The following is a 110120-nucleotide window of genomic DNA, read 5'->3' on the forward strand; positions in this document are numbered from 1 at the left end:
GCCGCTACGGCCTGGCGTTGGGCATCGTTGAGGGAGTTCAGCAGGAGGGAGAGGTCGTCTGTGTGCATCCGGCCATTCTAGGGCGCGGCAGGGAAGGGGTAAATGGTACTGTATAAATACTCACCTGCCCAAGCGCCGAACGGTGCATGTGCAAGCCCGCCACGCCGGGCGTGCAAGCTGACGTGGCGGTTGTCAGCGAAATCAAGCAGTGATCAGGATTTCGTCGATTTGGGCAAGCAGCGTGCCTTCGTGGAAAATCTCCACGCTGGCGATGGCTTCAGCGCCGGTTGGCATCTCGAAATGCACCTCCTTGTCACACAACATCTGGATGAAGCTGCCGCCTTCCGATTTCAATTCCAGGTCCAGGGCCAGGGTACCCGGTTGCCCGTCGCGCTTGACCAGCACGGGGTCGACGCCAGGGTTGGCAACGGTGACCGTACCTGCAACCCGCACCCGCGCCCCTGGGGGCATTCTGTCATGTTGGGCTTTCCAGTTCTTGCTGTTGATCATGTCTGCAGCTCCATTAGTGCGAAGGGCGAAATGCGCCTTCCGACCAGAGCGTGCAACAAGCCCCAGCCCAGCCACAGCGTGAAACTTTTCAGCTATGCCAGACCCTGCCATGGCGTGCCAGCAGGCTGTTAGCCTGCTCTGGCCCGTTGCTGCCAGCCGCATACGGGCGTGGGGCCTGGAAGTGTTCTTCACAGCCCTTGATCACGGGGTCGATCCAGGCCCAGGCGGCTTCAACTTCATCACGGCGCATGAACAGCGTGGAGTCGCCCTCCAGCACATCCAGTAACAGGCGCTCGTAAGCCTCCCAGCGGCGCGTCTGGCTGAAAACCTGGGCCAGGTTCAGGTCGAGGTCGACCGGCTCTAGGCGCATGCCCTTGCCAGGGCTTTTGGTCATCATGCGCAGGCTGATGCGTTCCTCTGGTTGCAGCTGGATCAGCAGCTGGTTCACCTGGCCACCGTTGAACAGCTCATGGGGCACCGGCTTGAACTGAATGACGATTTGCGACGAGCGCCGTGCCATGCGCTTGCCCGTGCGCAGGTAAAACGGCACGCCGGCCCAGCGCCAGTTGTCGATGTGTGCCTCGATGGCGATGAACGTTTCGGTGTCGCTGTCATTGTCGACGTCTTTTTCGAAGTAATAGGCCGGCACTTCCTGGCCGCCGATGCGCCCCGGGCCATATTGGCCGCGGACCGTCTTGTCCTGCACGTCCTGGCCAGTGATCGGCTTGAGTGCGCGCAGTATCTTCACTTTTTCGTCGCGTACCGCTTCGGCCTCGAACTGCGCGGGTGGCTCCATGGCCACCAGGCACAGCAACTGCAGCAAATGGTTTTGCAGCATGTCGCGGATCGCGCCAGCCTTGTCGTAATAGCCGCCGCGGTTCTCTATACCCAGGGTTTCGCACACGCTGATTTGCACGTGATCGACCTGGTTGTTGCGCCACACCGGCTCCAGCAGGGCGTTGGCAAAGCGCAGCGCCATCAGGTTCTGCACGGTTTCCTTGCCCAGGTAGTGGTCGATACGGAATACCTGGGTTTCTTCGAACACCGCGCCAATCGCCTCGTTGATGGCGGTGGCCGATTCCAGCGAGTGGCCGATCGGCTTCTCCAGCACGATGCGCGCTTCGCCATCGGCCAGGCCGGCCGTGTGCAGGTGGTTGGCAATGGGGACGAACAGCTTGGGTGCGGTGGCCAGGTAAAAGATGCGCGTGAGCCCGCCGGGTTCGCCCAGGTAGCGCGCCAGGCGGCCGAAATCGGCGCTCTGCGACGCGTCCATGGGGAAGTAATCGAGGCGTGCGGAAAAACGCTGCCACACTTCTTCGTCAAAGTCGGTGCGGGCAACCTGTGCCCGGCAGTGGCGCTCGGCGAGCTTCAGGTAGTCATTGCGTGGCAGGTTGCGGCGGGCCAGTGCGATGACGCGTACTGCTGGGTTGAGGCGGGCCTCGCGGAACAGGTGGTAGAGCGCCGGAAGCAGTTTGTGCAGGGCCAGATCGCCGGTGCCGCCGAATACCAGAATGTCGCAAGGAATAGTCAAACCACCACTCTCCACGTTCGTTTAACTGGGCGGGTTGGCGTCCATGTAGTATAACTACAAGAAAGCTACAACCCGGCCAGCCGATCATAACCGAGTCCAGCCCGTGAATCTGTTGCAACATATCGCCCAATCGCGCCACCTGCTGCGCAAATCGGAACTCAAAGTGGCCGACCACGTGCTGCTCGACCCGGCTGCCGTCATGCACAGCTCCATGGCCGACCTGGCGCACAGCGTAGGTATCAGCGAACCCACCATCGTGCGTTTCTGCCGGGCCATTGGTTGCACGGGCTTTCAGGACCTGAAGCTGAAGCTGGCGCAGAGCCTGGCCGCCGGGGCCAGCTTCGGCCAGTTCGCCATCCACGAAGACGACTCGGTCGCCGACTACAGCCTGAAAATCTTCGACACTACCCTGCACACCCTGATGGAGGTGCGCGAGCACCTCGACCCGCTGGCGCTGCAGCAGGCGGTGAGCGCCATGGCGCAGGCCCAGCGTGTGGAGTTCTACGGCTTTGGTGCCTCGGGGGCTGTAGCGGCAGATGCCCAGCACAAGTTCTTTCGCCTGCTGCTGAGCGCGGCGGCGTATTCCGACCCGCACATGCAGGCCATGTCGGCGGTGACCTTGAAGCCGGGCGATGTGGCCGTGTGTATCTCCCAGTCCGGCCGCTCCAAGGACCTGCTGATCACCGCCAACCTGGTGCGCGAGAGCGGGGCCAACCTGATTACCCTGTGCCCCAGCCAGACGCCGCTGGCCGAATTGTCGACGGTCAACCTGGCGATCGACGTGCATGAAGACACCGAAATCTATACCCCGTTGACCTCGCGCATTGCCCACCTGGTGGTGATCGACGTGCTGGCCATGGGTGTGGCCATGGCGCGTGGGCCGAGCCTGGTCAACCACCTGAAAAGCGTGAAACGCAGTTTGCGCAGCCTGCGTTTGTCGCCCAAGTCGATCAAGGCTACAGACGACTGAATTCAATCTGTACCGGCCTCTTCGCGGGCGCGCCCGCTCCCACAGGTACTGTGCACCTTTTGCAATTGGCGCGATGCCTGTGGGAGCGTGCAAGCCCGCGAAGGGGCCGGCACCGGCAAAGCAGATTTCACTGTTTTGTCACCATTTCACCGCTAAACCGTAAACCTGCCAGGCCAGTCTGAAGCTCCCGCATCCTAACTGGGAGACAGGCAATGGCTCGTGACTTCGACGGTACGTACCAACCCAACGCCAAGGCTCGCAAGCAGCAGGAAAAGGATCAGCGCCGCATGGAATATCGGCGGGCGATCGAAAGCTATTGCGACCAGCGTCAATTGCTCCGCGAACTGGCGGACTACCCAGACCTGCAAGCGCTCACGGTGTGGCAGGCGTCTGCGGCAGTCTCCCCGAAAAACGCTCAACAAGCCCGCTGATCAGCGCACGTTCGCCGCGGATGAACGCCAGAAAGGCCAAGGCTACCGGCGACTGGCGCTTGGCCTTGGCCTGTACCACGCACCAGCTGCGGTACAGGGGCAGCTCTTCCACCGGCAGTTCGGTCAGCACGCCAGTGGCCAGTTCCAGGTTCACCGCGTGGCGGGTCAGCAAGGCTACCCCCAGACCCGCGATCACGCATTCGCGTTGGGCATCGGCCGACGCCACTTCCAGGGTCTGGGTGAAATGCACGCGCTTGTCCTTGAAGTACTCCTCGCATGCTTTGCGCGTTCCTGAGCCCTGCTCGCGGACCAGCAAGGTATGCGGTTCCAGATCTTGCAGGCGCAGCTGCTCCAGCTTGCACAGCGGATGCTGTGGCGGCGCTACGGCCACGATCGGGTTGTTGAGGAAGGGCAGAAACTCCAGGCCCATGTCCTGCGGCACCATGGACATGATGATCAGGTCATCGCGGTTGTCGGAAAGCCGCCGAATGGCCTGGGCACGGTTGACCACCGTCAAGGTCAGGTTGACCTCCGGGTGGCGTTGCTTGAAGGCCGCGAACAAGTGCGGAACGAAGTACTTGGCACTGGACTCGACCGCCAGCTTCAATTGACCCTGCAATGAGCCCTGCATGTCCGACAGCTGCATGTCCAGGCTTTCCAGCCGGCCGAAGATATCGCGGCTGGCACGCTGCAGGGCCTCGGCTGCTTCGGTCAGGTAGAGCTTCTTGCCAACGTACTCGAACAGTGGCTGGCCAATCAGCTCTTCGAGCTGCCGGATTTGTAGACTAACGGCGGGTTGTGTGAGCGCCATTTCTTCCGCAGCGCGGCTGTACGACCGCAAATCACATACTTCGTTAAAGATCTGTAGTTGACGTAAAGTCATACGCATCAAGGACTTACGCATATTCGTCGGCTCATCGGCAATACCTTGTTACCCAACTATAAGCTTTTGCTAATACAGCCCCTAACAAATATTGATTTTTGTTTATCAACCCACGGCGCTAGGGTGAATACGCGACTGGCCAGCCAACGTCTGGTCACGCGCCGACCGGTAGAACCGGCTCGACTGTTCCTACGGCTTTGGGAAGACTCCAGTGATAAAAAAAATCCTGATCGCCAACCGAGGTGAAATTGCAGTTCGGATCGTGCGTGCATGCGCCGAGATGGGCATTCGCTCGGTAGCGATCTATTCCGACGCCGACCGCCACGCCCTGCACGTCAAGCGTGCCGACGAGGCGCACAGCATTGGTGCCGAGCCGCTGGCCGGTTACCTGAACCCGCGCAAACTGGTGAACCTGGCGGTGGAAACCGGTTGCGATGCCCTGCACCCGGGCTATGGCTTCCTGTCGGAAAATGCCGAGCTGGCAGAAATTTGCGCCGAACGCGGAATCAAGTTCATTGGCCCGGCCGCCGACGTGATTCGCCGCATGGGCGACAAGACCGAAGCACGCCGTACCATGATCGCCGCCGGTGTGCCGGTAACCCCGGGCACCGAAGGTAACGTTGCCGATATCCACGAAGCCCTGAGCGAAGGTGACCGCATCGGTTACCCGGTCATGCTCAAGGCCACTTCGGGGGGCGGTGGCCGGGGTATCCGCCGTTGCAACAGCCGTGAAGAACTGGAACAGAACTTCCCGCGGGTCATTTCGGAGGCAACCAAGGCATTTGGCTCGGCCGAAGTGTTCCTGGAAAAATGCATCGTCAACCCCAAGCACATCGAGGCGCAGATTCTCGGTGACAGCTTCGGCAATGTGGTGCACCTGTTCGAGCGCGACTGCTCGATCCAGCGCCGCAACCAGAAGCTCATCGAAATCGCCCCAAGCCCACAGCTCACCCCCGAGCAGCGCGCCTACATCGGTGACCTCGCGGTGCGCGCAGCCAAGGCAGTGGACTACGAAAACGCCGGCACCGTGGAGTTCCTGCTCGCCGATGGCGAGGTGTACTTCATGGAAATGAACACCCGGGTGCAGGTGGAGCACACCATCACCGAGGAAATCACCGGCATCGACATCGTTCGTGAACAGATCCGCATTGCTTCGGGCCTGCCGTTGTCGGTGAAGCAGGAAGACATTCACCACCGCGGCTATGCGTTGCAGTTCCGTATCAACGCCGAAGACCCGAAGAACAACTTCCTGCCCAGCTTTGGCAAGATCACCCGTTACTACGCCCCTGGCGGCCCGGGCGTGCGCACCGACACGGCGATTTATACCGGCTACACCATTCCACCGTTCTACGACTCCATGTGCTTGAAACTGGTGGTCTGGGCGCTGACCTGGGAAGAAGCCATGGACCGTGGCCTGCGGGCCCTGGATGACATGCGTGTGCAAGGGGTGAAAACCACCGCTGCGTACTACCAGGAAATTTTGCGTAACCCGGAATTCCGTAGCGGCCAGTTCAACACCAGCTTCGTCGAAAGCCACCCTGAACTGACCAACTACTCGATCAAGCGCAAACCCGAAGAGCTGGCCCTGGCCATCGCCGCTGCCATCGCCGCCCACGCAGGCCTATGAATGCAGCAGCAAGCTGTAAGCGGCAAGCTGCAAGTAGAAGCAGATCAGCTTTTCTTGCAGCTTGTAGCTTGAAGCTTGCCGCTACGAGGAGATAACAATGTCCAAGAAAATTCACGTAACCGACACGATCCTGCGCGACGCCCATCAGTCCTTGCTGGCCACCCGCATGCGTACCGAAGACATGCTGCCGATCTGCGAAAAGCTCGACAAGGTCGGCTACTGGTCGCTGGAAGTGTGGGGCGGTGCCACCTTCGACGCCTGCGTGCGCTTCCTCAAGGAAGACCCGTGGGAGCGCTTGCGCAAGCTGCGCGCTGCGCTGCCCAACACCCGCCTGCAAATGCTGCTGCGCGGCCAGAACCTGCTGGGCTACCGCCACTACAGCGACGACGTGGTCAGGGCCTTCGTTGCCAAGGCCGCGGTCAACGGCATCGATGTATTCCGTATTTTCGACGCCATGAACGACGTGCGTAACCTGCGCGTGGCCATCGAAGCGGTCAAGGCCGCTGGCAAGCATGCCCAGGGCACCATTGCCTACACCGTCAGCCCGGTGCACACCATCGAAGCCTTCGTGAACCAGGCCAAGCAGATGGAGGCCATGGGTTGCGACTCGATCGCGATCAAGGACATGGCCGGCTTGCTGACGCCGTTCGCCACCGGTGAACTGGTCAAGGCCCTGAAGGCCGAGCAGTCGCTGCCGGTGTTCATCCACTCCCACGACACGGCTGGCCTGGCTGCCATGTGCCAGCTCAAGGCAGTGGAAAATGGCGCCGATCACATCGACACCGCCATTTCCAGCTTCGCCTGGGGCACCAGCCACCCAGGTACCGAGTCGATGGTCGCTGCGCTCAAGGGCAGTGAGTTCGACACCGGTCTGGACTTGGAGCTGTTGCAGGAAATCGGCCTGTACTTCTACGCGGTGCGCAAGAAATACCACCAGTTCGAAAGCGAATTCACCGCGGTGGATACTCGCGTGCAGGTCAACCAGGTTCCCGGCGGGATGATTTCCAACCTGGCCAACCAGCTCAAGGAGCAGGGCGCCCTCAACCGCATGAACGAAGTGCTGGCCGAGATTCCGCGGGTCCGCGAAGACCTTGGCTTCCCGCCGCTGGTCACCCCGACCTCGCAGATTGTCGGTACCCAGGCGTTCTTCAACGTGCTGGCCGGCGAGCGTTACAAGACCATCACCAACGAGGTGAAGCTTTACCTGCAGGGCGGCTACGGCAAGGCCCCGGGCGTGGTCAACGAGCAGTTGCGCCGCCAGGCCATCGGCAGCGAAGAGGTGATCGACGTGCGCCCGGCCGATCTGCTCAAGCCGGAGATGAACAAGCTGCGTGGCGATATCGGTGCCTTGGCCCGGTGCGAAGAAGACGTGCTGACCTTCGCCATGTTCCCGGATATCGGGCGCAAATTCCTCGAAGAGCGCGAAGCCGGCACCCTGACCCCGGAAGCCCTGCTGCCGATCCCGGAAGCCGGTGTGGCTGCCGCCCCGGGCGGTGAAGGTGTACCGACCGAGTTCGTCATCGATGTGCACGGTGAAACCTACCGCGTCGACATCACCGGTGTGGGTGTGAAGGCCGAAGGCAAACGCCACTTCTACCTGTCGATCGATGGCATGCCGGAAGAGGTGGTGTTCGAGCCGCTCAACGAGTTTGTCGGCGGCGGCAGCAGCAAGCGCAAGCAGGCCAGCGCCCCAGGCCACGTCAGCACCACCATGCCCGGCAACATCGTCGATGTGCTGGTCAAGGAAGGTGACATGGTCAAGGCCGGCCAGGCGGTGCTGATCACCGAAGCCATGAAGATGGAGACCGAAGTGCAGGCGGCCATCGCCGGCAAGGTCGTAGCCATCCACGTGGCCAAGGGCGATCGCGTTACACCGGGCGAGATCCTGATCGAGATCGAGGGCTGATACAGGCCCTCATCTACAAGCGGTTTACCTCTGGGGAGCGGATGCTCCCCTTTTTTTGGGGTCGAATATGCATTTTAATGCAGGAATAGCGTGAATGTTTGGCCATGTCTGCATTAAATTGCAGAATTTAGACTGAAGCATCATGGATTCTGCACTATGATGCAGATTCATCGACCGAGTCGGTTGTCCGCATGCGGTAAATTGCAGGTGAACCATGTACAGACTCACGCTTCAACTCCATGATCAGGCGCAGTGGCATGATGCTGTGGCCATCGCCTTTGTCGAGCCTGAAAAGGGCCTCTCCAGCCCCTGCGAGTTCGGCTATACCTCCGAGTACGTCAAAACCCACCTGGAGGCATACGACAGCCTGTTCTGCCAGGCGGCAAGCGCGAGGCTGCCGGTGGATTTTGGTTCTCATCGTCTGCAGCATGCTCCCGCGTTCCTTTACGACATCGCACCCGCCGGTGCCGCCAAGCGCTTCCTGCTCCGGCATATCGGCCGTGAGAAACCAGAAGGCATGGGGGATGACCTGTTTCTCCTGGGGCGGTCCACTCCGGCGCCCATCGGCAACCTGCGCATCAAGGAGTCGGATGAGCTACTGGATTATGCCGACCCCATCGGGTTTGCCCGTCAGGATGTGATCACCCGCGATCAACGGTTTCTCGAATACGCCTATGAGCGAGGTGCTGCCATTGGTGGCGCGACAGGCGCCGGTGGGGAGGCGCCAAAGCTGTTGATGACCGAGGCAGAAAACGGCCTGTTGTATCCGGACGCGGTGCTGGCGGATGAACGTGCCCGGCGTCACTGGTTCATCAAGTTCGCCAGGAACCAGGCACTGGCTGATGATCAGCAGATACTGCGGGCCGAGTATCTCTACTACAAGGCGTTGCAGCAGCTTGGCATCGAAACGGTGGCCACTGAATACATGGCGCTGGAAGAAGGCACCAAGCCCAGCCTGTGGCTGGAACGCTTCGACCGGCAGGTTTGCGCGCAGGGTGTGCAACGCTTTGCCGTGGAGTCGATGTACTCCCTGTGTGGCGTGACCGAGCCTGGCAGCCGAATGGGGCACCTGGAGGCGATTGAGGCGCTTGCCGGGTTGTGGAAACTGGCCGGGCAGGGGAGACAGCTGCCTGACCTGGTTGCCGATTATCTGCGGCGCGACCTGATCAACAAGATCTTGGGTAATGCCGATAACCACGGACGTAACACTGCAATCATCCGTACCCGTGACACCGTGCGCCTCGCACCGATCTACGACCTTGCACCGATGGTGATGGATCAGGAAGGGATAACGCGAACGACGAAGTGGCCAGCCTCGATAGAGCGGGCTGGCGATATCGACTGGCAGGCTGCCTGTACTGCACTGACCGAATTTGTCGACCCGGGCGAAGCTTTTGAGCGTCTGCGGCTGGATGCCCGGCACCTGTTGGCATTGCCGGATATCTTGTCCGCCCTAGGGCTGCCTGATGCGGTGATGAATCACCCGGCAATTGCGCTGGGCAGGCTTGAGCGCCGGATGGCTGAATGGGGGTTGGCATGACGGTTTCCATCGATGCCCGTGGGCTACTGATCGACGGAGTACGCGAAGGGATCGCCAACGGCAGTCTTGAGCTGGGTGCTGCCGTGCGGCGGCTGCGTGTGGAGGTGGCGAAGATGCAGCAGACTCAGTTTGCACGCATGTGCAAGATTTCCGTGCGTACGCTGATCCAGATCGAGCAGGGCGGTGGTAACCCCACGCTGAACTCGTTGAACGCCGTGTTCAAGCCATTTGGCTTGCAGATGGGGGTCGTCAGGCGCGCGAGTCTGATCAGGTAAGCCACTGCACCGATCACAGGCCCGTGAGCCCGTGATCGGTTGTGCAGGGTCAGTTCCTGCGGCAGGCCTCAAGCGTTCGTGCCTGCCCTTGCGGGCGCTGGTTCTCGGCACTCAACCACCGCTCGAAGCCGGCCGCCACCTGCGGCCACTCATCATCGGTAATCGAGTACCACGCCGTATCACGGTTGTGATCCTTCACCACCAGGTGCTTGCGGAACACCCCTTCGAAGACGAACCCGAACCGCTGCGCTGCACGCTTGGAGCGGGCATTGGCGTTATTGCACTTCCATTCCAGGCGGCGGTTCCCGAGTTCGAAGCTCAGTTTGGCCAACAGGTAGACGGCCTCGGTACTCCTGGGTGTGCGCTGCATGGGCGCGCCGAAGGCGATGTGGCCAATCTCGATGCGGCCATGGTCAGGCATGATCGACATCAGGGTGAGAATGCCCTGAGCTTCGCCACTGGCGCGGTCGATCACGGTGAAATACAGCGGGTCGTGGCCGGCGGCGTTACCTTGCAGCCAATGGTCGAAGGCAGCGCGTTCGGTAAACGGGCCGTAGGGCAGGTAATCCCACAGTACCGGGTCGGCGCCCGGGCCTTGCAGGGCCACCCAGAGGTCGTCGCCGTGGCGCACCGGGTCGAGTTTTTCCAGGCGGATGAAGCGCCCGTCGATGGGCTCGGCCTTGGGTGATGCGGCGGGTTTCCAGTGCAGTGCGTCAGTCATGTGGCCTACAACCCTTTGCGGAATTGGATGAAGCCCGGGCGCTCGGCAACCTGCTCGTACAGGCTGATGGCGGTGGCGTTGGTTTCGTGGGTCAGCCAGTGCACCTTGTTGCAGTTGTCGGCCTTGGCTGCAGCATAGACATGTTCGATCAGCTGGCGGCCGATGCCCAGGCCCCGCTGTGCGCTGTGCACGTAAAGGTCCTGCAGGTAGCAGGCATTTTCGATGCTCCAGTTGGAGCGGTGGTAGATGAAGTTGACCATGCCCACGGCCGTGCCATCCACCCAAGCCAGGGCCGAATGGGTTGGCTCGTTGGGGTCGAGCAGGCGCTGCCAGGTACTGAGGCTGACGTCATCGGCCAGTTCGGTTTCGTAGAAGTGCAGGTAGGCCTGCCACAAGGCATGCCAGGCGGCGTGATCTTGAGCAGTGACGGGGCGCAGGGTAACGCTGGGCATTGGGCTAGTCCTTCACAGAAGGCGCATGTGCGCGGCAAGTTGATTGTCCAGGTGATCGGGGCTGGCGCTCAGGCTTTCGCGCACGCCGGCAATGTCCTGCTCAGCGCGGTTCTGGCTCAGCTTGCGCGCGCCTTGCAACCGCTGGATCGGCAGGCGAATGCCGACAATGGCGCGGAGCATGCCGTCTATATAGTCGGCGGGCGCATCGCTCACCTGCCACGGCTCACTGCGGCCGTGCTCATGGCGGTCGCTAAGCCGGCTGACTATCGCCAGCAATGGCTCGGCGTCGTGGATCACGTCGGCTACCCCATAGGCGTGCACGGCCAGGTAATTCCAGGTTGGCACCACCTTGGGGTTCTCGGCCTTGCTCGGGTAGTAGCCGGGGCTGACATAGGCATCGGCCCCGGGAAACACCAGCAGCGCTTCGGCCCCCTGCGCCAGGTCCTGCCACTGCCGGTTGGCCCTGGCCAAGTGGGCATACACGGTGCCGAACTCGCCTTCTGCGGGGTCGAGCAACACCGGCAAGTGGGTGGCCAGCAGGCCCTGCTCGCCATGGCTGACCAGCACGGCCAGACGCGTGTCGAGCATGTGCCGCTGCAGCCGGGCGAGGTCGTGTTCCTGGTGTGGCTTACTGTTGTACATGGCCTGAGTCCTTGTCGAATGCTCCCATCCTAGGCAGGCTAATGGTTCTGGGTAAGAGCCATTACTGCCTGTTTTCATAGGTCCAATGCCATGCACGAGAAGCCCCTCATCCTGCCTTTCGACCCGGCCGGGATTTCGCTCGATCGCCGCCGCGGGTTGAGCCAGCAGCTTTACCAGGCGCTACGCGAGCGGGTGCTGGACGGGCGGCTGTGCAGCGGCACACGGCTGCCTGCCACCCGCGACCTGGCAGCCGTGCTGGGGCTGTCGCGCAATAGCGTGGTACGCGCGTATGACCAGTTGTACGCGGAGGGCTATATCGAAAGCCGAGTCGGTGACGGCACCTACGTAACCCGGCTGCCGAAACTATCCACACAACTGTCCACAGGGTTATACCGGGGGTTATCAACAGGTTTATCCACATTTGGCCAGGAAAATACTGAGGATTTATCCAGCCAGCACAGCTGGAGCGAGCCTTTGCAGCGCTTGAAAAATCACCATCTGCCGCCCCCCAAACAGGGCGCGCCGCGGGCTTTTCGTTTGGGGATACCTGCCTTCGATCTGTTCCCCTTCGACGTTTGGGCCAAGCTGCAAGGGGGGTTCTGGCGTAACGCTGCGCCTGCACAGCTGGGTTATGGCGACCCGGCGGGTGAACCGGCACTGCGCGAGTTGATCGCGGCCTACTTGCGCCGCTCGCGGGGGCTGACCTGTACCGCTGAGCAAATAGTGATCACCAGTGGCGCGCAGCAGGCCATAAGCCTTTGTGCACAGTTGCTGTTGCAGCCTGGCGACAGGGTGGCTGTGGAAAACCCCGGCTACCGGGCGGCGGCGCACGCCTTTTCAGTGGCGGGTGCTCAGGTCGCCGGCGTGCCGGTGGATGAAGAGGGTATGGAGTGCGCACGGTTGGGCCAGTTGCCGGGTTGCCGGTTGGCCTATGTCACGCCCGCCCATCAGTACCCGACCGGGGTAACCATGAGCCTGGCCCGGCGCCTGGCGTTGCTGGGCTGGGCAGAACGCAACGATGGCTGGATCATCGAGGACGACTACGATGGCGAGTACCGTTACAGCGGCGCGCCCCTGGCCCCGCTGGCTGCACTCGACCGGGCCGGCCGGGTGTTGTACGTGGGCACCTTCGGCAAGATCGCCTTCCCCGCGCTGCGCTTGGGTTACCTGGTATTGCCGGCGCAGTTGGCACAGGCCTTCAGCCAGGGTAAGGCGTTGGCAGTACGGCATTCGGAGGTCAGCAGCCAGTGCGTGATGGCCGAGTTCATGGCCCGTGGGCATTTCCAGCGACATATTCGCCGCATGCGCAAAGCGGCGTTGAGCCGACGCAATGTGCTTAAGGCCGGCTGGCCTGTGGATATTGCCGGGTTGGGTAGCATGCCCGCAGTGGCCGCTGGGCTGCACGTGAAAGTGTCTGTGGATAACTTTGCCCGCGAACAGGCGCTGGTGGCCAAGGCAGAGGCAGTCGGCGTTGAAGTGACAGCGTTGAGCAATTTCTGGCTGGCCGATAGCGAAGTGCCTGTGGATAAGCGTGCTGGCCTGGTGCTGGGGTTTGCCGCGGTGCCGGAAGGTGAGATTGCCGCGGCATTGATGAAATTGCGCAAGGCTTGGCGCAAGGGTTGAGGCTGCCTGCCTCTTCGCGGGTAAACCCGCCCCCACAGGTATGGCCGGGTGGTCTCAGGTGCGGCGCATATCCTGTAGGAGCGGGTTCACCCGCGAAGGGCTGCAAGGCAGCCCCAACTGCGTCAGGTCCCCGACTTGATCCGCGTCCAGGCCCGGGTTCGCGCCCGCTCGGCATCGCGCTGCAACGGCTTGAGCGTGTAAAGCTTGGCCATCGCCTCCGCCGTCGGGTACAGGTTGGGGTTGTTGCGAATCGCAGGGCTCACCTTGTCGGTGGCATCCTTGTTGGGGTTCGGGTAGCCGACAAAATCGCTGATCGGCGCAATTACCTCGGGCCGCAGCAGGTAGTTGATGAATGCATGGGCGTCTGCCGGGTTGGCGGCATTCTTCGGAATCGCCAGCATGTCGAACCAGATCGGCGCGCCTTCCTTGGGCAGGCGCATGTCGACCGTCACACCATTTTTCGCTTCGCGGGCGCGGTTGGCAGCCTGCGAGAAGCTGCCGCTGTAACCCACCGCCACGCAGATATCCCCATTGGCCATGTCAGCCATGTACTTCGAGGAGTGGAAGTAGGTGATGTACGGGCGAATCTTCAGCATCAGCGCTTCGGCCTTCTTGTAGTCGGCCGGCTTGTCGCTGTTCGGTGGCAGGCCGAGGTACTGCAGGGCCAGCGGCAGGATTTCCGACGGCGAGTCGAGCAGCGCTACCCCGCACTGCTTGAGCTTGGCGATGTTCTCTTCCTTGAAGATCAGGTCCCAGCTGTCCACCGGCGCGTTATCGCCGAGTGCGGCCTTGACCTTGGCCGGGTTGAAGCCGATCAGCACGGTGCCATACATGTAGGGCACGGCAAACTTGTTGCCAGGGTCGTTGGCCTCGATCAGCTTCATCAGCGCAGGGTCCAGGTGTTGCCAGTTCGGCAACTTGCTGCGATCCAGCGGCTGGAACACCCCGGCCTCGATCTGCTTGGCGAGGAATACGTTGGACGGCACCACCACGTCATAGCCGGAGTTGCCGGTGAGCAACTTGGCCTCCAGCGCTTCGTTGGTATCGAAGATGTCGTAGATCAGCTTGACGTCGCTGTCCTTCTGGAAATCGGTCAAGGTCTGCGGGGTGATGTAGTCGAACCAGTTATACACTCGCAGGGTGCGCTGCTCGGCGTGCGCCTGCAGGGCACCGGTGAACAGGGTGGCAGCGATGAACGGGGCGAGCAGACGCCTGAGTCGGACCATTACCGGGCTCCTGGCTGGGCGCGCTGGAAACCTTCCAGCACATTGACTGCGTTGATACCAATTTCTTCCACAGCGTAGCCGCCTTCCATCACGAACAGGGTCGGCTTGCCAAGCTGGCCGATACGCGTGCCCATTTCCAGGTAGTCAGGGCTGTCGAGCTTGAATTGCGAGATCGGGTCATCCTTGAAGGTGTCCACACCCAGGGAGACCACCAGTACGTCGGCGTCATAGCTGGCGATGCGCTGGCAAGCCTCTTCCAGGGCAGCGCTCCAGGCAGACCAATCGCTGCCGGCGGGCAGCGGATAATTGATGTTGCAGCCCTCACCGGCGCCTTCGCCGGTTTCGTCGGCATAGCCGAGAAAGAACGGGAATTCGTCTTGCGGGTCGCCGTGGATCGAAGCGAAGAACACATCGTTGCGGCGGTAGAAGATGTCCTGGGTGCCATTGCCGTGGTGGTAGTCGACATCGAGGATGGCAACCTTGCGCCGGCCCTGGTCGAGGAATGCCTGGGCGGCGATGGCGGCGTTGTTCAGGTAGCAGTAACCACCCATCACCTCGCCAGCGGCGTGGTGCCCTGGTGGGCGGCACAGGGCAAAGGCGCTGTGCGCGCCTTGCTGGATCGCTGCCTGGGCGGTGAGGGCGACCTGGGCGGCACTGTAGGCCGCCTGCCAGGTGCCGGCGGTGATTGGCGCGCCGGCATCGAAGCTGTAATAGCCCAACTCGCCGTGCAGGCCGGTAGGTTTTACCCGGCGCAAGGTGCGTGCAGGCCAGGTGAACGGCAGCAGGTCGCCTTCCTGGCCCAGCGCCGCCCAGCGCGCCCAGGCGCCTTCGAAAAAGTCCAGGTAGTCGGCGCTGTGGATGCGCAGCAAGGGTGCGCGGCCGAAGTCGGTAGGGCCCTGGATGTCACCGAGGTTGCGTTTTTTGACCTGGTCGAGCACATGGTCAGCGCGCGAGGGCATTTCGAAACACGGCATCAGCTTGCCGTCGATCAGCTCGCAGCGGCCATGGTGCAGGCGGTGATCATCGGAATAGATCGTCAGCATTGTTGTTCTCCGGTGGGGACTGGCGTGGGACCATTTTCAGCGGTGGGCCAGTGGCGGAGAACGACGCAACTGGCCAAAAGGGGATCGATGTGGCCAAGCTCTATGGCCTGGTTTTCCTGTGCTGGCTTCTTCGCGGGCTCGCCCGCTCCCACAGGTATCCCACAGTACTCGGAACTTGTGCAGTTCCTGTGGGAGCGGGCGAGCCCGCGAAGAAGCCAGCACAGGTCAGCCGCGGAAATGACTGGGTGCTACTCCGCTCCAGCGCTGGAAGGCATGCCGGAAACTGGCCGTCTCGCTGAACCCCAGGGTTTCGGCAATGCGGTAGATTGGCATCTGCTCATCGGTCAGCAACTGCTTGGCCCGCTCGAACCGCAGTTCGTCCAGCAACTGCTGGTAACTGCTACCCAGCGCCTGCAAATGCCGGCGCAGGGTGCGCGACGAGCAGTTCATCTGCCGCGCCAGCCCGTCCAGCCCGGGCGCGGCGTCCAGTTGTTGCGTGAGCAACTGGCGAATCCGCCCCAGCCAGGCCTGGCGACCCGTGAATTCCAGGTTCAGGCGCCGGCAGCGTTCGCTCATGGCTTTGTGGGTAATCGGGTCAGCCAACGGCAGCGGCGTATCCAGCCAGCGCCGCTCGAACGCAAAGGCATTGTCTTGCGCCGCAAACACCACTGGGCACTGGAACGCACCGGCATAGCGTGCATGGTAGTCAGGCCGAGGGTGCTCGAAGCGTGCCCCTAGCAGCGGCAACGGGCGGCCAAGCAGGTCGTCACAGATGACTTTCAAGGAGACCAGGCAGAACTCGGCATTGAAAGCGCTCAATGCCGGGTTGTCGTGGTACTCGCTGGCGCTGAACCAGACGCGTTGGCCGTCGTCGCGCAAGCGCAGCGAGAAGACTGTTCCCAGCAGTGCCGGATACTGCAGCGCCAGGCGCAGGGCGTCACCCAAAGTGGCACTGGAGAGCAGGGCGTAACCGAGCATGCCATAGCACGACACATGCATGCGCTGGCCCAGCTCCAGGCCGATGTCTTCGCGCCGGGCCACGGCGTTGGCACACACTTGCAGTTCCTGCTGTGTGGTGATGCGCGCGTCGGCGTGCCCCAGGTCTGCCGGGCCAATGCCGCTACCGGCGAGCAGCGCCGAAGCCTCAGCACCGTCTGCCTGGAAGACGTTGAGTATCAGCGAAACCGCATTGAGGGTGGTCAGGTGGCTGTGCAGCATGCTGGGTAATCCCGTGAGCCTGGAACACATTATGGAGCAAGTTGTGTGCCGATATTCAAAGGCGGTTGTGCAGCCCCTTTGCGGCACCAGGCCGATCCCACGTCTACCGGTATCGGCAGGGCAAGCGCCGCGCAAGCCAGCAGGCAAAAAAAAGCCCGGTGCATAAGCCCGGGCTTGGAAAGGTTGAGAGGTGTCTAGTCTCTTAACCTGGTGAGACAGTGTGGCAGCAGCCGGGTTACGCCTTCAGCGGAACCAAGCGTGGCGCGATCATGTTTTCCGGACGCAGGATGTCGTTGAGCATTTCTTCGTCCAGCAGCTTCTCTTCACGCACCAGTTCAAGCACGCCGCGGCCGGTTTCCAGGGCAACGCGGGCGATACGGGTGGCGTTTTCGTAGCCGATGTATGGGTTCAGGGCGGTGACCAGGCCGATCGAATGTTCGACCAGCTCACGGCAGCGCTGTTCGTTGGCGGTGATACCGACGATGCAGTGCTCGCGCAGCATGTCCATGGCGCGTTGCAGCAGGCGGATCGAGTCGAAGATCTTGTAGGCGATCAGCGGCTCCATGACGTTCAGCTGCAGTTGGCCACCTTCGGCGGCGACGGTCAGGGCCAGGTCGTTGCCCATGATGGCGAAGGCGACTTGGTTGACCGCTTCCGGGATCACCGGGTTGACCTTGCCTGGCATGATCGAGCTGCCTGGCTGGCGCGCTGGCAGGTTGATTTCGTTGATGCCGGTGCGTGGGCCGCTGGACAGCAGGCGCAGGTCGTTGCAGATCTTCGACAGCTTGACCGCGGTGCGCTTGAGCATGCCGGAGAACAGCACGAAGGCACCCATGTCGGAGGTGGCTTCGATCAGGTCGGCAGCCGGCACCAGCGGCTGGCCGCTGATGATTGCCAGGCGTTGTACGGCCAGGGCTTGGTAGCCTGGGTCGGCGTTGATGCCGGTGCCGATGGCGGTACCGCCCAGGTTGATTTCGGTCAGCAGCTCCGGCGCCAGCGAGCGCAGGCGCTGCAGGTCTTCGGTCATGGTGGTGGCGAAGGCACGGAATTCCTGGCCCAGGGTCATCGGCACGGCGTCCTGCAGCTGGGTGCGGCCCATCTTCAGTACGTGGTCGAATTCCTTGCCTTTGGCGGCGAACGCCTGGATCAGGCTTTCGAGGCTGGCCAGCAGGGCGTCGTGACCCAGCAGCAGGCCCAGACGAATGGCCGTCGGGTAGGCGTCGTTGGTCGACTGCGCCATGTTCACATCGTTGTTCGGGTGCAGGTACTGGTACTCACCCTTCTGGTGGCCCATGGCCTCCAGCGCGATGTTGGCGATGACTTCGTTCGCGTTCATGTTGGTGGACGTACCGGCACCACCCTGGATCATGTCGACCACGAACTGCTCGTGGTAGTCGCCCTTGATCAGGCGGCCACAGGCGGCGCTGATGGCAGCATGTTTGGCATCGCTCAGGTGCCCCAGCTCACGGTTGGCGTCGGCAGCAGCCTGCTTGACCATCGCCAGGCCCACTACCAGTTTCGGGTAGTGCGACAGCGGAACACCGGAGAGGTGGAAGTTGTTGGCAGCGCGCAGGGTCTGGATGCCGTAGTAAGCATCAGCAGGTACTTCCAGGGTGCCCAACAGATCTTTTTCGACGCGGAACGATGCAGCAGCGGACATGATGTATATCATCTCGATGTTGACCCGGCACATGCCGGAATGGCGCCAATCCTAGGCCTTAAGGGGATTTTGCGGCCAATGCTGTTGCACGCTAACCTATGCACAAACGGCATAGTGATTCATGTGACGCCAATTGAAATTCGAGCGTGTTCCATTTTGGTGCACGACGGGAGATGTGCTTCGTGAACCTTGAAAGCAAATGGCTGGAAGACTTCAGTGCGCTGGCTGCCACCCGCAGTTTTTCCCAGGCGGCAGAGCGGCGCTTCGTCACCCAACCGGCCTTCAGCCGGCGTATCCGCAGCCTTGAGGCAGCGTTGGGCCTGCAACTGGTGAACCGTTCCCGCACGCCGATAGAGCTGACCGAGGCCGGGCAGCTGTTTCTGGTTACGGCGCGCACGGTTGTTGACCAGTTGGGCGAAATTCTCCGCCATCTGCATCACCTGGAAGGTGGTCAGGGGGAGGTGATTCAGGTGGCTGCCGCGCACTCGTTGGCGTCGGGCTTTTTCCCTCGCTGGGTAGCGCAACTGCGTAATGACGGCCTGAACATCGCCACTCGCCTGGTTGCGACTAACGTGGGGGATGCCGTGCATGCACTGCGCGAGGGTGGTTGCGACCTGATGCTGGCGTTCTACGACCCAGACGCCGCCTTGCAGATGGATGCCGAGATCTTCCCGTCGCTGCACATGGGCAATACCGAAATGGTGCCGGTATGCGCGGTGGACGCCGACGGCAGGCCGATGTTCGACCTGGAAGGTGAAAGTAGCGTGCCACTGCTGGCTTATACTGCCGGGGCCTTCCTCGGGCGGTCGGTCAACCTGCTGCTGCGCCAGCGCAATGTGCGCTATACCACCGTTTACGAAACCGCCATGGCGGACAGCCTGAAGAGCATGGCGCTGGAAGGCATGGGCATTGCCTGGGTGCCGCGGCTTTCGATGCGGGGCGAGTTGGAACGCGGTGAGTTGGCGATCTGCGGAGGAAGCCAGTGGCATGTACCCCTGGAAATCCGCCTGTACCGGTGCGCCTTGGTGCGCAAGGCCAATGTGCGGCTACTCTGGCGCAAGCTGGAAAATACGCCTGCGCCAGAGTGAGCCTCTTCAGTTACGAAGCGCGTGATCAAGGTGATTGACGATTGTCACTCTGTTCTGGTCGCTGTAGCGGTAGCAATTGGCCCGAAGCGAGAAGCGGGCCGGATAAACAAAGGTCTCGCATGGCCATGGGTTGTAGCGTATCTCTGCTGCCTCGTGAGTGGCGTTCATCAAGTGACCCAGTTCATGCCCCAGGGTGCCATAGCTGGCCATTGAGACGATCGCGTGGGCATAGCCCAATTTGGCCAGGCCAAGGTGTTCTGCGCCTTCGCTGTTGAGGCCGAAACTATCGCGCGTCAGCAAAATCGATTTCTGCCACCTGAACTGTGGATGCGCTGCAGCGGTGAAGACCCTGTGGGTATCTTCTGGAGGCATCTGGCGATAAGGAATATCGGTAATGCCTGCTACATCACGCGCGAAGACGATCTCAATTGAGTGATCGCTGATTCTGCGCATTTCTTCCAGCCACGGCTGCACGTAGTCTTTATCGATCTGTTTGTCGCTCACATCGGCTAGTTCATCGTGCGGATAGATAGTAACCACCAAGGTTCTCGCAGCCCATGTGGGGGAGGCCTGAAGGGCCATCGTCATGCAAAACAGCAGTGAGGTGAAAAATGGTCTGGCCATCTTTTTCTCCAAGAAGTTTGAACAGGGGTGTTCAATCCTCTTGCAACTGCCGTTACGCATCGCAGCCGGAAAAAGTTGTCCCGCGAGACAGCTTGCCCTTTTATCTGTCATGTGCTTGCAGGGGTGGGCGGCCCGCCTGCAAGTACGCTACAATCCCGCGCCTTCGGCCACCGGGCCGATTAGAATCCGTATGACAAGCCACGCCGGCCTACCCGCGTGGCTTGTTGCTTTATAGCGCGCCAGAAGGCGCTTGCAGGAGAGGCTCGACGATGAGTGCACTGGTTGGCGTGATCATGGGCTCCAAGTCCGATTGGTCCACCCTTAGCCACACCGCCGATATGCTGGAAAAACTCGGCATTCCCTACGAAGTGAAGGTGGTGTCCGCCCACCGCACCCCGGATCTGCTGTTCCAGTACGCCGAAGAGGCCGAGGGCCGGGGCATCGAGGTGATCATCGCGGGTGCTGGTGGCGCTGCCCACCTGCCGGGCATGTGCGCCGCCAAGACCCACCTGCCGGTGCTGGGCGTGCCGGTGCAGTCGTCGATGCTCTCGGGCGTCGACTCGCTGCTGTCGATCGTGCAGATGCCAGCCGGCGTACCGGTTGCCACCCTAGCCATCGGCCGTGCGGGTGCAGTCAATGCGGCGCTGTTGTCGGCCAGCATCCTGGGCGCCAAATACCCGCAATTCCACGCTGCGCTGAAGCAATTCCGCACGGAACAGACCGACACCGTGCTGGACAACCCAGACCCGCGCCAGGCTTGAGGCTCAACCCATGAAGATCGGTGTAATCGGTGGCGGCCAGCTGGGCCGCATGCTGGCTCTGGCGGGTACCCCGCTGGGCATGAATTTCGCTTTCCTCGACCCGGCGCCCGATGCTTGCGCTGCGCCTCTGGGCGAGCACCTGCGGGCCGATTACGGCGATCAGGAGCACCTGCGCCAGTTGGCTGACGAAGTTGACCTGGTGACCTTCGAGTTCGAGAGCGTCCCGGCCGAAACCGTGGCTTTCCTCTCGCAGTTCGTACCGGTCTACCCCAGTGCCGAAGCGCTGCGCATCGCCCGGGACCGCTTGTTCGAGAAAAGCATGTTCCGCGACCTGGGTATTCCTACCCCGGCTTTCGCCGACATCCTCTCGCAAGCCGACCTCGACGCCGCAGTCGCCAGCATCGGCCTGCCAGCCGTTTTGAAAACCCGTACCCTGGGTTACGACGGCAAGGGCCAGAAGGTGCTGCGCACGCCTGAGGACGTGGTTGATACCTTCGCCGAACTGGGCAGCGTGCCCTGCCTGCTGGAAGGCTTTGTACCCTTTACCGGCGAAGTCTCGCTGGTGGCCGTACGGGCCCGTGATGGCGAAACCCGCTTCTACCCGCTGGTGCACAACACCCACGAGAGCGGCATCCTGCGCCTGTCGGTGGCCAGCCAGGCACACCCGTTGCAGGCATTGGCTGAAGACTATGTAGGCCGTGTACTGCAAAAGCTGGAGTACGTGGGCGTGATGGCGTTCGAGTTCTTCGAAGTTGACGGTGGCCTGAAGGCCAACGAAATCGCCCCGCGCGTGCACAACTCCGGTCACTGGACCATCGAAGGTGCCGAATGCAGCCAGTTCGAGAACCACCTGCGCGCGGTGGCCGGCCTGCCGCTGGGCTCCACTGCCAAGGTGGGCGAGAGTGCGATGCTGAACTTCATCGGTGAAGTGCCTGCCGTGGACAAGGTGATCGCCATCGATGGCTGCCACCTGCACCACTACGGCAAGGCTTTCAAGGCTGGCCGCAAGGTTGGCCACGCCACCCTGCGCTGCCACGACATGGCTACCCTCGAGCGCAAAATTGCCGAGGTAGAGGCCCTGATCAGCAACTGATCGAACTTCTACCAGTGGCTTGCCCTCTGAAATGGCAACAAGCCGAAGTGCTGACTAGGCTTTGGCTTGTTCCATTTTCACTGCAGAGGGATTGCCATGGGCATCATCGGAACCATCTTCATCGGCCTCATCGTCGGCCTGCTGGCCCGCTTCATCAAACCAGGCGACGACAGCATGGGCTGGATCATGACCATCCTGCTGGGTATTGCCGGTTCGCTGTTGGCCACCTATGGCGGCCAGGCGCTGGGCATTTACCAGGCTGGGCAGGCAGCGGGCTTCTTCGGCGCGCTGGTCGGTGCCATTGTCCTTCTGGTGATCTACGGGTTCATCAAGAAACGCTGAATACCGGTTAGAATGCTCGGCAATTCCATCGAGTTGCCGAGCATTGTCATGCGTGCCTTTTTTCTCCTGCCCCTGCTGTTGGCCAGCACCCTGGCCCATGCCGAACTGCCTGAAACCGACTGGCTGGAGCTGATGCCCAAGTCGGACCAGAAGGCGCTTGAGCAAATGCCCGAAATCGACCATAACTCGCCGGAAGCCATGGGTACCTTCACCGACAAGGGCGGCCTCAAGCAGAGCAAGGGCCTGCCGGCGGTGATGTATTCCACCAAGACCGTGCCAGCCATGAATGGCAAGGACATTCGCCTGGGCGGTTACCCGGTGCCGCTGGAAAGCGACGCCAAGGGTAACAGCACGTTGTTCTTCCTGGTGCCGTACCCGGGCGCGTGCATCCATGTACCGCCTCCGCCGCCCAATCAGCTGGTGCTGGTGCGCTACCCGAAAGGCCTGAAGATCGATGACATCTACACCCCACTGTGGGTCACCGGCAAATTGAAGGTGGAGAAAGTCAGCAATGATCTGGCCGATGCCGCCTATGCGCTGGATGCCGGAAAGGTGAGGGTGGTGGAAGACGCCGACCTCTGAGCCCTCGCCACACAAGGCCGCACCTGCAGCGGCACGCGATCGCCAGTAGGAGCAACTGTCTTTCCCAAAACTTGAAAAGCCTGCGCGATTCATTGTGGGAGCGGGCTTGCCCGCGAAGCAGGCGATGCGGTGTCTGGCACCGGCTGCGCCGGTGTTCGCGGGCACGCCCGCTCCCACAGGAACCGTGTGATCTTCGAGTCCTGCATTTTGGCTGTTGATCTATACCCTCTTCGGCTGCGGCAACACCAGAACCAGCCAAGGCTCGCCAGTCCTGAGCATCGCATTGAGTCGTACCAGGAAGACTCGCACAGGGGTGTTCGCTGCGGGGGACGTGACCACCGTGCCGGTGAATGACAGCTTCTGCTCCTACTCGTGCTCTAGGCACCTGCGGCATTCAGCTTGTCATTCACCGCTCTCACTCCAGCCTCTAATCCTCTCTCAAGACACAAGCGGCCTTGCGTCGCGAAAGGACCGCGCAGTGGTCCCGGGGCCTCAAAGCGCTTCGCTAGCCAGCACCACGCCCAGCGAATGACTGGCCCCAGGCTTCAACTCCACCAGGTCATCCCATACATTCGCCGTCTCGATGCACAGCATCCCCTGCCAACCCTCATCGGCCATGTCCGGCAGCTCCCTGGCCCGTTCGGTCCAGGGGTTCCAGATAACCGCCGAACGCGAGCCGCTGCTGGTCAGGGTTATCCGCCGTTTCCAGTGCGGGTCGACAATGCTCAGCGTTTGCGGGGCGCCGAGGTAGATCCGGTCAGTCTCCCCGGTGAACGTGAGCGGCCCCTGCTGCTGGCGCTGTTGCCAGCCAGCCAAGGTTTCGATGTAACCCAGCCCCTCCACCCCTTCGACCCGGGCCTGGCGCACGTCACTGACCGCAAAGTAGCTGTGCAGGGCCTGGCTGATGGTGACTGGTGCAGTGCCCACGTTGCGACTGGTGAGGTTCAGTTTCAGGTCTGCGCCAAGCGCTACCATCAGTTTCAGTTCGACTGAATGCGGCCAGTCGGGCAGTTGACCCTGCGCTTCTGTCAGCGCGAATTCGATCTGCAGTTGCTGGCCGACTTCCTCGATACCCAGCAATTGCCAGTCTCGGGCGCGCGCAAGGCCGTGGGCAGGCGCCTGCGCACCGTTGTACATGGCCTGCACAGCCTGGGGGTTGCGCTGCAGGTTGCCGAACCACGGCCAGCACACGGGTACCCCGGCGCGCACCGACTTGCCCTTGCGGAAGATGGCCTGGTCGCTCAGCCACAGCAGCGGCGGCTCGCCCACCCGCTGGTAGCTGAGGATCTGTGCGCCCTGTTGGGCGATCAGGAGTTCGGCGTGGTTGCTGCTGATACGCCAGCAGTTCAGTTCGCCATGTTGCTCGGTTACGACCTGGAAGGTTGCCATTGCATTTGTCTCATTGATTGCCAGTGGGCCTTGGACCCGGGCACCTGCAATGAGTTTACCGCCGGCAAGGCTCAGCGACGAGGCACCGAGCGCGTGCGGCCGCTGCCGTCAATGGCGACGAAGACGAATACCGCCTCGGTGACCTTGCGCCATTCGCTGGACAGCGGGTCGTCGCTCCACACTTCGACCATCATCTGGATCGAGCTACGGCCGATTTCCAGGGTCTGGGTATAGAACGACAGCTGCGCACCCACGGCGACCGGCACGAGGAACGCCATGCGGTCGATGGCCACGGTCGCTACCCGGCCACCGGCGACGCGGCTGGCCATGGCAGTGCCGGCCAGGTCCATCTGGGCGACCAGCCAGCCGCCGAAGATGTCGCCAAAGCCGTTGGTTTCCCGCGGCAGGGCGGTGATCTGCAAGGCCAAGTCGCCCTGCGGGATAGGATCTTCTTGTTCGAGCTCAATCATGCGATGGGGCCTCTGACCCGTGACGCTTTCGTTGGTGTGGCGCAAGGGCCGGGTAAACGATTCAGCTTGAAACATACTACGCCGATTTCGTTTCACTGGGCGGCCGTAGGGAAACTCTGCGAAACCGCCTGACAATAAAGACCGGCGTTTTCGCACAACATCCCACGTTAGGCGCAACCTTTTCCTACGAGTTGCCAGTATATAGAGCATAACGGCCAGCGACGACCGCACATTCGTGAATATCTGTTGGGTTTTTGTAGCGCTATCAGCACGCCTCGGCAATTTGCTATCTTCGCTGGTCTCCCGAATCCAGAAGCCGCGCGCCCAGCGGCCTGCATGCCCTACAAAGAGAACAACCAGCGATGACTTCCGTGCCGAGCAGTATCGAGCAGCCCTCGCGGCCGCTGACCCGCAGTGACTACAAGACCCTCTCACTGTCCGCACTGGGCGGGGCGCTGGAGTTCTACGACTTCATCATCTTCGTGTTCTTCGCCACGGTGGTCGGCAAGCTGTTCTTCCCGGCCGACATGCCCGAGTGGCTGCGCCTGATGCAAACTTTTGGCATCTTCGCGGCCGGTTACCTGGCGCGGCCGCTGGGCGGCATCATCATGGCCCACTTTGGCGACCTGCTGGGGCGCAAGAAGATGTTCACCCTGAGCATTTTCATGATGGCCCTGCCGACGCTGATCATGGGGTTGCTGCCAACGTATGCCCAGATCGGCATGTGGGCACCCATCCTGCTGCTGCTGATGCGGGTTATCCAGGGCGCTGCGATCGGAGGGGAAGTGCCGGGCGCCTGGGTGTTCGTTTCCGAGCACGTACCGGCGCGTAACACCGGTTACGCCTGCGGCACCCTCACGGCCGGCCTGACCTCGGGCATTCTGCTGGGGTCGCTGGTCGCCACGCTGATCAACACGGTCTACAGCCCTGCAGAAGTCGCGGATTACGCCTGGCGCATACCCTTCCTGCTGGGTGGCGTGTTCGGCCTGTTCTCGGTCTACCTGCGCCGCTGGCTGCACGAAACGCCGGTATTCGCTGAGATGCAGAAGCGCAAGGCCCTGGCAGAAGAGCTCCCGCTGCGTGCGGTGCTGCGCGACCATCGTGGCGCGATCATCCTGTCGATGCTGCTGACCTGGATGCTGTCGGCGGCCATCGTCGTGCTCATCCTGATGACCCCGGCGCTGTTGCAGAGCATCTACCACGTCAGCCCCACCGATTCGCTCAAGGCCAATAGCCTGGCCATCGTACTGCTCAGCGTCGGCTGCATCAGCGCTGGCAGCCTGGCGGACCGATTTGGCGCGGGCCGAGTGTTCGTGATTGGCAGCCTGTTGCTGCTGATAACCTCCTGGAGCTTCTACCATAGCTTGCCAACCCGGCCCGAGTTGCTGTTCCCGCTGTACGCGGTAACCGGCCTGTGCGTGGGGGTGATCGGCGCGGTGCCTTATGTGATGGTCAAGGCGTTCCCAGCGGTGGTGCGCTTCAGTGGGTTGTCGTTCTCGTACAACGTGGCCTACGCGATCTTTGGCGGGCTGACGCCGATGGTGGTGACGGCGCTGCTCAAGGTCAGCCCCATGGCGCCGGCCTACTATGTGGCGGGGTTGTGTGCCGTCGGGCTGGGCGTAGGGGTTTACCTGCTCGCCAACAAACGCTGACCTGCGCTGCCGCGTGGCGCGGCCCTACGAATGATGGCCTTTAATCCATTTGTCACAATTAGGTCATATCGTGTTCATGCGGCCTGCCGATACTGGGGCCCGTTCCATCCAGCACCCCAATATTCCTGCTAGGAGCAAGGCATGAAACTGAAGCGTTTGATGGCGGCCCTCACGTTCGCCGCCGCTGGCGTTGCAACCGCCAACGCGGTGGCCGCTGTCGATCCTGCGATCCCGACCTACACCAAGACCACCGGTGTTTCGGGCAACCTCTCCAGCGTTGGTTCCGACACCCTGGCCAACCTGATGACGCTGTGGGCCGAGGCCTACAAGAAGGAATATCCGAACGTAAACATCCAGATCCAGGCGGCGGGTTCCTCCACCGCGCCACCTGCGCTGACCGAAGGCACTGCCAACCTCGGCCCGATGAGCCGCAAGATGAAGGACGTCGAGCTGCAAGCCTTCGAGCAGAAGTACGGCTACAAACCGACCGCCATTCCTGTTGCCGTCGATGCGCTGGCCGTGTTCGTGCACAAGGACAATCCGATCAAGGGCCTGACCATGGCGCAGGTCGATGCCATCTTCTCCTCGACCCGCTTGTGTGGGGGCAAGGCCGACGTCAAGACCTGGGGTGATGTAGGTGTGACCGGCGACCTGGCCAACAAACCGATCCAGCTGTTCGGCCGCAACTCGGTCTCCGGTACCTATGGCTACTTCAAAGAAGAAGCCCTGTGCAAAGGCGACTTCAAGCCTAACGTCAACGAACAGCCTGGTTCGGCCTCGGTCGTGCAGTCGATCAGCTCTTCGCTCAACGGCATCGGTTACTCGGGCATCGGTTACAAGACCGCCAGCGTCAAGACCGTAGCCCTGGCCAAGAAAGAAGGCAGCGCGTTCGTTGAAGACAACGAAGCCAACGCCCTGAACGGCACCTACCCACTGTCGCGCTTCCTGTACGTGTACGTGAACAAGGCGCCAAACAAGCCACTGGCGCCGCTGGAAGCCGAGTTCGTCAAGCTGGTGCTATCGCAGGCTGGGCAGCAGGTGGTGGTCAAGGATGGCTACATCCCGCTGCCGGCGAAGGTCGTCGACAAGACCTTGGCAGATTTGGGCCTGTCGCATGCCGGTAGTGTTGCCAAGCAGTAAGTAGTTGCGGGAGGCCGGTGCCACCGCCCGGCCTCTTCCCCTAATTCCCGGCCCGAAGCCAGGTAACCTGTGCGGCGGGCTTTCGCGCGTCACCATTTTGTAATGTTTTTGTCACACGGGACCGCTAGGGTGTGCGCATGAATGATCTGGCCAACTCCAACATGACCCAAAAACCCCAGCCCGTGCGCATTGATTTCAATACGCCCGAGTTGCAACGCAAGCGCCGCTTGCGCGCGCTCAAGGATCGCCTGACCCGCTGGTATGTCCTGGTGGGCGGCCTTGCCGTTTTGGCGGCTATTACGTTGATCTTCTTCTACTTGGCCTATGTGGTGCTGCCGCTGTTCCAGGGCGCCGAGCTGACGCGCAAGCAAGCCTTGCAGCCAACCTGGCTGCAGCAGGATGCCGGCAAGCCGCTGATGATCGCGCTGGAAGAGCAGAACCTGGTGGGCATGCGTGTTTCGGACAAGGGCCAGGCGTTGTTCTTCGATGCCAAGACCGGCCAAGCGCTCAAGCGCATCGACCTGCCGGTACCCGCCGGTACCCAGGTCACCTCTATCGGGGCCGACCAGCCGGGCAGCCCGCTGGTGGTGCTGGGCCTGTCCAACGGTCAGGCGCTGGTGTTCCACCACGCCTACAAAATCACCTACCCGAACAATCAGAAGGCGATTACCGCCAGCATCGACTACCCCTACGGCGAGCAGCCATTCGTGCTCGACGAGCAGGGCCGTGCGTTGGAGCACGTGAGCGTCAATGCCAACGGCGACACCCTGGTGCTGGCCGGCTCCACTGGTGCGCAACTGCAGGTGCTGGAGTTGACCCGTAGCGAGAACATGCTGACCGAAGAAGTCACCACGGAGCAGAACCGCATCGTCCTGCCGCAGATGACCGAGGTGGTGAAGAACATTTTCATCGATCCGCGGCAGCACTGGTTATATGTGATCAACGGCAGGGCCACGGCCGACGTGTTCAGCCTGCGCGACAAGAGCCTCAACGGCCGCTATAAACTGGCCGACAGTGCCGACACCGAAGTGACCGCCACGGGGCAACTAGTGGGTGGTATTTCGCTGATCGTCGGTGACTCCAGGGGCGGCCTGGCCCAGTGGTTCATGGCCCGCGACCCGGACGGCGAATCGCGCCTCAAGCAGATCCGTACCTTCCAGCTGGGCAAGGCACCGATCGTGCAGATCGACGCCGAAGAGCGCCGCAAGGGCTTCATCGCGCTCGACGCGAACGGCCAGCTGGGTGTGTTCCACAGTACGGCGCACCGTACGCTGCTGGTCGAACCCGTCGCCGAAGGCCCGGGCATCCTGGCCCTGTCGCCGCGTGCCAACCGTATCATCATCGAACAAGGCGGCAAGCTGCTGCCGCTGAGCCTGCGCAACCCGCACCCGGAAATTTCCTTCAGCGCGTTGTGGGGCAAGGTCTGGTACGAGAACTACGACGAGCCTAAGTACGTCTGGCAGTCGACCGCTTCCAACACCGACTTCGAGCCCAAGCTCAGCCTGTCGCCGCTGACCTTCGGTACCCTCAAGGCCGCGTTCTACGCCATGATCCTGGCAGCCCCGCTGGCGGTCGCGGCCGCCATCTATACCGCTTACTTCATGGCCCCGGGCATGCGGCGCAAGGTCAAGCCGGTGATCGAACTGATGGAGGCGATGCCGACGGTGATCCTCGGTTTCTTCGCCGGCCTGTTCCTTGCCCCCTACCTGGAAGGTCACCTGCCGGGGGTCTTCAGCCTGTTCCTGCTGATGCCGTTCGGCATTCTGCTGGTGGGCTTCACCTGGACCCGCTTGCCAGAGGCGATACGCCTGCGTGTACCTGACGGCTGGGAAGCGGCGATACTGATCCCGGTAATCCTGCTGATCGGCTGGTTCGCCCTGGCCATGAGCCCGCACCTGGAAAACTGGTTCTTTGCTGGCGACATGCGCCTGTGGATCACCAACGATCTGGGCATCACCTATGACCAGCGCAATGCCCTGGTGGTCGGCATCGCCATGGGTTTTGCGGTCATCCCCAACATCTACTCCATCGCCGAAGACGCCGTGTTCAGCGTGCCGCGCAGCCTCACCCTGGGCTCGCTGGCGCTGGGCGCCACCCCCTGGCAGACCCTGACCCGTGTGGTCATCCTCACCGCCAGCCCGGGCATCTTCTCGGCGCTGATGATCGGCATGGGCCGCGCAGTGGGCGAAACCATGATCGTGCTGATGGCCACCGGCAATACGCCGGTGATGGAAATGAACCTGTTCGAGGGCATGCGCACCCTGGCCGCCAACGTAGCCGTGGAAATGCCCGAATCGGAAGTCGGCGGCAGCCACTACCGCGTGCTGTTCCTGGCCGCGCTGGTACTGCTGATGTTCACCTTCGTCATGAACACCTTGGCCGAGCTGATTCGCCAGCGTCTGCGCAAGAAATACTCGTCGCTTTGATAGAAAGGTAGCGATCCGTGAAAAAGGATTCCCTCAAAGGCTGGTTCAAGAGCGGCGCCCCCGGTGTGTGGATGAGCGGCGGCGCAGTGGCCATGGCGGTGATCATGACCGTGGGCCTGTTGGCGGTCATCGCCGTGCGCGGCCTGGGCCACTTTTGGCCGGCCGACCTGGTGCAGGCCACCTATCAGGTGCCGGGCCAGGCTGACCAAGTGGTGATTGGCGAAGTGGTGCAGCAGGAGGACGTGCCGCGTGCCCGCCTCAAAGGTGCCGGGCTGCCGGTACCGGACCAAGGCCCGGAGTTCATGAGCCGTGAACTGATCAAGGTGGGTAACCGCGACCTCTATGGCAGCGATTTCACCTGGGTGGTCGGCGATTGGCTGGTCGACGAGCAGCACCCGGCCGACCTGATGGCCCTGGAGCGCCGCGAGTGGGGCAACTTCTATGGCTACCTGGTCAGCGTCAAGGAACAGGGCCGGGTGGTTGCCGAAGGCCCGGCTGCCTGGAGCGAGTTGCAAGCGCGGCTCAAGCGTGCCAACCAGCTCAACGGTGAATTGCAGCAGCTGGAAAAGAGAGACATCGGGGCCATCAACCATGGCCTGGAGCGCCTGCGGCTGCACGCCCGCAAGCTGGAACTGGACGGCAAGCTGGACGCTACCGCCCAGGCGGACATGGACGCCGAGCGCGCCGAATTGAACAGCCGCTACCAGGCTATCGAAGCCCGCCTCGGCGGCCTGCACCAGGCACTTGCGCGTGATAGCCTGGTGGCCCGCGATGGTAACGGCCGTGAAGTGGAAATCAGCCTGAACAAGGTGGTGCACGCCCTCCAGCCTAACGGCATGTCTGCTTTTACCAAGCTGCGCACCTACTTTGCCAAGGTCTGGGAATTCCTGAGCGATGACCCGCGTGAAGCCAACACCGAGGGCGGCATCTTCCCGGCCATCTTCGGTACTGTGATGATGACCCTGATCATGGCCGTGATCGTCACACCGTTCGGCGTGCTTGCGGCAGTCTACTTGCGTGAATACGCAAGACAGGGGCCGGTAACCCGGCTGATTCGCATTGCCGTGAACAACCTGGCGGGGGTGCCGGCGATCGTCTACGGCGTATTTGGTTTGGGTTTCTTCGTGTATGTGCTGGGTGGCTCGATCGACCGCCTGTTCTTCCCCGAAGCCCTGCCCGCGCCTACTCTGGGTACGCCAGGCTTGCTGTGGGCGTCGCTGACCCTGGCGCTGCTGGCAGTGCCTGTGGTGATCGTGGCCACCGAAGAAGGCCTGGCGCGCATCCCGCGTACGGTGCGTGAAGGCTCGCTGGCGCTGGGTGCGACCAAGGCCGAAACGCTATGGCGGATTGTCTTGCCCATGGCCAGCCCGGCGATGATGACCGGCATGATCCTCGCCGTGGCCCGCGCTGCGGGCGAGGTGGCGCCGCTGATGCTGGTGGGTGTGGTGAAGCTGGCGCCGTCGCTGCCGGTTGACGGTAACTACCCATACCTGCACCTGGACCAGAAGATCATGCACCTGGGCTTCCACATCTATGACGTCGGCTTCCAGAGCCCCAACGTAGAAGCCGCGCGGCCGCTGGTCTACGCCACGGCGCTGTTGCTGGTGCTGGTGATCGCGGCCCTGAACCTGTCGGCGGTCTGGATCCGCAACCACCTGCGCGAAAAATACAAGGCGCTGGACAGCTGATTGAAGCTTTAAGCCACAAGCGGCAAGCTCCAAGCAGATTGCCGCTTTGCCCAAACTTGCAGCTTGCAGCTCGAAGCTTGCAGCTACAAACGGAGTCAACCATGCAGAACGAATCCCACACCCACGGCATCGACATGTCTGCCCTGGGCCGCAGCAAGCAGGGCCTGCGCCTGGCCGAAGAAACCGTGGCCATCGAGGTACCGGGGCTGAGCCTGTTCTACGGCGACAAGCAGGCCTTGTTCGATGTCAGCATGAACATCCCCAAGCAGCGCGTGACGGCTTTCATCGGCCCGTCCGGCTGCGGCAAGTCGACCTTGCTGCGCACGTTCAACCGCATGAACGACCTGGTTGACGGTTGCCGCGTGCAGGGTGCCGTGAACTTGTATGGCAACAACATCTACCGCAAGGGCGAAGATGTCGCCGAGCTGCGCCGCCGTGTGGGCATGGTGTTCCAGAAGCCCAACCCGTTTCCCAAGACCATTTACGAAAACGTGGTCTATGGCCTGCGCATCCAGGGCATCAACAAGAAGCGCGTGCTCGACGAGGCCGTTGAATGGGCGTTGAAGGCCGCGGCGCTGTGGGACGAGGTCAAGGACCGCCTGCACGAGTCGGCCCTGGGCCTGTCTGGTGGCCAGCAGCAACGTCTGGTCATCGCCCGCACCATCGCCGTGGAGCCTGAGGTGCTGCTGCTGGATGAGCCGTGCTCGGCGCTGGACCCGATCTCGACCCTCAAGGTCGAGGAACTGATCTACGAGCTCAAAGCCAAGTACACCATCGTCATCGTGACCCACAACATGCAGCAGGCTGCCCGTGTTTCGGACTACACCGCGTTCATGTACATGGGCAAGCTGGTCGAGTTTGGCGACACCGATACCCTGTTCACCAACCCGGCGAAGAAGCAGACCGAAGACTACATCACCGGTCGATACGGCTAAGAGCGCCTTTGGCGCAGCTGCAAGCTTCGAGCTGCAAGCTGCAAGATGAAGCGGTTAGCGCGGAGCCAGGGAACGACACGAACCACTTGAAGCTTGCAGCTAGCGGCTAGCAACTTCGCGGAGCGACAGCATGATCAACAAAGAAAGCCTTACCCACCACATTTCCCAGCAGTTCAACGCCGAGCTGGAAGAGGTGCGCAGCCACCTGCTGGCCATGGGCGGGCTGGTTGAAAAACAGGTCAACGACGCGGTCACCGCGCTGATCGAAGCCGATTCGGGCCTGGCCCAGCAAGTGCGCGAGGTTGACGAGCAGATCAACCAGATGGAGCGCAATATCGACGAGGAATGCCTGCGTATCCTTGCCCGTCGGCAGCCGGCGGCCTCCGACTTGCGCCTGATCATCAGTATCTCCAAGTCGGTGATCGACCTGGAGCGCATTGGTGACGAATCGACCAAGATCGCCCGCCGGGCCATCCAGCTGTGTGAAGAAGGCGAGTCGCCACGTGGCTATGTGGAAGTGCGCCACATCGGCGACCAGGTGCGCAACATGGTCCGCGATGCACTGGACGCCTTTGCCCGCTTCGACGCCGACCTGGCACTGTCCGTGGCTCAGTACGACAAGACCATCGACCGGGAGTACAAGACCGCGCTGCGTGAACTGGTGACCTACATGATGGAAGACCCACGCTCGATTTCGCGGGTACTGAGCGTGATCTGGGTGCTGCGCTCACTGGAACGGATTGGCGACCATGCACGCAATATCTCCGAGCTGGTGATTTACCTGGTCCGCGGTACCGATGTGCGTCACATGGGCCTCAAGCGAATGACTGCAGAAGTGCAGGGCACCGCGCCCGCCGATGGCGAAAAGGCTAATGTTCCTGGTGAATCTGACGATAAGTAAGGTTGCCCCCGAGCAGCGACGCCCGGCCTTGGCCGGGCGTTTTCGTTTACGGCCGAGAGCCGGCAGGCACCCGCGAACGATCGGATGAACGCCCGGCGTTACCAGGTGGTAGCAAGTAGCCAGTATTTGGCAGTAGGCTAGTCGGGTTCAGAAGGAGTTTCGATGAGTAAAGTGAATGTGCTGGTCGTGGATGACGCCCCGTTTATCCGCGACCTGGTCCGCAAGTGCCTGCGCAGTGCCTTCCCGGGCATGACGATCGACGATGCCGTCAATGGTCGCAAGGCCATGGCCATGCTGGGCAAGGAGGCGTTCGACCTGGTGCTGTGCGACTGGGAAATGCCCGAGATGTCGGGCCTGGAACTGCTCACCTGGTGCCGCCAGCAGCCTGCGTTGAAGCACCTGCAGTTCATCATGGTGACCAGCCGTGGCGACAAGGAAAACGTCATCCAGGCGATCCAGGCCGGCGTTTCCGATTTTGTCGGCAAGCCATTCACCAATGAGCAGTTGCTGACCAAGGTGAAAAAGGCCCTGACCAGGATCGGCAAGCTCGACAGCCTGATGGCCATCGCCCCGGCGCGCGCCAACCCGGCGTTCGCCAACGATTCGTTGAGTGCGCTGACCGCCGGCAAGCCGGAGGCGGTAAAGGTTGCAGCGCCGGCACTGGCACCGGCTGCTGCCAAGCCAGCGGCCAAGGCGCCCACGCCAGCCGCGGCCACCCCGACCGGTCGGGGCCAAGGGCAACTGCGCCTGGCCAGTGGCATGCAGCCGTGCGTGATCAAGGCGTTGAGCCTGAAAGAGGCCCTGCTGGTGGTACGCCGCGGCGATGTGCTGCCGCAAGTGCTGGAAGGTGCAGTGTTGGACCTGGAGCAAGGCGAAAGCGCCGAAGTCGCCCGGCTGAACGGCTATCTGCACGCCGTAGCGGCGCTGGAGCCCAAGCCGGACAGCGATTGGCTGCAACTGACCTTCAAGTTCGTCGACCAGGATGCGCAGAAGCTCGATTACCTGTCGCGGCTGATTGCCCGTGGCACCGCGCAGAAGCATTTCACCCCAGGGGCCTGAGCCACTGCTACAAACTGCGCTTTGTACAGGGGCACCTTGCGTCGCGATCGGGCTGCGCAAGGCCGCTCCTGCAAAAGCCTGCACAGCCTGAGCCATCCGACCAACTGCAATACCCGCCACTCAACCTGCTGCTAGTCTTCGACAGACCTCAACTGTCAAAAAGCCACTATCATGCCCGCGCGCCTGCTGCTGTTCTGTGCACTGCTCATGGCCTCGGCGTCGAGCCTGGGTGTGACCCTTTACAAGAGCACCGACGAGTCCGGTGTCATTTCCTATTCCGACCGCCCCGGCCCTGGCGCCAGGCCGTTGAATTTGCTTGAGCCCATGGTCGAAACGCTCGAAGGCCAAGTGTTCCTGAACGCGAAAGTGTTCGACGGCGGTGTGAGCTTTTCGGCACGCAACCAACTGCATGTTCCGGTCGAGGTCGAGCTGCGCCTGGACAACCTGGTGAACGCCCAGGGCGGTGACGCCCCGCGTATCGTGCGCCGGCTGCTGCCACCGGGCACCACGCAAATGCTCAGCGTGCTGAGGGGGCGGCCCGGGTTGTTGCTGAATTACCGCTCGACCCTGCTGCAGGCCATGGGTGACCCGGGCAAGCGGCCGCAGGGCTTCCGCTACGGGTTCGCGTGGCTTGGCGGGCCGTTCCGCGTGACCCAGGGCCCCAATGGCCGGGTCAGCCATTTTGGGCCAAAGGGGCGCTATGCCATGGATATCGCCATGCCCGAAGGCACCACCATTATCGCGGCGCGCGAAGGGGTGGTGGTGAAAACGCAGAATGGCCAGAGCGGGCGCGAACCCAACCCGTCGGGCAACTTTGTCAGGGTGCTGCACTCGGACGGCACCATGGGCGTGTACCTGCACCTGATGCGCGGCTCGGTGGTGGTGAAGGAGGGGCAGCGGGTGCGCCAGGGGCAGATGCTGGCCAAGTCGGGCAATACCGGCAACAGCACCGGGCCACACCTGCATTTCGTGGTGCAGCGCAACGTAGGCTTGGCGCTGGAGTCGATCCCTTACCGGTTCGACAGGCCGCTCAGCGGCTTGCCGGACTTTACTGCGGGTAACCCTTGAGAGCGTCTGGCCTGCTTTGCAGGCCATCGGGGCACAAGGCCGCGCCTGTAGGCGTGCGCAAATCGAGCGGGGCTGCGCGGCAGCCCCATGGCCGTCAATCCAGCTTGAGCACTTTGGCCAGCACGATCTTCGGCCCTTTCATCTTCTTGATGATGATCCGCAGCCCTTCGACTTCCAGCACCTCTTCTTCTTCAGGCACACGCTTTAGCGTCTCGTAGACCAGGCCAGCCAGGGTCTCCGCCTCGATGTGGTCAAGGTCCACCCCCAGCAGGCGCTCCACCTTGAACAGCGGCGTGTCGCCACGGACCAGCAGCTTGCCCGGCTGGTAGGCGAGGATGCCGCGTTCGGTCTTGCGGTGCTCGTCCTGGATATCGCCGACCAGCACTTCCAGCACGTCTTCCATGGTCAGGTAGCCGATCACCTTGCCATCGGCTTCTTCGACCAGCACAAAGTGCGCACCACCCTTGCGGAACTGCTCCAGCAACTGGGCCAGTGGCATGTGGCGCGATACGCGCTCAAGCGGCCGGGCGAGGTCGTCCAGGTCGATGACTTCGGGCAAGTGTTCCAGCTCCGCCAGCTCCAGCAGCAGGTCCTTGATGTGCAGCAGGCCGGTGAATTCCTCGCGCTCGGCGTCGTACACCGGGTAGCGGCTGAACTTGTGGCGGCGCACCAGGGCCAGGATCTGCTTCAGCGGCGCATGGGCGTCTATGGTGACCATGTCTTCGCGCGAGTTGGCCCAGTCGACCACTTCCAGCTCGCCCATTTCCACGGCCGAAGCCAGCACGCGCATGCCCTGGTCGCTGGGGTCCTGGCCACGGCTGGAGTGCAGGATCAGTTTCAGTTCTTCACGGCTGTAGTGGTGCTCGTGGTGCGGCCCCGGCTCGCCCTGGCCGGCGATGCGCAGGATGGTGTTGGCGCTGGCGTTGAGCAGGTAGATGGCCGGGTACATGGCCCAGTAGAACAGGTACAGGGGTACGGCAGTCCACAGCGACAGCAGCTCCGGTTTGCGGATGGCCCAGGATTTGGGCGCCAGCTCACCGACAACGATGTGCAGGTACGAAATGACGAAGAAGGCGACGAAGAACGACACGCCTTTGATCAGTTCCGGTGAGTCGACGCCGAAATACGCCAGCAGCGGTTCCAGCAGGTGGGCAAACGCCGGTTCCCCGACCCAGCCCAGGCCCAGCGAGGCCAGGGTGATACCCAATTGGCAGGCTGACAGGTAAGCGTCCAGCTGGTTGTGGACTTTACGCAGAATGTTGCCGCGCCAGCCATGCTCTTCGGCAATGGCCTCCACGCGGGTGGCGCGCAGCTTGACCATGGCGAACTCTGCCGCAACGAAGAAGCCGTTGAGCAGCACCAGCAGGAAGGCAAAGATGATCATGCCGAAATCGGCGAATAACGAACTGAGGCTGATACCAGGGGAAGGGTCCATGATGGAGTTTTTACGGGGTCCGTCTTAGAAATGGAGAGAAAAAAAGTGCCAGCTCTTGCTGGCACAGGGGATCCAATGTAGCGGCTGGGACCGCAAAAGCAAAGGGCCCTGAGTTGCTCAGACCTTGCTGTTGACCAATTGTGCCGGGGCAAAATGACAGGTGAAGGTACTGCCATGCCCCGGGACGCTGCTGATTTCCAGCTTGCCGCGGTGGCGCATAAGCACATGCTTGACGATGGCCAGCCCCAGCCCGGTGCCGCCTGTATTCGAGGCCCGGCTGGAATCCACCCGGTAGAAGCGCTCGGTGAGGCGTGGCAGGTGTTTGGCATCGATGCCCACGCCAGAGTCCTGCACCGACAAATGCGCGCCCTGGGCATCAGCCCACCAGCGGATGCGGATATCGCCTTCATCCTGGGTGTATTTGACGGCGTTGAACACCAGGTTGGAAAAGGCGCTGCGCAGCTCCGACTCGCTGCCCTTGAGCTGCACGCCGGGCGTTGCTTCCAGCGTAATGCGCTGGTTGCGCGGCCCAGACAACGCCTGGGCGTCGTTCTTGATGGCGGCCAGCAGGGCATCGACCGGCACTGGCTGGTTGTCCGACGGATAATCGGTGGCCTCCAGCTTGGCCAGCAGCAACAGGTCGTTGAGCAGCGTCTGCATGCGCGAGCCTTGCTGGCTCATCTGCTGCAAGGCCCGGCGCCAGCGCGGGTTCACGTCCTCGACGTTGTCCAGCAGGGTTTCCAGGTAGCCGGTGATGACGGTCAGCGGTGTGCGCAATTCGTGCGACACGTTGGCGACGAAGTCTTTGCGCATCTGTTCCAGCTGGTGAATGCGGGTGACGTCGCGCACCAGCATCAAGTGCTCGTTGTTGCCGTAGCGGGTGATGTGCAACTGCAGCCGCATGCGGTCGTTGATCGGTGAGGGGATTTCCAGCGGTTCGAGGTAGTTTTCTGCCTCGAAGTACTCCTTGAAGCGCGGGTGGCGAACCAGGTTGGTGACTTGCTGGCCGCCGTCCTGTGGAGTTTTAAAGCCCAGCAGGGTCTCGGCGGCGCGGTTCCACCACTCCAGGTTGCCGTCGCTGTCGAGCATGATCACCGCATCCCGCAGCGCAGCAGTGGACTCCTGAACGCGGTCGATCACCGCTTGCAGGCGGCCCCGCACACGCTGGTCCCGGCGCTGCAGGTGGTAGATGCTGTCGAACACCTCGCCCCACAGGCCATAGCCGTCGGGCGGCGCCTCGTCGGGCTGATGGTTGCGGAGCCAGTCATGCAGGCGTAGCAGTTGCTTGAGGGTCCAACCCAGGTACAGTGCCAGGCCAATGGCCAGGCTCCAGCCGTAGTAGCCGCTGATAAGCCCGCCGATCAGGCAGACGCTGATCAGCAACAGCAGGTGGCGAATCAGTGTCGCGTGCCAGTTCTGGTTCAATTGATGGGTCCTTCGGATCCGGCTGCAAGTTGCAAGCTGCAAGTTGCAAGCTTCAAGATGAAGCGGATCAGTGGTGCTGATAGTCCTTTTTGAGCCTGATGCTACATGCTCTTTCTTGCAGCTTGCAGCTTGCAGCTTGCAGCTTGCAGCTTGCAGCTTGCAGCTTGCAGCTAGCAGCTAGCTCTTGGTCGAGAAGCGGTAGCCGGTACCGCGCACGGTTTGTACCAGATTCTCGTAGGCCTCACCCAGCGCTTTGCGCAGGCGGCGGATGTGCACGTCGACCGTGCGTTCCTCGACATAGACGTTGCCGCCCCACACCTGGTCCAGCAGTTGACCACGGGTGTAGGCGCGTTCCTGGTGGGTCATGAAGAACTGCAGCAGGCGGTACTCGGTGGGGCCCATTTCAGCCGGCTTGCCGTCGATGGTCACGCGGTGGCTGATCGGATCGAGCAGCAGGCCGCCGACCTCGATCGGCGCCTCACTGTCGCTTGGGCCGGTGCGGCGCAGCACGGCTTTGAGCCGCGCAACCAGCTCGCGCGGTGAGAACGGTTTGGTGATGTAGTCGTCGGCACCCACTTCCAGGCCCTGGATCTTGTTGTCCTCTTCACCTTTGGCAGTGAGCATGATGATCGGAATGTCGCCGGTCAGTTCATCGCGCTTCAGGCGGCGGGCCAACTCGATGCCGGAGGTACCCGGCAGCATCCAGTCGAGCAGGATCAGGTCCGGCTTGCGGTCGACGATGATCGCATGGGCCTGTTGGGAGTTTTCCGCTTCCAGGCAGTCATAGCCGGCCATTTCCAGGGCAACGGCGATCATCTCGCGAATCGGTGCTTCGTCGTCGACGATCAGAATGTTCCTGCCTACCATGCTCAAAACCTCTCCTGGATTCAGTGTCTTGGCCCGCATTAGATAACGGAATTATTGCAGCTGTGTGACAGGACGTTGGCCGTTCTGGCGACATTGCGTGACTGAACTAGGCTACAGAGGGCCGCGGTTCTGGCAACCCGAACCCATTACCCCCCGAAACGATGGTGAATCCAATGACACGACATACGCTGAGCTGGATGGCCCTTTTCACTGCGCTGGCACTGCCGGGGGTGGCCTCGGCACAACCTGCAATGGAAAAGGATGGCATGTGGGTCGATCATGCTGGCATGACCCTGTACACCTTCGACAAAGATACCGGCGGCAAGTCGATGTGCAATGGCGAATGCGCCAAGAACTGGCCGCCTTTGATGACCAGTGGCAGCGAAAAAGCCGAAGGCAAGTGGACCAAGATCAAGCGGGACGACGGCAAGATGCAGTGGGCCTACGACGGCAAGCCGCTGTATACCTTCGTCAAGGACAAGAAGGCTGGCGACATGACCGGTGACGGCATGAAAGACGTTTGGCACGTCGCCAAGCCGTAAGGGCTTGCAGTTGGCCTGTGGGGGCGGGGTAAGCCCGCTCCCACAAGGTGGGGAGCTCACGCTGTCAGCGCAGCGCGTAGTCCAGAACCACCCCCACAAACACCAGCAACCCCGCCCAGTGATTGTGCAGGAACGCCTTGAAGCACGACTCGCGGTCCAGCTTGCGTGTCGACCAGTACTCCCAGGCAAAGCACGCCAGCGCACCCAGCAGCCCCAGGTGGAACCAGCCGCCGAGGTCAAAGCGGCTACCGGCCAGCAACAGGCAGCCCAGCGACAACACCTGCAAGGTCAGGATGATGCTGCGGTCGGCCTCACCGAAGAGGATGGCCGTGGATTTCACGCCGATCTTCAGGTCGTCGTCCCGGTCGACCATGGCGTAATAGGTGTCGTAACCCACCGTCCACAGCAGGTTGGCGATATACAGCAGCCAGGCGCTGGCCGGCAGTTCGCCGCCAGCGGCCGTGAACGCCATCGGAATGCCCCACGAGTAAGCTGCCCCCAGCACCACTTGCGGGTAGTAGGTGTAGCGCTTCATGAACGGGTAGCAGAACGCCAACGCCACCGCGCCGAACGATAGCCACACGGTACGGCTATTGGTGCACAGCACCAGCAGGAAACTGAACCCGACAAGCATGGCGAACAGGGCCAGCGCCTCGCGCGGGCGCACGCGGCCACTGGCCAGGGGCCGGTCGGCGGTACGTTTGACGTGGCCATCCACCTTGCGGTCGGCAAAATCGTTGATGCAGCAGCCGGCGGCGCGCATCAGTACCACGCCAAGGCCGAAGATCAGCACGTTGGCCAGGGTCGGCGAGCCGTTGCCGGCAATCCATACTGCCGACAGCGTGGGCCACAGCAGCAGGTAGATACCGATCGGGCGGTCCATGCGGCTGAGCTGGACAAAGTCCCAGGCACGCGGGTGCAGGCGGTTCAGCGACTTGAGCAGTTGCAGGTACATCAGCTGTTTTCCTCCTGGGCCGCTTGCCACAGCGCCGGCAGAAACACCTCGGCTACCAGCAGGTCCAGCCCGTCACGTTCAAAACGCGAGCGGCGGGCCCATAGCGCTGGCCGGGCGGCATCTGCGGGTAACCACGCCTGTGGATAACTGCACACTTCAAGTGGATGGCGGATGAACGCCTGGTCGCAGAACAGCAACTCGCCCAACGAACGGCTGCCGAGGCGTTCCAGGTCCAACCCGCCGCGCGCCAGCGCACTGCGGCTGGCCACGCTGCGGGCGAACACCCACGGCTGGCCATGGCCGCGCAGGTACACCTCGCGCACCCAGCCTTCAGCGCCAACAGCGATGCCCAGTGCCTGGCATTCGTCGGCGCGCAGTGGCTGCCAGCCCTCGAACAAAGGGGTGACGGAGAAGTCATCGTGGGCCAGGCGCGTCAGGCGGCGGGTCAGTGAGCCTTCGTCGAACAGCCAGTCAAGGGTGGGCTGGTCGATGTCGGTCGCCAGCCGTGAATACGGCAGCCACGCGACAGCGGCTGCTTGCGGGGATTCGTACGACACGTCGGTCTGCTTGTTACAACCTGAGAGGGGGCGAGCTTAGCATGATTGCCCCGACTGCTTGCATACTGCAGGCAGGGCCGCTACAAAGCCCCCAAGCATTGCGCGTCGGTCCCTGTTGCAGCGGGTTCACCCGCCATAGGGCCGTCAGCAGCAACACAAAGCCCCAGCCTGACCCGAGGAAAACAACCTGATGAAAAAGTGGCAATGTATTGTCTGTGGCCTGATCTACGACGAAGCCGAAGGCTGGCCCGACGACGGCATCGCCCCTGGCACCCGTTGGGAGGACGTGCCGGAAGACTGGCTATGCCCTGACTGCGGCGTTGGCAAAAGCGACTTTGAAATGATCTCCATCGGCTAAGCGAGGCAAGCACGACATGACGTCCCCTGTGGTAATCATCGGTACCGGGCTGGCGGGCTACAACCTGGCCCGCGAATTTCGCAAGCTCGATGCGCACACGCCGCTGCTGCTGATCACCGCCGATGACGGTCGTTCCTACTCCAAGCCCATGCTCTCCATGGGCTATGCCAAGCAGAAGGGTGCCGCCGACCTGTGCATGGCCGAAGCCGGTGCCATGGCCGAGCAGTTGAACGCCGAAATCCGCACCCATACCCGCATCAGCGGCATCGACCCTGGCCACAAACGCCTGTGGATCGGCGAAGAGACCGTGGCATACCGCGATCTGGTGCTGGCGTGGGGTGCGCAGACCGTGCAGGTGCCGGTTGAAAGCGATGCCAGCCACCTGGTGTTCCCCATCAACGACCTGGAGGACTACGCACGCTTTCGTGCTGCCGCTGCCGGCAAGCAACGCGTGCTGATTCTCGGCGCTGGCCTGATCGGCTGCGAGTTTGCCAACGACATGAGCCTGGGGGGCTTCCAGGTGGACGTGGTTGCACCCTGCGAGCAGGTCATGCCGACCCTGTTGCATCCGGCCGCTGCCGGCGCGGTGCAACGTGGGTTGCAAGACCTGGGCGTACGTTTCCACCTTGGGCCGGTTCTGACCCGCTTGCAGCAGGTGCCCCAAGGCCTGGAGGCGCACCTGTCGGATGGCAGCGTGATTGGCTGTGACCTGGTCGTTTCGGCCATTGGCCTGCGCCCGCGTACCGACCTGGCAGCCGCGGCCGGGCTGCAGGTCAACCGTGGCGTCAGCGTGGACCGTGAGCTGCGAACCTCCCACGCCAATATCTTCGCCCTCGGGGATTGTGCCGAGGTAGACGGCATCAACCTGTTGTACGTGATGCCACTGATGAGTTGTGCGCGGGCACTGGCCCAAACCCTGGCCGGCAAGCCCACGGCAGTTGCCTATGGGCCAATGCCGATCACCGTGAAAACCCCGGCCTGCCCGCTGGTGATTTCGCCACCGCCACAGGGCCGCGACGGCACTTGGCAGGTCGAAGGGCAAGGCAATGACCTCAAGGTGCTATGCATCGATGCGGGTGGCGAGCTGCTGGGTTACGCCCTGACCGGGGCTGCGGTCACGGAAAAGCTGGCGCTGAACCGCCAGCTACCTGCAGTTATGGCGTAATTGGCCTGCGTTCTGTCGGATTCATCCTGTTGTTGCCTGCACAATGGCCGCTCAGATACTGGCGCGGCCCCGAACCACGTGCCATTCTCACTCCCGTCTGCCGCAGGTTAGAGCCTGCGGTGCCTTGAACGCTGCTCCTGAAGGCAGCACGGCATAACAACAAGAATTCCGTCAAAGAGGCTTTACTATGCGCAAACCAGAACTCGCCGCCGTCATCGCTGAAAAGGCTGACCTGACCAAGGAAAAAGCCAATCAAGTGCTGAACGCGATTCTCGACAGCATCACGGGTGCCCTGGACAAGGACACCGTGACTCTGGTTGGTTTCGGCACTTTCGAAAAACGCCACCGCGGCGCGCGTACCGGCAAAAACCCGCAAACCGGCCAGCCGGTCAAGATCAAAGCCAGCAATACCGTGGCTTTTAAGCCAGGCAAGAATCTCAGGGACAGCGTCAATAACGCGGCCGCGCCGAGCAAGGTCAGCAAGAAAAAGTAACTGTGCACTGAGGATGCGTTAATCCCGAACGGGCGCCAGATGGCGCCCGTTGTGCTTTACACCCGGTAATTGCTGCGAACTTGCATAAAAAGGTCATTAGGAGGATAAACTGCGCAACTTAGTCACTTTTCCATCGAGGCGTGTCGATGAAGTTCCGCTTTCTTCTGTGGGCCATGGGGCTGCTGATGGCCCGGGCCAGCCGCAATAATCCGGCATTCCAGCAGCAGCTCAAAGGTAAGGACCTGGTGTTCCAGATGCAGACCTTGGACGGGAAGGTCGCCCGGCACTTCACCGTCAGCAACGAGCGGGTCAGTAGCAAAAGCGGGTCGTATCCACAGCCAGCCTTTGCCATTGCCTTCAAGGATGCTGCCTATGGCTTTGCCACCTTGCAGGCAAGCAACAAGCAGTTGGCGTTCATGCAGGGCATTCAGGACAAGAACATCCAGATCAAGGGCAATCCGGCGTTGGTGATGTGGTTTCAGGGGTTGATGAAGTACCTGAAGCCGAAGAAGCAGGGCTGAAATGGTTGGGGCCGCCAAGCGGCCCCGGGCTTCAATGCGGTGCGTTGAACTGCGAAGCCAGCTCCCGCAGCAAGCTCTCGGCCTCCAGCACCTTGTTCACCACATCCTCGGCCTTTTCCCGGGTAATGCCCAAGCGCTCCAGCAGTTCGTCAGGAATCTCCTCCAGCGGCCCCGAGCCAATCCCCCGCAAGCGCAGCAGACGCGTGGCCAGGCATACCAGGTTGGGGAATGCCGAAAACTCGCCGTCGTAAGCCGGGTCGTGCTGGAAACGCAGCGCGGCCGAGAGCTCTACCGGCATGTCCCACAGTTTCATCAACCAGGCACCAATCTGCTCGCGGCTGATGCCCAGCAGGTGTTGTTCCACATAGGTGTGGTTCAGGTGAGGGTTGACCTCCAGGTGGCGACAAATCAGCGAGAAGTGCGGTGGGAAAACGTGTGCCAGCAGCAGGTAACCGAAGTTGTGCAACAGCCCGGCGAGGTAGGTCAGGCCTGCTTCAGGGCGCTCTGCCCGCGGCATGGCTCGGGTAAGGCCCTCGATGATGGCGGCGGTGTAGATCGACTGCTGCCAGTACGGGGTGGCCTGCTGAGGGTTGTCCTTGGGCAGGCTCAGGGTCTTGCCCAGGGCCAGGCCAAGGGCGAGGTTGATCACCAGGTCGAAGCCCAGCACGCGCACGATGGCGTCTTCCACCGAACGGATCTTGCCCGGCGAAGCGTAGTAGGGTGATGCCGCCCAGCTGACCACCTGGGCGGCCAGGGCCGGGTCGGTTTCTACCACACCAGTGATATCGTCGATGCTGGCGTTGGGGTCTACTCGCAGTTTGATGATTTTCTGCGCAGTATCGGCCAACGGCGGGATTTCGATGGTTTCTTCCAGGCGCTTCTGGATACGCCGGGCAGTGAAGGCTTGCACGGCATTGGTGATTTCGCGGGTATCGTCGTTGGGGCGGTCGAGGTTGGGGTTGATCGCCCCGACTTCCTGGCCAAAGCTGCTGGCGCTGGCCTTGAGCAACATGCGCTTGAAGTGCGCGCGCTCTATTTGCAGCAACAGGCCGGCTTCACCCGAATTGATGTACACCTGGTCGACGTCCAGCAGGCTTTTTTCGTACTGGCACGGTGAGCTGGTGAGCGCCGGGATGCCCGGCAGTGTCTTGAGCTGGTGCTTGTCGAGCATTTGCTTGAGGCGTGGCACCGACACGGCGGTGAGCTTACGCCCGGTCAGTTCGGCCAGGCGGTTCAGGTCCAGCAGCTGGCTCTGCGGGAACAGCACCATCATGGCGCCCACCTCGTCGTCCAGCAGCACGGCCTGTACCCGCGAGGCTGCGCGCAGGTGCGGATGTTCGACCACCTCGCGGTAGGCTACGCCGAGTTTCTCGAGCAGCAGCCTGATGACGGAAGGCGTGTGTGGGGTTGCGGTGTCCAGGGCAACTTCAGTCATGGTCCGTATCCACTGATTCTTTTAAACGCGAAGTATAACCACCCTGGGCGTAAATCTGGATCCATTATGGGACAGGCGTCACACCTGGCCATATTGCTGGCCATGACGCAGCCAGCGGTCCAGCAGCGGGCTGACGTGCTCCGGCCAGCGTGCAATCAGGGCCTGGGCGGCATCGCGTACCGCTGGCAACAGGTCAGCGTCGCGCATCAGGTCGGCGACCTTGAATTGCAGCAGGCCGGTCTGGCGGGTACCCAGCATTTCGCCCGGGCCCCGTAGGGCAAGGTCTTTTTCGGCGATGATGAAGCCGTCGTTGGTTTCGCGCATGATGCCCAAACGCTCGCGGCCGATCTGCGACAGCGGCGGGTGGTACAGCAGCACGCAATGGCTGACGGCGCTGCCGCGGCCCACCCGGCCACGCAATTGGTGCAACTGGGCCAGGCCGAGGCGCTCGGGGTTTTCGATGATCATCAGGCTGGCATTGGGCACATCCACGCCCACCTCGATGACGGTGGTGGCGACCAGCAACTGCAGGTTGCCGGCCTTGAACTCGGCCATGATCTCGGCCTTTTCCGCCGGTTTCATGCGGCCGTGGATCAACCCGACCCGTAGTTCGCCCAAGGCGCTGCCCAGCTCCTCGTAAGTGCTTTCGGCTGCTTGGCAGGTCAGTTCCTCGGACTCTTCGATCAGCGTGCACACCCAGTAAGCCTGACGCCCTTCAGCGCAGGCGGCGCGTACCCGTTCGACCACTTCGAAACGCCGGCTGTCGGCCACCAGCACGGTATTTACCGGCGTGCGCCCAGGCGGCAGCTCGTCGAGCACCGAGGTGTCCAGGTCGGCGTAGGCACTCATGGCCAGGGTGCGCGGAATGGGGGTAGCGGTCATGATCAGCTGGTGTGGGCACAGCTCGCCGGCTACGCCTTTCTTGCGCAGCGCCAGGCGTTGCTGCACGCCAAAACGGTGCTGTTCGTCGATGATGGCCAGGGCCAGGTGCTTGAACTTCACCTCGTCCTGGAACAGGGCATGGGTGCCGACCACCATCGGGGCGCCATTGGCGATCTGCTCCAGCGACGCCGCCCGGGCCTTGCCCTTGAGTTTGCCGGCCAGCCAGGCCACCTCTAAACCCAAAGGCTCCAGCCAGCGTTTGAAGGTGATGTAGTGCTGCTCGGCTAGGATCTCGGTGGGGGCCATCAATGCCACCTGATAACCAGCCTCCAGGGCCTGCAACGCGGCCAGCGCGGCGACCACGGTCTTGCCGGCACCCACGTCGCCTTGCACCAGGCGCATCATCGGCTCGTGCTGGCTGAGGTCGTAGGCAATTTCGTTGGCGACGCGCTGCTGCGCGCCGGTCGGCTGGAAGCCTAAATTGGCCAGGTATTGCGCCGGCAGCCGGGTGGCCTTGGGCAACACTGGCGCACGCAGGCTGCGCAGGCTCTCGCGCAGGCGCTGTTGCGACAGCTGGTGGGTGAGCAGCTCTTCGAATGCCAGGCGGTGCTGAGCCCAGTGGTGGCCCAGGGCCAACTCCTCGACGTCGGCGTCGGCAGGCGGGTTGTGCAGGTAGCGGATGGCGTCATCCAGTGGCGCCAGCTGGTAGTCGCGGGCCAGTTCGTCGGGCAGCCAGTCGGGCAGGCTGCGCGGGCCGAGCAGGCTCAGGCTCTGTTGGCACAGTTGGCGCAGGCGTTGCTGGGTGAGGCCCTCGGTGGACGGGTAGATCGGGGTGAGGGTCTGATCGACCGGCGGCGGCGGTTCGTCACCGTTCAGTGCGCGGTACTCCGGGTGGTAGATCTCCAGGCCGGAAGCGCCCGGGCGAGCTTCGCCGTAGCAGCGCAGGTGGGTGCCGCGCTTGAGCCCTTCCTTTTGCGCGTTGCTGAAATGGTAGAAGCGCAAGCTCAACACGCCACTGCCGTCACCCAGGCGTACCACCAGGCTCCGGCGCTTGCCCATGGTCACGTCGGCGCCGCTGACCACCCCCTCGATCACCGCGTCCTGGCCTGGGCGCAGCTGGCCGATCGGAACCACGCGGGTGCGGTCCTGATAGCGCAGGGGCAGGTGGAACAGCACGTCCTGCAAGTTTTCCAGGCCGACCTTGGCGAGCTTTTCGGCCATGGCCTCGCCAACACCCTTGAGCACGGTGACCGGGACGTTCGACAGCTCCGTCATGACTCAGGCCGGTTGTTCTGCAGGGGCCTTGGCTACCGAGCACAGGCGTATCGAGTCGGCGAGGATCTCGATGGCCTTCGGCCGTGGGAAGCTGGCGCGCCAGGCGATGGCCACGGTGCGGAACGGTGCTGGGGCGGTCAGCGGGCGTACTTCGATGACCCCAGGCGCGTAGTGGTGGCTGTGCACCGCCGACAGCGGCAGGATAGACACGCCAAGGCCGGACGCTACCATGTGGCGGATGGTTTCCAGCGAGCTGGATTCGACCGTGGTGTGCCGCGACCCTTCACCCCCCTTGTTCAGGGTGGGGCAGGCTTCCAGCACCTGGTCACGGAAGCAGTGACCTTCACCCAGCAGCAACAGGCTCTTGTCGTTGAGCATGGCGGTGTCGATGGTCTTTTTGGCCGTCCATGGGTGGTCGGCAGGCATCAGCGCGCAGAACGGTTCGTCGTAGAGAGGCAGGGTGAGCACATCGGCTTCATTGAACGGCAGGGCGATGATCACCGCGTCCAGCTCGCCATTGCGCAGCTTCTCGCGCAGCACATGGGTGAAGTTTTCTTCGATATATAGCGGCATCTGCGGTGCCACGCGGTGCAGTTGCGGGATCAGGTGCGGGAACAGGTAGGGGCCGACGGTGTAGATGGCACCGACCTTGAGCGGCGCAGTCAGCTGGTTTTTGCCAGCCTGGGCCAGTTCGCGAATGCCTTGGGCCTGCTCGAGTACCTTTTGTGCCTGGGCAACGATGCTCTCGCCGACGGGGGTCAGGCGGACCGCGCTTTTGCTGCGTTCAAAGATCAGAACGCCAAGCTCATCCTCAAGCTTCTTCACACCGACCGACAGGGTCGGCTGGCTCACGTGGCAGCGCTCTGCGGCATGGCCGAAGTGCTGTTCCTGGGCGAGTGTGACGATGTAGCGTAGTTCTGTGAGGGTCATAACGTGCGTCCATGAAGTTGCGGCCCCAGCATAGCGGCTGCAATCGATAGACGCACGTTATCAGACTTGCCGATTTGTGACAGAAACAAAAGTCTTAGCGGCGGTCCAGCGAGTAGACGAAGGGCGCCACGACTTCGATCGTGCCGTTGTTCAACAACTCGGGTGGCGGCTTGGGCACTTTGCCGGCGCGGCGGATCATTTCCATCGTCGCGCGGTCCAGCGCGGCACTGCCCGACCCACCGGCCATCGAGTACGACACCACCTTGCCCTCGGCGTCGACCACGAAGCGCAGGCGGTTGATGCCTTGCAGGCCACGGCGGCGTGCGTCTTCCGGGTACCGTTTGTACTTGGCCAGGTGGCGCAGCAGGTCACTCTGCCAGGTCGGCAGGGCGTTGCTGTTGGACGCGATGCTCGGGGCCGGTGCCGCGGACTTCTGCGGTGGCGTATTGCTCGGCGGCGCGTCGACGGTCTGCTCGGTCGGCGGTGCTTCCTTCGGCGGCTCAGGCTTCTTCTCAGGCTTGGGCGGCTGCGGCTTGGCCTTTGGCTTGGGCGGCTTGGGGATGGCGATCTTCGGCTTGGGTGCCTCCACCAACTTCGGCAAAGGTGGTTCCTCTACCGGTGCAGGTGGCTGCGGCGCCACTTTCGGGGGCGGCGGTGGCGCGGGTTCCGGCAGCGGTGCCAGTTCGACCATCATGGCTGCTGGCGGCAACTCGATGGCCTGGGGCACAGACCAGTTGAGCGTCAGCAGCACGGCGACCACGTGCACGCCCAGCACGAACGCCAGGCTGCCAGCGTAGCGCGCCATGTTTGAGCGCGGTTTTGTCATTTCTTGGCTGCCGTCTCGAGACCTACCAGGCCGACTTTCAGGTAGCCAGCCGAGCGCATGTTGTTCATCACTTCCATCAGATCACCGTAATCCACGCCTTTGTCGGCCTGGAAGAAGATGGTGGTTTCCTTGTCACCCTTGGTCTTGGCGTCGAGCATCGGGCCAAGCTGGTCGGGTGCCGGGACCTGATCGTCGCCGACGTACAGCTTCTGGTCTGCCTTGACGCTGACGAACACCGGCTTCTCGGGCCTCGGCGCCGGTTTGGCGGTCGAGGCCGGCAGGTCGACCTTGATATCGACTGTGGCCAGGGGGGCGGCAACCATGAAGATGATCAGCAGTACCAGCATTACGTCGATGAACGGCGTAACGTTGATTTCGTGGTTTTCGGCGAGGTCGTCGCCACCTTCGTTGAGATGCAGGCCCATGGCTTACCCCACTTTCACCATGTGCGGGGCGGCGCGCTCGCTGCCTTGGTGGTCCAGATCGCGGCTGACCAGCAGCAGTACCTGGGCGCTAGCATCGGACACCTGAGCCTTGTAGCCGGCAATGGAACGGGCGAAGACGTTGTAGATGACCACGGCCGGGATTGCCGCGACCAGGCCCAGGGCGGTGGCCAGCAGGGCTTCGGCGATACCCGGGGCGACCACGGCCAGGTTGGTGGTCTGGGTCTTGGCGATGCCGATGAAGCTGTTCATGATGCCCCAGACGGTGCCGAACAGGCCGACGAACGGGGCGGTGGAACCGATGGTGGCGAGTACGCCGGTGCCGCTGCTCATGTTACGGCCGCTGGCATGTACCAGGCGCTCCAGGCGGAAGCTGACGCGTTCCTTGATACCCTCTTTCTCGCGGGCATTGGCCGACAGGCGCATCTCTTCAAGGGCGTCGTGCACCAGGGTATGGGCCAGCGTGCCTTCCTTGCGGGAGACGTCGCTGGCATCTTTCAGCGTGGTGGCCTTCTTCAGCTGGGCGATTTCGCCACGCAGGCGGCGTTTGGCGCCCATCAGCTCGAAGCCTTTGGCGATCCAGATGGTCCAAGTGATGATGGAGGCGATAGCCAGGCCGATCATGACGATCTTCACCACGATGTCGGCGTTCTTGTACATGCCCCATGGGGACAGGTCGTGGGCCATGCCCAGCGAGGTATCTTCAACCAGGGCTTCGACGCTTGGGTCTGCTGCAGCCGGTGCACCGGCGGTGGCGCTGGTGGCAGGCGCTTCGCCAGCCGGGGCAGTGCTCGGGGCAGCAGCGGCAGTGGCGGCGGCAGGCGTGTTGGTATTGGCGGTTGGCTCATCGGCCATGGCTGCCGGGGCCAGCACCAGGCTGAGCGTCAGCGCGGCGATGGCGCGCCAGGCGCGCGACTGGGTTGGCGAAGCGGAGGGTTTAGTACGTGTCATGCTGGCCGGACCTGATGAAGAGAAAAGACGAACGTTCTCCAAGGCCTCGAGGCGGGCCGAGAACAACTTGGCCGCCATTATTGCAAGTAATTCTTGTTAACAAAAGTAATATTGTAGCTTTTTTCGCCTATGGTCTAGCCATCCATCGTGTAGCGTGGTTGGGCTGATCAGTTGGTCCAGGGAGTTTTGTGATGTCAGACCTTTCAGTGTTGGTGGCGGGTTGTGGTGATGTAGGTGGGCGCTTGGCCCGGCAGATGCTGGCACGTGGCTGGCAGGTCAGCGGCCTGCGCCGTTCGGTGGGGCAATTGCCTGCGGGGGTTCACCCGGTGGCTGCGGACTTGGCCGAGCCCTCGCTGCCAGCCGCGTGGCCACAAGGTGCGTTGGACTACCTGGTGTACTGCGTGGCGGCCAGTCAGCATGACGAGGCGGGCTACCGGGCGGCCTATGTCGACGGTTTGCGCCATGTGCTGGCCTGGCTGGCCGAGCGTGGCCAACGGCCGCGACGCCTGTTGTTCGTGTCAAGCAGTAGCGTGTATGCGCAGAAGGACGGCGAATGGGTTGAGGAAGGGTCGGCGACCGAGCCCGAGGGGTATTCCGGGCGGGTGATGCTGGAGGCGGAGCGGTTGGCCCTTGGCAGTGGCATCCCCGCGAGTGTGGTGCGCCTCACTGGCATTTACGGGCCCGGCCGCGAGTGGCTGCTGAGCCAGGTACGCCAAGGCTATCGGGTGGCTGAGCAGCCGCCGCTGTATGGCAACCGTATTCATGCTGAGGATGCTGCCAGCTTGCTGGCGTTTCTGCTGCAGGCCGATGCTGATGGCAAGGCGTTGGACGACTGTTACCTCGGCGTTGACGATGATCCGGCACCGTTGGCCGATGTGGTGACCTGGTTGCGGGCCTACCTGGGGGTTACCGAGTGGTCAGATGAACAGCGCGTGCGGCGTACCGGCAGCAAGCGCTGCAGCAATGCACGGGTGAAGGCGTTGGGCTGGGCGCCGGTGTATCCGAGTTACAAGGAAGGCTACGCAGCTATCCTGGCGGCAAAAGCCTGACCACACCCTTGACCCGACTTCTGTAGGCGCGGCCTTGCGTCGCGATTGGGCTGCAACGCAGCCCCGGCCATCCATGCGGCGACGCTGATGCCCTGGTGCCGCGTGGCGGCCCTGTCGAGGAACAAGGCCGCTGCTGCAGGCTTCAGTTTTTTTCCAGCAACCACTGGCGCTTGCCCGCTGCCAGTTGGGGCATTTCATCAGCCTGGGCACGGTTTACGGCCTGGAAGATCTCCAGCTTGTCGCCGTCACGCTTGATGATGAAAGGCGCACCCCGTTGGTTGCGCTCCAGCCACAGGCTGTCGTTGCTACCGCCCATGGTGGCGCAGTCGCCGGCCAGGCACAGGGCGAAACGGTCTGGCCCAGGCAGGCCAGTGACGTTGCCGGTATCGCTGAAGCGTACCTTCCCGCCTTGGCCCTGGCCTTCGAGAATGGTCCATTCACCGCCCAGATACGCTTGGTACAGGGCTTTTTCAAAGCTGCTGCCCAGCGGGGCGTTGGCGGTGGCAGGGGCTTGTACGCGGACAAAAGCCTGCTTTGCGCCGCTCTGGTCTGTGGTCAGCAGCTCGTCACCGTCCAGCGCAAGCTGCTCGGTCTGGCCGCCGCCAAAGCTGGCCTGCAATTGCTTGTCGAGCGTGACCAGCTGGCCGTCCGCCGCTTCGAAGCCATTGCTGTAGCTTGCCTGTTGGTTGGCGACGTCGAGCTTCCACTCGAATACCGGACCATTTTCATTGAGGGCCTGGCGCAGGCTGTCGCCCTTGACCGCGGCCTTGATCGCAGCCTGGTTGATCCAGGTGCCGTTGAAATCTTCGGGTTTGTGGCTGGCGCAGCCGCTCAGGAGCAGGGCTGCCAGCGCGAGGGGCAGTGCGTGACGCATGTCGGGAAACCTTGCGCAGGAGAGGGGCGACGGGCAGGGTGCCCGTCGCCCAAGGCATCATTCGATGACCAGGATGGCGTCCATTTCGACCTGGGCGCCTTTTGGCAGCGCAGCAACGCCAATCGCGGCGCGCGCTGGGTAAGGCTGTTCGAAGTAACGGCCCATCACCTCGTTGACCTTGGCGAAGTGGCTCAGGTCAGTCAGGAAGATGTTCAGCTTGACGATGTCCTTGAACGAACCGCCAGCAGCCTCAGCCACGGCCTTGAGGTTCTCGAATACCTGCACGGTCTGGGCTTCGAAGCCTTCGACCAGCTCCATGGTCTTCGGGTCCAGCGGGATCTGGCCGGACATGTACACGGTATTGCCGGCCTTGATCGCCTGCGAGTAGGTACCGATAGCGGCGGGGGCCTTGGCGCTGTTGATGACGGTCTTGCTCATGATGACTCCTTGCGGTTGGCGGACTACGTACGCATGCGGGTGATGCGGACCACACCGGTCAAGGTACGCAGCTTCTTGATCACACGGGCCAGGTGCACGCGATCGTGTACGCTGACCACCAGTTGGACCACGCTGATACGGCCGTCGCGCTCGTCCATGCTGATTTTCTCGATATTGCCGTCGGCCGCGTTGACGCTGCTGGCAAGCAGGGCAATCAGGCCGCGCTGGTGCTCCAGTTCGACCCGCAGCTCGACATTGAACTCGCCCGTGATGTCCTTGGCCCAGGAAAGCTGCACGCATTTTTCCGGGTTGTGGCGGATTTCACTGATGTTGCGGCAGTTCTCCAGGTGCACGACCATGCCCTTGCCTGCCGACAGGTGGCCGACGATCGGGTCGCCCGGGATGGGTGTACAGCACTTGGCATAACTCAGTACCAGCCCCTCGGTACCGCGGATCGCCAGCGGCCCTTCCGGTGCGGGCAACTGTTCGCCTTCGGCTGACAGCAGGCGGCGCGCAACTACATACGCCATGCGGTTGCCCAGGCCGATATCTTCGAGCAGGTCTTCGATCAGTTCCAGGCGGTACTCCGCCAGGATCGCCTGGATACGTTCCTGAGGGATCTTTTCCAGGCTGCTTTCGAAGCCGGTTAGCACCTTGTTCAGCAGGCGTTCGCCCAGGCTGATGGATTCGGACCGGCGCTGCTGCTTGAGCGCGTGGCGGATGTGCGTGCGCGCCTTGCCGGTAACCACGAAGTTGAGCCAGGCCGGGTTTGGCCGGGCGCCCGGGGCGCTGACGATTTCCACCGTGGACCCGCTCTGCAGCGGTTCGGACAACGGCGCCAGGCGGCGATTGATACGGCAGGCGATGCAACTGTTGCCGACGTCGGTGTGTACCGCGTAAGCGAAGTCGACGGCCGTCGAGCCCTTGGGCAGCTCCATGATGCGGCCCTTGGGCGTGAACACGTAGACCTCGTCCGGGAACAGGTCGATCTTCACGCTTTCGATGAACTCCAGCGAGTTGCCAGCACGCTGCTGCAGCTCGAGGATGCCTTTGACCCACTGGCGAGCACGGGCGTGGCTGCCCTTGGGTTGCTCGTCGTCGTTGGACTTGTATAGCCAATGCGCCGCGATGCCGTTGTTGGCCATCTCTTCCATCTCGCGGGTGCGGATCTGGATTTCGATGGGCACGCCATGCATACCGAACAGCGTGGTGTGCAACGACTGGTAACCGTTGGCCTTGGGGATCGCGATGTAGTCCTTGAAGCGGCCGGGCAGCGGCTTGTACAGGTTATGCACGGCGCCGAGCACACGGTAGCAGGTATCGACTTTGTCAACGATGACGCGGAAGGCGTACACGTCCATGATCTCGTTGAAGGCGCGGCGCTTGCCGCGCATCTTCTTGTAGATGCCATAGAGGTGCTTCTGCCGGCCGCTGATTTCGCCTTCGATGCCATCGGCAGCCAGGCAGTTGGCCAGCGAGTGCTCGATCTTGGCGACGATTTCCTTGCGGTTGCCACGAGCGCTTTTCACCGCACGGTGAATCAGCGACGAGCGCATGGGGTGCATGGCCTTGAAGCCGAGGTCTTCGAACTCCACGCGCACCGTATGCATGCCCAGGCGGTTGGCGATGGGGGCGTAGATTTCGAGGGTTTCCTTGGCGATGCGCCGGCGCTTTTCACCGGACAGCACTTCAAGGGTGCGCATGTTGTGCAGGCGGTCAGCCAGCTTGACCAGGATCACGCGGATATCGCGCGCCATGGCCATGGCCATTTTCTGAAAGTTTTCAGCCTGCGCCTCGGCCTTGGTTTCGAAGTTCATCTGGGTCAGCTTGCTGACCCCGTCAACCAGTTCGGCCACGGTCTCGCCAAATTGCTGGCTGAGGGCTTCCTTGGCGATACCGGTGTCTTCGATCACATCGTGCAACATGGCCGCCATCAGGCTTTGATGATCCATGTGCATATCGGCGAGGATGCTGGCCACAGCCAGCGGGTGGGTCACGTAGGGCTCGCCGCTGCGGCGGCGCTGCCCGTCGTGGGCCTGTTCGGCGTAGAAGTAGGCGCGCCGGACCAGGTTGACCTGTTCAGGGCCAAGATAGGTCGACAGCCGTTCGGCCAAGGCTTCTATACCCGGCATGGGTTTACCTCCTGCCGAGGAAGAGGGCCTTGCGCCGTGCGACGTCGACCTGGCATCAATCAGACAGCCTCGTTGTTCTCGTCCTCGAACGCGGCGAACACCGGATCCTCGGTGACGATCTCTTCAGCGGCGATGAATTCGTTGGTGACGATGCCTTCGGCGATTTCACGCAGGGCAACGACGGTAGGCTTGTCGTTTTCCCACGCTACGCGTGGTTCCTTGCCGCCGGTCGCCAGCTGGCGAGCGCGCTTGGTCGAGAGCATGACCAGCTCAAAGCGGTTATCCACGTGTTCCAGGCAGTCTTCAACAGTTACGCGGGCCATGGTCTTCCTCAGTAGCAAATGCGGTGGGCGTGCAGCCCAATAGTGGGCAGGCGGACTCGATAGTATAAAAATTCACCAGCCAATAGGGAAGCGCTGTTTTGCCGAGCAGCGTCATCCCCAAGCCTGCCGCCGCACCCTGTAGGCGCGGTTTTAGCCGCGAAAGGGCCGAAACAGACACACTCGACGCATGAGCCTGACGATAACCTCAGAGCATCGCGCCGCGCAACCTCGGGGTCAGCTCTTCGAACAAGGTCTGCACCGAGCGCAGTGCCCGGCAGTCCGGGCGCGTCAGCAGCCACAGCTGAGTGTCGCAGCCGGCCAGTGGCCCGCTGAGCGCATCGACGCCGGGCAGTGCGTGCACCATGTAGTCCGGCAGCGCTGCCACGCCCAACCCGGTGGTCACCAACTGGGCGATGGTCGACATGCTGCTGCACTGGTAGCGCGGGCTCAACCCAGGGTGCTGCTGGTTGCGCCAGACCACCGTGGGGTGGTCTTGCATGGAGTCGTCAGGGGCGATCCACGGGGTGCTGGCAGGCGATTCGGCCAGCCGCTCGCGCCACTGCGGCTGGCCGCAGATGACATAGGACGTCGAGCCCAGGTTGCGGCCTACCAGGTGTTCCGGCGGTGTATTGGTCAGGCGCAGGGCAATGTCGGCGTCGCGCCGGCTGAGGTTGGCGAAGGTGTTGGAGGTGCCCATTTCCAGCGACAGCGCCGGGTAGTTGGGCATGAACTCGGCCAGCGCCGGCAGCAGCAGGCTGTGCATGACCGCCTCGGTACAGGTCAGGCGCACCGTGCCGCTGACCACCTGTTCGCCACTGGTCATGGCAATGCGCGCGGCCTCAAGCGCCTGCTCGGCACGCTCGGCCTGCTCGGCCAGGGCCTGGGCAGTATCGGTTGGCAGGTAGCCTTTGCGGCTTTTCACGAACAGCGCAGTACCGAGGGCCGATTCCAGCCGGCGGATCGAGCGGAAGACCGTCGATACGTCAACTTTGAGTAACTCGGCGGCCTTCGCCAGCGAGCGGCCCCGCTCCAGTGCCAAGACCAGAGTGAGGTCGGCGTGGGTAATCTGATATTGCATTGGTGCACGCTCTGCTTGCCGAATTGCCAATGTCTGTTGCGTCAGGGCCATTTTATAGTGAAACCGCCCCCCGGAATCAATGCGCCCGGTCGGGTCAACAATCCCCACGATGGGAAGTGAAAAGAACAACAGCTGCAACCATCGTCGCCCGTGAGGCGCCAGCCGTACCCCCCACATCGCCGCAGCAAATCAAAGGATGTACAGCCATGACGTCGGTCACCCCGTGCGCCAGTTCTTCCAGCGAGATGAAAGACTTCCTCCAGGCCCATCCGGATACGCAGTACGTCGACCTGCTGATCTCCGACATGAACGGCGTGGTACGCGGCAAGCGCATCGAGCGAGCCAGCCTGCACAAGGTGTACGAAAAGGGCATCAACCTGCCGGCGTCGCTGTTCGCCCTGGACATCAACGGCTCCACCGTGGAAAGCACCGGCCTTGGCCTGGACATCGGCGATGCCGACCGTATCTGCTTCCCGATCCCTGGCACGTTATCGGATGAGCCGTGGCAGAAGCGCCCCACAGCCCAGTTGCTGATGACCATGCACGAACTGGATGGCCAGCCGTTCTTCGCCGACCCGCGGGAAGTGCTGCGCCAGGTGGTCAGCAAGTTCGACGACCTGGGCCTGACTATCTGCGCCGCCTTCGAGCTTGAGTTCTACCTGATCGACCAGGACAACCTCAACGGCCGCCCGCAACCGCCGCGCTCGCCGATTTCCGGCAAGCGCCCGCAATCGACCCAGGTGTACCTGATCGACGACCTCGACGAATACGCCGACTGCCTGCAGGACATGCTCGAAGCCGCCAAGGAGCAGGGCCTGCCGGCGGATGCCATCGTCAAGGAAAGTGCCCCGGCGCAGTTCGAGGTCAACCTGCACCACGTTGCCGACCCGCTGAAAGCCTGCGACTACGCGATCCTGCTGAAACGGCTGATCAAGAACGTGGCCTACGACCATGAAATGGACACTACCTTCATGGCCAAGCCCTACCCAGGCCAGGCAGGTAACGGCCTGCACGTGCACATCTCGCTGCTGGACAAGAAAACCGGCAAGAACATCTTCGCCAGTGACGACCCGCTGCAGAGCGATGCGTTGCGCCACGCCATCGGTGGCGTGCTGGAGACGATGCCGGCGTCGATGGCCTTCCTGTGCCCGAACATCAACTCCTACCGCCGCTTCGGCGCACAGTTCTACGTGCCCAATGCGCCGAGCTGGGGCCTGGACAACCGTACGGTAGCCGTCCGCGTGCCCACCGACAGCAGCGACAACGTGCGCCTTGAGCACCGCGTGGCCGGCGCCGACGCCAACCCGTACCTGATGCTGGCGGCCATCCTGGCCGGCGTGCATCACGGCCTCACCAACCAGGTCGAACCCCAGGCGCCGATCGAAGGCAACTCCTACGAGCAACTCGAACAGAGCCTGCCGAACAACCTGCGCGATGCCTTGCGTGCGTTGGACGACAGTGAGGTGCTCAACCAATACATCAGCCCGGACTACATCGATATTTTCGTGGCCTGCAAGGAAAGCGAACTGGCCGAGTTCGAAGTGTCGATTTCCGACCTCGAGTACAACTGGTACCTGCACACGGTGTAAGCCCATGAGCACAACTGCGGTCCCCTTGATCGGTGTCAGCGCCTGCCGCCAGCAGGTGGGGAAGAACTCGTCGCACACGGTTGGCGACAAGTATGTCGAGGCGGCCGCGTTTGCCGGCCTTCCGCTGATTCTGCCGGCCCGGGACGGTGGCAGCGACACGCAAGCGTTGCTGGCCTGCCTGCACGGCATTGTTTTCACGGGCTCGCCTTCAAATATCGAACCGCATCATTACAATGGCGCCCCCAGTGCCGCGGGCACCCGGCATGACCTGGCGCGTGACCGGCTGACCTTGCCGCTGCTGCAGGCGGCGATCGCCGCCGGTGTGCCGGTGTTGTGCATTTGCCGTGGTTATCAGGAACTGAACGTGGCCCTGGGGGGCAGCCTGCACCAGCGTGTGCAAGAGCTGCCTGGCTACCTGGACCATCGCGAGCCCGAAGACGCGCCCCTGGAGGTGCAGTACGGCCTTCGGCACCCGGTGTTCGTAGAGCCTGGTGGCTTGTTCGAGCGCCTGGGGCTGGCAGCGCAGTTCGAGGTCAACTCGCTGCACAGCCAGGGCATCGAGCGCCTGGCTTCGTGCCTGCGGGTCGAAGCGCGGGCCCCGGACGGCCTCATCGAAGCGGTGTCCATGCCCGGTGCGCCGGGCTTCGTCCTCGGCGTGCAGTGGCACCCAGAGTGGCGGTTCAGCGAAAACCCGGTCTCGCTGCGCCTGTTTCAGGCGTTTCGCGAGGCCTGCGTTGCCTATGCAGCACGGGAGGGCGCACGGCTGACGCGCCCCTGACAGCAAGCTTTCAATGAGTGAAAGCGGGCCTTGTGCGCAAGGCCTGTAAGAACAATTCCAAAACTTACGGCAAATACTCATGAGCAATTACACAGAAGCCGCCCGCCCACCCGACGTGGCGGCCGAAGCGGGCAACCATCAGCGCAGCAAAGGCCTGGCCAAGGGCCGCCTGGGCTTGCTGGCCAGCGTGGTACTGGGCATCTCTACCATCGCCCCGGTGTATACCCTCACCGGTGCACTGGGCCCTACCGTGCGTGAGGTAGGGGCACACCTGCCAGCCGTGTTCATCGTCGGCTTCCTGCCAATGCTCCTGGTAGCCCTGGGCTACCGTGAACTGAACTCGGCAGAGCCGGATAGCGGCACCTCCTTTACCTGGTCGGCGCGCGCCTTCGGGCCGATGATCGGCTGGATCGGGGGGTGGGGGCTGGTGGTTGCCACCACCATCGTGCTGTCCAACCTGGCGGGGGTGGCGGTTGACTTCTTCTACCTGTTCCTCGGCCAGATCACCGGCAGGCACGCGCTGGCGGGGCTGGCCGACAACCTGTTGATCAACATCGTCACCTGTTGTGTGTTCATCGCCCTGGCGGTGTGGATCTGCTGCCGGGGCATGGCCACCACGATGACCGTGCAGTATGGCTTGGTGGCCCTGCAACTGCTGGTATTGGTCGGCTTCGCTTTCGCCGCGTTCGGCGGCACCACCGCGCCACCGCCGATGGCGTTTGACCTGGCCTGGTTCAATCCATTTGGCGTGGAATCGTTCTCGGCCTTTGCCGCGGGCTTGTCGCTGTCGATCTTCATCTTCTGGGGTTGGGATACCTGCCTGACCGTCAGCGAAGAGTCGGTTGGCAGTGAAGAGGTGCCGGGCAAGGCTGCCACCCTGACCGTCATGCTGATCCTCGGCCTGTACCTGTTCACCGCCATTGCCACCCTGCAGTTCGCCGGCATTAGCGAAACGGGCCTGGGGCTCAACAACCCGCGCATCCAGGAGAACGTGTTTGCCCACCTGGCCGGCCCGGTGATGGGGCCGCTGGCGATCCTGATGTCCATTGCCGTGCTGGCCAGTACCGCAGCCTCGTTGCAATCGACCTTCGTGGCGCCGGCGCGCACGCTGCTGGCCATGGGTTATTACGGCGCAGTGCCGCCGAAGTTCGCCAGTGTTTGCCCACGCTCGCAGACCCCACGCTACGCCACCATTTGCGCAGGCGTGGCAGCGGGCCTGTTCTACGTGACCATGCGCACGCTGAGCGAGAACGTGTTGGCCGATACCATCACTGCGCTGGGCATGATGATCTGTTTCTACTATTCGCTGACGGCGTTTGCCTGCGTCTGGTATTTCCGCGGCAGCCTGTTCAGCAGCGTGCGCCACTTCTTCATGCGCGGCATGTGCCCGCTGGTGGGTGGGGTGATTCTGTCGGTGATCTTCGCGCGTACCGCCATCGACAGCGCGTCGCCGGACTTCGGCAGCGGCTCGCATGTCGGCGGGGTGGGGCTGGTGTTCGTGATTGCCGCGATCATCTCGGTGCTGGGCATCGGGCTGATGATGCTGTCACGCCTGCGTGCGCCGGCGTATTTCCTGGGGGCTACCCTGCGTCAGCAGGCCACCTTGCCTTTGCAGGAATAAAGCAAGGGGCCGCGATGCGGCCCAATCGCCGGCAAGCCAGCTCCCACATGATCTCCACAGTTTTCAGCTAGTGTGAGGCACCTGTGGGAGCTGGCTTGCCGGCGATTGGGCTGCAAAGCAGCCCCGTGCGGTCTCTCAGGAGAGCAATTCTTTTAGCAGCCCACTGTTGCGTTGCTGTTGCTTGCTCAACACCAGGCGGTTGGCGCGGAACACTGCTTTCAAGTCTTCCAGCGCTGCATTGAAATCATCATTGATGATCACATAGTCGTACTCGTCGTAGTGCACCATCTCGCTGACCGCTTCCTTCATGCGCCCATCGATGATCTCTTCGCTGTCCTGCCCGCGCCCGTCCAGGCGCTGGCGCAGCGCCTGCTGGCTTGGCGGCAGGATGAATACCGACAACGCATCGGGCATCACCCGGCGAACCTGCTGGGCGCCTTGCCAGTCGATTTCCAGAATCAGGTCAAAGCCTTTGTCCAGGGTTTGCTGGAGGGCGCTGCGCGAAGTGCCGTAGAAGTTGCCGAACACTTCGGCATGCTCCAGGAAGTCACCCTGCGCGATCAGCGCCTTGAATTCCTCGTGCACGACGAAGTGGTAGTTCACCCCGTGCTGCTCGCCCGGGCGCATGGCACGGGTGGTGTGCGAGACCGAGACGCGGATCTGCTGGTCTTCCTTGATCAGGGCGTTGACCAGGCTGGTCTTGCCGGCGCCGGAAGGGGCCGAGACGATGTAGAGGGTGCCGCTGTTGTGGTTCATGGTTGGGGTGGCCTTACTCGATGTTCTGTACTTGTTCACGCATCTGTTCGATCAATACCTTCAGGTTGACCGCCGCCTGCGTGCTGCGTGGGTCGAAGGCCTTGGAGCCAAGGGTGTTGGCCTCGCGGTTGAGCTCCTGCATCAGGAAGTCCAGGCGCCGGCCTGCGGCGCCGCCCCCCTTGAGCACACGGCGTACTTCGGTAACGTGCGTGCTGAGGCGGTCGAGCTCCTCGGCCACGTCGCTTTTCTGGGCCAGCAGCACCATTTCCTGCTCGAGGCGCTGTGGGTCGAGCTCGGCCAGCATGTCGCCGAAGCGGTCGAGGATTTTCTGCCGCTGCGCCGCGAGCATCTGCGGCACCAGTGCGCGCAGCGTCGTGACTTCACCGGCCATGCTGTCCAGGCGCTCGTTTATCAGGCGCGCCAGTTCCTGGCCTTCGCGCTGGCGCCCGGCCTTGAGTTCGGCCAGGGCTTCGTCGAACAGTGCCATGGCTTCGGCGTTGAGTGCCTGCGGGTCACTGGTGTCGGCTACCAACACGCCGGGCCACGACAGCACTTCCAGCGGATTGAGCGGGGCTGGCTGCCTGATCAGCCCGGCCACTTCTTCAGCGGCGGCGACCAGTTGTGCGGCGCGCTCGCGGTCGATCTTCAGCGGCTTGCCGTTGCTGTCTTCATTCAGGCGCAAGGTGCATTCCACCTTGCCGCGTGACAGCCCTTGGCGCAGGCCTTCACGCACGCCGCCTTCGAGGTCGCGCAGGGCCTCGGGCAGGCGCAGGTGCGGCTCCAGGTAACGGTGATTGACCGAACGCAGCTCCCAGACCAGGGTGCCTTGGCTGCCGGCGCGCTCGACACGCGCAAAAGCGGTCATGCTATGCACCATGGGGAGTACCTCGCTTGGATAAGTGAACGGCGCAGGATTGTAGCGCAGTGGGGGCGTGGCGCCCAATCGGCCTATGTTACCGGTAGGTGGTGGTCGGGGTAGGAAAAGGCGACGGGCCGTCTGCGCGCGACAATAGGCATGTCCTCACCGGGCTTGCGGCTCTATAATGCTCGCCAGATTCAAAGTCCCAGTACAGGTATCCCAGATGAAACGTCCAAGTGGTCGCGCCGCCGATCAGCTCCGCTCGATCCGCATCACCCGCAACTACACCAAGCACGCCGAAGGGTCGGTACTGGTCGAGTTCGGTGACACCAAGGTCATCTGCACGGTCAGCGTGGAAAACGGTGTGCCGCGCTTCCTCAAAGGCCAGGGCCAGGGTTGGCTGACCGCCGAGTACGGCATGTTGCCGCGTTCCACCGGTGAGCGTAACCAGCGTGAAGCCAGCCGCGGCAAACAGGGTGGCCGCACCCTGGAAATCCAGCGCCTTATCGGGCGCTCTCTGCGTGCCGCACTGGACATGAGCAAGCTGGGCGACATCACCCTGTACGTCGACTGCGACGTGATCCAGGCCGATGGCGGTACCCGTACCGCGTCCATCACCGGTGCCATGGTTGCCCTGTGCGACGCCCTGGCAGTAATCAAGAAGCGCGGTGGCCTCAAGGGCGGTAATCCGCTCAAGCACATGATTGCTGCCGTTTCGGTCGGCATGTACCAGGGCGAAGCGGTGCTCGACCTGGACTACCTGGAAGATTCCGCTGCCGAAACCGACCTGAACGTGGTCATGACCAGCGCGGGCGGTTTCATCGAAGTGCAGGGCACTGCCGAAGGCGCGCCGTTCCAGCCGGAAGACTTCAACGCCATGCTCGCCCTGGCGCAGAAAGGCATGAACGAGATCTTCGAGCTGCAGCAGGCGGCGCTGGCCGATTGAGACCAGCCGGAGAGGTGCAGATGTTCTGCCACCTCTCCGCGCTGCTGGGCCCGCTGATCTGGCGGCCGATCAAATAGATTTTCTGTGGCCCCGTTCGCGGGCACGCCCGCTCCCACAGCGATCGCGGCGCTTTCACTGGTAGCGCCGTACCTGTGGGAGCGGGCGTGCCCGCGAACGGGGCTGCAAAGCAGCCCCAATGGCTTTAGATGGTCAGCGTCCAGTCATAGTCGACAATCAGCGGCGCATGCTGCGAGAAGCGCGGCTGGCGCGGCAGGCGGGCGTTGCGCACGAAGCGGCGCAGACCCGGGGTGAGGATCTGGTAGTCGAACCGGTAGCCCAGGTTGAGCATCTCGGCCTGCTCGTTGTCCGGCCACCAGCTGTACTGGTCGCCTTCACGGCTGACTTCGCGCAGGGCGTCGACGTAACCCATCTCGCCCGTGATCGCATCCATCCACGCGCGTTCCGGCGCCAGGAAGCCAGGTGACTGCTGGCTGTCGCGCCAGTTCTTGATGTCGAGCTTCTGCTGCGCCACGTAGAACGAGCCGCAATAAATGTACTCGCGGCGCTTGCGGCGCTGCTTGTCCAGGTACTTGGCGAAGTCGTCCATCAACTTGAATTTCTGGTTCAAGTCCTCGTCGCCGTTCATGCCCGAAGGCAGTAGCAGGCTGGCAATACTGACTTTGTCGAAATCTGCTTGCAGGTAACGCCCGTAGCGGTCGGCTGTCTCGAAGCCCAGGCCGGTGATGACTGCCTTGGGCTGCATGCGCGAATAAAGGGCCACACCACCTTGGGCTGGCACCTCCGCGTCGCAGGCATAAAGGAAATAGCCATCGAGCTGGAAAGCTGGGTCATCGAGTTCAAAGGCCGAGGCGCGGGTATCCTGAAGGCAGATGACGTCGGCATTCTGGGCTTGAAGCCAGCTGAGCAAACCACGCTCGGCCGCAGCCTGAATGCCATTAACGTTCACACTGATGATCCGCATAAATGGCCCCATAAATCTCGTGCGTGTATGATACCCGAGCTCAACCCATTTAGCTAAATCCGTGGTGTCCGGGACTATTCATGCAGCCGTATCAGCGCGACTTTATCCGTTTTGCCATCGATCGCGGGGTACTGCGTTTCGGTGAATTCACCCTGAAATCGGGGCGTACCAGCCCGTATTTCTTCAATGCAGGCCTGTTCAACACCGGTTCTGCCCTGGCTGAACTGGGCCGCTGCTATGCCGCCGCCATCGTCGACAGCAAGATCCCGTTCGATGTGCTGTTCGGTCCTGCCTACAAAGGCATTCCGCTGGCGGCGACCACCGCCGTGGCGCTGGCTGACCAGCACCAGCGCGATGTGCCATGGTGCTTCAACCGCAAGGAAGCCAAAGACCACGGCGAAGGCGGCAGCCTGGTTGGCGCACCGCTGGCCGGTGATGTGCTGATCATCGACGATGTGATCACCGCCGGCACAGCCATCCGTGAGGTCATGCAGATCATCAATGCCCAGCAGGCCAAGGCCGCCGGCGTGCTGATCGCGCTGAACCGCGAAGAACGTGGCAATGGCGAGCTGTCGGCTATCCAGGAAGTGGAGCGTGACTTCGGCATTCCGGTGGTCAGCATCGTTTCGCTGACCCAGGTGCTGGAGTTCCTGGCTGACGACCCACAGCTCAAGCAGCACCTGCCGGCTGTCGAGGCTTACCGGGCGCAGTACGGGATCTGATCCTGGCCTGGAAATGAAAAAGGCGACCTTCTTGTTAAGGTCGCCTTTTTTTGTGCCGCCTGTTTTGGCCTATTCGCGGGCACGCCCGCTCCCACAGCTACTCCACAGGTTCCAGGATTTGTGTAGTCCCTGTGGGAGCGGGCGTGCCCGCGAAGGGGCCGGTACAGACTAACCGAACACTCAGCGCGGCTTGCGGTTGGTGATCAGGGTGCCCACGCCGCTGTCGGTGAAGATCTCCAGCAGCACCGCATTCGGCACGCGGCCGTCGATGATGTGCGAGCTGTTCACGCCGCCCTGTACTGCATCCAGCGCGCACTTGATCTTCGGCAGCATGCCGCCGTAGATGGTGCCATCGGCGATCAGTTCGTTGACCTGCTCGGTGGTCAGGCCGGTCAGGACCTGGCCCTGTTTGTCCATCAGACCCGCGATGTTGGTCAGCAGCATCAGCTTCTCGGCCTTCAGCGCTTCGGCCACCTTGCCGGCCACGAGGTCGGCGTTGATGTTGTAGGACTCACCGTTTACACCCACGCCGATTGGCGCGATGACCGGGATGAAGTCGCCCTTGACCAACATGTTCAACAGGTCGGTATTCACGCTCACCACTTCGCCCACGTGACCGATGTCGATGATTTCCGGGGTGGTCATCTCGGGGGTCTGGCGGCTGACGGTCAGCTTGCGCGCGCGGATCAGCTCCGCATCCTTGCCGGTCAGGCCGATGGCGCTACCGCCATGGCGGTTGATCAGGTTGACGATGTCCTTGTTGACCTGGCCGCCCAGCACCATTTCCACCACGTCCATGGTCGCCGAGTCGGTCACACGCATGCCGTCGATGAAGTGGCTTTCGATCGACAGGCGCTTGAGCAGGTCGCCGATTTGCGGGCCACCCCCGTGGACAACCACCGGGTTGATGCCCACCGCCTTCATCAGCACGATGTCACGGGCGAAGCCGGTCTTGAGCTCCTCGCTCTCCATCGCGTTGCCGCCGTACTTGATCACCAGGGTCTTGCCGACAAAGCGGCGGATGTAGGGCAGCGCTTCGGACAAAACCTCGGCTACATGGGAAGCGGCATCGCGATCGAGGGTCATGCAGGGCTCCTGTGAGGAACAGATAATCGGTCAGAACGGCAGTTGCAGCTCAGGATCAACCCGCAGCAACTGGGTACGGAAAACATCCTTGATACGTTGCAATTCGGCGTCACTGTCGGCCTCGAAGCGCAGTACCAGCACCGGTGTGGTGTTGGAGGCGCGAACCAGGCCCCAGCCATGGGCATAGTCGACCCGCACGCCATCGATGGTGGTCAGGTTGGCTTCGCCCCAGTCGGCGTCGCGTTGCAGTGCATCAATGATGCTGAATTTACCCTCGTCGGTCACATCAATATTGATTTCCGGCGTGGAAATATCGTTCGGGAAGGCGGCAAACAGGTTTTCGGCGCTCTGTTCGGCCTTGCTGAGGATCTCGAGCAGGCGCGCGGCACTGTAGATACCGTCGTCGAAACCGTACCAGCGTTCCTTGATGAAGATGTGACCACTCATCTCGCCCGCCAGCAGCGAACCGGTCTGTTTCATCTTCTTCTTGATCAACGAATGGCCGGTTTTCCACATCAGCGCCCGGCCACCGTGTTGTTCGATCAGCGGGGTCAGGCGCCGGGTGCACTTGACGTCGAAGATGATCTCGGCGCCCGGGTTGCGTGCCAGTACGTCCTGGGCGAACAGCATCAGCAGGCGGTCGGGGTAGACGATGCTGCCGGTGTTGGTCACGACGCCGACGCGGTCGCCGTCACCATCGAAGGCCAGGCCGATGTCGGCGCCGGTCTGCTTGACCTTGGCGATCAGATCTTCGAGGTTCTCCGGCTTGCCTGGGTCCGGGTGGTGGTTCGGGAAGTTGCCGTCCACCTCGCAGAATAGCGGGATCACCTCACAGCCCAGGGCTTCGATCAACTGGGGGGCAATCACACCGGCGGCGCCGTTGCCGCAGTCCACCACGACCTTGAGCCTTCTGGCCAGCTTCACGTCGCCGACGATCTGCTGGAAGTAGCGGTCGAGGATCTCGACTTTTTCCACACGCCCTGCTGCCAAGGTCAGGTCGTTGGTTTTCAGGCGGGTCAGCAGGGCCTGGATCTGTTCATTGGCCAGGGTGTCGCCGGCGATGACGATCTTGAAGCCGTTGTAGTCGGACGGGTTGTGGCTACCGGTCAGCATCACGCCCGACTTGCCGGCCAATACGTTGGCCGCGTAGTACAGGGCCGGGGTCGGTACCAGGCCGACGTCGCTGACCTGGCAACCGGCATCGACCAGGCCCTTGATCAGTTGCTCCACCAGCATTGGCCCGGACAGGCGGCCATCGCGGCCTACCGAGACTTGCGGTTCGCCCTGGGCCAGGCTTTGCGCACCGATGGCGCGGCCAATCCAGTAGGCGGTTTCGGCGTGCAAGGTCTTGCCGACCACGCCGCGAATGTCATAGGCGCGGAAAATGCTGTCTGGCAATGTGGCAGGAACCAGGTGGGCCATGTCGTTCATCTCTGGAAGCTCCATTAGTCAAAGGCTTTCTGGGCAGGCGCAAATTGAACGCTTGGACGGTGGTTTCACCAGAGAGTTCGCCATCCTTGGCCTGAACGGTCGTGTTTCGGCTCAGTGGCTGCCGGAGTGACCGAAGCCGCCAGCGCCGCGCTGGCTTTCATCGAAGGCCTCGACGATATCGAAATGCGCCTGCACGACCGGCACCAGCACCAGCTGGGCGATACGCTCGCCCACGGCGATGGTGAAAGGGGTGGTGCCGCGGTTCCAGCACGACACCATCAGCTCGCCCTGGTAGTCCGAATCGATCAGCCCGACCAGGTTGCCCAGCACGATGCCGTGCTTATGGCCCAGGCCCGAGCGCGGCAGGATGACTGCGGCCAGGCCTGGGTCGCCGATGTAGATCGACAAGCCGGTAGGAATCAGCAGGGTCTGGCCTGGTTCGAGAACGGTGTCTTGCTGGAGCAGGGCGCGCAGGTCGAGGCCAGCGGAGCCGGGGGTGGCGTAGGTCGGCAGCGGAAATTCGCTGCCCAGGCGTGGGTCGAGGATCTTGGCTTGAAGAGCGTGCATGTAACTTATTGAACCTGGTTGAGCCGTTCGGCGATGAAGGCGACCAGTTGCCGGGCGATCTTGCCCTTGCTGGTCTGCGCGAAGAGGGTTTGGTGCTGTTGGCGGTCGATCACGGTCAAGGCATTTTCTTCGCTGTTGAAGCCAATGCTGGGGTTGGCCACATCGTTGGCGACGATCAGGTCGAGGTTCTTGTCCTTGAGCTTGCGCGTGGCGTAATCGAGCAGGTGTTCGGTCTCGGCGGCAAAGCCGACGCTGAACGGGCGGTCGGCGCGGCCGGCGATGGTGGCAAGGATATCGGGATTGCGCACCATCTGCAGCAGCATGCCGTCGCCGGTCGTAGGATCTTTCTTCAGTTTTTGTGTGGCAACGACTTCCGGGCGGTAGTCCGCAACGGCTGCCGAGGCAATGAACAGGTCGCACGGCATGGCCGCCTCGCAGGCCGCGAGCATGTCCCGCGCGCTGACCACGTCGATACGGCTGACCCGGTCCGGGGTTGGCAGGTGCACCGGGCCGGTCACGAGGGTCACCCTAGCCCCCGCTTCAGCTGCTGCCTCGGCGAGGGCGAAACCCATCTTGCCGGAGCTATGATTGGTGATGTAGCGCACCGGGTCGATGTTTTCCTGGGTCGGCCCGGCGGTGATCAGCACATGCCTGCCGGTCAGGGCCTGGCGCTTGAAGCTTTCTGCCGCGCACCAGGCCAGCTCGGTGGCTTCGAGCATGCGCCCCAGGCCCACGTCACCACAGGCCTGGCTGCCGGAGGCCGGGCCGAATACCTGGATGCCACGGCTTTTGAGCAGGTCTAGGTTGGCCTGGGTCGCCGGGTCGCGCCACATGGCCTGGTTCATCGCCGGGGCCACCGCCACGGTGGCGTCGGTGGCCAGTACCAGGGTGGTCAGCAGGTCATCGGCCATGCCCTGGGCCATGCGCGCCATCAGGTCGGCGGTGGCCGGGGCGATCAAGACCAGGTCGGCCCACTTGGCCAGTTCGATGTGGCCCATGGCGGCCTCGGCAGCCGGGTCCAGCAGGTCCATGTGCACCGGGTGGCCCGACAGCGCCTGCAGGGTCAGCGGGGTGATGAATTCGGCACCCCCACGGGTCATGACGACGCGCACCTGCGCGCCGTGCTCCAGGAGACGGCGAATCAGCTCGGCGCTTTTGTAGGCGGCAATGCCGCCACCCACGCCGAGAACGATGCGCTTGCGATACAGCCGCTGCATAGGCTTGCCTTTTTCCAGTGAGAGCGGGCGGCGACGTTTGCAAATGCCTGCGGCAGAACGTCGCATGTACGAGGCGAAATAGATTAACACAGGGCCGAAATGGGCCGCAGCAAGGGCAGAGGGGCAGGGATGAATATCAGGGAGTGGCCGGCTGAAGATCGGCCAAGGGAGAAGCTGTTGCAACGGGGTGCGGCGGTGCTGTCGGACGCCGAGTTGCTGGCCGTGTTGCTCGGTTCGGGCGTGGCCGGGCGCAATGTACTGGACCTTGCACGCGGGCTGCTGGTGCGTTTTGGTGGGCTGCGGCCGTTTCTTGAGGCCGAACGCGCGGCGGTGCTGCGCGAGCCGGGCATAGGCGCTGTGAAATACGCACAGTTGCAAGCGCTGCTGGAAATCGGCCGGCGTTACCTGGATGAGCACATCGCGCGCGCAGCGGTGCTGGAAGGGCCCGAGGCGGTGCGGCGTTACCTGAAGGCCATGCTGCGTCATGAGCCCAGCGAGGTTTTCGGTTGCCTGTTTCTGGACACCAAGCACAGGCCGCTGGCGTTCGAGATTCTGTTCAGGGGCACCATCGACCGGGCCAGCGTCTACCCGCGGGAGGTGGTGCGGCGGGCATTGCTGCACAACGCGGCCGCGTTGATCCTGTGCCATAACCACCCTTCAGGCAACAGTGAGCCTAGCCAGGACGATGTGCACCTGACCTTGTCGCTCAAGCGCGGGCTGGCCTTGATCGACGTGCGGGTACTGGATCACATCATCATTGGCGACGGGGAGCCGTTGTCGATGGTTGAGCAGGGGTGGATCGTGGCTTAGGTCGTTGAGTTTTGTGCTGGCCTCTTCGCGGGCAAGCCCGCTCCCACAGGATATTCGCCGGCCTTGAAGGCGGTGGTGTCCCTGTGGGAGCGGGCGTGCCCGCGAAGAGCCCGGTGCAGGTCTACCTGGCCACCGACACCTTGCTGAAATCCAGCCGCCCGAACGGGCTGACCTGGTACCCCTCGACCTCCTGGCGCAGCAAGGTTGCCGCTGTCGGGTGCGCCAACGGCACCCACAGTGCCTGCTGCTGAATCAGGGTTTGCGCCTGCTGGTACAGCCGGCTGCGCACGCTTTGGTCGTTGGTGGTGCGCCCGGCACTGATCAGTTGGTCCAGGCGGCTGTCGCAGAACCGTGCGAAGTTGGTGCCCGATTCCACTGCCGCACAGGAGAACTGCGGGCTGAGGAAGTTATCCGGGTCGCCGTTGTCACCGGCCCAGCCCATGAACAGCAGGTCATGCTCGCCGGCCTTGGCGCGGCGGATCAGCTCACCCCATTCGATCACGCGGATCTCGGCCTTGATGCCGATCTTGGCCAGGTCGGCCTGCAGCATTTGCGCGCCAAGGCTTGGGTTGGGGTTGAGCAGGCTGCCCGATGGCCGCGTCCAGATCGTGGTGCTGAAGCCCTCCGCCAGGCCGGCCTTGGCCAGCAGGGCCTTGGCCTTTTTCAAGTTCAGAGGGTAGCCGGGCAAGTCCTTGGCGTAGCTCCAGGTATTGGGCGGGTAGGGGCCGTTGGCCGCCACCGCAGAGTCTTCGAACACCGCCTTGAGGTAAGCCTGCTTGTCGAAGGCCAGGTTGATCGCCTGGCGGACTTCCGGCTTGTCCAGTGGCGGGTGCTGGCTGTTGATGGCGACAAAGGCGGTCATGAACGCGGGCGTACTGGCCACCTTGAGCTTGTCGTCCTTTGCCGCTTCGGCAATATCCAGCGGTTTGGGCGACAAGGCGACCTGGCATTCGCCGCGCTTGAGCTTCTGCAGGCGCACGTTGGCATCGGTGGTGATGGCGAAGATCAACGGGTCCACTGCCGGCTTGCCGCCGAAGTAGTCCGGGTTGGCGCGGTAGCGCACCACAGCGTCCTTCTGGAAGCGCTGGAAGGTGAACGGCCCGGTGCCAATCGGCTGGCTGTTGAGCTTCTCTGGCGTGCCGGCCTTGAGCAGCTTGTCGGCATATTCGGCAGAGTAGATGGACGCGAAGCCCATGCTCAGGGTGGCCAGGAACGTGGCGTCGGGGTGGCTGAGGGTGAAGCGCACGGTGTTCGGGGCCGGGGCGTCGATCGCCTTGATCAGGCTACCCAGTTGCAGCGACTGGGCGTGCGGGTAGCCGCCGGGTGCAGTCTTGTGCCAGGCATGGGCCGGGTAGAGCATGCGCTGGAAGCTGAACAGCACGTCATCGGCATTCAATTCGCGGGTGGGCTTGAAGTACGGGGTGGTATGGAACTTCACGCCGTCGCGCAGGGTGAAATCGTACACCAGACCGTCGGCCGAGACCGTCCAGCTGGCCGCCAGGCTCGGCACCACTTTGCCCTGTGCCGCATCGAACTCCACCAGGCGGTTCATCAGCACGTCGGCGGTGGCATTGGTGGTGGTCAGCGAGTTGTACTGCACCACGTCGAAGCCTTCGGGGCTGGCCTCGCTGCAAACGCTCAGGGGCGCGGCCTGGGCGATGCCACCCGCGAACAGGGTGGCGGTGAACAGGGAGTTGAACAATAAGGAAAGGGCGGCGGCACGCATGGTGGCTCCTTGGCTGTCAGTGGCCCATCTGCCAGTGCAGTCTGGAAAAAGCCTACCCTAGTGTGCCTGTCGGGAAATGACCACATCCTTTTTTACAAATGTGGCGACGAGCGGTCGACGGCTGGCAGGGCCTGAAGGTATGCTGCCCCGGCTGAATCGGGCTTGCGCCAATGTGCATCAACTATTGTTGCAGCCAGGTCTTTCTGGTATAAAGCAGCGCTCTTTTCTAGGGGCTCGGCCTGTCGCATAAGCGGATCCGGTCGATAAGGCCTCCAGAATCACGGCGCCCAGGCGCCAAAGACTGAGAGATTAAGCGGCCAACCCATGCCGGGTTGGGCATGTGGTTTTAGAGGGCTGAGTCATGTCGAGAGTCTGTCAAGTTACTGGTAAGGGTCCAGTAACCGGGAACAACATTTCCCACGCAAACAACAAAACCCGTCGTCGTTTCCTGCCGAACCTGCAGCACCACCGTTTCTGGGTTGAATCCGAGAAGCGCTTCGTGCGTCTGCGCGTTTCCGCCAAAGGCATGCGTATCATCGACAAGCGCGGCATCGACGCCGTTCTGGTTGACATCCGTAAAGCTGGCGCCAAGGTTTAAGGGAGAGCATCATGCGTGAATTGATCCGTCTGGTTTCGAGTGCCGGCACCGGCCACTTCTACACCACCGACAAGAACAAGCGCACCACCCCGGACAAAATCGAGATCAAGAAATATGATCCGGTTGTTCGTAAGCACGTGGTGTACAAGGAAGCCAAGATCAAGTAATTGATCGGCCACCTGAAAAAAACCCGCATCCGTAAGGACGCGGGTTTTTTTATGCCTGCTGCAAGGTCAGTTGAATTCGAAGCCCTGAATCACCTGGTTGGCGTCGGTCCTGATCTGGATGCGGGTAGGGTCGAACTCGCGGGTGCACATGTCGGTGGGGCCGACCACGCGGGAGCGACCGGTAATGGCGCAGATGGTGTCTTTGAGCTCTGGCACGTATGTGGCGCCGACCAGGTGGGCGAGGGCTTGTTTGACGTCGTCGTTGGTCATGGTGATTTTCCTGTTGAAGGTGAATGGCCCGTTGTGGGCAGGGCCATCCTCACGCTTACCGCCCGGCCAGCTGCGCTACATAATTACTTCTGCTCGAACATGACGTAGATCTTGCGGCACGGCTCAAGCACTTCCCAGGTGCCTGTAAACCCGGCCGGGATTACGAACCGGTCGCCGGCGCGCAGGGTCTTGGCCCCGCCGTTGTCGTCGCGCAGTACCGAAACGCCCTGAACGATCTCGCAGTATTCATGCTCGGTGTAGTTCACTTTCCACTGGCCGACCTCACCCTCCCAAACGCCTGCGGCAAACTGCCCGCACGGGCTGGAGTAATGGTTGTAGACCGCCTGGTCTGGCTCACCCTTGAGGATTTTTTCAGCCGCAGGGCGGTACCGTTCGGCTTCAGTGAGCACTTGGGCGAAGTCGATGATGCTGGCGATGTTCATGGTGCGGCTCCTGTTCTTGTTAAATAAAATTAACATCAGTAGGCTTTTGGGCCTTCCGTGTCAAATATATTGATAGTTTACAGTGGCTGGTTTAGGGTATCGCTTGCCAGTGTGCGCTCGTCGCCCGGCCAGAATTCTGACAACGCCTGTGAGTCCTCAGTGCGGCGTTGCACCTAAACAAGAGGAGGAGTTTCGTATGACCACCCTGACCCGTGCGGACTGGGAACAACGCGCCCAGCAACTGAAGATCGAAGGCCGTGCCTTCATCAACGGCGAATACACCGATGCCGTATCCGGTGAAACCTTCGAGTGCCTGAGCCCGGTCGACGGACGCTTCCTGGCCAAGGTTGCCAGTTGCGACCTGGCCGATGCCAACCGTGCCGTGGAAAACGCGCGTACCACCTTCAACGCTGGCGTCTGGTCGCAGCTGGCCCCGGCCAAGCGCAAAGCCACGCTGATCCGTTTCGCCGACCTGCTGCGCCAGAACGTCGAAGAGCTGGCGCTGCTGGAAACCCTGGACATGGGCAAGCCGATTGGTGACTCCTCCAGCATCGACATCCCTGGTGCAGCCCAGGCTATTCACTGGACGGCCGAGGCCATCGACAAGGTTTACGACGAGGTCGCGCCCACCCCACACGACCAGCTTGGCCTGGTTACCCGTGAGCCAGTGGGTGTGGTCGGTGCCATCGTACCGTGGAACTTCCCGCTGCTGATGGCCTGCTGGAAGCTCGGCCCGGCATTGGCCACCGGTAACTCGGTGGTGCTCAAGCCTTCGGAAAAATCGCCGCTGACCGCCATCCGCATCGCGCAACTGGCGATCGAGGCCGGCATCCCGGCGGGCGTACTGAACGTGCTGCCAGGCTACGGCCACACCGTGGGCAAGGCGTTGGCCCTGCACATGGATGTCGACACGCTGGTGTTCACCGGCTCGACCAAGATCGCCAAGCAACTGATGGTCTACGCGGGCGAATCGAACATGAAACGAATCTGGCTGGAGGCTGGCGGCAAAAGCCCGAATATCGTCTTCGCCGATGCACCGGACCTGCAAGCGGCGGCTGCGGCTGCCGCCAGTGCCATCGCCTTCAACCAGGGGGAAGTGTGCACTGCCGGCTCGCGCCTGCTGGTCGAGCGCTCGATCAAGGACAAGTTCCTGCCCATGGTGGTCGAGGCCCTGAAAGGCTGGAAGCCCGGTAACCCGCTGGATCCAGAGACCACCGTGGGTGCGTTGGTCGATACCCAGCAAATGAATACCGTGCTGTCGTACATCGAGGCCGGGCACAAAGACGGCGCCAAGCTGCTGACCGGCGGCAAGCGCACCCTGGAGGAAACCGGTGGCACCTATGTGGAGCCGACCATCTTCGATGGCGTGACCAATGCCATGCGCATCGCCCAGGAAGAAATCTTCGGGCCGGTGCTGTCGGTGATTGCCTTCGACACCGCCGAAGAAGCCATCGCCATCGCCAACGACACTCCGTACGGCCTGGCGGCTGGTATCTGGACGGCGGACATTTCCAAGGCGCACAAGACTGCGCGGGCCGTGCGCGCCGGCAGCGTGTGGGTCAACCAGTACGACGGTGGCGACATGACCGCACCGTTCGGTGGCTTCAAGCAATCGGGCAACGGCCGTGACAAGTCGCTGCATGCGCTGGAGAAATACACCGAGCTGAAGGCGACCTGGATCAAGCTGTAATTCCAGGAGGGGCCGCTTTGCGGCCCATTCGCGGGTAAACCCGCTCCTACAGGTACTGCACCGCTTTCAAGGGTGGTGGTGTACCTGTGGGAGCGGGTTTACCCGCGAATGGGCCATGGAAAATTCTTGGCCTGGGAGGCAGCAATGCGTTGGGGGACCTACTTCGCCGTACTGGCATCAGTGCTCAGTGTCGGCCTGGCGCTGGGCGTGAGCATGCCCCTGGTATCTCTGCGTCTGGAAGCCTGGGGCTATGGCAGTTTCGCCATCGGCGTGATGGCCGCGATGCCTGCGCTGGGGGTACTGGCGGGTGCCAGTCTGGCCAGCCGCCTGGCCGGCTGGGTCGGCTTACCTGCGGCCATGCGCATCTGCCTGTGGGGTGGTGCGTTGTCCATCGGCCTGGTCGCGCTATTGCCCAGCTACCCGCTGTGGTTGCTGTTGCGGCTGATGATCGGCATGTCCTTGACCGTGGTGTTCATCCTGGGTGAGAGCTGGATCAACCAGCTGGTGGTCGAGCAATGGCGCGGCCGCCTGGTGGCGCTGTACGGTAGCAGCTACGCCTTGAGCCAGCTGGCCGGGCCGCTGGTGCTGGGCGTACTCGGTTCGTCTGACGATTTTGGTTTCTGGGCCGCCACCGGCCTGCTGCTGCTCGCGCCGCTGGTGCTGTTGGGGCGCGGCGGTGCACCGAGCACCGAAGCCTGCAGTGTCGGCTTCGGCGACCTGTTCAGGTTCTGCCGTCGCTTGCCCGTGATTGCCTGGGCCATCGCCCTGTTTGCCTCGTTCGAGGCAATGATCCTGACGTTGCTGCCGGTGTACTGCCTGCAGCAAGGTTTCACCACTGAAATCGCCTTGTTCATGGTCAGTACCGTGGTGGTCGGCGATGCTGTGCTGCAGTTGCCCATCGGCGCGCTGGCCGATCATATGTCGCGGCGTGCGTTGTTCACCGGCTGTGCGGTAACGCTATTGGTCTCCAGCCTGGCGATCCCGCTGTTGCTGCACACGCCGGTGATATGGCCGCTGTGGGTACTGTTCGGGGCCAGTGCCGGCGGCCTTTTCACCTTGTCGCTGGTGCTGATCGGTGAGCGCTACCGCGACGATGAACTGGTGCGGGCCAATGCTCACGTGGCGCAGTTGTGGGGCATTGGCTGCCTGTTGGGGCCATTGTTGGCCGGGGCAGGCAGCCAGTGGGTCAGCGGGCATGCGTTGCTGTTGCTGATGGCTGCAGGGGCTGCGGGGCTGGTGGTGTTGACCCAGAGGCGCGGGGCTTTTGAGGCTGTGTCTGCCTGATCGCTTTGCGGCCCATCGCGACACAAGGCCTTACCTCAAGAACCGCGTACCCCTGTAGGAGCGGCCTTGCGTCGCGATGGGCTGCAAAGCAGCCCCAAAATCGCCGCTACAACATTTTCTCCAGGCCAACCGCCTTGCTGACCCAGGCATTGAACCTGCGCCACATCCCGCCCGGCTCGGAGGTCAGCACATGCTGCTGTCCATTGTCCTCAGTCGCCCACACCAGTTTGCCCCCCTGCAGTTTCACCTGATAGCTCAGCGCCGGCGCCATACCCTGCTGGCTCAGCTCACGGGTGTATTCGGCCAGTTCCGGGCTGTCCACCAGCACCCCCACTTCGGTATTCCACAGGACCGAACGCGGGTCGAAGTTGAATGAACCGATGAAGGTCTTGCGCCGGTCGAACACGATCGCCTTGGTGTGCAGGCTGGAGTCCGAGCTTCCGCGGAAACTCAAGCGCCCTGCGCTGGGGTCGCCCGGCTGGCGGCGCAGCTCATAAAGCTGTACCCCATGTTCGAGCAAGGCTCGGCGATAGGGGGCGTAGCCACCGTGCACGGCCGGCACATCGGTGGCTTCCAATGAGTTGGTCAGCAGCTTTACCGAGACACCTGCGTCGGCGCGGCCGGTCAGGTACAGCAGCCCTGGCTCGCCCGGCACGAAATAAGCCGATGTCAGCATCAGTTCGCTGTGCACGTTGGCCAGGTCAGGCGCCAACTGGTGGCTCAGCAGCAACTGCGGGTCCGGCTCGTCATCGGCCAGTACCTTGCTTGGGGCATCCCACAGCGCCTGGGCATGGGCCCAGATCAGCTCGTTGCGCCACACATCCAGGCGCGGCTGCGACTGGTAGGCCATCAACCGATCGTACAAGGCCTTGCGCTGGGTCCTGGCTTCAGCCAGCGAGACTTCCAGGCGATGACGACTCGCACGCAGGTCGTCGGCATCCGGCGCATGCCACAGAAAATCGCTGATAGGTCGGCTGAGGGCGCTGTTCCAGTACTGGTCGAAACTGTGCCCCAGTTGCTCGGCGATAGGGCCGACGCTCAGCAGGTCGATGTCGGTGAAGTTGAGGTTGGGCTCGGCATCGAAATACTCGTCGCCGAGGTTACGGCCGCCGACGATAGCCATGCTGTTGTCCACCAGGAACAGCTTGTTGTGCATGCGGCGGTGCTGGCGCGACAGGTTGAACAGCCGGCCGAAGGCGCGCGTCACCCCGGTGCTGCGGCCCAGGTGCAGTGGGTTGAACACGCGGATCTGGATATTCGGGTGGGCAGCGAGGGTGCCCATGATGGTGTCCAGGCCGTCGCTGGTGGTGTCGTCGAGCAGAATGCGTACGCGCACGCCGCGGTCGGCGGCGCGCAGCAGTTCGTGCACCAGGGCGCGGGTGCTGAGGCCGTCGTGCACGATGTAGTACTGCAGGTCGATGCTGGCCTGGGCGTTGCGGATCAATTCGGCGCGGGCGCGAAATGCTTCGTTGCTGTTGGGCAGCAGGCGAAAGCCGGACTGCCCGCCATACGGTGCCGCCTGGCGCAGCACCGAGCGGCCGAAGGCCGATTCGCTGGCGGGCAGGGCCTGGCTGGTTTCGCGTGGGGTACTGACGCTGGCACAGCCGGCAAGGCCGAGCAACAGCATCAGCAGCAAAGACAAGGCGCGCTGGGGTCTCAAGGGTGGATCGTCCTGTGCGGCAAGGGCTGTGGAGGTTGGACAGTGGCGGGCGGCGCAAAGTTACGCGTCGGCGCGTTCTTCATCCAGTAGACGAAGGGCGGTTTCACCTACCTTGCGCACGGCAGCCTCGATCTGTGGCGTTGGCCGCGCAGCGAAATTCATGCGCAGGCAGTGGCGGAACTTGCCCGAGGCCGAGAAGATACTGCCCACCGCCACCTGAACACCTTGCTCCAGTAAAGCGCGGTTCAGCCGCAGCGTGTCGAAATGTTCGGGGAATTCCACCCACAGCATGAAGCCGCCCTGCGGCCGGCTGACCCGGGTACCCGCCGGGAAGTAGCGCGTTACCCAATCGCTCATCAGGTCACGGCCACGCTGGTACTGGCTGCGCATGCGCCGCATGTGGGGCTGGTAGTGCCCGCCGGCGATGAAGTCGGCAATTGCCAGTTGCGGCTGGCTGGCGCTGCTGCCGGTACTGATGTATTTCATGTGCAGCACCCGTTCCAGATAGCGCCCAGGTGCCACCCAGCCCACCCGCAGGCCGGGGGCGAGGGTTTTGGAGAACGAACTGCAGAGCAACACGCGGCCATCGTCGTCGAATGACTTGAGGGTGCGCGGGCGCGGGTAGGTGTAGGCCAGGTCGCCGTACACATCGTCTTCCAGGATCGCCACGTCATAGCGCTGGGCCAGGCTGAGCAAGGCCTTCTTGCGCGCCTCGGGCATGATGTAGCCGAGTGGGTTGTTACAGCTGGGAGTGATCTGAATGAGCTTGATCGGCCACTGCTCCAGGGCCAGCTCCAGCGCTTCCAGGCTGATGCCGGTGACCGGGTCGGTGGGGATCTCCAGCGCTTTCATGCCCAGGCCCTTGAGGGTTTGCATGGCGCCGTGGAAGCTGGGCGAGTCGACCGCAACGATGTCGCCTGGCTCGCAAACCGCGCGAATGCTGCATGACAGCGCTTCATGGCAGCCGGTGGTGATCACCAGGTCGGCCGGGCCCAGGCGGCAGCCGGAATCGAGCATCAGCCGCGCCACCTGCTCGCGCAGCGCCAGGTTGCCATGGATATTGTCGTAATACAGCCCCGGCATGTCCTGGCGCCGGCTCAACTGGGCGAGGCTGCGCAGCAAAGGCTTGAGGGTGGGGCTGTCGATATCGGGCATGCCGCGGCCGAGTTGCACCACGTCCTTGTGCGGGGTGCTGCGCACCAGCTCGAGTACCTGTTCCCATTGCGAGATGTCCACAGGGCGCTGGGCCGGGCGGCTGACTGCAGGCAGCGCTGGCAGCTGGCGGTGGTCGCTGACGAAATAGCCGGACTTGGGCCTGGGCGAGACCATGCCGCTGTCTTCGAGCATGCGGTAGGCCTGCTGCACGGTGCTCAGGCTGACCCCGTGCTCCACGCTCAGGGCGCGTACCGACGGCAGGCGCTGGCCTGGGCGATACAGGCCCTGCTCGATGCGGGCACCGAGCAGTTCGGCGAGGTTGAGGTAAAGGGTCAAGGCATACTCCTGGGCTACCTGCAGGCAGCGACCGGTACAGTTGCCTGGAAAATACAGCATTCAGTCGGCCGCCAGCCAATGCTGTATGGGAATAATAAGGCTGTTTTGGATCTGTATTGCCGGTATCGCCCTCGCGCATGCTTTTCCTACGGTATCGACTGAACGGGGAGGGTGCGGTGATGGGGGGCATGAGCGATGTGCGCTTGCAGCTGTTGGCCAAGGAACTGGAAACCGAGCAGCAGGCCAAGGTGTTCAACGCGCCGCAGGGGTTGGGGCGCTGGGGCCTGATGCTGCACCGCTGGCGTACCCGCAGGGCGCTGTTGCAATTGACCGATGCCGAGCTGCGCGATGTTGGGCTGAGCTGGGAGCAGGCGCGGCTCGAAGGCCGCAAACCCTTCTGGAAGGACTGACACGATGGTCGCTGGAGGGCCTGTTGTGCCCCAGACTTGAAACTTGCACCGAACCTGTGGGAGCAACGGTCTTGCTCAATTTCAAAAAGCTGGCGCGATCCCTGTGGGAGCGGGCTAGTCAGCTTTAGATTTTAAGCAAGACAGTTGCTGCCCCAAGGATGGGGACTTTCAGGCCAGCTCTTTGAGGCGATGCCACAGCATCCCCAGCGCCAATAGCGGCGAGCGCAGGTGCTGGCCGCCAGGGAAGGTGATATGTGGCACCTTGGCGAATAGGTCGAAGCGCCCGCTTTCCTGGCCGCTGATGGCTTCGCCCAGCAGGCGCGCGGCCAGGTGGGTGGCGTTGAGCCCATGGCCCGAGTAGGCCTGGGCGTAATACACGTTCGGCTGGCTGCCCAGCCGGCCGACCTGCGGCAGGCGGTTGGCGCCGATGCCGATCATGCCACCCCACTGGTAATCGATGCGTACGTTGGCCAACTCGGGGAACACCTTGAGCATCTTCGGCCGCATGTAGGCGGCGATGTCCTTCGGGTCTCGGCCCGAGTAGTGGCAGGCACCGCCGAACAACAGCCGGTTGTCGGCTGAGAGGCGATAGTAATCCAGGGCTACCCGTTGGTCGCACACTGCCATGTTCTGCGGCAGCAGCCTGCGGGCGCGTTCCTCGCCCAGCGGCTCGGTGGCGATGATGTAGCTGCCCGCTGGCAGCACCTTGCCGCCCAGATCGCGGTTGAGGTTGTTGTGGTAGGCGTTGCAGCACAGCACCAAGGTCTTGGCGCGCACCCGGCCTTGGGCGGTATGCACTTGCACTGATGTGCCGTAGTCGATGCGGGTAACTTCGGACTGCTCGAACAGCTTCACCCCCAGGCGCGCGGCCACGGCCGCTTCGCCCAGGGCCAGGTTGAGCGGGTGCAGGTGCCCGGAGCCCATGTCGATCAGCCCACCCACATAGCAGTCGGCGCCGACCACGCTGTGGATATCGTCCTTGCCGACCAGGCGCAGCTCGTGTGGGTAGCCGAGGCTACGCAGCTCTTCGGCGTCTTCGGCAAAGCCCAGCAGCTCGGCGGGTTTGTTGGCCAGGTCGCAGTAGCCCCAGGTCAGGTCGCAGGCAATGGCATGCCGCTCCACCCGCTCGCGCACGATCTGCACGGCCTCCAGGCCCATCAGCTTCATGCTGCGCACGCCGTCCTCGCCAATCACCGGCAGAAACTGCTCCAGACCATGGCCGACCCCGCGAATCAGCTGGCCGCCGTTGCGCCCACTGGCGCCCCAGCCGAGTTTGCGCGCTTCCAGCAGGATGACCGAGAAACCACGCTCGGCCAGCTCGATGGCGGTGTTCAGGCCCGAGTAGCCGCCGCCGATGATGCACACGTCAGCGTTGTGTTCGCCTTGCAGGTAGGCGTGGTCGGGGTGTGGCGCGCTGCTGGCGGCGTAATAGGAGGCTGCGTGCTGCGCGCTGTGGATCATTGGGTAGGTCCTGAGTTGTTATCGGCCAAAAATGGAGGATAAGCTCGGGATCAAGAAGGGGGCAACCAAACGGCCCATTCAGGGGCGTCTGGTTCTCTCAACCGGCAAGGCAAAGGCCTGCGTTGGCTCAGGCGCATCCATAGTGCCGGCACCACGAATGTCGTATAGCTGATGAGCGGTGCGGATTGCGGAAAGTATTCCGCTGTCGGTTTGTGTGGGCAGATTGTTAAGACTCATGCGTATCAGCGTGTTTGACGCATTGAGGCGGATAGTCGCTGAAAGCGCTGGGTCATTGGCTAGCGACTTTGCCTGAGTAATCTCGGCGAGTGAGTTGACCATTATCAGTTTGCCTTCACGCAGTTCCAGAACCGACTCCCTTGGCTGCGGTGTACTGCTGTATGGCCGTGATCGATTGTTGCTGTTGATGGGCGGCGCATTTTGATCGTACAGGGGGGGAGCTTCCCCCCAGCCAAAGTAGGAAGGAGGAGCTTGTTCACTGTTTGCGGCCCCAAGCGGTTGAGCTGGCACGCCGGGAGGGGTTGGTGAGTAGGGAGGCGGAGTAGCCGGTGTCCGGTGATGGCGGCGGCGCAGGACTTTTGACCTGATCCGGTTCATGAACTCTCCAGTGCACCCCGACGGGTCGGTGTAGTTGATGGGGTCGTTCAAACAATAGGCATAAGCATTGGTCCCACCTTTGAAGAACGGGCTCTGTGAGTCACCGCTAAGGAAGCGCATCAACACAGGGCTATAGCTGCGGCGACCGGCGCCGAGCGGATAGCATCCACTGGCAAGATCCAAACGTTCCCCGGTGAAGCCAATGTTTGTTGAGCAGTTAGCGAAGATATGGCCAAAAGGAGTAAAGCTGAATGGTCGACCCACACCATCCGAGTTTCCCATCAAAGGTGTTTTCCGATGATCAACAGCTTGCAGATTGGTGACTGTGGGCTTAATTTCGGCGAGGGAGAAATCTGATGCCCGGAAGATGCGTTGTGTTTCCCGAGAGCTTTTCAGCACGGTAAGCTTGAGTCCGCTGTAAAAGAACAGAATGTGGTTCTTCATCAGATGGGGCTCGCTTAGCTGAAGGGGGATGTCTCGTCAGTTTGTAGAATGATTAGGCTTACCCACAACTGCCAAAATTAGCAGGTCCACTGCTTCCATCCAGCACAAGCGTTACGCAAATATTCAGCCATGTCCTGCAACCGCCACAAGATCCACTTCCTGCGCGAACTCATCCCTGCCTTCGAGTGCGAACCCGGCTGCCACGACTGCTGCGGCCCGGTCACCACTTCGGCCGAAGAAATGGCCCGCCTGCCGCGCAAGTCCCAGGCCGAGCAGGATGCCGCCCTGGCGCGCCTGGACTGTGTGCACCTGGGCCCCAACGGCTGCACGGTGTATGAAGAACGGCCGATGATCTGCCGCTTGTTCGGCACCACCCCGCGCATGGCCTGCCCCCGTGGCCGGGGCCCTGAGCCGATGATCGACCCTGGCGCCGAGCAGCTCGTTCACCAGTTCATCGCCAGCACCCGCCAGGTGTTGGTCTAGCGTCAGTCCGGAATCGGCAGGCAGAGGCTCTCCTTCACCTCTTCCATCACGATGTAGCTCTTCGACTCGCGCACGTGCGGCAGCTTCAGCAGGATGTCGCCGAGCAGCTTGCGGTACGAGGCCATCTCGGAAATGCGCGCTTTCACCAGGTAGTCGAAGTCACCGGAAACCAGGTGGCACTCCAGCACGTGCGGCAGCTTCAGCACCGCGCGGCGGAACTCTTCGAAGGTGTCACCCGACTTGTAGTCCAGGCTGATTTCCACGAACACCAGCAGGCTACCCTTGAGGTGCTGCGGGTTCAGGCGGGCGTTGTAGCCCATGATGATGCCCTCGCGCTCAAGGCGGCGAACCCGCTCGGTGCAAGGGGTGGTGGACAGCCCGACTTTCTCGCCCAGTTCGGTGAAGGAAATACGCCCGTCATTCTGCAGGATACGCAGAATGTTGCGGTCGATCTTGTCCAGTTCACGCTTGCTCTGGTGCTGGGTTCTCATAGGGGATGCCCCTCCGTGAAAGGCGATTATGCCGAGAATTCTCGCCAATAATAGGCTTTTATATAGTGAATTGCACTGCCCTCGAATTTCTATACTGCGCCCATCCATGCCATTTCCATAAAAGTCTGCGGCGTGCCGCGTGTGAGGGATACAACGATGCGAGTTCTGGTACTTGGTAGCGGTGTGATTGGAACCGCCAGTGCCTACTACCTGGCCCGGCAAGGTTTCGAAGTGACGGTGGTCGACCGCCAGCCGGCGGTGGCCATGGAAACCAGCTTCGCCAACGCCGGCCAGATCTCGCCCGGCTATGCCTCGCCCTGGGCCGCTCCGGGTGTGCCGCTGAAGGCCATCAAATGGCTTATGGAGCGCCATGCACCCTTGGCAATCAAGCTCACCGGAGACGTTGACCAGTACCTGTGGATGGCCCAGATGCTGCGCAACTGCACCGCCAGCCGTTATGCGGTGAACAAGGAACGCATGGTGCGCCTGTCCGAGTACAGCCGCGACTGCCTCGACGAGCTGCGCGCCGAAACCGGCATCAATTACGAAAACCGCAGCCTGGGCACCACCCAGCTGTTCCGTACCCAGGCCCAGGTCGATGCTGCGGCCAAGGATATCGCCGTGCTCGAGCAGTCTGGCGTACCGTACGAATTGCTGGACCGCGATGGCATTGCCCGCGTCGAGCCGGCCCTGGCCGGGGTGAAAGACATTCTCGCTGGCGCCCTGCGCCTGCCCAACGACCAGACCGGCGACTGCCAGCTGTTCACCACCAAGCTGGCCGACATGGCGCTGAAGCTGGGCGTGGAGTTCCGCTTCGGCCAGGACATCCAGCGCCTGGACTACGCCGGCGACCGCATCAATGGCGTGTGGATCGACGGCAAGCTGGAAACCGCCGACCGCTATGTGCTGGCGCTGGGCAGCTATTCGCCACACATGCTCAAGCCGCTGGGCATCAAAGCCCCGGTCTATCCGCTGAAGGGCTACTCGCTGACCGTGCCGATCACCAATGGCGACATGGCGCCGACCTCGACCATTCTCGACGAGACCTACAAGGTCGCAATCACCCGTTTCGACAACCGTATCCGCGTTGGCGGCATGGCTGAGATCGCCGGTTTTGACCTGTCGCTCAACCCGCGTCGGCGTGAAACACTGGAGATGATCGTCAACGACCTTTATCCTCGCGGCGGTGATCTGAGCCAGGCCAGTTTCTGGACCGGTCTGCGTCCGGCCACCCCGGACGGTACACCGATTGTCGGTGCCACGGCATTGCGCAACCTGTTCCTCAATACCGGTCACGGCACCCTGGGCTGGACCATGGCGTGCGGCTCCGGGCGCCTGCTGGCAGACCTGATCGCGCGCAAGAAGCCGCAGATCAGCGCCGAGGGCCTGGACATTTCGCGGTATGGCAACAGCCGGGAAGTGGCCAAGCACGGGCATGCTGCGCCGGCTCACCAGCAGTAAGGTCGCCTGTACCGGCCTCATTGCCGGCAAGCCAGCTCCCACAGGATCTCCGCAGTTCTCAGGCCCTGTGAGAGTCCTGTGGGAGCTGGCTTGCCGGCGATGAATCCAACACCGATTTCAACCCGAACCACCATAAGGCACCCGCCATGCGTCCCGCCCGCGCCCTGATCGACCTCCAGGCCCTGCGCCACAACTACCGTCTGGCCCGTGAACTGACCGGTGCCAAAGCCCTGGCCGTGATCAAGGCCGATGCCTACGGCCATGGTGCCGTGCGCTGTGCCCTGGCCCTGGAGGCCGAAGCCGATGGCTTTGCCGTGGCGTGTATCGAAGAGGCGCTGGAACTGCGCGGTGCCGGTATCAAGGCCCCGGTGCTGCTGCTGGAAGGTTTTTTCGAAGCCAGCGAGCTGGCACTGATCGCCGAGCACGATCTGTGGTGCGTGGTGCACTCGCTGTGGCAGCTGGAGGCGATCGAGAAAGCGCAACTGCGCAAGCCGCTAAGTGTCTGGCTTAAGCTGGACAGCGGCATGCACCGTGTGGGCTTGCACCCCAAGGATTACCGCGAGGCCTACCAGCGCCTGCTGGCCAGCGGCAAGGTCGCGCGCATTGTACTGATGAGCCACTTCGCCCGTGCCGACGAACTGGATGCTGACGCCACCGCGCAGCAGATTGCCGTGTTCGAGGCCGCGCGCCAGGGCCTTGCGGCCGAGTGCAGTCTGCGCAACTCGCCCGGTGTGCTGGGCTGGCCGCAAGCGCCCAGCGACTGGGTGCGCCCAGGCCTGATGCTGTATGGCGCCACGCCCTTCGAGGTGGCGCAGGCCGAAGCCGCGCGCCTGCAGCCGGTGATGACCCTGCAGTCGCGGGTGATCAGCGTGCGTGAGCTGCCCGCCGGCCAACCGGTGGGCTACGGTGCCAAGTTCGTCAGCCCGCGGCCGACCCGTGTTGGCGTGGTGGCCATGGGGTACGCCGATGGCTACCCGCGCCAGGCGCCCAATGGCACGCCGGTGCTGGTTGCTGGCAAGCGCGCCCCGTTGATCGGCCGGGTGTCGATGGACATGCTCAGCATCGACCTCACCGATGTGCCCGACGCCACGGTGGGTAGCCCGGTCGAACTGTGGGGCAAGCAGGTACTGGCCAGTGAAGTGGCGGCACAGGCTGGCACCATTCCTTACCAGATCTTCTGCAACCTGAAACGGGTCCCCCTGGACTACGTCGGCTAATGACACGCTGATGCGGACAGGTTGAGGGCGGTGTGTTGTAAATACTGAACGGCATTGCCATGATATCGTTCACATCCACCCCCCTTTCTACCGTTTCAGGAGGCTCCAGCTTTGGACGTCGGCGAACGACTGCAAGCCATCCGCAAGCTCAAGGGCCTGTCCCAGCGCGAACTCGCCAAGCGCGCCGGGGTGACCAACAGCACCATCTCGATGATCGAGAAAAACAGCGTAAGCCCCTCCATCAGCTCGTTGCGCAAGGTGCTGAGCGGCATCCCCATGTCCATGGTCGAATTCTTTTCGGTCGAACTGGAGGCGCAGAGCCCTGCGCAAATTGTCTACAAAGCCCACGAGCTGATCGATATCTCGGACGGCGCGGTAACCATGAAGCTGGTCGGCAAGTCGCACCCCAACCGCGCCATTGCCTTCCTGACCGAGGTCTACCCGCCGGGCGCCGACACCGGTGCCGAAATGCTGACCCATGACGGTGAGGAAACCGGCATCCTGCTCGAAGGCCGCCTTGAGCTGGTGGTCGGCAACGAGATATTCATCCTCGAGGAAGGCGACAGCTACTACTTCGAAAGCACCCGCCCGCACCGCTTTCGCAACCCGTTCGACCAGCCTGCACGGCTGATCAGTGCCGCTACGCCCTCAAACTTTTGATCCAGCGCAGTGCATTGATTCGGCAATACCCCTTTCCCGTGTAGGGTCGTTTCACCGCCTTCAGGTTGCCGCTATACTTTTCAGCGCTCGCTGTTTCGTGGCCGCGGGCGTGATTAGCCACCATGAGGGTGTTCGCGTGAACCAAATCAAGAAGATGCTGGCCGTACCAGCAGCCGTATTCGCCCTCTGGGCAATGAGCGCAACCGCTGCGACCAATGACGACATTGCCAAGCGCCTGGAGCCCGTTGGCCAGGTCTGTGTGCAGGGCCAGGAGTGCAAAGGCATGGAAGTGGCGGCGACCGCGGGTGGCGGTGGTGCCAAGACCCCGGACGAGATCATTGCCAAGCATTGCAATGCCTGCCATGGCAGCGGCCTGCTCGGCGCGCCCAAGGTGGGTGATACCGCGGCCTGGAAGGAGCGAGCCGACCACCAGGGCGGCCTGGATGGCATCCTGGCCAAGGCCATTACCGGCATCAACGCCATGCCACCGAAAGGTACCTGCGCGGACTGCTCGGACGACGACCTGAAAGGGGCGATCAAGAAGATGTCTGGGCTGTGAGCTGCAGCTGAATTTCACCAGGCCCGCCATTGATGGCGGGCTTTGTTTTTGTGGTGGCTGTGCCGGCCTCTTTGCGGCACTAGCCGCGAAAGGGCCCGCACCGGCAACCAACTCGCTTGAGCTCATGTCCAACCCCTGAACCCACGGATGTCTCAGGAGGCCCCATGCACCTCTGCTCCATCGACCAGGCTGTCGAGCAGGTCCTGGCACGCCTGCCAGCCCATATCCACATGGGCCTGCCGTTGGGCCTGGGCAAGCCCAATGCCTTCGTCAACGCCCTCTACGCCCGCGTGCGCGAACTGCCCGAACGGCGGCTGACCATCTACACCGCCCTGTCCCTGGGCCGGCCGGCACTGGGCGACGGGTTGCAGCGGCGCTTTCTGGAGCCTTTCGTCGAGCGCGTGTTCGCCGACTATGAAGAACTCACCTACCTCAGCGACCTGCGCAATGACACCTTGCCCGCCAACATCCGCGTCGAGCAGTTCTTCATGCAGCCCGGCAGCTTGCTGCACAGTGAATCGGCGCAGCAGGACTACGTCAGCAGCAATTACAGCCACGCCGCGCGGGATATCAACGCCAAGGGCCTGAACCTGATCGCCCAACTGGTGGCTGCCACGCCCGAAAAGCCCGTGCACCTGAGCCTGGCCTGCAACCCCGACATCACCCTCGACCTGCTGCCCATGGTCGCCAAACGCCGCGCTGCCGGTGAAACCATCCTCATGCTGGGGCAGGTGCACGCCGAGCTGCCTTACATGCCTGGCGATGCCGAGCTGCCGATCGACGCGTTCGACCTGTTGCTCGACGAGGCCGAACAACGCCGGCTGTTTTCCACACCGAACATGCCGGTCGGCATTCAGGACCACTGCATTGGCCTGCATGCCAGCAGCCTGGTGCGCGACGGCGGCACGCTGCAGATCGGTATTGGTGCCATGGGCGATGCGGTCGCCGCGGCATTGTTGGCGCGCCAGGGCGACAACGCCGGCTACCGAGCGGTGCTCGATGCACTCGATGTCGGCCCCTGGCAGGCGCTGATCGAACGGGAAGGGGGGCTGGATACCTTCGCTCAAGGCCTCTACGGGTGCAGCGAGATGTTCGTCAACGGCCTGCTGGTGCTGGCCGAGGCAGGCCTGTTGCGACGCCCGGCGGATGAGCAGGGCGCGTTGTTGCACGGTGGCTTCTTCCTTGGCCCGCAGGCGTTCTATCAGCGCTTGCGCGAGATGCCCCTGGAGCAGCGTGCACAGTTCGTCATGACCCGTATCAGCTTCATCAACGAACTCTACGGGCAAGAGGAACTCAAGCGCCGCCAGCGCCGCGATGCGCGCTTCATCAACACGGCGTTTGGCATGACCCTGCTGGGTGCCGGGGTGGCCGACCAGTTGGAAGATGGCCGAGTGCTCAGTGGCGTGGGCGGGCAATACAACTTCGTTGCCCAAGGCCATGCGCTGGAGGGCGGGCGCTCGATCCTGCTGTTGCGCAGCTGGCGTGAGGCGGGCGGGGAAGTGACCTCAAACCTGTTCTGGACCTATGGCCACTGCACCATTCCACGGCACCTTCGCGATATCGTGGTGACGGAATACGGCATTGCTGATTTGCGTGGGCAGACTGACAGTGAGGTGATTGCGCGGTTGCTGGCGGTGTGTGACTCGCGGTTCCAGCAGGGGCTTATCGAGCAGGCAAAGGAGGCCGGCAAGCTGGCGAGGAATTTCCAGCTGGATGCGCGGTATACCGACAATACCCCGCAGCGGCTGGAGGCAGTCAGGGCGCGGCATGCACGGCTGTTCCCGGAATATCCGATGGGCACGGATTTCACCGCTGAAGAACGGGACTTGTTGCGGGCGCTGAACTGGTTGAAGAGCAAGTTCAAGCTCAGCGAGGTGCTGGAACTGGGCAAGGCCGCGCTGGATGCGCCGGGGCCGGAGGGGTATGAGCAGCATCTGGAGCGGATGGGGCTGGATGCTCCGCAGGGGTTGAAGGAAGAACTTTATCAGCGGCTGTTGCTGGCAGGGTTGGCGGCTACCTGATGAATTGCCGGGGCTGCTTTGCAGCCCATCGCCGGCAAGCCAGCTCCCACAGGTACTGCACAAGGCTTGAGGCCTGTGTGGTCCATGTGGGAGCTGGCTTGCCGGCGATGAGGCCGGTACAGGCTTACTCGATGAAAGTGACCACACCACCTTCCAGCGACTTCACCCGGGCCAGCGATTCAACGCGGTAGCCCTGGCTGTCCAGTTCGGCGCGGCCGCCCTGGAACGACTTCTCGATGACGATACCCAGGCCGGCCACGGTGGCGCCGGCCTGCTTGATGATCGAGATCAGTGCCTGCGACGCCTTGCCGTTGGCCAGGAAGTCGTCGATCACCAGCACGCGGTCGCTGCTGTTGAGGTGGCGCGGTGAGATGGCCACGGTGTTCTCGGTCTGCTTGGTGAAGGAATACACCGAGGCGGTCAGCAGGTTTTCGGTCAGTGTGAGCGACTGGTGCTTGCGGGCGAAGATCACCGGTACGCCCAGCTTCAGGCCGGTCATCACTGCCGGGGCAATACCCGAGGCTTCGATGGTGACGATCTTGGTCACGCCAGCATCGGCGAACAGGCGGGCGAACTCGTCACCGATCAGCTGCATCAGCGCCGGGTCGATCTGGTGGTTGAGAAACGCGTCCACTTTGAGGACCTGATCGGAAAGCACGATGCCTTCTTCGCGAATCTTCTGATGCAGTGCTTCCACTGTGATTTCCTCGATGTAACAAAGGTGGCCGCTGGAGGCGGCAATATTAAAGAGTAATGGTTGATCAGCGTTTGAGCATTGCCCGGATGTCGGCCAGGGCGTTGTTGCCGCGTGCCGCCTTCACCTCGACCGGGGCGTCGTCCAGACCTTCCCAGGCCAGGTCGTCGGGTGGCAACTCGTCGAGGAACCGGCTGGGCGTACAGTCGATGATTTCACCGTACTGTTTGCGCTTGGCGGCGAAGGTAAAGGCCAGGGTCTGGCGGGCGCGGGTGATGCCCACATAGGCCAGGCGGCGCTCTTCTTCGATGGTGTCGGCCTCGATGCTGGAGCGGTGCGGGAGGATTTCCTCTTCCATGCCCATGATGAACACGTAAGGGAACTCAAGGCCTTTGGAGGCGTGCAGGGTCATCATCTGCACCCCTTCGGCGTTCTCTTCTTCTTCCTGCTGGCGCTCGAGCATGTCGCGCAGCACCAGCTTGCCGATGGCGTCCTCGATGGTCATGTCACCCTCTTCATCCTTTTCGAGGGTGTTTTTCAGTGCGTCCACCAGGAACCAGACGTTGCTGATGCGGAAATCGGCGGCCTTGTCGCTGGCGGTCTGCTGGCGGATCCAGTTTTCGTAGTCGATGTCGCGGATCATCTCGTGCAGCGCGGCAATCGGGTCTTCCAGGGCGACCTTCTGGCGTACCCCGTCCAGCCAGTGCTTGAAGCGCTGCAAACGCTCGGTATAGCGGGCGTCCAGGTGTTCACCCAGGCCCAGCTCGTCGCTGGCGGCGTACATGGAAATGCCGCGCTCGGTCGAATAGTTGCCGAGCTTTTCCAGGGTGGTGGAGCCGATCTCGCGGCGCGGCACGTTGATCACCCGCAGGTAGGCGTTGTCGTCGTCCGGGTTCACCAGCAGGCGCAGGTAGGCCATCAGGTCCTTGACCTCCTGGCGGCCGAAGAAGCTGTTGCCGCCCGACAGGCGATACGGCACCTGGTGGTGCTGCAGCTTCAGCTCGATCAGCTTGGCCTGGTAGTTGCCGCGGTAGAGGATGGCAAAGTCGCTGTACGGGCGGTTGGTGCGCAGGTGCAAGGTGAGGATCTCCATGGCCACCCGTTCGGCCTCGGCTTCCTCGTTCTTGCAGCGGATCACGCGGATCTCGTCGCCTACACCCATCTCGCTCCACAGCTGTTTTTCGAACGCGTGCGGGTTGTTGGCGATCAGCACGTTGGCACAGCGCAGGATCCGGCTGGTAGAGCGGTAGTTCTGTTCGAGCATGACGATCTTCAGGGAGGGGTAGTCCTCCTTGAGCAGCATCAGGTTCTCGGGGCGGGCGCCGCGCCAGGCATAGATGGACTGGTCGTCGTCGCCCACCACGGTGAACTGGTTGCGCATGCCGATCAGCATCTTCACCAGCAGGTACTGGCTGGCGTTGGTGTCCTGGTACTCGTCCACCAGCAGGTAGCGAACGCGGTTCTGCCAGCGCTCCAGCACCTCGGGGTGTTCCTGGAACAGCTTCACCGGCTGCAGGATCAGGTCGTCGAAGTCCACTGCGTTGAACGCCTTGAGCGTACGTTGGTAGTGGGTGTAGACGATGGCGGCGGTTTGCTCGCGCGGGTTGCGCGCTTTTTCCAGGGCTTCTGGCGGCAGGATCAGGTCGTTCTTCCAGGCACCGATCATGTTCTTGATCTCGTCGATGCCGTCGTCGCCTGAGTATTCCTTCTGCATGATGTCCGACAGCAACGCCTTGATGTCGGACTCGTCGAAGATCGAGAAGCCCGGCTTGTAGCCCAGCCGCTCGTGTTCCTTGCGGATGATGTTCAGGCCCAGGTTGTGGAAGGTACACACCGTCAGGCCGCGACCTTCCCCCGGACGCAGCAAGGTGCCAACCCGCTCCTTCATCTCGCGCGCGGCCTTGTTGGTAAAGGTCATCGCCACGATGTACTGGGCACGAATGCCGCAGTTCTGGATCAGGTGGGCAATCTTGCGCGTGATCACGCTGGTCTTGCCCGAACCTGCACCGGCGAGCACCAATAGAGGGCCGCCGACATAGTCACGGGCTTCCTGCTGCCGGGGATTGAGTCGGGACATGCTAGAAACCGGGGGTCGCCAGAAAATAGCCGCGCATTCTAACAGGCATGGGGCCGTTGTGGCGCGACCGTCTGACGTCTGAGTCAGACTTTTATTGGTGCGCTGTATTAGTCAGGCTAATGCCATGCACTGGAAAAATCGTATTTGCCGAACGGGCCTGGTTTCGCGCAGGATGCACGACAAAATACGTCGGGTCGCTGCAGGCTCCCGTGCATGTATAAAATTGAAAATCATTTTCATCCATGCAGTAGTATCTTCATTTTTTCTCTTGTTGTGCCGTTAAGCCCTAAGGAGCCCGCTTGTCCACGCCTGTCGAACCTTTGCGTTTGCTGCTGTTGGCTGATGAGCCGGAATGGGCCGTGCTGCTGCGCGAGTGCGTGCAGGGGTTGGGCGGCACTGCAGTGCTGTTGACGGCGCCTGACTGGGAGGCCGTCGACAGCCTTTTCAGCCATGACCGGCAGGCCGTGATCCTGGCGACGGTGGCACTGCAACCAGCGCCGGGGCGCTGTGAGCTGCCGACCATCCTGCTGCTGGACGACGAGCCCGCAGTGGCCCCCAGCGGCGTCAGCGACTGGCTGGTGCGCCAACAGCTCAGCACCGATAGCCTGCGCCGCTCGCTGCGGCATGTGCGCGAACGCGGCGTGCTGGTGGCCACCTTGCAGCGCCTTGCCGAGCAAGACCCACTGACCGGTATCGCCAACCGCCAGGGCTTCCAGGCCTTGCTCACGGCACGGCTGGCTGAAAACGAAGGACGGGGCGTTGCCCTCGGCCACCTCGACCTGGACAACTTCCGCCACGTCAACGACGCCCTTGGCCACCAGAGCGGTGACCGCCTGATCCTGCAGGTTGTGACCCGGCTGAAACACCAACTGGAGGCGGGGGACCAGTTGGCGCGCCTGGGCAGCGACGAATTCGCGCTGCTGATCGACACGCGCCGCGACCCCAACCGCGCCGAATGGATTGCCGAACGCATCGTCGAGGCCTTGGCCGAGCCCTATTGGATCGATGGTGAAAGCTTGCTGTTGGGCTGCAGCTTGGGCCTGGCGCATGCCCGTGCCCAGGGCGGCGCCGACCCGCTGATGTGGCACGCGCACATCGCCATGCGCCAGGCCAAGGGTAGCCAGGGCTGCACCTTCCATGTGTTCAACGAGCGCATCAACCGTAATGCCCGCAGCCTGGCCGACCTGGAAAGCGAACTGCGCCGCGCCCTGCGCCGGGATGAACTGGAGCTGCATTATCAGCCACGGCTGAACTTGGCCGATGGGCGTATCGTGGGGCTAGAGGCGCTGGTGCGCTGGCGGCACTCGGAGCGGGGGCTGCTACCGCCCTGCGAGTTCGTGCCGCTGGCGGAGCAAAGCGGCCTGATTGTGCCATTGGGCTACTGGGTGATTTCCCGTGCGCTGCGCGACATGCAGGCGTTGTGCGAACGCGGCCTGGAGCCGCTGCACATGGCGGTCAACCTGAGCTTCCGCCAGTTCCAGGATAGCCAGCTGCTGGCCACCTTGAGCCGGCTGATCCTGGAGCACGGGGTGGATGCTCGCTGGCTGGAATTCGAACTGACCGAAACGGCGGTCATGCGCCGCAACGAGCTGGTACGCCAGACCATGGATGCGCTGGGCCGCCTGGGCGTGCGCTTCTCGCTGGATGACTTTGGCACTGGTTTTTCGTCGTTCGTACACCTGAACAGCCTGCCGATCACCCTGCTCAAGGTGGACCGCAGTTTCGTGGCCGAAATGGAAATGCGCGAGGAAAACCGCAAGCTGGTGCACGCCATGATCAACCTGGCGCACAACCTCAACCTTGAAGTGGTGGCTGAAGGGGTGGAGAGTGAGGAGCAACTGGAGTTGCTGCGCGGATTTGGTTGTGACCAGGTGCAAGGATTTCTGGTCAGCAAGCCGTTGCCGGTGGGGGAGTTGATGGAGTTTTTGCTGCAGGCGCCTGACCGTCAGTTGGGGGTTGTCCTTTAGCGCCCTTTCGCGGGCACGCCCGCTCCCACAGGGCCGCGCACTGTACCTGTGGGGGCGGGCGTGCCCGCGAATAGGCCCTGAAGTCAGGCCGAGGCGGTAGCCTCTTCACCAACCCCAGCTTTCCTCAACAACCGCTTCATCCGCCACTCAAAACCAAAGGTCAGCGCCACCGCCGCGCACGCCAAGCCCAGCGCTAAGCCCCACCAGATGCCGACCGCCCCGCCGCCCAAGTTGAAGGCGAACAGCCAGGCACTCGGCGCCCCTACCAGCCAATAGCAGCACAGCCCGATCAGGAAGGTGGTCTTGGCATCTTTCAGGCCGCGTATGGAGCCCATGGCGATGGTCTGCATGCCATCGAACAACTCGAACCAGGCGGCTACCATCAACAAGTGCACCGCCAGTTGGTAGATGGCGGCAAAGCCCGGGTCATTGCGGTCTATGAACAGGCTCACCAGCGCCTCGGGCAGCAGCAAAAACAGCGCGGCAAAAGCAAACATCACGGTTGCCCCAAAGCCGATGCCCACGCGCCCCGCGCTGCGCGCCGCCAGCAGGTTGCCGGCGCCGTAGTACAGGCCCACACGCATGGTTACCGCATAGGAAAGCCCTGTCGGCACCATGAATGCCGTGGACACGATCTGCAGGGCGATCTGGTGGGCCGCCAGTTCGGTGCTGCCCAGCACCCCCATGCACAACGCGGCGAAGGCGAACAGGCCCACTTCCACCATGTAGGTGCCGCCAATCGGCAGGCCCAGCCGCCACAGCTCACGCAGGGCGTGCAGCGATGGGCGCGACAGGCCCTTGCGCAGCGGGTAGGCGGCATAGGCCGGGTGCCAGCGGATGTACAACGACAGGGCAATGGCCATGCCCATCGACACCACCGCAGTGACCAGGCCGATACCCATCAGCCCGAGCCTGGGTAGGCCGAACATGCCCTCGATCAGCGCCACGTTGAGCAGGTAGTTCAGCACCGTGCCGACCAGGCTGATGACCATCACCGGGGTCGAACGGCCGAGGGCACTGGTGAACCCGCGCAAGGCCATGAAGGTCAGGTAACCGGGCAACGCCAGCGGCAGCAGGGTCAGAAACTGGGCAGCCGAGGCTACGTTCTCGGGCTGTTGCCCGAACAGCAGCAGTACCGGCTCGAGGTTCCACAGCACCAGCGCGGCGAACAGCGCCAGGCCCCAGGCCAGCCACAGACCGTTCTGGGCCAGGCGGGTGGCCCCTTCGATGTCGTTGGCGCCCTTGCGAATCGCCACCAGGGTACCCACTGCGGCGATCACCCCCAGGCAGAAAATCGACACGAAAGAATAGCTGGCGGCGCCCAGGCCACCGCCGGCCAAGGCCTGTGGGCTGATGCGGGCCATCATCAGGGTGTCGGTCAGCACCATCAGCATGTGCGCCAGCTGCGAGGCGATCAGCGGCCCGGCCAGGCGCAGTAAAGCCTTGAGTTCTGTAGTGGGCGCGACGTGCATGGGCTGTCCTTGTTCCTGAGGTGATCAACGAAGCGCAATTCTGAGGCTTTGGTCAACTTTGCACAAAAGGATAAAAGCGATGGTTGGCATGAGTTGAACTCATGCCTGCAAGTTTCGGATAATTCGCTTCTGTCCCCAGATTGCAGGTGCCCTATGTCGCGCCAGCTACCTCCGCTGTATGCCTTGCGCGCATTTGAAGCTGCCGCGCGGCTCAGTTCGTTCACCCGCGCGGGCGAAGAGCTGTCGATCACGCAAAGTGCCATCAGCCGGCACATCCGCACCCTGGAAGAGCATTTCGCCTGCCGCCTGTTCGTGCGCAGTGGCCGCAACCTGCAACTGACCGAAGCAGGGCGGGTGTTGCTGCCGGGGGTGCGCGAAGGCTTTGCTGCGTTCGCCCGTGCCTCTGAAACCCTGTGTGGTGAAGATGACATCCTGCGCATGAAGGCACCTTCGACCCTGACCATGCGGTGGTTGCTGGCCTGTCTGAGCCGCTTTCGCCACCTGCAACCCGGTAACGAGGTACAACTGACCAGCGCCTGGATGGATGTGGACCATGTGGACTTCAACCAGGAACCGTTCGATTGTGCGGTGTTGCTCAGCGATGGGGTGTTCCCGGCAGACTGGGAGGTGCGCAAGCTGTTCCCGGAGTTGTTGATTCCGGTCGGCGCACCTGACCTGCTTGGCGAAAAGCCCTGGAGCGTGTCCCGGCTGGCCGGTATCGAGCTGCTGCACCCCACGGTGGACAAGCGCGACTGGCGTGACTGGCTGCAGCGCATGGGCCTCGCTGGCAAGGTATCGCTCAAGGGTGGGCAGGTTTTCGACACGCTGGAGCTGAGCATGATTGCCGCCGCGCGTGGCTACGGCATCTCCATCGGCGACTTGCTGATGGTGGCCGAGGACGTGGCGCAGAAGCGCCTGAGCCTGCCCTGGCCGACGGCGGTGCCCAGTGGCATGGATTACTACCTGGTGTGGCCGCGTACCCGGCGTGGGGGCGAGCGTTTGCGCCGGTTGAGTGCGTTTCTGGAACAGGAGGTGGCGGCCATGGATCTCCCGGATGTGGAAATACTGCCGCCCCTTTGATGGCTTGCACTGGCCTTGTCGCCGGCAAGCCAGCTCCCACACCGGTAGCGATGCGCTCAAGACCTGTGCTGCACGTGTGGGAGCCGGCTTGCCGGCGACAGAGCCACAACAGGTGTAGAAAACGTTTGCGAATATCCCGGCCCGACACTCAAGTATTCGCCCGCGACGCCGATTCACTGGCAGCAGCGTCCCGGAAGAGGGCGCACTTCCCGTCGATAGGAAGCGGGCGGTCAGCGTGATCAGGACGATCCCGGCCTCTTGCCAGGAGCTTCACATGTCTCAACCCCGTGCCCGCATAGCCTCGCAGCTTGGTGTCGCCCTCGCCATCGTGCTGGCGCTGGTGATTTCCGGCAGTACCCTGTTTGCCCTGCGTTCGCTGGACGAGGCCAACCTCGCCACACGCCAGGCGCACCTGGCCAGTGAAGCGCGCCTGCTGGCCGATCAGCTCGAAACTTTCCACAGTTCGCTCAAGGACAATACCCAGCGCCTCAGCGGGTTGTTCGAGCGCCGCTTCGCCTCGGGCCTGTCGCTGCATGCCGGTGAAACGGTGCAGGTCGCCGGGCAGGCAACACCGGCGCTGTACCTGGGTGATCATTTGCTGAACAACGATTTTCAGCAGGTTGACGAATTCCAGCAGATGACCGCTGGCATCGCCACGCTGTTCGTGCGCAGTGGCGAAGACTTCGTGCGTATCAGCACCAACCTGAAGAAGCAGGACGGCAGCCGCGCCATTGGCACTCAGCTCGACCGTCAGCACCCGGCCTACCGCAAGTTGCTGGCCGGGCAAATGTACGTTGGCCGCGCCGTGTTGTTCGAGCGCAACTACATGACCCGCTATGTGCCGGTGAGTGACGGCAACGGCCGGGTAATCGCCGTATTGTTCGTAGGCTTCGACTACACCGATGCGCAGAACACCCAGTTTGCCAACCTCAAGCGTTTCCGCATTGGCCAGACCGGCTCGCTGGCCCTGCAGGACGAGAGCGGCCAGTGGCTGGTGCCGCCAGCCAATGCCGAGCAACCGCTGTACAGCGCAACGGCCGCCTTTGCCGAAGGCCCGTGGACGGTGGTGGCGAGCATGCCGATGGCGGAAATTCGTGAGGTGACCTGGAGCGTAGGCCTGCGCCTGGCCATCGGCAGCCTGCTGGCCATGGTCCTGGCGGTGGCGGCCACCTTGTGGCTGTTGCGGCGCAAACTGCGCCCGCTGGACGCGCTGGTGCGCCAGGCTCAAGCGCTGGGCGCAGGTGACCTGAGCACGCGGCTGAGCGTGACCAGCCACGACGAAATCGGTCAACTGGCCAGCAGCTTCAACAAGATGGGCGAGGCCTTGTCAGGCATGGTCGAGCACATTCGCAGTGCGTCCGAGCAAGTCAGCTCGCGCGCCAAATCGTTGTCTGGCCTGTCGGCCGAGGCCTGCGAGGGCATGGAGCAGCAGTCCGGTGAAATCACCAGCATGGCCGGTGCGGTGGAGGAGTTCAGCGCCACCTCGATGAACATCGCCGACAACATGGCGGGCACCGAGCGCATGGCGCGTGACAACGCCCAGCAGACCCGTATCGGCCGCACCGCCATGGATGAAGCGTCGCATTCGCTGAAGCAGATCGCCGATGCCCTCGGCGGTACGGCCACGGTGATGGACAGCCTGGGGGCACGCTCGCAGGAAATCGGCGGCATCATCAGCGTGATCACTGCCATCGCCGAACAGACCAACCTGCTGGCGTTGAATGCGGCCATCGAGGCTGCACGCGCCGGTGAGCAGGGCCGCGGCTTTGCGGTGGTGGCGGACGAAGTGCGCAGCCTGGCCGCACGAACCCGCCAGGCCACGGATGAAATATCCGGGATGATCACCAGCATCCAGCAGCAGACCGGGCACGCCATCACGACCCTGGAGCAGGGTAACCAGCTGATGCAGGATGGTCTGCAGCGCAATGACAAGGTGGCGCAAGCGCTGGCGCGTATCGACGAGCAGAGCCGTGCGGCGGGTGAGCAGTTCACGGTGATCAGTACGGCGACTCAGGAGCAGAGCAGCACGGCGACGGTGCTCAGCCGCAATTTGCAGAGCATTGCCCAGGCCAACGGCGAGCAGCGCGAGGTGGCCAATGAGCTGGCTTTTACCGCGCGGGAGCTGGAAGGGCTGGCGGGGCAGTTACGGCAGGAAGTTGATCGTTTCCGCTGATACTGCAGGGGGCCGCTTTGCGGCCCATTCGCGGGCACGCCCGCTCCTACAGGTACAGCGCAAGCCTTGGGCCTGTGGTGATCCTGTGGGGGCGGGCGCGCCCCCGGCGATCTACCGGCTTACATCGAACCTAGGTTCAATGCCTGCGCACACGCCAGCAGCGACCGCTGCTCGCTTTGCGCATACAGCGCCAGCTCATCCTGCACCTGCAGCCCCAATGCCGCTTCAAAGGCATCGCGGTTGGCATTGCTGCCGTACTCGGCCTGCGCATCGTCACCCAGGTTGGACTGGAAGATGCCCGCCGCGCTCACCGGCAGAAAGTCCTCGTAGACCAGCGCTTCAAAGTGCACATGGCCGGCCTCGATCAAGCCCTCCAGGGTGGTGGGGCGGCCTTGCTGGTCACGTGCGGCCAGGCCTTTTTCGGTGGCGAAGTAGCGGAAGTACGCCAGCCCCTGTTCACGCATCTGCGCCAAGTCGTCCGGGAATTGGGCAAAGTTCTCCTGCAGCAGTGCCATGTAACGCTCGGCGTTGGCCTCGGCCGGTGCCCCACCCAAGGCAGCGCGGGTGGCATCGAGCAATGTGTCGTACAGCTGGCGGCCTTTGGGTGTCAGGGCCGCACCGCGCTGCTCGATTTCGCCAAAGCGCGCGGTGTGGCTGCCTTCGCTGCCCTGCTGGTCGCTGAAAGCGACCTTTTCCTGCAGGGCCTTGAAGCTGGTCTGGCGCAGCAGGATCGGGTGGCGGCGGGTGGGCGGGCCTTCCACCACGGCCTTGGGTGGAATGCCCTTGGCCGGCATGCCGACCTGAATGGCATCGATGTCCAGCGTACGCGGGGTCAGGTGGTTGATGTGCGGGCCCTTGAAGGCCACCACGTCGGCAATCAGCCGGTGCTGATCGTGCAACTGCTGATATTGCGCGGCGGTGACGGTGGCGTCCTGGTGCCAGCGGAAGGTGTGCAGGGCTTCCTGCACGAATGTGGCGGCATCGCTGGCATTCAAGCCGCCGTCGCGCTCGCACTGGGCGATCAGGTCGAGGGCGCGCGGGGTGAAGATCTGGCGCTTGGCCAGGATGCTCTTGGCCAGTTCGCGCAGTTGCGGGTTGTCGATCAGTTCCAGGCGCAGCAGCGAGGTGAACACCCGGAACGGGCTGATGTGCAGGGACTGCTCGTGCACCGCGCGGAACGCGGTGGAGTGCACCGGCACACCGGCAGAGCTAAGGTCGTAGTACCCAACCGGCTGCATGCCCATCACCGCGAACAGGCGGGCGATGGTGGCCAGTTCTGCGGCGGTGCCAACCCGGATGGCGCCATGCCGCTCGTGGTCCAGGCGCTCGATTTCGCCGGTCCAGCGCAGGGCCTCGGCCACGTCGGGCTGCTGGGCCATGACCTGCTGGTTGATTTCGCTCACCAGCTCCAGCAGCGTGCCGTACAGCGGCACTTCCTGTTTGTACATGAGCGACATGGCGGCAGAAAACTGCGCGCGAATGCTGTCGGGGCTGACGAAATCGTGGGCGGGCATCGCTAGCTTCCTGGTTAGGTTCGGACACTTACATGAAAGCTGGGAATGCACCTTGCTCACAAGCGAAAAAAAGTGAGTGTGTCATTCCTTTTTTGATCGACCTCAAGGGCCATTGGGGCTGCTTTGCAGCCCAACGCGACACAAGGCCGCTCCTACAGGTTGAGGTGCGGCCCGGCAACCTCAAACCTGCAACTGCTCGCCGATCCACTCCACCAACGCCCGTACCTTGGGCACCTCCGCCGCATGCTCGGCATACGCCAGGTAATGCGCCCCGGCACTGCGCATGGCGTGATCCCATGGCACCACCAGGCTGCCGTCGGCCAGCTCCTTGGCTGCCAGGTAGCGCGGCACCAGTGCTACCCCGCAGCCTGTCTGCGCGGCGCTCAATGCCATATAGAAGGTGTCGAAGCGCGGCCCGTGGTAGGCGTTGACGCTGTGCAGGCCCTGCTCCAGGAACCACTCGTGCCAGGCCTCGGGGCGCGAGGTGCTCTGCAGCAGCACCAGCTCGGCCAACTGTTCGGCGCCCGCTAACTCACGCCCGGCCAGCAGCTCCGGCGCACACACCGGTACCACTTCTTCGCCGAACAGCGCCACGCAGGTGGCACCCGGCCAGGTGCCCTGACCATAGAAAAACACCACATCCGCCGAACCTTGCAGCAGGGCGAACGGCTCCATCTCGTTGCGGATATCCAGGTGGATATTGCTGTGCCGTTTGCCAAAGCCCTTGAGGTGCGGGATTAGCCAGCGCACGCCAAAACTCGGTTGAGTGGCGACCTTCAGTATCTCGGTCTGCTCACCATAGGTGAGCACGTAGCGGCTGGACATATCCACCTGGGTAAGGATCTTGTTGACCTCGGCCAGGTACAGGCTGCCGGCCGGGGTCAGTTGCAGGCGCCGGCGAATGCGCAGGAACAGGTGATGGCGCAGCATGTCCTCTAGTTGCGCCACCTGCTTGCTGACCGCGCTCTGGGTCAGGTGCAGCTCTTCAGCGGCACGGGTAAAACTCAAATGGCGGGCTGCAGCTTCAAAGCACTGCAGGGCGGTCATGGAGGGCACCAGGCGTTTGGACATAGCGGTCTCTGCGATACGAATCATTACCTGGTGGAATGATATGCGGAATAAAGGTCGTTTGTTGTACCTATGTGATCGGATTAATACTGATCCACATCATTTTTCCACCCCATCACCCGATGTAGGAGAAGCACAAATGGTTGCTGGATTGCTCGAGCGCCTTGGCGTTACCGCCGAGGCTTACACCCAGGGCGATTACCCTGTTCACACGCCGATCGACGGCAGCCAGATCGCCTCGGTGAAACTGCTCGGCAAGGCCGAGACCACCGCCCGCATCGACCAGGCCCAGAGCGCCTTCGAAGCTTGGCGCAGCGTACCGGCACCACGCCGCGGCGAACTGGTGCGTCTGTTTGGCGAAGTGCTGCGTGCGCACAAGGCCGACCTCGGCGAGCTGGTCTCGATCGAAGCCGGTAAGATCACCCAGGAAGGCCTGGGTGAAGTTCAGGAAATGATCGACATCTGCGACTTCGCCGTGGGGCTGTCGCGCCAACTGTACGGCCTGACCATCGCTTCCGAGCGCCCAGGGCACCACATGCGTGAAACCTGGCACCCGCTGGGGGTGGTCGGCGTGATCAGCGCCTTCAACTTCCCGGTCGCGGTATGGGCCTGGAACACCGCCCTGGCCCTCGTGGCCGGCAATTCGGTGGTATGGAAGCCGTCCGAGAAAACCCCGCTGACCGCCCTGGCCTGCCAGGCACTGTTCGAGAAAGCCCTGAAAGCCTTTGGTGACGCCCCGGCGGGCCTGGCGCAGTTGGTCATCGGTGGCCGTGAAGCCGGTGAAGCCTTGGTCGACGACCCGCGTGTGCCGCTGGTCAGCGCCACCGGCAGCACCCGCATGGGGCGCGAAGTCGGCCCACGTGTGGCTGCACGCTTCGGCCGCAGCATTCTTGAACTGGGCGGCAACAACGCCATGATCCTGGCCCCCAGCGCCGACCTCGACCTGGCCGTGCGCGGCATCCTGTTCTCGGCGGTCGGTACCGCCGGCCAGCGCTGCACCACCCTGCGCCGTCTGATCGTGCACCGTTCGATCAAGGACGAAGTGGTTGCCCGGGTCAAAGCCGCCTACGGCAAAGTCCGCATTGGCGACCCGCGCAAGGACAACCTGGTCGGCCCGCTGATCGACAAGCTGTCGTTCGACGCCATGCAGGGCGCCCTGGCCAAGGCCCGCGACGAAGGTGGCCAGGTGTTCGGTGGTGAGCGTCAGCTGGCCGAGCAATACCCGAATGCCTATTACGTGTCGCCAGCCATCGCCGAAATGCCGGCGCAAAGTGACGTGGTCCGCCACGAAACCTTCGCCCCGATCCTCTACGTACTGGCCTACGACGACTTTGAAGAGGCCCTGCGCCTGAACAACGAAGTGCCACAAGGCCTGTCGTCGTGCATCTTCACCACCGACCTGCGTGAGGCCGAACGTTTCCAGAGCGCTGCGGGTAGTGATTGCGGCATTGCCAACGTCAACATCGGCACCAGCGGTGCCGAGATCGGCGGTGCGTTCGGTGGCGAGAAAGAGACCGGTGGTGGCCGGGAATCCGGTTCGGATGCCTGGAAGGGCTACATGCGCCGCCAGACCAACACCGTGAACTACTCGCGCGAGCTGCCGCTGGCACAGGGAATCGTGTTCGACTGATCGGTTGATGCTGCATGGCCGGGGGCTTTGCCCCCGGTTCGCGGGTGAACCCGCTCCTACCGGCACTGCACAGCTTTCAAACCTGTGCGGCCCCTGTAGGGGCGGGTTTACCCGCGAATGGGCTGCAAGGCAGCCCCAACAAGAACAAATTGCTGGAGCCGGGCCATGTCCGAACTGCGTCAACAATGCTTGTGGGAATTCGTCAGCACACCGAGCGTGGCCGCCCAGGCCCTGGCCGGTGAGCACAAGGCCGATGTGTGCGTGATCGGTGGCGGCATTACCGGCCTGTCGGCGGCCATTCACCTGCTCGAGCAGGGCAAGTCGGTGATCCTGCTGGAGGCCTGGAAGGTCGGTCACGGGGGCTCCGGGCGCAACGTCGGCCTGGTCAATGCCGGTACCTGGATCCGCCCCGACGACGTCGAGGCGACCCTTGGCCAGAAGCAGGGCAGCCGCCTGAACCAGGTGCTGGGTGAAGCCCCGGCTGAAGTGTTCGCAATGATCGAGCGCCTGGGCATCGACTGCCAGGCCCAGCACAAAGGCACGCTGCACATGGCGCACAACGCCACCGGCATCGCCGACCTCGAGGCCCGCCACGAGCAGTGGCGCCGTCGCGGTGCCGACGTGGAGCTGCTGACCGGTGCGCAGTGCCAGGAATACTGTGGCACCGACAAGATTTCCGCCGCGTTGCTCGACCGCCGCGCCGGCACCATCAACCCCATGGGCTACACCCAGGGCCTGGCTGCGGCCGTGGTGCGCCTGGGTGGCCAGCTGTTCCAGCAGTCGGCTGTAGAAGGTCTGGCGCGCGAGGGCGGCGCCTGGCGGGTCAAGACGGCCCGTGGCTCGGTACGGGCCGACAAGGTGGTGATTTCCACCGGCGCCTACACCGAAGGCGACTGGAGCAACCTGCAGAAGCAGTTCTTCCGCGGTTATTACTACCAGGTCGCCTCCAAGCCGCTGCAAGGCGCTGAGGCCGACAAGGTACTGCCGCACGGCCAGGGCTCTTGGGACACCCGCACCGTGCTCAGCAGTATCCGCCGTGACGACCAGGGCCGCCTGTTGCTCGGCAGCCTGGGCCGGGTCGACAACAAGCCCGCCTGGTTCGTGCGCAGCTGGGCTGACCGCATTCAAAGCCATTACTACCCGCGCCTGGGCAAGGTCGAGTGGGAAATGCACTGGACCGGTTGCATTGACTTCACCCCCGACCACCTGATGCGCCTGTTCGAGCCGGCGCCGGGGCTGGTGGCGGTAACCGGGTATAACGGGCGGGGCAATACCACCGGCACCGTGATTGGCCGGGCGTTTGCCGAGTTCCTGCTCAAGGGTGATGCCGGCAGCCTGCCGATTCCGTTCTCGCCAATGAGTGGCGTGAGTGCGCCATCGCTGCGCACCGCATTCTATGAGTCCGGGTTCTCGCTGTACCACGCGGGGCAATGCCTGAGGGTTGTGTTGTAAGCACTGGCCCTATCGCCGGCAAGCCAGCTCCCACAGGTACTGCATAAGCCCTGAGGCCTGTGCGGTCAATGTGGGAGCTGGCTTGCCGGCGATAGGGCCAGTACAGGCTTACTTGTGCAGCCAGCTGAGAAAGCCGCCCTTCTTGATCAGGGCCGGCTTCTGCAGCAACAACGACTCCCGGCTCTGGCGCCGGAACCGCTGCAATTTGCTCAGCGCCGTCTGCACATCGCCACGTTGCGCCAGGCAACTTTTCACCTGCTCTTTGTCGATGCGGTACAGCACGCAGCTGGTCAGGGTGCGGAACTCGGCCAGTGACTCGTCTTCGTCAATGATCCCCTCGACCCCCAGCACCTCGCCCGGCCCCATGCGGCCGGCCTCCAGCAGCTTGTCGCCATCGCGCACCGAGGCCGACACCACGCCGCTGCCAATCACCAGCAAATGCTCGGAATGCGCGCCTACCTCCAGGATCACCTGATCCGCCAGGTACTCCACCGCCGTCATGCGCTGGCTCAATGCGTCACGCTCTTCAGCGCTTAGCGAACGGAACACCCGCACCTCGTCCAGCACTTCGCGCTGTCGGCTGCGTGGCGGCATGGCCAGGTCGACGTTCCACATCACCCCGCTCGCCTCCAGGTGGCGGTGCGCCAGGTCGAACAACTGGTTGCGTGCCGCAGTCTTGCCGCTCATGTCGGCAATGAACCCGCTGGCCTCGTACTCCACCGACTCCAGTGTCGAGGCCTTGACCGACACCTTGGGCGCAGGTGACGCAAGGATCGCGCTGGTGCCCTGCAGGGCTTTTTCCAGTGCGTCGAACACCCGCCTGGGCCGCACTTTGGCCGGTACTACCACATTGATCGACACCCCATGCACATCCGCCGGCCTGCTGTGGTTGAGCAGGCGCGCCTTGGCTGCCACCGAATTGGGGATCACCGCCAGGCTACCTGTGCCTGTGAGCAGGCGCGTGGCCCGCCAGTCGATATCCAGCACCTTGCCTTCGGTGCCGTCGATCGCGATCGAATCGCCAATCTGGTAGGGCCGCGTGGTGTTCAGCACGATGCCGCTGAACACGTCGGCCAGCGTGCTCTGCAACGCCAGGCCTATGACGATGGCCATCACACCCGAGGTGGCCAGCAGGCCCTTGACTGGCAGCTGCAGCACATAGCCTGCCGCCGCGACTACCGCGGCAAGGAAGATCAGCGCCCCCAGCACGTCCTGCAGCAAGCGCCCGCCGTGGCTACCCCGCGCTACCAGCAACAGGCCGAACACCACGGTGACCGTGCGCGCGCCAAGCAGCCACCAGCCTATGGCCAATACCGTGGCCATCAGGTTGCGCGCAACATCGTCCGGCCAGGGCGGTGGCTGCAGCGGGCTCATGCCGGCGGCCACCAGCACCGCGCTGAACAACACGAAAAGCACCAGCCGCGTACCGATGCGCCAGGCCCGGTGCTGGAGGGGGATCAACTGCCAGATTACGAGGTCGAGCAGGATCAGGGCAGTACCGAGCAACAACGGGGACGACTGGATGAACGCCAGCATGGTGGTCTCGGGGGTGAGGGGAGGGCTGTGGGTAGTAATAGAGCAGGTTGGCCGGGCAGGCAATGGGAGCCTACGTGCGGGTAAACCCGCCCCCACAGGCATCGTGCGTAACCTGAGCGTGGTGCGGTCCCTGTGGGAGCGGGCAAGCCCGCGAAGAGGCCAGCAAATCCAGCGCCGATCTATCGTTCCTGAAACAGAACGCTAAAGCCAAAAACAGCTATCTACCGCACCAAATGTGAAGGTTTTAATCTTCTCCCATCAACGCGAAACACCCCAATTACTGAAATCAAAACCCTCAGGAGCTACCCCCATGACCAACTTCAAATACAACCGCCTGAACAAAGACGATGCCGCCGTACTGCTGGTCGACCACCAGGCTGGCCTGCTGTCGCTGGTGCGCGACATCGAGCCGGATGCCTTCAAGAACAACGTGCTGGCCCTGGCTGACCTGGCCAAGTTCTTCAACCTGCCGACCATCCTCACCACCAGCTTCGAACAAGGCCCCAACGGCCCGCTGGTGCCGGAACTGAAAGCCCTGTTCCCGGACGCGCCGTACATCGCCCGCCCAGGCCAGATCAACGCCTGGGATAACGAAGACTTCGTGAAGGCCGTGAAGGCCACCGGCAAGAAGCAGCTGATCATCGCCGGCGTGGTCACCGAAGTGTGCGTAGCCTTCCCGGCGCTGGCCGCCCTGGAAGAAGAGTTCGACGTGTTCGTGGTTACCGATGCGTCCGGCACCTTCAACGCCATGACCCGCGACGCCGCCCATGACCGCATGAGCCGCGCTGGCGCCCAGTTGATGACCTGGTTCGGGGTTGCCTGCGAGCTGCACCGCGACTGGCGCAACGACATTGAAGGCCTGGCCGCGCTGTGCTCCAACCACATCCCGGACTACCGCAACCTCATGACCAGCTACAACGCCTTCAACGCCAACAAGTAAGCCGCGCCCGCGGGCACGCTCAGCCGGTGCCCGCGCAGGGCAGCACACTTATCCAATCCAGCGCCCGTTGGCCGTTGCACAGTGGCTGTGGGCAAGCTCATCCAAGGAACGCCGATGAACACCGCACTCCAAGACAACCGCGAAGTGGTGACCGTATGCCTGCAGCACCAGGTGCTCGATAGCACGCCGGGTACCTCGGCCGCGCAACCACCGCGCTGGAAGCAGGCGCTGCTAACCTACCTGGTGATCTGCCCGATGACCATGGTCGTGCCGCAACTGCTGGCGCCGCTGTTTGCCCGCTTCCCGCCACTGGGGGGCGTGATCACCGGCAACCTGATCGTCAACCTGTTCGTCATTCTGCCCGTGGTGTTCTACATCATGCCTTGGGTAACCCGTCGCTGCGCCAACTGGCTGCGCGGCTGAGCCAGCCCCTGTCCTCGACACTTTCAGGAGATACCGCTATGAGCACGTTCGTTACCCGCGATGGCACTTCGATCTACTTCAAGGACTGGGGCACCGGCAAGCCCGTGCTGTTCAGCCACGGCTGGCCGCTGAATGCCGATATGTGGGACACGCAGATGGAGTTCCTGGCCAGCCGCGGTTACCGCGCCATTGCCTTCGACCGCCGCGGTTTCGGGCGCTCGAGCCAGCCATGGAACGGCTACGACTACGACACCTTCGCTGATGACATCGCCCAGCTGATCGAACACCTCGACCTGCGTGAGGTGACCTTGGTCGGCTTCTCCATGGGCGGCGGTGACGTAAGCCGCTACATCGGTCGCTACGGCACCGAGCGGGTCGCCGGGCTGGTGCTGCTGGGCGCCGTTACGCCGGTGTTCGGCAAGCGTGACGACAACCCCGAGGGTGTCGACCTATCGGTGTTCGAAGGTATCGTGGCTGGTCTGCGTGCCGACCGGGCGCAGTTCATCGCTGATTTCGCCGCGCCGTTCTATGGCATCAACCATGGGCAGCAGGTATCCCAGGGCGTGCAGACGCAGACTTTGAACATTGCGCTGATGGCGTCGCTCAAGGCCACCCTGGATTGTGTGACGGCGTTCTCCGAAACCGACTTCCGGTCGGACATGGCCAAGGTCGATGTACCGACGTTGGTGATCCATGGCGATGACGACCAGATCGTGCCGTTCGAGACTACCGGCAAGCAGGCAGCGAAACAGATTCGTGGAGCTGAGCTGAAGGTGTACGCCGGCGCGCCGCATGGGTTTGCCGTGACTCACGCGCAGCAGCTGAATGAGGACTTGCTGGCGTTCTTGAGTCGCTGAGTAGCCGGGGCCGCTTTGCGGCCCCAAACGCCGGCATGTCAGCTCCCACGGGGGCTGTTCACGGCTCAGAAGCTGTGAAGCCCTTGTGGGAGCTGGCTTGCCGGCGATTAGGGCCAGCCCAGGCAACACAAAACTTGATCACGGCTAACCTTCTACAGCCCCACCGCACATCCATCCAAGCCTTGCCCCTGTACCAGGCGGCATGCTCTGCAGTCGCGCCTGCCGCCGCCGCGCGCAGAGACGGAGAACACCATGTCCCAGGACCGCCACGACAAGACCCGTCGCCAGTTCCTCGCCAGCAGCACCGTACTGGGTGCTGCCGGCGCGCTCTGGTCTGCATTGCCCTTCACCGGCGCCGCCGGTTCCGCTCACGCATCCACCCAAGGAGGTTCCATGACCGCCGACCTGATTCTGTTCAACGGCAAGCTGCACACCGTTGACCGCGAAAAGCCCACTGCCACCGCCGTCGCCATCAAGGACGGCCGCTTCATCGCCGTGGGCAACGACGCCGAGGCCATGGCCCACAAGGGCGCCAGCACGCAAATCGTCGACCTCAAGCAGCGTACGGTCATCCCCGGCCTGAACGACTCGCACCTGCACCTGATCCGCGGCGGCCTGAACTACAACCTGGAGCTGCGCTGGGAAGGCGTGCCGTCGGTGGCCGATGCCCTGCGCATGCTCAAGGACCAGGCTGCGCGCACGCCTACCCCGCAGTGGGTGCGTGTGGTGGGTGGCTGGAACGAGTTCCAGTTCGCCGAAAAACGCATGCCGACCCTGGAAGAAATCAACCAGGCTGCACCCGATACGCCGGTGTTCCTGTTGCACCTCTACGACCGCGCCTTGCTCAACCGTGCCGCACTCAAGGCTGTCGGCTACGACAAGAGCACCCCGAACCCGCCGGGCGGCGAAATCCAGCGCGACAAGTTCGGCAACCCCACCGGCATGCTGATCGCCCGCCCGAACGCGATGATCCTCTACGCCACCCTGGCCAAAGGGCCGAAGCTGCCGCTGGAGTATCAGGTCAACTCGACCCGCCAGTTCATGCGTGAGCTGAACCGCCTGGGCCTGACCAGTGCCATCGACGCTGGCGGCGGCTACCAGAACTTCCCCGACGACTACTCGGTGATCCAGGAGCTGGCCGACAACAACCAGCTGACAGTGCGCATTGCCTACAACCTGTTCACCCAGAAGCCCAAGGAAGAACTGGACGACTTCAAGAAGTGGACATCCAGCGTCAAGCTGCACAGCGGTACCGACTTCCTGCGCCACAATGGCGCTGGCGAAATGCTGGTGTTCTCCGCTGCCGACTTCGAGGACTTCCTCGAGCCGCGCCCGGACCTGCCGCAGACCATGGAAGAAGAGCTGGAGCCGGTGGTGCGCCACCTGGTCGAGCAGCGCTGGCCGTTCCGCCTGCATGCCACCTACAACGAATCGATCACGCGCATGCTCGACGTGTTCGAGAAGGTCAACCGCGATATCCCGTTCAATGGCCTGCCGTGGTTCTTCGACCACGCCGAAACCATCACCCCGCAGAACATCGAGCGCGTGCGTGCGCTGGGCGGCGGCATCGCCATCCAGGACCGCATGGCCTTCCAGGGCGAGTACTTCGTCGACCGCTATGGCGCCAAGGCTGCCGAGCAGACCCCGCCGATCAAACGCATGCTCGAGATGGGCGTGCCGGTCGGCGCGGGCACCGACGCTACCCGCGTGTCCAGCTACAACCCCTGGACCTCGCTGTACTGGCTGGTCAGCGGCAAGACCGTTGGCGGCATGGAGCTGTACAAGGAAGGCCTGGACCGCGAGACCGCGCTGCAGCTGTTCACCCAGGGCAGCGCCTGGTTCTCCAGCGAGCAGGGCAAGAAGGGCCAGATCAAAGTAGGCCAACTGGCCGACCTGGCGGCACTGTCGTTGGACTTCTTCAGCGTTGATGAAGAAGCGATCAAGGGCATCGAATCGGTGCTGACCATTGTCGATGGCAAGGTGGTATACGGTGCCGGCGAATTCGACCGCCTCGGCCCACCGCAGGTGCCGGTGCTGCCGGAGTGGTCTCCAGTAGCCAAGGTGCCGGGGCACTGGCGCGTGGGTACGCCGTCGCTGGCGGCAGCCGTGCACCAGTGTTCGGGGCCGTGCGGGGTGCATGCGCACAGCCATGACAAGGCGCGCAAATCGAGTGTGCCGGTCAACGACTTCCAGGGCTTCTGGGGGGCGCTGGGCTGTTCGTGCTTTGCTTTCTAAGCTGATGTGATGTCGAGAAGAAGGGGCCGCGCCGGTAATGCCTGTCAGTCAAGCGTT

General features: G+C 62.8%; 102 protein-coding genes and 2 pseudogenes (1 of these 104 running past the window's edge). 53 read left to right on the forward strand and 51 right to left on the reverse strand.

Annotated elements, in window-relative coordinates; translation table 11 throughout:
* The 3 genes from uvrD to zwf all read right to left on the reverse strand — a co-directional run.
* Window positions 1-68: the beginning of a DNA helicase II gene (gene uvrD, locus ACF8SD_RS20170; protein WP_009683531.1), read on the reverse strand. It extends 2119 nt beyond the left edge of the window; the window shows 68 of its 2187 coding nt (coding positions 1-68); it begins with the start codon at window positions 66-68; its stop codon lies off the left edge, out of view.
* A 133-nt stretch (window positions 69-201) separates the two neighbouring features.
* Window positions 202-510 (reverse strand): hypothetical protein, encoded by a 309-nt coding sequence (locus tag ACF8SD_RS20175; RefSeq protein ID WP_173891602.1) that lies wholly within the window; start codon window positions 508-510, stop codon window positions 202-204.
* 88 nt (window positions 511-598) lie between these two features.
* Window positions 599-2041 carry a glucose-6-phosphate dehydrogenase gene (gene zwf, locus ACF8SD_RS20180; protein WP_173891601.1) on the reverse strand — a complete coding sequence of 481 codons (1443 nt, stop codon included), beginning with the start codon at window positions 2039-2041 and terminating at the stop codon, window positions 599-601.
* A gap of 103 nt (window positions 2042-2144) precedes the next feature.
* Between zwf and hexR the strand changes: the two genes are divergently transcribed.
* Window positions 2145-3011 carry a transcriptional regulator HexR gene (gene hexR, locus ACF8SD_RS20185; RefSeq protein WP_009683527.1) on the forward strand — a complete coding sequence of 289 codons (867 nt, stop codon included), beginning with the start codon at window positions 2145-2147 and terminating at the stop codon, window positions 3009-3011.
* Window positions 3012-3223: 212 nt separating this feature from the next.
* Window positions 3224-3442, forward strand: coding sequence for a PA3496 family putative envelope integrity protein (locus tag ACF8SD_RS20190; RefSeq protein ID WP_173891600.1), 219 nt, complete (start codon window positions 3224-3226; stop codon window positions 3440-3442).
* Here ACF8SD_RS20190 and ACF8SD_RS20195 read toward each other — a convergent pair.
* Window positions 3384-4331 carry a LysR family transcriptional regulator gene (locus ACF8SD_RS20195; RefSeq protein ID WP_161891643.1) on the reverse strand — a complete coding sequence of 316 codons (948 nt, stop codon included), beginning with the start codon at window positions 4329-4331 and terminating at the stop codon, window positions 3384-3386. The genes ACF8SD_RS20190 and ACF8SD_RS20195 overlap by 59 nt on opposite strands.
* Window positions 4332-4536: 205 nt before the next feature.
* Between ACF8SD_RS20195 and ACF8SD_RS20200 the strand changes: the two genes are divergently transcribed.
* The 4 genes from ACF8SD_RS20200 to ACF8SD_RS20215 all read left to right on the forward strand — a co-directional run bounded on the left by ACF8SD_RS20200 (window position 4537) and on the right by ACF8SD_RS20215 (window position 9673).
* Window positions 4537-5952 (forward strand): acetyl-CoA carboxylase biotin carboxylase subunit, encoded by a 1416-nt coding sequence (locus tag ACF8SD_RS20200; protein WP_009684483.1) that lies wholly within the window; start codon window positions 4537-4539, stop codon window positions 5950-5952.
* Window positions 5953-6049: 97 nt separating this feature from the next.
* Window positions 6050-7858, forward strand: coding sequence for a sodium-extruding oxaloacetate decarboxylase subunit alpha (gene oadA / locus ACF8SD_RS20205; protein WP_392485016.1), 1809 nt, complete (start codon window positions 6050-6052; stop codon window positions 7856-7858).
* A 214-nt stretch (window positions 7859-8072) separates the two neighbouring features.
* Window positions 8073-9398, forward strand: coding sequence for a type II toxin-antitoxin system HipA family toxin (locus ACF8SD_RS20210; RefSeq protein ID WP_392485017.1), 1326 nt, complete (start codon window positions 8073-8075; stop codon window positions 9396-9398).
* Window positions 9395-9673: a helix-turn-helix domain-containing protein gene (locus ACF8SD_RS20215; protein WP_009684487.1), complete on the forward strand. Its 279-nt coding sequence runs from the start codon at window positions 9395-9397 to the stop codon at window positions 9671-9673. The genes ACF8SD_RS20210 and ACF8SD_RS20215 overlap by 4 nt, the downstream gene beginning before the upstream one ends.
* 49 nt (window positions 9674-9722) lie before the next feature.
* On the opposite strand, the gene ACF8SD_RS20220 is transcribed toward ACF8SD_RS20215, so the two are convergent.
* Genes ACF8SD_RS20220 through ACF8SD_RS20230 form a run of 3 tightly spaced genes read right to left on the reverse strand, consistent with a single transcriptional unit; the run spans window position 9723 to window position 11488 of the window.
* The gene (locus ACF8SD_RS20220; RefSeq protein WP_392485018.1) at window positions 9723-10394 is read right to left on the reverse strand and encodes a GNAT family N-acetyltransferase; all 672 of its coding nucleotides are present in this window, start codon (window positions 10392-10394) and stop codon (window positions 9723-9725) included.
* Window positions 10395-10399: 5 nt separating this feature from the next.
* A complete protein-coding gene (locus ACF8SD_RS20225; protein ID WP_054913820.1) occupies window positions 10400-10846 on the reverse strand; it encodes a GNAT family N-acetyltransferase in 447 nt (148 codons plus the stop codon).
* 12 nt (window positions 10847-10858) lie between these two features.
* Window positions 10859-11488, reverse strand: a complete 630-nt coding sequence (locus tag ACF8SD_RS20230) for an FMN-binding negative transcriptional regulator (protein ID WP_392485019.1) — start codon at window positions 11486-11488, stop codon at window positions 10859-10861.
* 90 nt (window positions 11489-11578) lie between these two features.
* Here ACF8SD_RS20230 and ACF8SD_RS20235 point away from each other — a divergent pair, with 90 nt between their 5' ends.
* Complete coding sequence (locus ACF8SD_RS20235; RefSeq protein ID WP_392485020.1) at window positions 11579-13111, forward strand: PLP-dependent aminotransferase family protein; 1533 nt, start codon at window positions 11579-11581, stop codon at window positions 13109-13111.
* Window positions 13112-13233: 122 nt separating this feature from the next.
* On the opposite strand, the gene ACF8SD_RS20240 is transcribed toward ACF8SD_RS20235, so the two are convergent.
* The 4 genes from ACF8SD_RS20240 to aspA all read right to left on the reverse strand — a co-directional run bounded on the left by ACF8SD_RS20240 (window position 13234) and on the right by aspA (window position 18258).
* Window positions 13234-14337: a polyamine ABC transporter substrate-binding protein gene (locus ACF8SD_RS20240; RefSeq protein ID WP_392485021.1), complete on the reverse strand. Its 1104-nt coding sequence runs from the start codon at window positions 14335-14337 to the stop codon at window positions 13234-13236.
* On the reverse strand, window positions 14337-15380 hold the full coding sequence (locus tag ACF8SD_RS20245) for a histone deacetylase family protein (protein ID WP_173891593.1): 1044 nt from the start codon (window positions 15378-15380) through the stop codon (window positions 14337-14339). Before ACF8SD_RS20245 ends, ACF8SD_RS20240 begins: the two co-directional genes overlap by 1 nt.
* 225 nt (window positions 15381-15605) lie before the next feature.
* A complete protein-coding gene (locus ACF8SD_RS20250; protein ID WP_173891592.1) occupies window positions 15606-16598 on the reverse strand; it encodes an AraC family transcriptional regulator in 993 nt (330 codons plus the stop codon).
* Window positions 16599-16833: 235 nt separating this feature from the next.
* The gene (aspA, locus tag ACF8SD_RS20255; protein WP_173891591.1) at window positions 16834-18258 is read right to left on the reverse strand and encodes an aspartate ammonia-lyase; all 1425 of its coding nucleotides are present in this window, start codon (window positions 18256-18258) and stop codon (window positions 16834-16836) included.
* A 182-nt stretch (window positions 18259-18440) separates the two neighbouring features.
* On the opposite strand from aspA, the gene ACF8SD_RS20260 reads away from it, so the two are divergent.
* Window positions 18441-19346 carry a LysR substrate-binding domain-containing protein gene (locus ACF8SD_RS20260; protein ID WP_173891590.1) on the forward strand — a complete coding sequence of 302 codons (906 nt, stop codon included), beginning with the start codon at window positions 18441-18443 and terminating at the stop codon, window positions 19344-19346.
* Window positions 19347-19352: 6 nt separating this feature from the next.
* Here the strand turns inward: ACF8SD_RS20260 and ACF8SD_RS20265 are convergent, their stop codons facing one another.
* Complete coding sequence (locus tag ACF8SD_RS20265) at window positions 19353-19970, reverse strand: hypothetical protein (RefSeq protein ID WP_392485022.1); 618 nt, start codon at window positions 19968-19970, stop codon at window positions 19353-19355.
* Window positions 19971-20239: 269 nt separating this feature from the next.
* Between ACF8SD_RS20265 and purE the strand changes: the two genes are divergently transcribed.
* The 4 genes from purE to ACF8SD_RS20285 all read left to right on the forward strand — a co-directional run bounded on the left by purE (window position 20240) and on the right by ACF8SD_RS20285 (window position 22748).
* Complete coding sequence (purE, locus tag ACF8SD_RS20270) at window positions 20240-20731, forward strand: 5-(carboxyamino)imidazole ribonucleotide mutase (protein ID WP_009684500.1); 492 nt, start codon at window positions 20240-20242, stop codon at window positions 20729-20731.
* Between the two features lie 10 nt (window positions 20732-20741).
* Window positions 20742-21824 carry a 5-(carboxyamino)imidazole ribonucleotide synthase gene (locus ACF8SD_RS20275; RefSeq protein WP_029886439.1) on the forward strand — a complete coding sequence of 361 codons (1083 nt, stop codon included), beginning with the start codon at window positions 20742-20744 and terminating at the stop codon, window positions 21822-21824.
* 96 nt (window positions 21825-21920) lie between these two features.
* Entirely contained in the window at window positions 21921-22166 is a 246-nt protein-coding gene (locus ACF8SD_RS20280) for a GlsB/YeaQ/YmgE family stress response membrane protein (RefSeq protein WP_009684502.1), read from the forward strand.
* 48 nt (window positions 22167-22214) lie between these two features.
* A complete protein-coding gene (locus ACF8SD_RS20285) occupies window positions 22215-22748 on the forward strand; it encodes a DUF3299 domain-containing protein (protein WP_029886438.1) in 534 nt (177 codons plus the stop codon).
* A gap of 492 nt (window positions 22749-23240) precedes the next feature.
* On the opposite strand, the gene ACF8SD_RS20290 is transcribed toward ACF8SD_RS20285, so the two are convergent.
* Entirely contained in the window at window positions 23241-24137 is an 897-nt protein-coding gene (locus ACF8SD_RS20290; RefSeq protein WP_392485023.1) for a D-hexose-6-phosphate mutarotase, read from the reverse strand.
* A 71-nt stretch (window positions 24138-24208) separates the two neighbouring features.
* Window positions 24209-24607 carry an acyl-CoA thioesterase gene (locus ACF8SD_RS20295; protein ID WP_003253317.1) on the reverse strand — a complete coding sequence of 133 codons (399 nt, stop codon included), beginning with the start codon at window positions 24605-24607 and terminating at the stop codon, window positions 24209-24211.
* A 362-nt stretch (window positions 24608-24969) separates the two neighbouring features.
* Here ACF8SD_RS20295 and ACF8SD_RS20300 point away from each other — a divergent pair, with 362 nt between their 5' ends.
* The 8 genes from ACF8SD_RS20300 (at window position 24970) to ACF8SD_RS20335 (ending at window position 35476) form a co-directional block, all read left to right on the forward strand.
* A complete protein-coding gene (locus tag ACF8SD_RS20300) occupies window positions 24970-26259 on the forward strand; it encodes an MFS transporter (RefSeq protein WP_392485024.1) in 1290 nt (429 codons plus the stop codon).
* 141 nt (window positions 26260-26400) lie between these two features.
* Complete coding sequence (locus tag ACF8SD_RS20305; protein ID WP_173891584.1) at window positions 26401-27399, forward strand: phosphate ABC transporter substrate-binding protein PstS; 999 nt, start codon at window positions 26401-26403, stop codon at window positions 27397-27399.
* Window positions 27400-27536: 137 nt separating this feature from the next.
* Complete coding sequence (locus ACF8SD_RS20310; RefSeq protein WP_392485025.1) at window positions 27537-29825, forward strand: phosphate ABC transporter permease; 2289 nt, start codon at window positions 27537-27539, stop codon at window positions 29823-29825.
* 71 nt (window positions 29826-29896) lie between these two features.
* Window positions 29897-31513 carry a phosphate ABC transporter permease PstA gene (pstA, locus tag ACF8SD_RS20315; RefSeq protein WP_173891765.1) on the forward strand — a complete coding sequence of 539 codons (1617 nt, stop codon included), beginning with the start codon at window positions 29897-29899 and terminating at the stop codon, window positions 31511-31513.
* Between the two features lie 101 nt (window positions 31514-31614).
* Window positions 31615-32448, forward strand: coding sequence for a phosphate ABC transporter ATP-binding protein PstB (pstB, locus tag ACF8SD_RS20320; protein WP_009684509.1), 834 nt, complete (start codon window positions 31615-31617; stop codon window positions 32446-32448).
* 130 nt (window positions 32449-32578) lie between these two features.
* On the forward strand, window positions 32579-33349 hold the full coding sequence (gene phoU / locus ACF8SD_RS20325) for a phosphate signaling complex protein PhoU (RefSeq protein ID WP_009684510.1): 771 nt from the start codon (window positions 32579-32581) through the stop codon (window positions 33347-33349).
* 162 nt (window positions 33350-33511) lie between these two features.
* Window positions 33512-34408 carry a response regulator gene (locus tag ACF8SD_RS20330; protein WP_392485026.1) on the forward strand — a complete coding sequence of 299 codons (897 nt, stop codon included), beginning with the start codon at window positions 33512-33514 and terminating at the stop codon, window positions 34406-34408.
* A 171-nt stretch (window positions 34409-34579) separates the two neighbouring features.
* Complete coding sequence (locus ACF8SD_RS20335; protein ID WP_392485027.1) at window positions 34580-35476, forward strand: peptidoglycan DD-metalloendopeptidase family protein; 897 nt, start codon at window positions 34580-34582, stop codon at window positions 35474-35476.
* Window positions 35477-35570: 94 nt separating this feature from the next.
* Here ACF8SD_RS20335 and ACF8SD_RS20340 read toward each other — a convergent pair whose 3' ends face one another.
* The 3 genes from ACF8SD_RS20340 to phoB all read right to left on the reverse strand — a co-directional run bounded on the left by ACF8SD_RS20340 (window position 35571) and on the right by phoB (window position 39203).
* Entirely contained in the window at window positions 35571-36911 is a 1341-nt protein-coding gene (locus ACF8SD_RS20340; protein ID WP_173891580.1) for a hemolysin family protein, read from the reverse strand.
* Between the two features lie 117 nt (window positions 36912-37028).
* Complete coding sequence (gene phoR / locus ACF8SD_RS20345) at window positions 37029-38336, reverse strand: phosphate regulon sensor histidine kinase PhoR (RefSeq protein WP_392485028.1); 1308 nt, start codon at window positions 38334-38336, stop codon at window positions 37029-37031.
* Between the two features lie 177 nt (window positions 38337-38513).
* Window positions 38514-39203 carry a phosphate regulon transcriptional regulator PhoB gene (phoB, locus tag ACF8SD_RS20350; protein ID WP_003253341.1) on the reverse strand — a complete coding sequence of 230 codons (690 nt, stop codon included), beginning with the start codon at window positions 39201-39203 and terminating at the stop codon, window positions 38514-38516.
* Between the two features lie 173 nt (window positions 39204-39376).
* On the opposite strand from phoB, the gene ACF8SD_RS20355 reads away from it, so the two are divergent.
* Window positions 39377-39745 (forward strand): hypothetical protein, encoded by a 369-nt coding sequence (locus ACF8SD_RS20355; RefSeq protein ID WP_392485029.1) that lies wholly within the window; start codon window positions 39377-39379, stop codon window positions 39743-39745.
* A gap of 64 nt (window positions 39746-39809) precedes the next feature.
* Here the strand turns inward: ACF8SD_RS20355 and ubiA are convergent, their stop codons facing one another.
* A complete protein-coding gene (gene ubiA, locus ACF8SD_RS20360; protein ID WP_392485030.1) occupies window positions 39810-40700 on the reverse strand; it encodes a 4-hydroxybenzoate octaprenyltransferase in 891 nt (296 codons plus the stop codon).
* Window positions 40700-41257, reverse strand: coding sequence for a chorismate lyase (locus ACF8SD_RS20365; protein WP_110676189.1), 558 nt, complete (start codon window positions 41255-41257; stop codon window positions 40700-40702). Before ACF8SD_RS20365 ends, ubiA begins: the two co-directional genes overlap by 1 nt.
* Window positions 41258-41447: 190 nt before the next feature.
* Here ACF8SD_RS20365 and ACF8SD_RS20370 point away from each other — a divergent pair, with 190 nt between their 5' ends.
* From ACF8SD_RS20370 to ACF8SD_RS20385, 4 genes are all read left to right on the forward strand, one after another.
* Window positions 41448-41615, forward strand: a complete 168-nt coding sequence (locus tag ACF8SD_RS20370; RefSeq protein ID WP_003253349.1) for a rubredoxin — start codon at window positions 41448-41450, stop codon at window positions 41613-41615.
* Window positions 41616-41631: 16 nt separating this feature from the next.
* The gene (locus ACF8SD_RS20375; RefSeq protein ID WP_392485031.1) at window positions 41632-42780 is read left to right on the forward strand and encodes an FAD-dependent oxidoreductase; all 1149 of its coding nucleotides are present in this window, start codon (window positions 41632-41634) and stop codon (window positions 42778-42780) included.
* 187 nt (window positions 42781-42967) lie between these two features.
* Window positions 42968-43273: an HU family DNA-binding protein gene (locus tag ACF8SD_RS20380; RefSeq protein ID WP_173891574.1), complete on the forward strand. Its 306-nt coding sequence runs from the start codon at window positions 42968-42970 to the stop codon at window positions 43271-43273.
* Between the two features lie 146 nt (window positions 43274-43419).
* Complete coding sequence (locus tag ACF8SD_RS20385; RefSeq protein WP_173891573.1) at window positions 43420-43794, forward strand: SCP2 sterol-binding domain-containing protein; 375 nt, start codon at window positions 43420-43422, stop codon at window positions 43792-43794.
* A gap of 31 nt (window positions 43795-43825) precedes the next feature.
* Here the strand turns inward: ACF8SD_RS20385 and ACF8SD_RS20390 are convergent, their stop codons facing one another.
* From ACF8SD_RS20390 to exbB, 6 genes are all read right to left on the reverse strand, one after another.
* Entirely contained in the window at window positions 43826-45229 is a 1404-nt protein-coding gene (locus ACF8SD_RS20390; RefSeq protein ID WP_392485032.1) for an HDOD domain-containing protein, read from the reverse strand.
* Window positions 45230-45307: 78 nt separating this feature from the next.
* On the reverse strand, window positions 45308-47386 hold the full coding sequence (gene recG, locus ACF8SD_RS20395) for an ATP-dependent DNA helicase RecG (RefSeq protein WP_009684522.1): 2079 nt from the start codon (window positions 47384-47386) through the stop codon (window positions 45308-45310).
* A 3-nt stretch (window positions 47387-47389) separates the two neighbouring features.
* Window positions 47390-48316: a hydrogen peroxide-inducible genes activator gene (locus ACF8SD_RS20400; RefSeq protein WP_087500924.1), complete on the reverse strand. Its 927-nt coding sequence runs from the start codon at window positions 48314-48316 to the stop codon at window positions 47390-47392.
* Window positions 48317-48410: 94 nt separating this feature from the next.
* A complete protein-coding gene (locus ACF8SD_RS20405) occupies window positions 48411-49142 on the reverse strand; it encodes an energy transducer TonB (RefSeq protein WP_173891570.1) in 732 nt (243 codons plus the stop codon).
* Window positions 49139-49567: a TonB system transport protein ExbD gene (gene exbD / locus ACF8SD_RS20410; protein ID WP_009684525.1), complete on the reverse strand. Its 429-nt coding sequence runs from the start codon at window positions 49565-49567 to the stop codon at window positions 49139-49141. The genes ACF8SD_RS20405 and exbD overlap by 4 nt, the downstream gene beginning before the upstream one ends.
* A 3-nt stretch (window positions 49568-49570) precedes the next feature.
* On the reverse strand, window positions 49571-50536 hold the full coding sequence (gene exbB / locus ACF8SD_RS20415) for a tonB-system energizer ExbB (protein ID WP_392485033.1): 966 nt from the start codon (window positions 50534-50536) through the stop codon (window positions 49571-49573).
* Between the two features lie 191 nt (window positions 50537-50727).
* Between exbB and ACF8SD_RS20420 the strand changes: the two genes are divergently transcribed.
* Entirely contained in the window at window positions 50728-51585 is an 858-nt protein-coding gene (locus ACF8SD_RS20420; RefSeq protein WP_392485034.1) for an SDR family oxidoreductase, read from the forward strand.
* A 142-nt stretch (window positions 51586-51727) separates the two neighbouring features.
* On the opposite strand, the gene ACF8SD_RS20425 is transcribed toward ACF8SD_RS20420, so the two are convergent.
* The 5 genes from ACF8SD_RS20425 to ACF8SD_RS20445 all read right to left on the reverse strand — a co-directional run bounded on the left by ACF8SD_RS20425 (window position 51728) and on the right by ACF8SD_RS20445 (window position 56430).
* On the reverse strand, window positions 51728-52459 hold the full coding sequence (locus ACF8SD_RS20425; protein ID WP_173891567.1) for a hypothetical protein: 732 nt from the start codon (window positions 52457-52459) through the stop codon (window positions 51728-51730).
* Between the two features lie 57 nt (window positions 52460-52516).
* Window positions 52517-52897: a RidA family protein gene (locus ACF8SD_RS20430; RefSeq protein ID WP_392485035.1), complete on the reverse strand. Its 381-nt coding sequence runs from the start codon at window positions 52895-52897 to the stop codon at window positions 52517-52519.
* A 23-nt stretch (window positions 52898-52920) separates the two neighbouring features.
* Window positions 52921-55029 (reverse strand): bifunctional GTP diphosphokinase/guanosine-3',5'-bis pyrophosphate 3'-pyrophosphohydrolase, encoded by a 2109-nt coding sequence (spoT, locus tag ACF8SD_RS20435; protein WP_392485036.1) that lies wholly within the window; start codon window positions 55027-55029, stop codon window positions 52921-52923.
* A 59-nt stretch (window positions 55030-55088) separates the two neighbouring features.
* Window positions 55089-55352 carry a DNA-directed RNA polymerase subunit omega gene (gene rpoZ, locus ACF8SD_RS20440; RefSeq protein WP_003253383.1) on the reverse strand — a complete coding sequence of 88 codons (264 nt, stop codon included), beginning with the start codon at window positions 55350-55352 and terminating at the stop codon, window positions 55089-55091.
* Window positions 55353-55557: 205 nt separating this feature from the next.
* Window positions 55558-56430, reverse strand: a complete 873-nt coding sequence (locus tag ACF8SD_RS20445) for a LysR family transcriptional regulator (protein WP_173891566.1) — start codon at window positions 56428-56430, stop codon at window positions 55558-55560.
* A gap of 245 nt (window positions 56431-56675) precedes the next feature.
* Here ACF8SD_RS20445 and ACF8SD_RS20450 point away from each other — a divergent pair, with 245 nt between their 5' ends.
* The 3 genes from ACF8SD_RS20450 (at window position 56676) to ACF8SD_RS20460 (ending at window position 60418) form a co-directional block, all read left to right on the forward strand.
* Window positions 56676-58019 carry a glutamine synthetase family protein gene (locus ACF8SD_RS20450; RefSeq protein WP_392485062.1) on the forward strand — a complete coding sequence of 448 codons (1344 nt, stop codon included), beginning with the start codon at window positions 56676-56678 and terminating at the stop codon, window positions 58017-58019.
* Window positions 58020-58023: 4 nt separating this feature from the next.
* Window positions 58024-58797 carry a gamma-glutamyl-gamma-aminobutyrate hydrolase family protein gene (locus ACF8SD_RS20455; RefSeq protein ID WP_392485037.1) on the forward strand — a complete coding sequence of 258 codons (774 nt, stop codon included), beginning with the start codon at window positions 58024-58026 and terminating at the stop codon, window positions 58795-58797.
* 79 nt (window positions 58798-58876) lie between these two features.
* Window positions 58877-60418, forward strand: a complete 1542-nt coding sequence (locus ACF8SD_RS20460; protein ID WP_392485038.1) for an APC family permease — start codon at window positions 58877-58879, stop codon at window positions 60416-60418.
* 135 nt (window positions 60419-60553) lie between these two features.
* Here ACF8SD_RS20460 and gmk read toward each other — a convergent pair whose 3' ends face one another.
* Both gmk and ACF8SD_RS20470 read right to left on the reverse strand, forming a co-directional pair.
* A complete protein-coding gene (gmk, locus tag ACF8SD_RS20465; RefSeq protein ID WP_173891562.1) occupies window positions 60554-61174 on the reverse strand; it encodes a guanylate kinase in 621 nt (206 codons plus the stop codon).
* Between the two features lie 13 nt (window positions 61175-61187).
* Window positions 61188-62051: a YicC/YloC family endoribonuclease gene (locus tag ACF8SD_RS20470; RefSeq protein ID WP_173891561.1), complete on the reverse strand. Its 864-nt coding sequence runs from the start codon at window positions 62049-62051 to the stop codon at window positions 61188-61190.
* Between the two features lie 205 nt (window positions 62052-62256).
* On the opposite strand from ACF8SD_RS20470, the gene rph reads away from it, so the two are divergent.
* On the forward strand, window positions 62257-62979 hold the full coding sequence (gene rph, locus ACF8SD_RS20475; RefSeq protein WP_136917217.1) for a ribonuclease PH: 723 nt from the start codon (window positions 62257-62259) through the stop codon (window positions 62977-62979).
* Between the two features lie 202 nt (window positions 62980-63181).
* Here rph and ACF8SD_RS20480 read toward each other — a convergent pair whose 3' ends face one another.
* Complete coding sequence (locus ACF8SD_RS20480) at window positions 63182-63961, reverse strand: exodeoxyribonuclease III (RefSeq protein WP_003253401.1); 780 nt, start codon at window positions 63959-63961, stop codon at window positions 63182-63184.
* Between the two features lie 80 nt (window positions 63962-64041).
* Between ACF8SD_RS20480 and pyrE the strand changes: the two genes are divergently transcribed.
* The gene (gene pyrE, locus ACF8SD_RS20485) at window positions 64042-64683 is read left to right on the forward strand and encodes an orotate phosphoribosyltransferase (protein WP_054905201.1); all 642 of its coding nucleotides are present in this window, start codon (window positions 64042-64044) and stop codon (window positions 64681-64683) included.
* A 180-nt stretch (window positions 64684-64863) separates the two neighbouring features.
* Here the strand turns inward: pyrE and argB are convergent, their stop codons facing one another.
* From argB to coaBC, 4 genes and pseudogenes are all read right to left on the reverse strand, one after another.
* Window positions 64864-65769 carry an acetylglutamate kinase gene (gene argB / locus ACF8SD_RS20490; RefSeq protein WP_009681993.1) on the reverse strand — a complete coding sequence of 302 codons (906 nt, stop codon included), beginning with the start codon at window positions 65767-65769 and terminating at the stop codon, window positions 64864-64866.
* Window positions 65770-65799: 30 nt separating this feature from the next.
* Window positions 65800-67173: pseudogene (locus tag ACF8SD_RS20495) on the reverse strand (phosphomannomutase/phosphoglucomutase); the annotation flags it as partial.
* Between the two features lie 138 nt (window positions 67174-67311).
* A complete protein-coding gene (dut, locus tag ACF8SD_RS20500) occupies window positions 67312-67767 on the reverse strand; it encodes a dUTP diphosphatase (RefSeq protein ID WP_029885729.1) in 456 nt (151 codons plus the stop codon).
* Between the two features lie 5 nt (window positions 67768-67772).
* Window positions 67773-68984, reverse strand: a complete 1212-nt coding sequence (gene coaBC, locus ACF8SD_RS20505; RefSeq protein ID WP_392485040.1) for a bifunctional phosphopantothenoylcysteine decarboxylase/phosphopantothenate--cysteine ligase CoaBC — start codon at window positions 68982-68984, stop codon at window positions 67773-67775.
* A gap of 129 nt (window positions 68985-69113) precedes the next feature.
* On the opposite strand from coaBC, the gene radC reads away from it, so the two are divergent.
* Window positions 69114-69794, forward strand: coding sequence for a DNA repair protein RadC (radC, locus tag ACF8SD_RS20510; protein ID WP_392485041.1), 681 nt, complete (start codon window positions 69114-69116; stop codon window positions 69792-69794).
* Window positions 69795-69915: 121 nt separating this feature from the next.
* Here radC and ACF8SD_RS20515 read toward each other — a convergent pair whose 3' ends face one another.
* Window positions 69916-71520 (reverse strand): ABC transporter substrate-binding protein, encoded by a 1605-nt coding sequence (locus ACF8SD_RS20515; RefSeq protein ID WP_173891556.1) that lies wholly within the window; start codon window positions 71518-71520, stop codon window positions 69916-69918.
* 361 nt (window positions 71521-71881) lie between these two features.
* Here ACF8SD_RS20515 and rpmB point away from each other — a divergent pair, with 361 nt between their 5' ends.
* The gene (rpmB, locus tag ACF8SD_RS20520) at window positions 71882-72118 is read left to right on the forward strand and encodes a 50S ribosomal protein L28 (RefSeq protein WP_003253504.1); all 237 of its coding nucleotides are present in this window, start codon (window positions 71882-71884) and stop codon (window positions 72116-72118) included.
* An 11-nt stretch (window positions 72119-72129) separates the two neighbouring features.
* Window positions 72130-72285 carry a 50S ribosomal protein L33 gene (gene rpmG / locus ACF8SD_RS20525; RefSeq protein WP_003253507.1) on the forward strand — a complete coding sequence of 52 codons (156 nt, stop codon included), beginning with the start codon at window positions 72130-72132 and terminating at the stop codon, window positions 72283-72285.
* Window positions 72286-72351: 66 nt separating this feature from the next.
* Here the strand turns inward: rpmG and ACF8SD_RS20530 are convergent, their stop codons facing one another.
* On the reverse strand, window positions 72352-72555 hold the full coding sequence (locus tag ACF8SD_RS20530) for a hypothetical protein (protein ID WP_173891555.1): 204 nt from the start codon (window positions 72553-72555) through the stop codon (window positions 72352-72354).
* Window positions 72556-72638: 83 nt separating this feature from the next.
* The gene (locus ACF8SD_RS20535; protein ID WP_009682916.1) at window positions 72639-72998 is read right to left on the reverse strand and encodes a cupin domain-containing protein; all 360 of its coding nucleotides are present in this window, start codon (window positions 72996-72998) and stop codon (window positions 72639-72641) included.
* A 196-nt stretch (window positions 72999-73194) separates the two neighbouring features.
* Here ACF8SD_RS20535 and ACF8SD_RS20540 point away from each other — a divergent pair, with 196 nt between their 5' ends.
* Complete coding sequence (locus tag ACF8SD_RS20540; RefSeq protein WP_392485043.1) at window positions 73195-74688, forward strand: aldehyde dehydrogenase; 1494 nt, start codon at window positions 73195-73197, stop codon at window positions 74686-74688.
* 144 nt (window positions 74689-74832) lie between these two features.
* Window positions 74833-75972, forward strand: coding sequence for an MFS transporter (locus ACF8SD_RS20545; protein ID WP_173891552.1), 1140 nt, complete (start codon window positions 74833-74835; stop codon window positions 75970-75972).
* 106 nt (window positions 75973-76078) lie between these two features.
* On the opposite strand, the gene ACF8SD_RS20550 is transcribed toward ACF8SD_RS20545, so the two are convergent.
* The gene (locus ACF8SD_RS20550; protein ID WP_029885733.1) at window positions 76079-77632 is read right to left on the reverse strand and encodes a phospholipase D family protein; all 1554 of its coding nucleotides are present in this window, start codon (window positions 77630-77632) and stop codon (window positions 76079-76081) included.
* A 60-nt stretch (window positions 77633-77692) separates the two neighbouring features.
* A complete protein-coding gene (locus ACF8SD_RS20555; protein WP_173891551.1) occupies window positions 77693-79123 on the reverse strand; it encodes a PLP-dependent aminotransferase family protein in 1431 nt (476 codons plus the stop codon).
* Between the two features lie 179 nt (window positions 79124-79302).
* On the opposite strand from ACF8SD_RS20555, the gene ACF8SD_RS20560 reads away from it, so the two are divergent.
* On the forward strand, window positions 79303-79533 hold the full coding sequence (locus ACF8SD_RS20560) for a DUF1127 domain-containing protein (RefSeq protein WP_029885735.1): 231 nt from the start codon (window positions 79303-79305) through the stop codon (window positions 79531-79533).
* A 168-nt stretch (window positions 79534-79701) separates the two neighbouring features.
* Here the strand turns inward: ACF8SD_RS20560 and ACF8SD_RS20565 are convergent, their stop codons facing one another.
* Entirely contained in the window at window positions 79702-80994 is a 1293-nt protein-coding gene (locus ACF8SD_RS20565) for an NAD(P)/FAD-dependent oxidoreductase (protein ID WP_392485047.1), read from the reverse strand.
* Window positions 80995-81072: 78 nt separating this feature from the next.
* Entirely contained in the window at window positions 81073-82053 is a 981-nt protein-coding gene (locus ACF8SD_RS20570; protein ID WP_173891549.1) for an RHS repeat-associated core domain-containing protein, read from the reverse strand.
* A gap of 129 nt (window positions 82054-82182) precedes the next feature.
* On the opposite strand from ACF8SD_RS20570, the gene ACF8SD_RS20575 reads away from it, so the two are divergent.
* A complete protein-coding gene (locus ACF8SD_RS20575) occupies window positions 82183-82536 on the forward strand; it encodes a YkgJ family cysteine cluster protein (RefSeq protein WP_009682925.1) in 354 nt (117 codons plus the stop codon).
* Window positions 82537-82538: 2 nt separating this feature from the next.
* Here the strand turns inward: ACF8SD_RS20575 and dadR are convergent, their stop codons facing one another.
* Entirely contained in the window at window positions 82539-83027 is a 489-nt protein-coding gene (gene dadR, locus ACF8SD_RS20580) for a transcriptional regulator DadR (RefSeq protein WP_003258963.1), read from the reverse strand.
* A 156-nt stretch (window positions 83028-83183) separates the two neighbouring features.
* Here dadR and dadA point away from each other — a divergent pair, with 156 nt between their 5' ends.
* The 5 genes from dadA to ACF8SD_RS20605 all read left to right on the forward strand — a co-directional run bounded on the left by dadA (window position 83184) and on the right by ACF8SD_RS20605 (window position 88945).
* On the forward strand, window positions 83184-84488 hold the full coding sequence (dadA, locus tag ACF8SD_RS20585) for a D-amino acid dehydrogenase (protein ID WP_392485048.1): 1305 nt from the start codon (window positions 83184-83186) through the stop codon (window positions 84486-84488).
* Window positions 84489-84634: 146 nt separating this feature from the next.
* Window positions 84635-85705 (forward strand): alanine racemase, encoded by a 1071-nt coding sequence (gene alr / locus ACF8SD_RS20590; RefSeq protein ID WP_173891548.1) that lies wholly within the window; start codon window positions 84635-84637, stop codon window positions 85703-85705.
* Between the two features lie 111 nt (window positions 85706-85816).
* Window positions 85817-86365: a cupin domain-containing protein gene (locus ACF8SD_RS20595; RefSeq protein WP_009682929.1), complete on the forward strand. Its 549-nt coding sequence runs from the start codon at window positions 85817-85819 to the stop codon at window positions 86363-86365.
* Between the two features lie 154 nt (window positions 86366-86519).
* The gene (locus ACF8SD_RS20600) at window positions 86520-86924 is read left to right on the forward strand and encodes a cytochrome c5 family protein (protein WP_033690433.1); all 405 of its coding nucleotides are present in this window, start codon (window positions 86520-86522) and stop codon (window positions 86922-86924) included.
* Between the two features lie 164 nt (window positions 86925-87088).
* On the forward strand, window positions 87089-88945 hold the full coding sequence (locus ACF8SD_RS20605) for an acetyl-CoA hydrolase/transferase family protein (RefSeq protein ID WP_173891547.1): 1857 nt from the start codon (window positions 87089-87091) through the stop codon (window positions 88943-88945).
* 124 nt (window positions 88946-89069) lie between these two features.
* Here ACF8SD_RS20605 and ACF8SD_RS20610 read toward each other — a convergent pair whose 3' ends face one another.
* On the reverse strand, window positions 89070-89642 hold the full coding sequence (locus ACF8SD_RS20610) for a xanthine phosphoribosyltransferase (protein WP_009683322.1): 573 nt from the start codon (window positions 89640-89642) through the stop codon (window positions 89070-89072).
* A gap of 64 nt (window positions 89643-89706) precedes the next feature.
* The gene (gene rep / locus ACF8SD_RS20615; RefSeq protein WP_029887601.1) at window positions 89707-91716 is read right to left on the reverse strand and encodes a DNA helicase Rep; all 2010 of its coding nucleotides are present in this window, start codon (window positions 91714-91716) and stop codon (window positions 89707-89709) included.
* 299 nt (window positions 91717-92015) lie between these two features.
* On the opposite strand from rep, the gene ACF8SD_RS20620 reads away from it, so the two are divergent.
* Window positions 92016-93683, forward strand: coding sequence for a bifunctional diguanylate cyclase/phosphodiesterase (locus ACF8SD_RS20620; RefSeq protein ID WP_173891546.1), 1668 nt, complete (start codon window positions 92016-92018; stop codon window positions 93681-93683).
* Between the two features lie 83 nt (window positions 93684-93766).
* Here ACF8SD_RS20620 and ACF8SD_RS20625 read toward each other — a convergent pair whose 3' ends face one another.
* The gene (locus ACF8SD_RS20625) at window positions 93767-95155 is read right to left on the reverse strand and encodes a NorM family multidrug efflux MATE transporter (RefSeq protein WP_392485049.1); all 1389 of its coding nucleotides are present in this window, start codon (window positions 95153-95155) and stop codon (window positions 93767-93769) included.
* A gap of 153 nt (window positions 95156-95308) precedes the next feature.
* Between ACF8SD_RS20625 and ACF8SD_RS20630 the strand changes: the two genes are divergently transcribed.
* The 3 genes and pseudogenes from ACF8SD_RS20630 to ACF8SD_RS20640 all read left to right on the forward strand — a co-directional run bounded on the left by ACF8SD_RS20630 (window position 95309) and on the right by ACF8SD_RS20640 (window position 98408).
* Window positions 95309-96235 carry a LysR substrate-binding domain-containing protein gene (locus ACF8SD_RS20630; protein ID WP_392485050.1) on the forward strand — a complete coding sequence of 309 codons (927 nt, stop codon included), beginning with the start codon at window positions 95309-95311 and terminating at the stop codon, window positions 96233-96235.
* 274 nt (window positions 96236-96509) lie between these two features.
* Window positions 96510-97553: pseudogene (locus ACF8SD_RS20635) on the forward strand (Cache 3/Cache 2 fusion domain-containing protein); the annotation flags it as partial.
* A gap of 132 nt (window positions 97554-97685) precedes the next feature.
* Complete coding sequence (locus ACF8SD_RS20640) at window positions 97686-98408, forward strand: methyl-accepting chemotaxis protein (RefSeq protein ID WP_392485063.1); 723 nt, start codon at window positions 97686-97688, stop codon at window positions 98406-98408.
* 119 nt (window positions 98409-98527) lie between these two features.
* Here the strand turns inward: ACF8SD_RS20640 and ACF8SD_RS20645 are convergent, their stop codons facing one another.
* Both ACF8SD_RS20645 and ACF8SD_RS20650 read right to left on the reverse strand, forming a co-directional pair.
* Window positions 98528-99922: a VOC family protein gene (locus ACF8SD_RS20645; RefSeq protein ID WP_392485051.1), complete on the reverse strand. Its 1395-nt coding sequence runs from the start codon at window positions 99920-99922 to the stop codon at window positions 98528-98530.
* A gap of 180 nt (window positions 99923-100102) precedes the next feature.
* Window positions 100103-100993, reverse strand: a complete 891-nt coding sequence (locus ACF8SD_RS20650) for a LysR family transcriptional regulator (protein ID WP_392485053.1) — start codon at window positions 100991-100993, stop codon at window positions 100103-100105.
* A 136-nt stretch (window positions 100994-101129) separates the two neighbouring features.
* Here ACF8SD_RS20650 and ACF8SD_RS20655 point away from each other — a divergent pair, with 136 nt between their 5' ends.
* Window positions 101130-102620: an aldehyde dehydrogenase family protein gene (locus tag ACF8SD_RS20655; protein WP_173891540.1), complete on the forward strand. Its 1491-nt coding sequence runs from the start codon at window positions 101130-101132 to the stop codon at window positions 102618-102620.
* A gap of 165 nt (window positions 102621-102785) precedes the next feature.
* Complete coding sequence (locus tag ACF8SD_RS20660; RefSeq protein WP_392485055.1) at window positions 102786-104072, forward strand: NAD(P)/FAD-dependent oxidoreductase; 1287 nt, start codon at window positions 102786-102788, stop codon at window positions 104070-104072.
* A 108-nt stretch (window positions 104073-104180) separates the two neighbouring features.
* Here ACF8SD_RS20660 and ACF8SD_RS20665 read toward each other — a convergent pair whose 3' ends face one another.
* A complete protein-coding gene (locus ACF8SD_RS20665) occupies window positions 104181-105608 on the reverse strand; it encodes a mechanosensitive ion channel family protein (RefSeq protein ID WP_173891538.1) in 1428 nt (475 codons plus the stop codon).
* Window positions 105609-105918: 310 nt separating this feature from the next.
* Here ACF8SD_RS20665 and ycaC point away from each other — a divergent pair, with 310 nt between their 5' ends.
* The 4 genes from ycaC (at window position 105919) to ACF8SD_RS20685 (ending at window position 110063) form a co-directional block, all read left to right on the forward strand.
* Window positions 105919-106548: an isochorismate family cysteine hydrolase YcaC gene (ycaC, locus tag ACF8SD_RS20670; protein WP_009681621.1), complete on the forward strand. Its 630-nt coding sequence runs from the start codon at window positions 105919-105921 to the stop codon at window positions 106546-106548.
* A gap of 114 nt (window positions 106549-106662) precedes the next feature.
* Window positions 106663-106971 (forward strand): hypothetical protein, encoded by a 309-nt coding sequence (locus ACF8SD_RS20675; RefSeq protein ID WP_173891537.1) that lies wholly within the window; start codon window positions 106663-106665, stop codon window positions 106969-106971.
* A gap of 38 nt (window positions 106972-107009) precedes the next feature.
* The gene (locus ACF8SD_RS20680) at window positions 107010-107828 is read left to right on the forward strand and encodes an alpha/beta fold hydrolase (RefSeq protein WP_173891536.1); all 819 of its coding nucleotides are present in this window, start codon (window positions 107010-107012) and stop codon (window positions 107826-107828) included.
* Between the two features lie 393 nt (window positions 107829-108221).
* A complete protein-coding gene (locus ACF8SD_RS20685; protein ID WP_173891764.1) occupies window positions 108222-110063 on the forward strand; it encodes an amidohydrolase in 1842 nt (613 codons plus the stop codon).
* Window positions 110064-110120 lie beyond the last annotated feature (57 nt).

The organism is Pseudomonas sp. CJQ_9 (genome assembly GCF_043106615.1).
Classification (GTDB): Bacteria; Pseudomonadota; Gammaproteobacteria; order Pseudomonadales; family Pseudomonadaceae; genus Aquipseudomonas; species Aquipseudomonas juntendi.

Excerpts from the sequence above, each read along its gene's own strand:
- ACF8SD_RS20175 (WP_173891602.1), bottom strand. The coding sequence starts at position 510 with ATGATCAACAGCAAGAACTGGAAAGCCCAACATGACAGAATGCCCCCA.
- ACF8SD_RS20190 (WP_173891600.1), top strand. The coding sequence starts at position 3,224 with ATGGCTCGTGACTTCGACGGTACGTACCAACCCAACGCCAAGGCTCGC.
- ACF8SD_RS20195 (WP_161891643.1), bottom strand. The coding sequence starts at position 4,331 with ATGCGTATGACTTTACGTCAACTACAGATCTTTAACGAAGTATGTGAT.
- oadA (WP_392485016.1), top strand. The coding sequence starts at position 6,050 with ATGTCCAAGAAAATTCACGTAACCGACACGATCCTGCGCGACGCCCAT.
- ACF8SD_RS20210 (WP_392485017.1), top strand. The coding sequence starts at position 8,073 with ATGTACAGACTCACGCTTCAACTCCATGATCAGGCGCAGTGGCATGAT.
- ACF8SD_RS20215 (WP_009684487.1), top strand. The coding sequence starts at position 9,395 with ATGACGGTTTCCATCGATGCCCGTGGGCTACTGATCGACGGAGTACGC.
- ACF8SD_RS20220 (WP_392485018.1), bottom strand. The coding sequence starts at position 10,394 with ATGACTGACGCACTGCACTGGAAACCCGCCGCATCACCCAAGGCCGAG.
- ACF8SD_RS20225 (WP_054913820.1), bottom strand. The coding sequence starts at position 10,846 with ATGCCCAGCGTTACCCTGCGCCCCGTCACTGCTCAAGATCACGCCGCC.
- ACF8SD_RS20230 (WP_392485019.1), bottom strand. The coding sequence starts at position 11,488 with ATGTACAACAGTAAGCCACACCAGGAACACGACCTCGCCCGGCTGCAG.
- ACF8SD_RS20235 (WP_392485020.1), top strand. The coding sequence starts at position 11,579 with ATGCACGAGAAGCCCCTCATCCTGCCTTTCGACCCGGCCGGGATTTCG.
- ACF8SD_RS20240 (WP_392485021.1), bottom strand. The coding sequence starts at position 14,337 with ATGGTCCGACTCAGGCGTCTGCTCGCCCCGTTCATCGCTGCCACCCTG.
- ACF8SD_RS20245 (WP_173891593.1), bottom strand. The coding sequence starts at position 15,380 with ATGCTGACGATCTATTCCGATGATCACCGCCTGCACCATGGCCGCTGC.
- ACF8SD_RS20250 (WP_173891592.1), bottom strand. The coding sequence starts at position 16,598 with ATGCTGCACAGCCACCTGACCACCCTCAATGCGGTTTCGCTGATACTC.
- aspA (WP_173891591.1), bottom strand. The coding sequence starts at position 18,258 with ATGTCCGCTGCTGCATCGTTCCGCGTCGAAAAAGATCTGTTGGGCACC.
- ACF8SD_RS20265 (WP_392485022.1), bottom strand. The coding sequence starts at position 19,970 with ATGGCCAGACCATTTTTCACCTCACTGCTGTTTTGCATGACGATGGCC.
- purE (WP_009684500.1), top strand. The coding sequence starts at position 20,240 with ATGAGTGCACTGGTTGGCGTGATCATGGGCTCCAAGTCCGATTGGTCC.
- ACF8SD_RS20275 (WP_029886439.1), top strand. The coding sequence starts at position 20,742 with ATGAAGATCGGTGTAATCGGTGGCGGCCAGCTGGGCCGCATGCTGGCT.
- ACF8SD_RS20280 (WP_009684502.1), top strand. The coding sequence starts at position 21,921 with ATGGGCATCATCGGAACCATCTTCATCGGCCTCATCGTCGGCCTGCTG.
- ACF8SD_RS20285 (WP_029886438.1), top strand. The coding sequence starts at position 22,215 with ATGCGTGCCTTTTTTCTCCTGCCCCTGCTGTTGGCCAGCACCCTGGCC.
- ACF8SD_RS20290 (WP_392485023.1), bottom strand. The coding sequence starts at position 24,137 with ATGGCAACCTTCCAGGTCGTAACCGAGCAACATGGCGAACTGAACTGC.
- ACF8SD_RS20295 (WP_003253317.1), bottom strand. The coding sequence starts at position 24,607 with ATGATTGAGCTCGAACAAGAAGATCCTATCCCGCAGGGCGACTTGGCC.
- ACF8SD_RS20300 (WP_392485024.1), top strand. The coding sequence starts at position 24,970 with ATGACTTCCGTGCCGAGCAGTATCGAGCAGCCCTCGCGGCCGCTGACC.
- ACF8SD_RS20305 (WP_173891584.1), top strand. The coding sequence starts at position 26,401 with ATGAAACTGAAGCGTTTGATGGCGGCCCTCACGTTCGCCGCCGCTGGC.
- ACF8SD_RS20310 (WP_392485025.1), top strand. The coding sequence starts at position 27,537 with ATGAATGATCTGGCCAACTCCAACATGACCCAAAAACCCCAGCCCGTG.
- pstA (WP_173891765.1), top strand. The coding sequence starts at position 29,897 with ATGAGCGGCGGCGCAGTGGCCATGGCGGTGATCATGACCGTGGGCCTG.
- pstB (WP_009684509.1), top strand. The coding sequence starts at position 31,615 with ATGCAGAACGAATCCCACACCCACGGCATCGACATGTCTGCCCTGGGC.
- phoU (WP_009684510.1), top strand. The coding sequence starts at position 32,579 with ATGATCAACAAAGAAAGCCTTACCCACCACATTTCCCAGCAGTTCAAC.
- ACF8SD_RS20330 (WP_392485026.1), top strand. The coding sequence starts at position 33,512 with ATGAGTAAAGTGAATGTGCTGGTCGTGGATGACGCCCCGTTTATCCGC.
- ACF8SD_RS20335 (WP_392485027.1), top strand. The coding sequence starts at position 34,580 with ATGCCCGCGCGCCTGCTGCTGTTCTGTGCACTGCTCATGGCCTCGGCG.
- ACF8SD_RS20340 (WP_173891580.1), bottom strand. The coding sequence starts at position 36,911 with ATGGACCCTTCCCCTGGTATCAGCCTCAGTTCGTTATTCGCCGATTTC.
- phoB (WP_003253341.1), bottom strand. The coding sequence starts at position 39,203 with ATGGTAGGCAGGAACATTCTGATCGTCGACGACGAAGCACCGATTCGC.
- ACF8SD_RS20355 (WP_392485029.1), top strand. The coding sequence starts at position 39,377 with ATGACACGACATACGCTGAGCTGGATGGCCCTTTTCACTGCGCTGGCA.
- ubiA (WP_392485030.1), bottom strand. The coding sequence starts at position 40,700 with ATGTACCTGCAACTGCTCAAGTCGCTGAACCGCCTGCACCCGCGTGCC.
- ACF8SD_RS20370 (WP_003253349.1), top strand. The coding sequence starts at position 41,448 with ATGAAAAAGTGGCAATGTATTGTCTGTGGCCTGATCTACGACGAAGCC.
- ACF8SD_RS20375 (WP_392485031.1), top strand. The coding sequence starts at position 41,632 with ATGACGTCCCCTGTGGTAATCATCGGTACCGGGCTGGCGGGCTACAAC.
- ACF8SD_RS20380 (WP_173891574.1), top strand. The coding sequence starts at position 42,968 with ATGCGCAAACCAGAACTCGCCGCCGTCATCGCTGAAAAGGCTGACCTG.
- ACF8SD_RS20385 (WP_173891573.1), top strand. The coding sequence starts at position 43,420 with ATGAAGTTCCGCTTTCTTCTGTGGGCCATGGGGCTGCTGATGGCCCGG.
- ACF8SD_RS20390 (WP_392485032.1), bottom strand. The coding sequence starts at position 45,229 with ATGACTGAAGTTGCCCTGGACACCGCAACCCCACACACGCCTTCCGTC.
- recG (WP_009684522.1), bottom strand. The coding sequence starts at position 47,386 with ATGACGGAGCTGTCGAACGTCCCGGTCACCGTGCTCAAGGGTGTTGGC.
- ACF8SD_RS20400 (WP_087500924.1), bottom strand. The coding sequence starts at position 48,316 with ATGACCCTCACAGAACTACGCTACATCGTCACACTCGCCCAGGAACAG.
- ACF8SD_RS20405 (WP_173891570.1), bottom strand. The coding sequence starts at position 49,142 with ATGACAAAACCGCGCTCAAACATGGCGCGCTACGCTGGCAGCCTGGCG.
- exbD (WP_009684525.1), bottom strand. The coding sequence starts at position 49,567 with ATGGGCCTGCATCTCAACGAAGGTGGCGACGACCTCGCCGAAAACCAC.
- exbB (WP_392485033.1), bottom strand. The coding sequence starts at position 50,536 with ATGACACGTACTAAACCCTCCGCTTCGCCAACCCAGTCGCGCGCCTGG.
- ACF8SD_RS20420 (WP_392485034.1), top strand. The coding sequence starts at position 50,728 with ATGTCAGACCTTTCAGTGTTGGTGGCGGGTTGTGGTGATGTAGGTGGG.
- ACF8SD_RS20425 (WP_173891567.1), bottom strand. The coding sequence starts at position 52,459 with ATGCGTCACGCACTGCCCCTCGCGCTGGCAGCCCTGCTCCTGAGCGGC.
- ACF8SD_RS20430 (WP_392485035.1), bottom strand. The coding sequence starts at position 52,897 with ATGAGCAAGACCGTCATCAACAGCGCCAAGGCCCCCGCCGCTATCGGT.
- spoT (WP_392485036.1), bottom strand. The coding sequence starts at position 55,029 with ATGCCGGGTATAGAAGCCTTGGCCGAACGGCTGTCGACCTATCTTGGC.
- rpoZ (WP_003253383.1), bottom strand. The coding sequence starts at position 55,352 with ATGGCCCGCGTAACTGTTGAAGACTGCCTGGAACACGTGGATAACCGC.
- ACF8SD_RS20445 (WP_173891566.1), bottom strand. The coding sequence starts at position 56,430 with ATGCAATATCAGATTACCCACGCCGACCTCACTCTGGTCTTGGCACTG.
- ACF8SD_RS20450 (WP_392485062.1), top strand. The coding sequence starts at position 56,676 with ATGAAAGACTTCCTCCAGGCCCATCCGGATACGCAGTACGTCGACCTG.
- ACF8SD_RS20455 (WP_392485037.1), top strand. The coding sequence starts at position 58,024 with ATGAGCACAACTGCGGTCCCCTTGATCGGTGTCAGCGCCTGCCGCCAG.
- ACF8SD_RS20460 (WP_392485038.1), top strand. The coding sequence starts at position 58,877 with ATGAGCAATTACACAGAAGCCGCCCGCCCACCCGACGTGGCGGCCGAA.
- gmk (WP_173891562.1), bottom strand. The coding sequence starts at position 61,174 with ATGAACCACAACAGCGGCACCCTCTACATCGTCTCGGCCCCTTCCGGC.
- ACF8SD_RS20470 (WP_173891561.1), bottom strand. The coding sequence starts at position 62,051 with ATGGTGCATAGCATGACCGCTTTTGCGCGTGTCGAGCGCGCCGGCAGC.
- rph (WP_136917217.1), top strand. The coding sequence starts at position 62,257 with ATGAAACGTCCAAGTGGTCGCGCCGCCGATCAGCTCCGCTCGATCCGC.
- ACF8SD_RS20480 (WP_003253401.1), bottom strand. The coding sequence starts at position 63,961 with ATGCGGATCATCAGTGTGAACGTTAATGGCATTCAGGCTGCGGCCGAG.
- pyrE (WP_054905201.1), top strand. The coding sequence starts at position 64,042 with ATGCAGCCGTATCAGCGCGACTTTATCCGTTTTGCCATCGATCGCGGG.
- argB (WP_009681993.1), bottom strand. The coding sequence starts at position 65,769 with ATGACCCTCGATCGCGATGCCGCTTCCCATGTAGCCGAGGTTTTGTCC.
- dut (WP_029885729.1), bottom strand. The coding sequence starts at position 67,767 with ATGCACGCTCTTCAAGCCAAGATCCTCGACCCACGCCTGGGCAGCGAA.
- coaBC (WP_392485040.1), bottom strand. The coding sequence starts at position 68,984 with ATGCAGCGGCTGTATCGCAAGCGCATCGTTCTCGGCGTGGGTGGCGGC.
- radC (WP_392485041.1), top strand. The coding sequence starts at position 69,114 with ATGAATATCAGGGAGTGGCCGGCTGAAGATCGGCCAAGGGAGAAGCTG.
- ACF8SD_RS20515 (WP_173891556.1), bottom strand. The coding sequence starts at position 71,520 with ATGCGTGCCGCCGCCCTTTCCTTATTGTTCAACTCCCTGTTCACCGCC.
- rpmB (WP_003253504.1), top strand. The coding sequence starts at position 71,882 with ATGTCGAGAGTCTGTCAAGTTACTGGTAAGGGTCCAGTAACCGGGAAC.
- rpmG (WP_003253507.1), top strand. The coding sequence starts at position 72,130 with ATGCGTGAATTGATCCGTCTGGTTTCGAGTGCCGGCACCGGCCACTTC.
- ACF8SD_RS20530 (WP_173891555.1), bottom strand. The coding sequence starts at position 72,555 with ATGACCAACGACGACGTCAAACAAGCCCTCGCCCACCTGGTCGGCGCC.
- ACF8SD_RS20535 (WP_009682916.1), bottom strand. The coding sequence starts at position 72,998 with ATGAACATCGCCAGCATCATCGACTTCGCCCAAGTGCTCACTGAAGCC.
- ACF8SD_RS20540 (WP_392485043.1), top strand. The coding sequence starts at position 73,195 with ATGACCACCCTGACCCGTGCGGACTGGGAACAACGCGCCCAGCAACTG.
- ACF8SD_RS20545 (WP_173891552.1), top strand. The coding sequence starts at position 74,833 with ATGCGTTGGGGGACCTACTTCGCCGTACTGGCATCAGTGCTCAGTGTC.
- ACF8SD_RS20560 (WP_029885735.1), top strand. The coding sequence starts at position 79,303 with ATGGGGGGCATGAGCGATGTGCGCTTGCAGCTGTTGGCCAAGGAACTG.
- ACF8SD_RS20565 (WP_392485047.1), bottom strand. The coding sequence starts at position 80,994 with ATGATCCACAGCGCGCAGCACGCAGCCTCCTATTACGCCGCCAGCAGC.
- ACF8SD_RS20570 (WP_173891549.1), bottom strand. The coding sequence starts at position 82,053 with ATGAAGAACCACATTCTGTTCTTTTACAGCGGACTCAAGCTTACCGTG.
- ACF8SD_RS20575 (WP_009682925.1), top strand. The coding sequence starts at position 82,183 with ATGTCCTGCAACCGCCACAAGATCCACTTCCTGCGCGAACTCATCCCT.
- dadR (WP_003258963.1), bottom strand. The coding sequence starts at position 83,027 with ATGAGAACCCAGCACCAGAGCAAGCGTGAACTGGACAAGATCGACCGC.
- dadA (WP_392485048.1), top strand. The coding sequence starts at position 83,184 with ATGCGAGTTCTGGTACTTGGTAGCGGTGTGATTGGAACCGCCAGTGCC.
- alr (WP_173891548.1), top strand. The coding sequence starts at position 84,635 with ATGCGTCCCGCCCGCGCCCTGATCGACCTCCAGGCCCTGCGCCACAAC.
- ACF8SD_RS20600 (WP_033690433.1), top strand. The coding sequence starts at position 86,520 with ATGCTGGCCGTACCAGCAGCCGTATTCGCCCTCTGGGCAATGAGCGCA.
- ACF8SD_RS20605 (WP_173891547.1), top strand. The coding sequence starts at position 87,089 with ATGCACCTCTGCTCCATCGACCAGGCTGTCGAGCAGGTCCTGGCACGC.
- rep (WP_029887601.1), bottom strand. The coding sequence starts at position 91,716 with ATGTCCCGACTCAATCCCCGGCAGCAGGAAGCCCGTGACTATGTCGGC.
- ACF8SD_RS20625 (WP_392485049.1), bottom strand. The coding sequence starts at position 95,155 with ATGCACGTCGCGCCCACTACAGAACTCAAGGCTTTACTGCGCCTGGCC.
- ACF8SD_RS20630 (WP_392485050.1), top strand. The coding sequence starts at position 95,309 with ATGTCGCGCCAGCTACCTCCGCTGTATGCCTTGCGCGCATTTGAAGCT.
- ACF8SD_RS20640 (WP_392485063.1), top strand. The coding sequence starts at position 97,686 with ATGGCCGGTGCGGTGGAGGAGTTCAGCGCCACCTCGATGAACATCGCC.
- ACF8SD_RS20645 (WP_392485051.1), bottom strand. The coding sequence starts at position 99,922 with ATGCCCGCCCACGATTTCGTCAGCCCCGACAGCATTCGCGCGCAGTTT.
- ACF8SD_RS20650 (WP_392485053.1), bottom strand. The coding sequence starts at position 100,993 with ATGTCCAAACGCCTGGTGCCCTCCATGACCGCCCTGCAGTGCTTTGAA.
- ACF8SD_RS20655 (WP_173891540.1), top strand. The coding sequence starts at position 101,130 with ATGGTTGCTGGATTGCTCGAGCGCCTTGGCGTTACCGCCGAGGCTTAC.
- ACF8SD_RS20660 (WP_392485055.1), top strand. The coding sequence starts at position 102,786 with ATGTCCGAACTGCGTCAACAATGCTTGTGGGAATTCGTCAGCACACCG.
- ACF8SD_RS20665 (WP_173891538.1), bottom strand. The coding sequence starts at position 105,608 with ATGCTGGCGTTCATCCAGTCGTCCCCGTTGTTGCTCGGTACTGCCCTG.
- ycaC (WP_009681621.1), top strand. The coding sequence starts at position 105,919 with ATGACCAACTTCAAATACAACCGCCTGAACAAAGACGATGCCGCCGTA.
- ACF8SD_RS20675 (WP_173891537.1), top strand. The coding sequence starts at position 106,663 with ATGAACACCGCACTCCAAGACAACCGCGAAGTGGTGACCGTATGCCTG.
- ACF8SD_RS20680 (WP_173891536.1), top strand. The coding sequence starts at position 107,010 with ATGAGCACGTTCGTTACCCGCGATGGCACTTCGATCTACTTCAAGGAC.
- ACF8SD_RS20685 (WP_173891764.1), top strand. The coding sequence starts at position 108,222 with ATGACCGCCGACCTGATTCTGTTCAACGGCAAGCTGCACACCGTTGAC.